107 protein-coding genes, 3 tRNA genes, 1 pseudogene and 1 CRISPR repeat array (2 of these 112 cut by a window edge) are annotated in these 115,343 nt (G+C 38.8%); of the genes and pseudogenes, 48 read left to right on the forward strand and 63 right to left on the reverse strand.

The annotated features are described in order from the left end of the window. The 3 genes in view from H6G68_RS05475 to H6G68_RS05485 are tightly spaced (at most 19 nt apart) and all read right to left on the reverse strand, a layout consistent with a single transcriptional unit that may run on beyond the window. Positions 1-9: the start of a MarR family winged helix-turn-helix transcriptional regulator gene (locus H6G68_RS05475; RefSeq protein WP_190905731.1), read on the reverse strand. The gene continues 444 nt to the left of window position 1, outside the view; the window shows 9 of its 453 coding nt (coding positions 1-9); it begins with the start codon at positions 7-9; the stop codon falls past the left edge of the window. Positions 10-28: 19 nt separating this feature from the next. Beyond that, positions 29-883, reverse strand: coding sequence for an ABC transporter permease (locus tag H6G68_RS05480; protein ID WP_190905732.1), 855 nt, complete (start codon positions 881-883; stop codon positions 29-31). Beyond that, positions 840-1,694: an ATP-binding cassette domain-containing protein gene (locus H6G68_RS05485; RefSeq protein WP_190905733.1), complete on the reverse strand. Its 855-nt coding sequence runs from the start codon at positions 1,692-1,694 to the stop codon at positions 840-842. Before H6G68_RS05485 ends, H6G68_RS05480 begins: the two co-directional genes overlap by 44 nt. 389 nt (positions 1,695-2,083) lie before the next feature. Here H6G68_RS05485 and H6G68_RS05490 point away from each other — a divergent pair, with 389 nt between their 5' ends. The 4 genes from H6G68_RS05490 (at position 2,084) to H6G68_RS05505 (ending at position 4,537) form a co-directional block, all read left to right on the forward strand. Further along, positions 2,084-2,362 (forward strand): hypothetical protein, encoded by a 279-nt coding sequence (locus tag H6G68_RS05490; protein ID WP_190905734.1) that lies wholly within the window; start codon positions 2,084-2,086, stop codon positions 2,360-2,362. Between the two features lie 36 nt (positions 2,363-2,398). Beyond that, on the forward strand, positions 2,399-3,085 hold the full coding sequence (locus tag H6G68_RS05495; RefSeq protein ID WP_190905735.1) for a hypothetical protein: 687 nt from the start codon (positions 2,399-2,401) through the stop codon (positions 3,083-3,085). Positions 3,086-3,433: 348 nt separating this feature from the next. After that, complete coding sequence (locus H6G68_RS05500) at positions 3,434-4,342, forward strand: DUF4351 domain-containing protein (RefSeq protein WP_190905736.1); 909 nt, start codon at positions 3,434-3,436, stop codon at positions 4,340-4,342. Between the two features lie 27 nt (positions 4,343-4,369). Further along, on the forward strand, positions 4,370-4,537 hold the full coding sequence (locus H6G68_RS05505; protein ID WP_199332508.1) for a hypothetical protein: 168 nt from the start codon (positions 4,370-4,372) through the stop codon (positions 4,535-4,537). A gap of 324 nt (positions 4,538-4,861) precedes the next feature. On the opposite strand, the gene minE is transcribed toward H6G68_RS05505, so the two are convergent. The 7 genes and pseudogenes from minE to H6G68_RS05540 form a co-directional block, all read right to left on the reverse strand. Then, positions 4,862-5,152, reverse strand: coding sequence for a cell division topological specificity factor MinE (minE, locus tag H6G68_RS05510; RefSeq protein ID WP_127056565.1), 291 nt, complete (start codon positions 5,150-5,152; stop codon positions 4,862-4,864). Between the two features lie 35 nt (positions 5,153-5,187). Beyond that, positions 5,188-5,994, reverse strand: coding sequence for a septum site-determining protein MinD (gene minD / locus H6G68_RS05515; RefSeq protein ID WP_071187805.1), 807 nt, complete (start codon positions 5,992-5,994; stop codon positions 5,188-5,190). Positions 5,995-6,265: 271 nt separating this feature from the next. Continuing rightward, positions 6,266-7,327, reverse strand: coding sequence for a septum site-determining protein MinC (gene minC / locus H6G68_RS05520; RefSeq protein ID WP_190905737.1), 1,062 nt, complete (start codon positions 7,325-7,327; stop codon positions 6,266-6,268). A 244-nt stretch (positions 7,328-7,571) separates the two neighbouring features. Continuing rightward, complete coding sequence (locus H6G68_RS05525) at positions 7,572-8,906, reverse strand: four-carbon acid sugar kinase family protein (RefSeq protein WP_190905738.1); 1,335 nt, start codon at positions 8,904-8,906, stop codon at positions 7,572-7,574. A gap of 36 nt (positions 8,907-8,942) precedes the next feature. After that, positions 8,943-9,098 (reverse strand): hypothetical protein, encoded by a 156-nt coding sequence (locus tag H6G68_RS05530; protein WP_190905855.1) that lies wholly within the window; start codon positions 9,096-9,098, stop codon positions 8,943-8,945. Positions 9,099-9,272: 174 nt separating this feature from the next. Then, positions 9,273-9,458 carry a DUF29 family protein gene (locus H6G68_RS05535; RefSeq protein ID WP_422595579.1) on the reverse strand — a complete coding sequence of 62 codons (186 nt, stop codon included), beginning with the start codon at positions 9,456-9,458 and terminating at the stop codon, positions 9,273-9,275. 130 nt (positions 9,459-9,588) lie between these two features. Continuing rightward, positions 9,589-9,936: pseudogene (locus H6G68_RS05540) on the reverse strand (DUF29 domain-containing protein); the annotation flags it as partial. A gap of 125 nt (positions 9,937-10,061) precedes the next feature. On the opposite strand from H6G68_RS05540, the gene H6G68_RS05545 reads away from it, so the two are divergent. The 4 genes from H6G68_RS05545 to H6G68_RS05560 all read left to right on the forward strand — a co-directional run bounded on the left by H6G68_RS05545 (position 10,062) and on the right by H6G68_RS05560 (position 11,983). Beyond that, complete coding sequence (locus H6G68_RS05545; protein WP_190905740.1) at positions 10,062-10,286, forward strand: DUF433 domain-containing protein; 225 nt, start codon at positions 10,062-10,064, stop codon at positions 10,284-10,286. After that, positions 10,283-10,615 (forward strand): DUF5615 family PIN-like protein, encoded by a 333-nt coding sequence (locus H6G68_RS05550; protein WP_190905741.1) that lies wholly within the window; start codon positions 10,283-10,285, stop codon positions 10,613-10,615. The genes H6G68_RS05545 and H6G68_RS05550 overlap by 4 nt, the downstream gene beginning before the upstream one ends. A 30-nt stretch (positions 10,616-10,645) precedes the next feature. Then, complete coding sequence (locus tag H6G68_RS05555) at positions 10,646-11,638, forward strand: hypothetical protein (RefSeq protein ID WP_190905742.1); 993 nt, start codon at positions 10,646-10,648, stop codon at positions 11,636-11,638. 120 nt (positions 11,639-11,758) lie between these two features. Next, on the forward strand, positions 11,759-11,983 hold the full coding sequence (locus tag H6G68_RS05560) for an addiction module protein (protein WP_190905743.1): 225 nt from the start codon (positions 11,759-11,761) through the stop codon (positions 11,981-11,983). A 68-nt stretch (positions 11,984-12,051) separates the two neighbouring features. Here the strand turns inward: H6G68_RS05560 and H6G68_RS05565 are convergent, their stop codons facing one another. Then, positions 12,052-12,879 carry an alpha/beta fold hydrolase gene (locus H6G68_RS05565; protein WP_190905744.1) on the reverse strand — a complete coding sequence of 276 codons (828 nt, stop codon included), beginning with the start codon at positions 12,877-12,879 and terminating at the stop codon, positions 12,052-12,054. An 835-nt stretch (positions 12,880-13,714) separates the two neighbouring features. On the opposite strand from H6G68_RS05565, the gene metG reads away from it, so the two are divergent. From metG to lptC, 3 genes are all read left to right on the forward strand, one after another. Then, positions 13,715-15,316 (forward strand): methionine--tRNA ligase, encoded by a 1,602-nt coding sequence (gene metG / locus H6G68_RS05570; RefSeq protein ID WP_190905745.1) that lies wholly within the window; start codon positions 13,715-13,717, stop codon positions 15,314-15,316. Positions 15,317-15,463: 147 nt separating this feature from the next. Beyond that, positions 15,464-16,093: a LabA-like NYN domain-containing protein gene (locus H6G68_RS05575; protein WP_190905746.1), complete on the forward strand. Its 630-nt coding sequence runs from the start codon at positions 15,464-15,466 to the stop codon at positions 16,091-16,093. Continuing rightward, entirely contained in the window at positions 16,093-17,436 is a 1,344-nt protein-coding gene (gene lptC, locus H6G68_RS05580) for an LPS export ABC transporter periplasmic protein LptC (protein ID WP_190905747.1), read from the forward strand. The genes H6G68_RS05575 and lptC overlap by 1 nt, the downstream gene beginning before the upstream one ends. 217 nt (positions 17,437-17,653) lie before the next feature. On the opposite strand, the gene H6G68_RS05585 is transcribed toward lptC, so the two are convergent. From H6G68_RS05585 to H6G68_RS05615, 7 genes are all read right to left on the reverse strand, one after another. Further along, on the reverse strand, positions 17,654-18,979 hold the full coding sequence (locus H6G68_RS05585) for a D-alanyl-D-alanine carboxypeptidase (RefSeq protein ID WP_190905748.1): 1,326 nt from the start codon (positions 18,977-18,979) through the stop codon (positions 17,654-17,656). A 326-nt stretch (positions 18,980-19,305) separates the two neighbouring features. Then, a complete protein-coding gene (locus H6G68_RS05590) occupies positions 19,306-20,376 on the reverse strand; it encodes an LOG family protein (protein WP_190905749.1) in 1,071 nt (356 codons plus the stop codon). Positions 20,377-21,056: 680 nt separating this feature from the next. Beyond that, a complete protein-coding gene (gene trxA / locus H6G68_RS05595) occupies positions 21,057-21,410 on the reverse strand; it encodes a thioredoxin (protein WP_277872038.1) in 354 nt (117 codons plus the stop codon). A gap of 355 nt (positions 21,411-21,765) precedes the next feature. Next, complete coding sequence (locus tag H6G68_RS05600; protein WP_190905750.1) at positions 21,766-22,929, reverse strand: GuaB3 family IMP dehydrogenase-related protein; 1,164 nt, start codon at positions 22,927-22,929, stop codon at positions 21,766-21,768. Positions 22,930-23,056: 127 nt separating this feature from the next. Beyond that, positions 23,057-23,587: a YdcF family protein gene (locus tag H6G68_RS05605; protein WP_071188788.1), complete on the reverse strand. Its 531-nt coding sequence runs from the start codon at positions 23,585-23,587 to the stop codon at positions 23,057-23,059. A gap of 763 nt (positions 23,588-24,350) precedes the next feature. Continuing rightward, a tRNA-Arg gene (locus H6G68_RS05610) sits at positions 24,351-24,424 on the reverse strand. A gap of 33 nt (positions 24,425-24,457) precedes the next feature. Next, the gene (locus tag H6G68_RS05615; protein ID WP_190905751.1) at positions 24,458-25,555 is read right to left on the reverse strand and encodes a tocopherol cyclase family protein; all 1,098 of its coding nucleotides are present in this window, start codon (positions 25,553-25,555) and stop codon (positions 24,458-24,460) included. 399 nt (positions 25,556-25,954) lie between these two features. On the opposite strand from H6G68_RS05615, the gene H6G68_RS05620 reads away from it, so the two are divergent. Both H6G68_RS05620 and H6G68_RS05625 read left to right on the forward strand, forming a co-directional pair. Beyond that, positions 25,955-26,131 carry a hypothetical protein gene (locus tag H6G68_RS05620; protein WP_190905752.1) on the forward strand — a complete coding sequence of 59 codons (177 nt, stop codon included), beginning with the start codon at positions 25,955-25,957 and terminating at the stop codon, positions 26,129-26,131. 78 nt (positions 26,132-26,209) lie between these two features. Continuing rightward, positions 26,210-26,533 carry a GNAT family N-acetyltransferase gene (locus H6G68_RS05625; protein ID WP_190905753.1) on the forward strand — a complete coding sequence of 108 codons (324 nt, stop codon included), beginning with the start codon at positions 26,210-26,212 and terminating at the stop codon, positions 26,531-26,533. A gap of 644 nt (positions 26,534-27,177) precedes the next feature. On the opposite strand, the gene H6G68_RS05630 is transcribed toward H6G68_RS05625, so the two are convergent. Both H6G68_RS05630 and H6G68_RS05635 read right to left on the reverse strand, forming a co-directional pair. Then, the gene (locus H6G68_RS05630) at positions 27,178-28,008 is read right to left on the reverse strand and encodes a metallophosphoesterase (RefSeq protein WP_190905754.1); all 831 of its coding nucleotides are present in this window, start codon (positions 28,006-28,008) and stop codon (positions 27,178-27,180) included. A gap of 343 nt (positions 28,009-28,351) precedes the next feature. Continuing rightward, a complete protein-coding gene (locus H6G68_RS05635) occupies positions 28,352-30,514 on the reverse strand; it encodes a DEAD/DEAH box helicase (protein ID WP_190905755.1) in 2,163 nt (720 codons plus the stop codon). A 141-nt stretch (positions 30,515-30,655) separates the two neighbouring features. Between H6G68_RS05635 and H6G68_RS05640 the strand changes: the two genes are divergently transcribed. Next, complete coding sequence (locus tag H6G68_RS05640) at positions 30,656-32,047, forward strand: serine/threonine protein kinase (protein WP_190905756.1); 1,392 nt, start codon at positions 30,656-30,658, stop codon at positions 32,045-32,047. A gap of 14 nt (positions 32,048-32,061) precedes the next feature. Here H6G68_RS05640 and H6G68_RS05645 read toward each other — a convergent pair whose 3' ends face one another. The 3 genes from H6G68_RS05645 to H6G68_RS05655 form a co-directional block, all read right to left on the reverse strand. Then, on the reverse strand, positions 32,062-33,387 hold the full coding sequence (locus H6G68_RS05645) for an ATP-binding protein (protein ID WP_190905757.1): 1,326 nt from the start codon (positions 33,385-33,387) through the stop codon (positions 32,062-32,064). 241 nt (positions 33,388-33,628) lie between these two features. After that, entirely contained in the window at positions 33,629-34,897 is a 1,269-nt protein-coding gene (locus tag H6G68_RS05650; RefSeq protein ID WP_242045147.1) for a tellurite resistance TerB C-terminal domain-containing protein, read from the reverse strand. Positions 34,898-35,187: 290 nt separating this feature from the next. Beyond that, positions 35,188-36,531, reverse strand: a complete 1,344-nt coding sequence (locus tag H6G68_RS05655; protein ID WP_190905759.1) for an ATP-binding protein — start codon at positions 36,529-36,531, stop codon at positions 35,188-35,190. Between the two features lie 62 nt (positions 36,532-36,593). On the opposite strand from H6G68_RS05655, the gene H6G68_RS05660 reads away from it, so the two are divergent. The 7 genes from H6G68_RS05660 to H6G68_RS05690 all read left to right on the forward strand — a co-directional run bounded on the left by H6G68_RS05660 (position 36,594) and on the right by H6G68_RS05690 (position 42,680). After that, the gene (locus H6G68_RS05660) at positions 36,594-36,914 is read left to right on the forward strand and encodes a TMEM14 family protein (protein ID WP_190905760.1); all 321 of its coding nucleotides are present in this window, start codon (positions 36,594-36,596) and stop codon (positions 36,912-36,914) included. 1,037 nt (positions 36,915-37,951) lie between these two features. After that, positions 37,952-39,190 (forward strand): aminoglycoside phosphotransferase family protein, encoded by a 1,239-nt coding sequence (locus tag H6G68_RS05665; RefSeq protein ID WP_127056591.1) that lies wholly within the window; start codon positions 37,952-37,954, stop codon positions 39,188-39,190. Between the two features lie 34 nt (positions 39,191-39,224). Next, a complete protein-coding gene (locus H6G68_RS05670) occupies positions 39,225-40,310 on the forward strand; it encodes a T3SS effector HopA1 family protein (protein ID WP_190905761.1) in 1,086 nt (361 codons plus the stop codon). Positions 40,311-40,534: 224 nt separating this feature from the next. Continuing rightward, complete coding sequence (locus H6G68_RS05675) at positions 40,535-41,266, forward strand: hypothetical protein (RefSeq protein WP_190905762.1); 732 nt, start codon at positions 40,535-40,537, stop codon at positions 41,264-41,266. A gap of 138 nt (positions 41,267-41,404) precedes the next feature. Beyond that, positions 41,405-41,611 (forward strand): GNAT family N-acetyltransferase, encoded by a 207-nt coding sequence (locus H6G68_RS05680; protein ID WP_339327842.1) that lies wholly within the window; start codon positions 41,405-41,407, stop codon positions 41,609-41,611. A 92-nt stretch (positions 41,612-41,703) separates the two neighbouring features. After that, positions 41,704-42,165 (forward strand): DUF1499 domain-containing protein, encoded by a 462-nt coding sequence (locus H6G68_RS05685; protein WP_190905763.1) that lies wholly within the window; start codon positions 41,704-41,706, stop codon positions 42,163-42,165. A gap of 80 nt (positions 42,166-42,245) precedes the next feature. Continuing rightward, a complete protein-coding gene (locus H6G68_RS05690) occupies positions 42,246-42,680 on the forward strand; it encodes an EVE domain-containing protein (RefSeq protein ID WP_190905764.1) in 435 nt (144 codons plus the stop codon). Positions 42,681-42,819: 139 nt separating this feature from the next. Here the strand turns inward: H6G68_RS05690 and rppB are convergent, their stop codons facing one another. The 4 genes from rppB to H6G68_RS05710 all read right to left on the reverse strand — a co-directional run bounded on the left by rppB (position 42,820) and on the right by H6G68_RS05710 (position 46,137). Continuing rightward, a complete protein-coding gene (gene rppB / locus H6G68_RS05695) occupies positions 42,820-44,175 on the reverse strand; it encodes a two-component system sensor histidine kinase RppB (RefSeq protein ID WP_190905765.1) in 1,356 nt (451 codons plus the stop codon). Beyond that, positions 44,172-44,867: a two-component system response regulator RppA gene (gene rppA / locus H6G68_RS05700; protein WP_190905766.1), complete on the reverse strand. Its 696-nt coding sequence runs from the start codon at positions 44,865-44,867 to the stop codon at positions 44,172-44,174. The genes rppB and rppA overlap by 4 nt, the downstream gene beginning before the upstream one ends. A gap of 56 nt (positions 44,868-44,923) precedes the next feature. Further along, positions 44,924-45,328 (reverse strand): hypothetical protein, encoded by a 405-nt coding sequence (locus tag H6G68_RS05705; RefSeq protein ID WP_190905850.1) that lies wholly within the window; start codon positions 45,326-45,328, stop codon positions 44,924-44,926. 98 nt (positions 45,329-45,426) lie between these two features. Further along, positions 45,427-46,137, reverse strand: coding sequence for a DUF305 domain-containing protein (locus H6G68_RS05710; RefSeq protein ID WP_190905767.1), 711 nt, complete (start codon positions 46,135-46,137; stop codon positions 45,427-45,429). A 994-nt stretch (positions 46,138-47,131) separates the two neighbouring features. Here H6G68_RS05710 and H6G68_RS05715 point away from each other — a divergent pair. Continuing rightward, on the forward strand, positions 47,132-47,581 hold the full coding sequence (locus H6G68_RS05715; RefSeq protein WP_190905768.1) for an acyl-CoA thioesterase: 450 nt from the start codon (positions 47,132-47,134) through the stop codon (positions 47,579-47,581). Between the two features lie 13 nt (positions 47,582-47,594). Here H6G68_RS05715 and H6G68_RS05720 read toward each other — a convergent pair whose 3' ends face one another. From H6G68_RS05720 to menA, 3 genes are read right to left on the reverse strand one after another with little or no spacing between them, the layout of a single operon-like run. Beyond that, the gene (locus H6G68_RS05720) at positions 47,595-48,941 is read right to left on the reverse strand and encodes a 2-succinylbenzoate--CoA ligase (protein WP_190905769.1); all 1,347 of its coding nucleotides are present in this window, start codon (positions 48,939-48,941) and stop codon (positions 47,595-47,597) included. Then, positions 48,926-49,885, reverse strand: coding sequence for an o-succinylbenzoate synthase (locus tag H6G68_RS05725; RefSeq protein WP_190905770.1), 960 nt, complete (start codon positions 49,883-49,885; stop codon positions 48,926-48,928). The genes H6G68_RS05720 and H6G68_RS05725 overlap by 16 nt, the downstream gene beginning before the upstream one ends. Further along, entirely contained in the window at positions 49,885-50,784 is a 900-nt protein-coding gene (gene menA, locus H6G68_RS05730) for a 2-carboxy-1,4-naphthoquinone phytyltransferase (RefSeq protein WP_190905771.1), read from the reverse strand. The genes H6G68_RS05725 and menA overlap by 1 nt, the downstream gene beginning before the upstream one ends. A gap of 299 nt (positions 50,785-51,083) precedes the next feature. On the opposite strand from menA, the gene H6G68_RS05735 reads away from it, so the two are divergent. Then, on the forward strand, positions 51,084-52,499 hold the full coding sequence (locus H6G68_RS05735; RefSeq protein ID WP_190905772.1) for an isochorismate synthase: 1,416 nt from the start codon (positions 51,084-51,086) through the stop codon (positions 52,497-52,499). Between the two features lie 185 nt (positions 52,500-52,684). Next, on the forward strand, positions 52,685-53,494 hold the full coding sequence (locus tag H6G68_RS05740) for a class I SAM-dependent methyltransferase (RefSeq protein ID WP_190905773.1): 810 nt from the start codon (positions 52,685-52,687) through the stop codon (positions 53,492-53,494). 10 nt (positions 53,495-53,504) lie between these two features. Further along, a CRISPR array of direct repeats spans positions 53,505-54,362; the repeat unit is 36 nt; unit sequence GTTTCCATCCCCTTGCGGGGAAGTGGGTTTGTAAAG. A 394-nt stretch (positions 54,363-54,756) separates the two neighbouring features. Here H6G68_RS05740 and H6G68_RS05745 read toward each other — a convergent pair. After that, positions 54,757-56,055, reverse strand: a complete 1,299-nt coding sequence (locus H6G68_RS05745) for a glutamate-5-semialdehyde dehydrogenase (protein WP_190905774.1) — start codon at positions 56,053-56,055, stop codon at positions 54,757-54,759. Between the two features lie 152 nt (positions 56,056-56,207). Here H6G68_RS05745 and H6G68_RS05750 point away from each other — a divergent pair, with 152 nt between their 5' ends. Then, positions 56,208-58,205, forward strand: a complete 1,998-nt coding sequence (locus H6G68_RS05750) for a zinc metalloprotease HtpX (RefSeq protein WP_190905775.1) — start codon at positions 56,208-56,210, stop codon at positions 58,203-58,205. A gap of 318 nt (positions 58,206-58,523) precedes the next feature. On the opposite strand, the gene mazG is transcribed toward H6G68_RS05750, so the two are convergent. Together mazG and H6G68_RS05760 are read right to left on the reverse strand one after the other, a co-directional pair. Further along, positions 58,524-59,327, reverse strand: coding sequence for a nucleoside triphosphate pyrophosphohydrolase (mazG, locus tag H6G68_RS05755; protein ID WP_190905776.1), 804 nt, complete (start codon positions 59,325-59,327; stop codon positions 58,524-58,526). 23 nt (positions 59,328-59,350) lie between these two features. After that, entirely contained in the window at positions 59,351-59,950 is a 600-nt protein-coding gene (locus H6G68_RS05760; RefSeq protein ID WP_190905777.1) for a metal-binding protein, read from the reverse strand. A 144-nt stretch (positions 59,951-60,094) separates the two neighbouring features. On the opposite strand from H6G68_RS05760, the gene H6G68_RS05765 reads away from it, so the two are divergent. The 6 genes from H6G68_RS05765 to H6G68_RS05790 all read left to right on the forward strand — a co-directional run bounded on the left by H6G68_RS05765 (position 60,095) and on the right by H6G68_RS05790 (position 62,553). After that, positions 60,095-60,167 (forward strand) — tRNA-Val (locus H6G68_RS05765). Positions 60,168-60,543: 376 nt separating this feature from the next. Further along, a complete protein-coding gene (psb34, locus tag H6G68_RS05770; protein ID WP_190905778.1) occupies positions 60,544-60,714 on the forward strand; it encodes a photosystem II assembly protein Psb34 in 171 nt (56 codons plus the stop codon). A gap of 296 nt (positions 60,715-61,010) precedes the next feature. Further along, entirely contained in the window at positions 61,011-61,259 is a 249-nt protein-coding gene (locus tag H6G68_RS05775; protein ID WP_190905779.1) for a hypothetical protein, read from the forward strand. After that, positions 61,259-61,675: a type II toxin-antitoxin system VapC family toxin gene (locus H6G68_RS05780; RefSeq protein WP_190905780.1), complete on the forward strand. Its 417-nt coding sequence runs from the start codon at positions 61,259-61,261 to the stop codon at positions 61,673-61,675. Before H6G68_RS05775 ends, H6G68_RS05780 begins: the two co-directional genes overlap by 1 nt. Before the next feature lie 239 nt (positions 61,676-61,914). Continuing rightward, on the forward strand, positions 61,915-62,151 hold the full coding sequence (locus H6G68_RS05785; protein ID WP_190905781.1) for a hypothetical protein: 237 nt from the start codon (positions 61,915-61,917) through the stop codon (positions 62,149-62,151). 3 nt (positions 62,152-62,154) lie between these two features. Continuing rightward, the gene (locus tag H6G68_RS05790; protein ID WP_190905782.1) at positions 62,155-62,553 is read left to right on the forward strand and encodes a type II toxin-antitoxin system VapC family toxin; all 399 of its coding nucleotides are present in this window, start codon (positions 62,155-62,157) and stop codon (positions 62,551-62,553) included. Positions 62,554-62,567: 14 nt separating this feature from the next. Here H6G68_RS05790 and H6G68_RS05795 read toward each other — a convergent pair whose 3' ends face one another. The 4 genes from H6G68_RS05795 to H6G68_RS05810 form a co-directional block, all read right to left on the reverse strand. Next, positions 62,568-62,753, reverse strand: a complete 186-nt coding sequence (locus H6G68_RS05795) for a hypothetical protein (RefSeq protein WP_190905783.1) — start codon at positions 62,751-62,753, stop codon at positions 62,568-62,570. Positions 62,754-62,764: 11 nt separating this feature from the next. Then, complete coding sequence (locus tag H6G68_RS05800; protein WP_190905784.1) at positions 62,765-63,466, reverse strand: DUF3223 domain-containing protein; 702 nt, start codon at positions 63,464-63,466, stop codon at positions 62,765-62,767. A 436-nt stretch (positions 63,467-63,902) separates the two neighbouring features. Beyond that, positions 63,903-64,478: a Uma2 family endonuclease gene (locus H6G68_RS05805; protein ID WP_190905785.1), complete on the reverse strand. Its 576-nt coding sequence runs from the start codon at positions 64,476-64,478 to the stop codon at positions 63,903-63,905. Positions 64,479-64,619: 141 nt separating this feature from the next. Next, entirely contained in the window at positions 64,620-68,606 is a 3,987-nt protein-coding gene (locus H6G68_RS05810; RefSeq protein ID WP_190905786.1) for a magnesium chelatase subunit H, read from the reverse strand. A 412-nt stretch (positions 68,607-69,018) separates the two neighbouring features. On the opposite strand from H6G68_RS05810, the gene H6G68_RS05815 reads away from it, so the two are divergent. The 4 genes from H6G68_RS05815 to H6G68_RS05830 all read left to right on the forward strand — a co-directional run bounded on the left by H6G68_RS05815 (position 69,019) and on the right by H6G68_RS05830 (position 71,994). Then, positions 69,019-69,594: a Uma2 family endonuclease gene (locus H6G68_RS05815; protein ID WP_190905787.1), complete on the forward strand. Its 576-nt coding sequence runs from the start codon at positions 69,019-69,021 to the stop codon at positions 69,592-69,594. A 75-nt stretch (positions 69,595-69,669) separates the two neighbouring features. Then, positions 69,670-70,791: a pentapeptide repeat-containing protein gene (locus H6G68_RS05820; RefSeq protein ID WP_190905788.1), complete on the forward strand. Its 1,122-nt coding sequence runs from the start codon at positions 69,670-69,672 to the stop codon at positions 70,789-70,791. A 503-nt stretch (positions 70,792-71,294) separates the two neighbouring features. Further along, positions 71,295-71,591, forward strand: a complete 297-nt coding sequence (locus H6G68_RS05825) for a hypothetical protein (protein ID WP_190905789.1) — start codon at positions 71,295-71,297, stop codon at positions 71,589-71,591. Positions 71,592-71,595: 4 nt separating this feature from the next. After that, positions 71,596-71,994, forward strand: coding sequence for a PIN domain-containing protein (locus H6G68_RS05830; RefSeq protein ID WP_190905790.1), 399 nt, complete (start codon positions 71,596-71,598; stop codon positions 71,992-71,994). 181 nt (positions 71,995-72,175) lie between these two features. On the opposite strand, the gene H6G68_RS05835 is transcribed toward H6G68_RS05830, so the two are convergent. Continuing rightward, a complete protein-coding gene (locus H6G68_RS05835) occupies positions 72,176-72,322 on the reverse strand; it encodes a hypothetical protein (protein ID WP_177176060.1) in 147 nt (48 codons plus the stop codon). Between the two features lie 296 nt (positions 72,323-72,618). On the opposite strand from H6G68_RS05835, the gene H6G68_RS05840 reads away from it, so the two are divergent. Further along, a complete protein-coding gene (locus tag H6G68_RS05840) occupies positions 72,619-73,884 on the forward strand; it encodes a glycosyltransferase family protein (protein ID WP_190905791.1) in 1,266 nt (421 codons plus the stop codon). 18 nt (positions 73,885-73,902) lie between these two features. Here H6G68_RS05840 and H6G68_RS05845 read toward each other — a convergent pair whose 3' ends face one another. The 3 genes from H6G68_RS05845 to ftsH all read right to left on the reverse strand — a co-directional run bounded on the left by H6G68_RS05845 (position 73,903) and on the right by ftsH (position 79,316). Further along, complete coding sequence (locus tag H6G68_RS05845; RefSeq protein ID WP_190905792.1) at positions 73,903-76,557, reverse strand: two-partner secretion domain-containing protein; 2,655 nt, start codon at positions 76,555-76,557, stop codon at positions 73,903-73,905. Positions 76,558-76,615: 58 nt separating this feature from the next. After that, a complete protein-coding gene (locus H6G68_RS05850; RefSeq protein ID WP_190905793.1) occupies positions 76,616-76,999 on the reverse strand; it encodes a hypothetical protein in 384 nt (127 codons plus the stop codon). 421 nt (positions 77,000-77,420) lie between these two features. Further along, positions 77,421-79,316 carry an ATP-dependent zinc metalloprotease FtsH gene (gene ftsH, locus H6G68_RS05855; RefSeq protein WP_190905794.1) on the reverse strand — a complete coding sequence of 632 codons (1,896 nt, stop codon included), beginning with the start codon at positions 79,314-79,316 and terminating at the stop codon, positions 77,421-77,423. A 292-nt stretch (positions 79,317-79,608) separates the two neighbouring features. Between ftsH and H6G68_RS05860 the strand changes: the two genes are divergently transcribed. Beyond that, positions 79,609-80,154, forward strand: a complete 546-nt coding sequence (locus tag H6G68_RS05860; protein WP_190905795.1) for an NADPH-dependent FMN reductase — start codon at positions 79,609-79,611, stop codon at positions 80,152-80,154. A gap of 69 nt (positions 80,155-80,223) precedes the next feature. Beyond that, positions 80,224-80,787, forward strand: coding sequence for a Uma2 family endonuclease (locus H6G68_RS05865; RefSeq protein ID WP_190905796.1), 564 nt, complete (start codon positions 80,224-80,226; stop codon positions 80,785-80,787). Between the two features lie 98 nt (positions 80,788-80,885). Here the strand turns inward: H6G68_RS05865 and H6G68_RS05870 are convergent, their stop codons facing one another. From H6G68_RS05870 to H6G68_RS05915, 10 genes are all read right to left on the reverse strand, one after another. Continuing rightward, entirely contained in the window at positions 80,886-82,313 is a 1,428-nt protein-coding gene (locus H6G68_RS05870; protein WP_190905797.1) for a calcium-binding protein, read from the reverse strand. Positions 82,314-82,650: 337 nt separating this feature from the next. After that, a complete protein-coding gene (locus tag H6G68_RS05875) occupies positions 82,651-83,037 on the reverse strand; it encodes a type II toxin-antitoxin system VapC family toxin (protein WP_190905798.1) in 387 nt (128 codons plus the stop codon). Further along, complete coding sequence (gene vapB / locus H6G68_RS05880) at positions 83,034-83,261, reverse strand: type II toxin-antitoxin system VapB family antitoxin (protein WP_190905799.1); 228 nt, start codon at positions 83,259-83,261, stop codon at positions 83,034-83,036. The genes H6G68_RS05875 and vapB overlap by 4 nt, the downstream gene beginning before the upstream one ends. A 63-nt stretch (positions 83,262-83,324) precedes the next feature. Continuing rightward, positions 83,325-83,600 carry a BrnA antitoxin family protein gene (locus tag H6G68_RS05885; RefSeq protein ID WP_127055259.1) on the reverse strand — a complete coding sequence of 92 codons (276 nt, stop codon included), beginning with the start codon at positions 83,598-83,600 and terminating at the stop codon, positions 83,325-83,327. A 46-nt stretch (positions 83,601-83,646) separates the two neighbouring features. Next, positions 83,647-84,249, reverse strand: a complete 603-nt coding sequence (locus H6G68_RS05890; protein ID WP_190905851.1) for a Uma2 family endonuclease — start codon at positions 84,247-84,249, stop codon at positions 83,647-83,649. A 430-nt stretch (positions 84,250-84,679) separates the two neighbouring features. Further along, on the reverse strand, positions 84,680-85,795 hold the full coding sequence (locus tag H6G68_RS05895) for a ferrochelatase (RefSeq protein WP_190905800.1): 1,116 nt from the start codon (positions 85,793-85,795) through the stop codon (positions 84,680-84,682). A gap of 581 nt (positions 85,796-86,376) precedes the next feature. Further along, a complete protein-coding gene (locus tag H6G68_RS05900; RefSeq protein WP_190905801.1) occupies positions 86,377-86,610 on the reverse strand; it encodes a DUF3134 domain-containing protein in 234 nt (77 codons plus the stop codon). Between the two features lie 234 nt (positions 86,611-86,844). Then, a complete protein-coding gene (gene leuD, locus H6G68_RS05905) occupies positions 86,845-87,453 on the reverse strand; it encodes a 3-isopropylmalate dehydratase small subunit (RefSeq protein ID WP_190905802.1) in 609 nt (202 codons plus the stop codon). A 57-nt stretch (positions 87,454-87,510) separates the two neighbouring features. Continuing rightward, positions 87,511-88,914: a 3-isopropylmalate dehydratase large subunit gene (gene leuC / locus H6G68_RS05910; RefSeq protein ID WP_190905803.1), complete on the reverse strand. Its 1,404-nt coding sequence runs from the start codon at positions 88,912-88,914 to the stop codon at positions 87,511-87,513. Between the two features lie 288 nt (positions 88,915-89,202). Next, the gene (locus H6G68_RS05915) at positions 89,203-90,612 is read right to left on the reverse strand and encodes a lysophospholipid acyltransferase family protein (protein WP_190905804.1); all 1,410 of its coding nucleotides are present in this window, start codon (positions 90,610-90,612) and stop codon (positions 89,203-89,205) included. A 79-nt stretch (positions 90,613-90,691) separates the two neighbouring features. Here H6G68_RS05915 and H6G68_RS05920 point away from each other — a divergent pair, with 79 nt between their 5' ends. Beyond that, positions 90,692-91,324 (forward strand): class I SAM-dependent methyltransferase, encoded by a 633-nt coding sequence (locus H6G68_RS05920; protein ID WP_190905805.1) that lies wholly within the window; start codon positions 90,692-90,694, stop codon positions 91,322-91,324. Here H6G68_RS05920 and H6G68_RS05925 read toward each other — a convergent pair. Then, positions 91,325-91,397: transfer RNA gene (locus H6G68_RS05925), tRNA-Ala, on the reverse strand. Positions 91,398-91,487: 90 nt separating this feature from the next. Here H6G68_RS05925 and trhO point away from each other — a divergent pair. Then, complete coding sequence (trhO, locus tag H6G68_RS05930) at positions 91,488-92,387, forward strand: oxygen-dependent tRNA uridine(34) hydroxylase TrhO (RefSeq protein ID WP_190905806.1); 900 nt, start codon at positions 91,488-91,490, stop codon at positions 92,385-92,387. 126 nt (positions 92,388-92,513) lie between these two features. On the opposite strand, the gene H6G68_RS05935 is transcribed toward trhO, so the two are convergent. Then, complete coding sequence (locus H6G68_RS05935) at positions 92,514-93,176, reverse strand: class I SAM-dependent methyltransferase (RefSeq protein ID WP_190905852.1); 663 nt, start codon at positions 93,174-93,176, stop codon at positions 92,514-92,516. Positions 93,177-93,419: 243 nt separating this feature from the next. Here H6G68_RS05935 and H6G68_RS05940 point away from each other — a divergent pair, with 243 nt between their 5' ends. From H6G68_RS05940 to H6G68_RS05950, 3 genes are all read left to right on the forward strand, one after another. Then, a complete protein-coding gene (locus H6G68_RS05940) occupies positions 93,420-94,358 on the forward strand; it encodes a phosphoribulokinase (protein WP_190905807.1) in 939 nt (312 codons plus the stop codon). Positions 94,359-94,502: 144 nt separating this feature from the next. After that, positions 94,503-95,234: a RadC family protein gene (gene radC / locus H6G68_RS05945; RefSeq protein WP_127055250.1), complete on the forward strand. Its 732-nt coding sequence runs from the start codon at positions 94,503-94,505 to the stop codon at positions 95,232-95,234. Positions 95,235-95,294: 60 nt separating this feature from the next. Next, on the forward strand, positions 95,295-96,602 hold the full coding sequence (locus H6G68_RS05950; protein ID WP_190905808.1) for a YcjF family protein: 1,308 nt from the start codon (positions 95,295-95,297) through the stop codon (positions 96,600-96,602). Between the two features lie 218 nt (positions 96,603-96,820). Here the strand turns inward: H6G68_RS05950 and H6G68_RS05955 are convergent, their stop codons facing one another. Beyond that, complete coding sequence (locus tag H6G68_RS05955) at positions 96,821-97,744, reverse strand: ion channel (RefSeq protein ID WP_190905809.1); 924 nt, start codon at positions 97,742-97,744, stop codon at positions 96,821-96,823. A gap of 24 nt (positions 97,745-97,768) precedes the next feature. Between H6G68_RS05955 and H6G68_RS05960 the strand changes: the two genes are divergently transcribed. After that, complete coding sequence (locus H6G68_RS05960; RefSeq protein ID WP_242045149.1) at positions 97,769-99,013, forward strand: MFS transporter; 1,245 nt, start codon at positions 97,769-97,771, stop codon at positions 99,011-99,013. Between the two features lie 42 nt (positions 99,014-99,055). Here the strand turns inward: H6G68_RS05960 and H6G68_RS05965 are convergent, their stop codons facing one another. Continuing rightward, positions 99,056-99,586, reverse strand: coding sequence for a DUF2382 domain-containing protein (locus H6G68_RS05965; protein WP_190905810.1), 531 nt, complete (start codon positions 99,584-99,586; stop codon positions 99,056-99,058). A gap of 158 nt (positions 99,587-99,744) precedes the next feature. Beyond that, positions 99,745-100,644: a DUF2382 domain-containing protein gene (locus tag H6G68_RS05970; protein WP_190905811.1), complete on the reverse strand. Its 900-nt coding sequence runs from the start codon at positions 100,642-100,644 to the stop codon at positions 99,745-99,747. Positions 100,645-101,034: 390 nt separating this feature from the next. Here H6G68_RS05970 and H6G68_RS05975 point away from each other — a divergent pair, with 390 nt between their 5' ends. Both H6G68_RS05975 and H6G68_RS05980 read left to right on the forward strand, forming a co-directional pair. Beyond that, complete coding sequence (locus H6G68_RS05975; protein ID WP_190905812.1) at positions 101,035-101,286, forward strand: hypothetical protein; 252 nt, start codon at positions 101,035-101,037, stop codon at positions 101,284-101,286. A gap of 221 nt (positions 101,287-101,507) precedes the next feature. After that, entirely contained in the window at positions 101,508-102,299 is a 792-nt protein-coding gene (locus H6G68_RS05980; RefSeq protein WP_190905813.1) for a DUF4231 domain-containing protein, read from the forward strand. A gap of 166 nt (positions 102,300-102,465) precedes the next feature. On the opposite strand, the gene H6G68_RS05985 is transcribed toward H6G68_RS05980, so the two are convergent. The 4 genes from H6G68_RS05985 to H6G68_RS06000 form a co-directional block, all read right to left on the reverse strand. Then, the gene (locus H6G68_RS05985; protein ID WP_190905814.1) at positions 102,466-105,450 is read right to left on the reverse strand and encodes a hybrid sensor histidine kinase/response regulator; all 2,985 of its coding nucleotides are present in this window, start codon (positions 105,448-105,450) and stop codon (positions 102,466-102,468) included. Positions 105,451-105,722: 272 nt separating this feature from the next. Continuing rightward, the gene (locus tag H6G68_RS05990; RefSeq protein WP_190905815.1) at positions 105,723-107,975 is read right to left on the reverse strand and encodes a methyl-accepting chemotaxis protein; all 2,253 of its coding nucleotides are present in this window, start codon (positions 107,973-107,975) and stop codon (positions 105,723-105,725) included. Between the two features lie 58 nt (positions 107,976-108,033). Then, a complete protein-coding gene (locus H6G68_RS05995; RefSeq protein ID WP_190905816.1) occupies positions 108,034-108,531 on the reverse strand; it encodes a chemotaxis protein CheW in 498 nt (165 codons plus the stop codon). 207 nt (positions 108,532-108,738) lie between these two features. Continuing rightward, the gene (locus H6G68_RS06000) at positions 108,739-109,785 is read right to left on the reverse strand and encodes a response regulator (protein ID WP_190905817.1); all 1,047 of its coding nucleotides are present in this window, start codon (positions 109,783-109,785) and stop codon (positions 108,739-108,741) included. Positions 109,786-110,269: 484 nt separating this feature from the next. Between H6G68_RS06000 and H6G68_RS06005 the strand changes: the two genes are divergently transcribed. Then, positions 110,270-110,614 carry a DUF760 domain-containing protein gene (locus H6G68_RS06005; RefSeq protein ID WP_190905818.1) on the forward strand — a complete coding sequence of 115 codons (345 nt, stop codon included), beginning with the start codon at positions 110,270-110,272 and terminating at the stop codon, positions 110,612-110,614. A gap of 40 nt (positions 110,615-110,654) precedes the next feature. On the opposite strand, the gene H6G68_RS06010 is transcribed toward H6G68_RS06005, so the two are convergent. Then, entirely contained in the window at positions 110,655-111,860 is a 1,206-nt protein-coding gene (locus H6G68_RS06010) for an HhoA/HhoB/HtrA family serine endopeptidase (protein WP_190905819.1), read from the reverse strand. A 309-nt stretch (positions 111,861-112,169) separates the two neighbouring features. On the opposite strand from H6G68_RS06010, the gene H6G68_RS06015 reads away from it, so the two are divergent. Further along, a complete protein-coding gene (locus H6G68_RS06015; protein WP_190905820.1) occupies positions 112,170-113,075 on the forward strand; it encodes a LysM peptidoglycan-binding domain-containing M23 family metallopeptidase in 906 nt (301 codons plus the stop codon). 54 nt (positions 113,076-113,129) lie between these two features. Here the strand turns inward: H6G68_RS06015 and H6G68_RS06020 are convergent, their stop codons facing one another. Both H6G68_RS06020 and H6G68_RS06025 read right to left on the reverse strand, forming a co-directional pair. Next, positions 113,130-114,161 carry a cysteine hydrolase family protein gene (locus H6G68_RS06020; protein ID WP_190905821.1) on the reverse strand — a complete coding sequence of 344 codons (1,032 nt, stop codon included), beginning with the start codon at positions 114,159-114,161 and terminating at the stop codon, positions 113,130-113,132. Positions 114,162-114,444: 283 nt separating this feature from the next. Next, positions 114,445-115,343 carry the 3' portion of a ParA family protein gene (locus tag H6G68_RS06025; protein WP_190905822.1) on the reverse strand. Its footprint extends 160 nt past the window's final position, so only the last 899 of its 1,059 coding nucleotides appear in the window; the start codon falls outside the window, past its right edge — the gene reads right to left on this strand; its stop codon occupies positions 114,445-114,447.

Genomic DNA, 115,343 nt, shown 5'->3' on the forward strand with positions numbered 1-115,343 from the left:
CAAACTCATAAAACTGTTTTCTCCTACATTACATCGCCACCCGTGGATAAAGTCGTCCACAGATGTAAGTCAAACCTATTAATGTTAGCAAGAGAATTGTACAGTCTAACCCGAACCCATAAATACTTGAGCCATTAGCCAGCATCGTACCCCGTAAAGCATCAACTTCATAAGTTAAAGGATTTATACTTGAAAGAATCTGTAACCAACCCGGCATCAACGAGATCGGATAAATCGCATTACTGGCAAAAAACAACGGCATTGTAATCAATTGTCCAATTCCCGTAAACCTTTCCCGCGATTTCACCAAACAGCCGATAATTAAGGAAAAAGTGCAAAAACAACCTGCTCCCAAAAACACAACTAGCACAACTTGCAAAAAAGCCAAGGGATTGAGATTGAGTTTTACACCCAATAACAAAGCTAAAAGATAAATAAACACCACTTGGGAAAAGCAACGTACACCTGAAGCTACACTTTTACCCAATACAATCGCTGCACGGGGTATGGGTGCAACTAAGAATTTCTGCACAATCCCTAAATCACGTTCCCAAATTAACGTCATTCCCCCGCTAAAAATAGCGACGAAAAGCGCACTCTGAGCGAGAATACCAGGAGTCATGAAATCCAAGTAAGGTAAATTACCTGTAGGAATAGCACGAGTCCGAGTAAAAACTTGCCCAAATATCAGCAGCCATAAAGCTGGTTGTACTGCCCGAATCACTAAATCACTAGGATCATGGCGCAGTTTTCGTACTTCTAATTCAGTAATTACCAGGGTTTTAGTAAATAGTTCTTTAATGCCGGAAAAAATGCCTTTGGGGCGAATATTTCTTGGTTCAACCCAACCGTTGAGTGGTACGTCTGGTTCTTGCAGTTTCACGATAACTCACTCCTGATACTAATTGATTCCCTGCGTAATGGATGAAGACATCATCTAAAGTTGCGTCTGGTTTTTCTATGGCTGCTTTTAACTCTGTCGGTGAACCGGTGATAATCTCTTTACCCTGGTTCATAATCACCACTCGATTACACAGACTGTCAGCTTCTTCTAAAAAGTGGGTAGTTAAAAAGATGGTTGTACCGTACTCAATCCGCAATTGTTCCATCAGCTGCCATACTTGCGATCGCGCAACCGGATCTAATCCCACTGTCGGCTCATCCAGAAATAAAATCTGCGGTTGATGTAAGATAGCTTGGGCAATTTCCAGTTTCCGAATCATTCCCCCAGAGTAAGTGCTGACTAAGCGATGTGCAGCATCCTCCAAACCCATAAATTCCAGCACTTCAGCGATTTGCTGTTTTCGTCGTCGAGAGGGAATGTCATATAGTTTAGAGAATATTAAAAGATTTTCATAACCTGTCAAACTCCCATCGGCTGATAAAGCCTGGGGTACATAACCGATAACTCTTCTGACTGATTCCGGTTGACGAGTCACATCATAACCGGCTAAGTATGCTTTCCCGCTACTGGGGGGTAACAGGGTAGTTAACATCTTAATCACCGTGCTTTTACCAGCACCATTTGGCCCTAGTAAACCAAAAACTTCTCCCGATGCAACGGAGATATTCAAAGCATCAACGGCTGTAAATTTATCAAAGCGGCGCGTCAGTTCCAAGGTTTGTAATATTACCGATTTCGGAACCTGTGCAGGTATTTCCGCAAATTCTGTTCTTCCCGTAAGTTTCGTCACGAGTAGGATTTACTTCCTTGTTCAAATAATTAGAGTATCTAAATATTAGTTTGACATATTTCTCCTAAAAGTCAAGACCAAGGATTAATAATGACAACTCCAGTACCAGCAAAATCTTTTTCGTTGCGGGATAGGCTGCGATCTCGGACAAGTTTAATTTATTTTTAGCGTATACTCATCTGGACTTATAGCATTTTTCAATTCAGTGAGGTACAAGAACCCCAACCCCGCAAGCGAGGAGGGGGCTATAATATACTCGATATGATTAGGAAACGCTATAGCGAACACTACAATTTTAAATTGTTTTTAATTTTAGGTTTATTGTTTTACATAAATCTATTTCTTGTATGATAATGAGTTTAGATAAATTTGATTTCTAATAAAGACTAATGCAATATATAAATATAAATTCCAATGATTTACCACTTGTAGATATTTCTCCAGCATCTAGAGGTCAGTTTACGGCAATTGACCTGCTACGTTCTGAAGGACAAATAGGTTTCCAGATACAGTTTAGGCAAGAGCCTCAACGAGATATTTTCACAGTTATTGATCAGGATTTTAACTTCATTGCGAAGATAATAGGATCTGAGTTAATTTTACAAAGAAATAATCAGGTACTTGCCTTAGATATTAGTAAGGTAGTACAAAATCTACTGACAATTTAATTTGTTATCAACTGGTCGCCCCATCACCTTAGATTAGTGTGTGGAAATCCTGGTGGCACTACTGGATATTATGATACAAAAGAAGTATCCACACCAGTTATTATCCCTCCCCCTTCTCTTGTTGAATGGGCTAGAAAACAAAACCTTCTAGAGATAAAGGAGTACCCATCTGAAGAAAAATTTAGAGAGCGTGTATACTCTTCCCTCGTTATTCTCAAAGATAAGGTTGCTGAAGCTAAAGCTATTAATGGTTTTTGGAATATTACCTACGATGGAAGCCAAATTAGTAGTCGATTACCAAAAAGAGAGCCAGATATTCATCCCACAATTCATGCACTTTTATATGATCAGATGATGATGGGAGGTATCAAAATTTTTTCTGAACGTCAAACAGGAGTTGGTAATTTGGACTTTAGCTTTGTTGGAACAGTCCAAGGTAGAGGTATTTGTGAGGTGTTTGCAGAATTCAAGCTTGCTCATTCTAAAGATATATATCATGGCTTAGAGCAACAGTTGCCTAATTATATGAATAATAAGGGTATAAGATACGGTGCTTATTGTGTTTTATGGTTTAAGTGCGAATGGTTTGATGAACCAAAGAATTTATCATTGGTAGATTTAGAATATGATCTTATTTCAAGGCTCCCAAGAATTAATATGCCTGGCATTAGAACTTTTATATATGATCTTGGTAAGATAGATGTTGCTAGCAAATCAAAATAAGTTATTCTCTATTCCTTTTAGCTATACCACTTTTTAGTAGTTGTGATTTCAAAGTAATAAAAACATTTTCTGGTATAATCCATAAAGGTTTAGGTAAATTTAATTAATGGCAAAAAAGAAACGACCTAGAGAACATATAATAGCAGATTTGAGCGTAAATTATGTTGAACGATATATGTTTTTATGGGGTTATTCCGTAGAGAGAGTTGAGTATAATTATGGATTTGATTTAATTCTTTTTACATATAATATAATGAAATTGAAAATGTTCAAATTTACCTGCAATTAAAAGCTCTACATAATAGAAGTCTAAATTATTTACCAGATTTTACTCAAAATTAAAATTTAATGACTAGGTTTATACATGATAAATTCGCAAAAGACTATCTAGAAGAATTATTAAAAGATTACGGAGAAGTCAAAGCATCAGAAAAAGTTTCAGGAGAAATTAAAGAAATAGATGTTTTATTCACACCTGCTAAACAACAAACTTCTAAATTACAAATACTGGGGTTACTAGGAAGACTTGCCGAAAATCCTGCAATAATAGAACCATACCGCAATCCAGCTTCTACCGATGAAATCTGCGACTGTATTCTCAAGTTATTAGAAGTCAAGGCTTTATTGCGACGAGAAGCCAAAGCCAATAAAATCAAACTTCAGGAGTCAGAAATTCCTAAATTGTGGATTTTAACCCCCACTATATCTGAAACTCGTTTATCTAGCTTTGGAACTATCCAAAAAGAAGATTGGTTATCGGGAGTATATTTTTTAGCAGATGCCTTACGGACAGCAATTGTGGCAATACACCAACTACCACAAACACCTGAGACTTTATGGTTGAGGCTTTTGGGTAGGGGAAGCGTACAATCACAAGCAATTATCGAGTTGCAAGCGTTACCATTAGATCACCCATACCAAAAAGCCACCCTGGAATTAGTTTACAACTTGCGCGAAAATTTGAGAGTAAATCAAGAACTAGAAACAGATGATAGGGAGTTAATTATGCGACTAGAACCACTTTATCAAAGAGATAGAGAACAAGCTAAAGAAGAAGGAAGACAAGAAGGAAAACAAGAAGGAGAAAAAGACTTAATACTGCGTCTACTACATCGCCGGATTGGGGAAATTGATGCGTTATTAATTGAGCGAATTACAGGATTATCAATTGAACAGTTAGAAAACTTAGGAGAGGCATTATTAGACTTTTCTAGTGTTGCTGATTTAGAAGCTTGGTTAACCCAACACTCAATCTAATTCATTTTGATTGTTCGGGAGTTAATTATGCGACTAGAACCACTTTTGTCAGGAACTTTGGTTATTTTACCAGCTTACGAACAACAGGCATATATTCAGCCTGTGCATTTGGTAGCTGTACGTCGAGTATTGGTAGAAAATGGGTTAATCAATACCAACTCTTTCGACAGCTTTTTAGGAAAGGTTGCAAGCTAAAATCTCACCTATAATTACACTGTCTAAATATTATTCAAAATCTCCCTCACCCAAGCTTCCTGTTCATGGGAACTTTAACCTTACTAGGTTCAGCGAGTTTTGTAGTATTTAAATCTGCTGTCATGGAAGGCAGAGCCTTCTAGAATTCATTCCCATACAGAGTATGGGAACGAGAAACGAACGAGAAAATCCCCATTACGAATTACGAATTACGAATTACGTTGGCGGTAGCCTGCCGTAGGCACTATTACGAATTTTTTAACTGCCTTTCATCCCCACCCTGTAGAGGGATGGGGTATTACAGCAATCTTGATCAAACTACTATTATGTATCGCTACTTTCTGTATCCGTGCTTTCTTTGACCCGACGGATAGGTAAATTAGCAATCAAAGCGGTTGTGCGTTGGTTGCTTTCTAAGGAAAATTCCAAACCGTCTGTCTCAATTTCTACATAGCGACAGACTATGGCCAATATTTCTTGGCGCATTTTCTCCAAGGTTTGGGGATCTAAATCAGCGCGGTCATGGGCGATAACTAATTGCAGACGGCGTTTAACTTGAGTGCGACTAGTGTCAGGTGTGCGAACAAACAGTTTTTCTAAAAGTTCAAGAATCATTGCGGCTTAGTTTAAGGCGGAGACTGGAAAATGAGTTAAACAATCTTTGTCCACAACAATTTCCGCAAGCGGGAAAAGATGTTGTCGTTGGAGGAGTCAAGCTCAAGAAATTCAACAGTTTCCCCTTCTAATCTACGAGCAATGTTCTCAAAAGCTACGGCAGCGACAGAGGGAGTTTCTGATAATACTAAGGGTTCGCCACGGTTGGTAGAAACAATAACACGCTCATCGTCAGGGATTACCCCGATTAAGGGAATGGCGAGAAGTTCCTGAACATCTTGCACAGACATCATATCATTTGCCCGTACCATTGCAGGTCGGATGCGGTTGATTATTAAATGAATCTTTTTTACTCCTTGTGCTTCTAGTAACCCCACTACCCTGTCAGCATCCCGAACTGCGGAAATTTCTGGAGTGGTGACAATCAAAGCTTCCTTAGCTGGTGCGATCGCATTTTTAAACCCCATTTCAATGCCGGCAGGGCTGTCGATAACCACATACTGGTATTTTTGGGACAGGGCATTTACCAGCAGTTTCATCTGTTCAGGAGTGACTGAATCTTTGGTACGATTTTGGGCAGCTGGTAAAAGTACAAGATTAGGTTGGCGCTTATCTTTGACCAAAGCTTGTTCTAGACGGCACTCTCTGGCTAATACTTCTACAGCGGTATAAACGATCCGGTTTTCTAGTCCTAACAGCAAATCTAAATTTCTCAGACCAAAATCCGCATCAACCAGGGCAACTTGACGACCTATTTTGGCTAAAGCCATACCCAGATTGGCGGAAACTGTGGTTTTACCCACTCCTCCTTTACCGGAGGTAATTACAATAATGCGAGTCATAATAACAAGGGAACGATTAGGCTTTGTGGAAATAAGTAGGTGAACGTAAAAGCGTAAATATTTATCTTTAGGAGCAGGTTAGAGGCAGGGAGCAGAAGGCAAGAGGGCAAAAGGTTTTAGACCAGTATATATTTCGGTGCATAGTTATTTTTATTGGTGTTTTTATTTGTGCTGTTCTGACTAGAAAGAAGGCAAGAAGAAAGAAAATATTTTCATCCGTTTTGGTGTAACCAGTTGATGATGGCTACTTACTCAATCAATAATTGAGGAACTATTGATTAATCTTACTGAACTGACTGCGAGAAAAATCAATGGCTTTAGCAATGCGAATTCCTTCAGGTGTAATATATGCCACTTCTGGGAAAAACTGTGTGAGTGATTTTTCAGGCGCTCTAGCTAAAGCATCAGCGATTCGCAATTGGGTTGGTTCCATTTGTAAAGCCATGATCAGACTCTCTCGATTCCCCAGCGCACCAGCATGAGCAATTCCCCGTAGACGACCCCAGACTAGGATATCTCCATCTGCGACGACGATACCACCGGGATTGATATCTCCGAAGATAATTACCGTGCCGGGATGACGAATTTCTCCACCAGATCGTACAGTCATTTCTAGATAGAGAGCATCTGCTAGAGGTGTGGGAGTAGTTTGGATATCAGAACTCAGGGATGGTTGGGGCTGAATTTGTTCTACAGAATAACCTAATGTACAAGCTGCGATCGCTGTTTGCCTCCGACTAGTGGCAACTGATTTTAGCTGAAGTTGGACTTCTCTTAACGTTTCGGCTAGTTCTTGCAGTTGTCTGCTATCTAATAAACGGTCTTTTGCTACCAGATGCACCGGCGTATTAACTATCCGCAAGCGATCGCCAGCATTTAACCGCTGCTTCATTTGTTCCCACATTTGCGACCAACTGAGTTCCGAAGCTGGTACTTGAGATTCAGTTGGCAAAATTAATAACAGTCTTCCCTCCTCAGTTTTTAACTGGACTTGGATAGAATTATTTGCTTTCTGTTCTGGTAATGCTAACTCAATGCTGTTCAAATCCATGAACACAGAATCAGATTCTACATTTGGTTGAACAGTATTAGATTCTACATCGCCAGCAGGAGAATTAGTTTGTAAATCGAGAGCAACCGAATTTAGCTCTGTATTTGGGATAATAGAATTATCTGCATCAGCAACAGTATTCTCTGCTTCTATCTCGGCAGTTTTATCAATATTTACCTCTACATCAGCTTGTTTAGAGATAGATTCTGCATCAGCAAGTGGAGAACTTGACTCCGTTGTCAATTCCAAATCCTTTGAGAAATTAGTAGAATCAGAATTCATGGGTGATTGGGTACTCGATTTTGGATTTTGGATTTTGGTGAGTCAGCGCGGTCTTGGGGAGCCACTGCGTTGGGCGGCTCTGCCGACTTGAAGCAAGTGGCGTGGTTTCCCCCATGAGCGACTGCGTATCCCTTACGGGAGCCGGAGGCATACCCGAAGGGATTTTGGATTGTATTTAATTAACTCCCATCTAAACTCTAAAATCTATCTCCGCGTCAGAGCATCTCTCCACCTTCCCATCTTCCTAATTTCCCATTCTTTTTGCAGTCAGTCTTTGATAACTTGTAGCCAAGGCATCAGCATTACCGACATTACCGGGAAATAACACCACTGGCAAGTTAGGAAACTGGGGATGATCAGATGGTGTGATTACCATTGAACAACCGGCTAAAATTTGACCAAGTAACCGGGCTGAAGTTAAAGCCAGTCCTGTACTCAAAACATCGTTGGAAGTAATACCACCCTTACTGATTAAAAATCCGATATCAGCTGGTAAACCTTTAACAATATCCATGAGTAAAGCCGAAACTGTAGCCCCAAAATCTAACCTGGTTTTGACATCTTTAAAAGACAATTCCTGACGGCTAGTGTAAACTACTGGTGTTTTACCAGCTGTATGTACTGCTTGGACATTTTCAAGAATCTCGGTTAGCAGTTTAGCAGATTCGTTGACTCCATCATCAAGTAAGCGTCCCACATTCACTTCTATTCCGACTGTCCCCTCTACCTGTAACAGCGATTCTAATTGTTGAGTTGTCTTTTTGACATGAGAACCCACAATCACTGCACCGGGTTTGCCACCACGCACGTATTCTGCCATATTTTCGGCGGCGATGGGTTGGGGGGGTAAGGCAGCTAAAGCTGTTAAAATGCTGGCAGCAGAACGGAATAAAAAGCGTTTTCCCTGACTTGCGGCTGTTAATACATCGACAGCAAAGGTGTTGAGATCTGCTTGAATTTCTCCATCTACCACACCACACTGATTATCATGGAGTTTTAGCAAGCGTTCTAAACTACCAGCACGGATATCTGTAAGTAAAAATCTGGTAACAGTATCTTCTTTGATGCGTCCTTTGGTTTTTTCTTCTACGTACTTAGGAAGATAGCTGTAATTGTAACTAAATACAGAATCACGAGCAAATTCGGTTTCATGTACGGGAGTGGGAACACCATCAACAATTAAATAATGAATGCTGTCGCGGGTAATTCTTCCTCCCTCAAAAAACGCAGGTACGAGAAAATGAGCATCAAAGGAACCGAGTTCTTCAGCAATGACATCAGTTTCTATGGGATAATGTCCGCGCAAGGTGGAGTCAGAACGACTAACTACGAGAAAATCGTCAATTTTTTCTGCTGCTAATGCGAGTTTGAGATTTTGACAAACTTCTCTGGTGACGGCTGCGGCTGATTCTGGGGTAAGCGATCGCGTATTGGTTAAAATAAAGAAAATCGGTGAATCATCTTTTAAGCCCAAACGTAAGGTTTCCACATCCCAACGCATCAGCAATAAGCAACTGTGAACGGTTTGGGAACCGGTGGGATCATCATCAAGGACAATTATTTTGGGTTTGTTATTCATAAATATGTCAATGGTGGCAAATATCTAAAATATTCACTAACTTGTAAAGTTTGCAGATTTGGCTAAATTATTTACCACTAAGTCTTGGTTATTAGCAAACAGTTTTTTATTATCGCGCAAAATCTGTTCACTTTTTAAGGCGTGAAGCAAATCTTCTTGGCGTTGCTGATTAAGAGTATGATTTTGTTTCACGCTCCAGACGCAGAGTCACAGAGAGTAAGAGTTTGAAATCTTTGATTTTTTAATTTCATACTTCAATTCAGCAACGCCATCTTCTTTAATTACTGGCAGTGGGGATATTACTTTTTCTGTGTCGCTAATGTTACTTTGGCACTTGTCAGAGGTAGCGAGAGTTAAGTAAGTATTTTATTCGGGTTTATTGTGATGATTATAGTTATATTCGGGAAACCAGTTTTCATCTAAAATTTGCTCTAAAGAACCAATGGGTATAAGAGGAAATATGTCAATGGCAAGTTGAGAACGATCTGATGCTTCTAATCTAGCATCTTGATAACATTCATCAAATATTTCTGGTTCTTCGGTACTTTTTATGGAGAACCCAGTTCAAAATCATTGAAAGCCTTATTGTGTCGGCATTTCATTCAAAATATGGGCGTTATAGTTTATAATCCTTGCCCCGTAAGGGTTTTGTGATAAACAATCCTCAACCTCCATAAAACAGACACAAGAGCCATATTTCTAAAATGTAAGGTTTTAAACTAGGACTATCTTTGAGTTCATCTTTTATCTCTCTGCGAAATGTCCTAATTTCTCCTTTCCAATGTCCTTGATTACGTTCTCTTTCACTATCCCAATATTTGAGTTTTAGGAGATGTAGAAGAAGGTTAATTAATAAATTTTTAATTATTCGTTTTTGACTTCTACCCATAGTTTCTAATTCTTCTAACAAATTCTCTAAATCAACAGCAGAAAACTGTCCTGTGCGAAGTTGGTTGATGGTTGTTCTCAGCCACAGGTAATAGTCTTGGTCGTATAAGGTTTGAGTGATTGATTCTGTTGATATAACCATATACTGGCGAGGATTTTGCTATTTATTTTATTTTAGCTTAATTTAGTTATAAACCTCATTAATTGAGTTGCTGGTTTTACAAACTTGATTTATGCTGAAAATAAGGGTTTATGAAATCAGCTTATATGTCAAATTTACTGGAAAGAATTACAATTAATCCTAAACAATGTGGTGGTCGTCCCTGTATTCGGGGGATGAGAATTAGGGTATCAGATGTATTAGATTTGTTTGCGTCTGGTTTAACTGCTGAAGAAATTTTAGAGGAAATGCCGGATCTTGAGGCTGATGATCTCAAAGCAGCACTTTTATACGCTTCACGAAAACTCAATCATCCGGTGTTAGTTGCATGATAATCTGGGTTGATGCACACTTATCACCATCTATTGCTACTTGGATTACTCAGACATTCAGTATAACTGCCTTAGCTTTGCGTGATGTGGGACTAAGAGATGCTGAAGATGAGGAAATTTTTGAGGCAGCAAAAGCTCAAGGAGTTATCTTTATAACCAAGGATAGCGACTTTGTTGATTTAGTTGATCGTCTAGGAACACCACCGCAAATCATCTGGTTGACCTGTGGTAATACTTCAAATGCTAGGCTGAGAGAGATTTTGGGTGCAAATTTACTGGAAGCTTTGAAGATTTTATCTTCAGGTGAAGCATTAGTTGAAATCACTTAAGTTAGCTGTTTAGATTAGAGGAATATTATTTTGCTTTCAACAAAACAGATTAGAGGTCTTGTACTTGAAGAAATTATCTTAGTTTTATTGGGTAAAGCAGGTTATCGGATACTAACAAAACAAGACGATCCTTTAATTTTTCGGGATGGAAAAGCAGGGTTAGAAGTTCAAGGACGAGGAGAATGGCATCAGATTGATGCTTTAGTTGGGTATGACCGCACACCTGCCTTCTTATTTCCTATTAGACTTGGTGTAGAAGCTAAAGCTTATTTTCCTAATTCTTCATCCACAGGTAAAGTAGGTATTGAAATAATTCGCAATGCAGTTGGTGTAGTGAAAGATATCAATGAAAACTATTCCTCTTTCTTTAGTAAGCCATCTCAAGAATTAAAGTTGAAAAGATATAACTATGTTTATGCAATTTTTTCACTTTATGGATTTACACAAAATGCTCAACGGTATGCAATAGCTCACCAAATTTATTTAATTCAGTATTATCATAATCACCTCTTCAATGGTATCAAAGATATATTGAGTGAGTTACAGGGTCAATCTGCATTAGAAAAGCAGCAATCAGCAATTAGACAGGCATTAAGAGGTTTTTTTAGGAGTCCTGATAATTATTATTATGAACTGCGAAATATATTTGGCGATGACATTGAGTTTATAGACAAGCTTTTAAAGGAAATTAATCATATTGAAGGCTCATATTTTGGTTTACTCAATGGTGAGTATCCAATCCATATCCTATCCAAAAATCCTATTACGGATATTGCTGATCAGGATGAATATAAAGCTAATATTTTAGTGAATCAAAATGGAGACATGAAAATTGATTTGATGAATAATGAGCTTTGTTTTGATTTACCTGAAGTTATAAGTCAAATATTAAAGGAGGTATGGAGAAATGATGAAAATCTAGCTGAATTCGAGAGAAGAAATAAATATTTCATAAATCTATCTGGAATAATAGGAGGTATGAGACGGGACATTCAAATTAAATTTGAATACCCATTTCCATAGAGAGTGTAGTGGTGAGATAGGGTTTTAAAGATGGTAGTTATGCGATCGCTATATGAGATTAACTCAAAGCATGAAACGATCGCCTACACTAGAAAATATTCCTATTGAAGTTTAGTCAACATGGAAATCCGTGTAACTTTAAATGAAATTAAAGCCCTGAGTATTGCAGATAGAATTCGGATTGTACAAGAGATTTTGGAAAGTATAGCAGCAGAACAGGTTTATCCCGATTTAACAGCAGTGCAAAAACGAGAACTTGATCGACGCATTACTGATTACCAAGCAAATCCAGATGATGTCATGACATGGGAGGAAATTAAAGCTTCAATTAGAGGACAACAATGAATTATGTCTTAGTTTTTTGTCCAGAAGTTCGTGAAGAATTTAATAAGCTTATTTAAGTATAACTGTCTTTAATTGGGAATGATTTTTTGTAATTTCCTACTTACTTGCACATCAGTTTCCAGAAATTCATTAGCTTGAAGAATTTCATACAGATTTACATTTTCTTCTAACAAACAAGCATGACCGCTATCAGGTAATAATACTGTCTTAGTGTTAGGTAAAATATCATCTAATCGTTCTACCTCACTGACAGAAGGTAAAAGACGATCGCTTCCCCCAGCAATTAATAACACTTGTTGCGTTAGCTGTTGCAATTTTTCCTGATCAACATTAAACTCTCGCAATAACCATAACCGCCAGTTAATGGTTTCTGGTGGAACCGAACGCATAGCTTTTAGCAGTTCATGGCGATCGCTACTAGACATCCGTGCTAAAGATGCCAAAAACGGTAACAACCCCAATGCGCCCACATCATAAAACCATGATGGCACTAAGTCAGTTAGTTGAGATAATGAGTTCAACCAAGGACGTAGTTGAAAAGCTGAAGCGGGATTAATTAAAATAATGCGTTTAAATAACTGTGGTGATTGGGTTGCTACTTTCATCGCTAAACAACCCCCAAATGACTCACCACACAGGTAAACTGGTCGGTGGCAGCTTTTTTCTAATTCTGAGTGAATTAAGTCTAAAACATTCTTTGTTAGCACATCCCAGGTGGTGAGGTCTTTCCTGGGGATCGCCAAACATCGGACATCGAAGCCAAGTTCTAATCCAGCAGTTTGCGATCGCAACAATTGACCAGTTCCATCCATCCCTGGTAAATATACAAACAGTGGATACTCTAGTTGTACTCGTTTCGGTGTCAGAAAACAAGGTTTAAGTTCAACGTGTGCCATTTTACAAATGTGTGTGTCTTCATTTATTAACCTTGTTTAACTTTACCGTTTCATTCGCGCTGATGGGGAGATCCGGGGACAAGGGATGTGAGGACGCGGTGATGGGGTGACGCGGTGATGGGGTGACATGGGGACGCGGAGAAAATTACCAATCACCAATCACCAATCATTAATCATCAACCTTTCCAGACAAAAATTAGCCAACTCTGAAATCTTGATTACAGAATTGAGTGCAGATTTTACGATTATATATAAATATATGAAAGCGCTAAAATCACCCTTCACACTTTCATCCAAGGTTGGTAATTGATGATTGAAAATAGATATTTAGAAAAACTGTTCTCTGTTTCCTTGCGAATAAAAAACTTGGTGCAGCTATCTGGCAAACTTGCTTTGGCATTTTTCTGTGATTTCGGAGAGGATAAATAAATCCTCCTGAAATTATACAGAATATTTTTTCTCAAAAAATCGCAGTTTATCTTGATGTAATTTTTACATTTATTTACTCTATTTTAGAGCATCTTCATAGAATGTCTAAATTACAGATTCAACTATATTTTCTGAATTGGGGTTAGTGTTTCGTCTATCAAGACCATTCCATTTGTAAGAATCAGTGCCATAAACTGCTGACACCATGCTTTTTAGCCACTATTATCCCTAATGGGACGATAAATTAGCTAGATTTCTAGATATTACACAACAATTCTTGAGTTGAGGAACTTTGCTAATATTAAATGGTAGTTTGAAAAAATGAGTAGCCATGTTATATAATTACGTGGTTTTACCGCATTAACGAAGAGAGAAAACGGTTTAATAATTTGTTTTTTAATTTTGCATGAATCTAGTGAATAAAACAGAAAAGACCTTTGTACTGACGACACCTCTATACTATGTAAACGATGTTCCTCATATTGGCAGTGCTTACACAACAATGGCTGCGGATGTAGTGGCACGGTTTCAGCGCTTATTGGGACATCGAGTACTGCTAATTACGGGTACAGATGAACATGGACAAAAAATTCAGCGGTCAGCAGCTAGTTCTGGAAAAGCACCACAAGAATTTTGTGATGAAATAGTACCCAGTTTCCTGAACTTGTGGCAGGTTCTCAATATCCAATATGATCGCTTTAGTCGTACCACCGCAGCTAACCATCACGCAATTGTCCAAGAATTTTTCCAACGAGTTTGGGAAAATGGCGATATTTACCAAGGACAACAAAAAGGTTGGTACTGCGTATCCTGTGAAGAATTTAAAGAAGAACGGGAACTGCTTGATGATAAACGCTGCCCCATACATACTACCAAGCAAGTAGAGTGGCGAGACGAGCAGAACTACTTCTTTAGACTATCCAAGTATCAAACCCAATTAGAGGAATTCTATCAGTCTAGACCAGATTTTATCCAACCTGCAAGTCGGCGGAATGAAGTCCTCAACTTTGTCAGTCAAGGTTTACAAGACTTTTCGATTTCGCGGGTAAATCTCGATTGGGGTTTTCCAGTACCTGTAGATTCTAAACATACCCTTTATGTCTGGTTTGATGCGCTGTTAGGTTATGTCACAGCATTGTTAGAACCTGATGCAGAACCGACTTTAGCCAATGCTTTAGAAAAATGGTGGCCAATCAATCTGCACCTCATTGGTAAAGATATATTGCGCTTTCATGCTGTTTACTGGCCAGCAATGCTGATATCAGCAGGTTTACCCTTACCAGAGCGAGTTTTTGGCCATGGATTTTTGACTAAAGATGGTCAAAAAATGGGGAAAACCCTAGGTAATACCCTAGATCCTGTAGCTTTAGTTCAACGTTATGGTAGCGACGCAGTTCGTTATTACTTCCTTAAGGAAATCGAATTTGGTAAAGATGGCGATTTTAATGAAGTTAGATTCATTAATGTTCTGAATGCAGATTTGGCAAATGATTTAGGTAATTTGTTAAATCGCACCTTAAACATGGTGAAGAAATACTGCGCTGGTAAAGTGCCGTCAATTGCCCAGTCAGCTATCCCGGCTGAAAATTCTTTAAAAGCAATTGGCTTAAGTCTAGGAGAGAAGGTGAAACAAGCCTACGAGACACTAGCTTTCAATGAAGCCTGCCATGCTGTTCTGTCGCTGGTACAAGCCAGCAATAAGTTTATTGATGACCAAGCTCCTTGGACATTATATAAACAGGGAAAGCAGGAAGAAGTTGAAGCAGTGCTGTACACGGTTCTTGAATCAGTGAGACTAGCAGCTTATCTCCTCTCCCCGATTATTCCCAATATCAGCAGTGATATTTATCAGCAACTAGGCTGGGGAATAAACTTTAACGATCAAACAGAAAGTTTAATTATTGCGCCTTTTACTACCCATGCAACATGGGGCGTATTATCCGATCAACAACAGTTGGGTACACCTCAACCAGTTTTTAAACGGATAGAAGCTTTAAAAAATGATTAGTACTTTCCATTTTTGATTTACGCAAAATATTTGATCGGGGCTGAATTGATTAGCCCCGGAAAATTATCATAAGCCACTCTAACAAGTATGTAAAAGTTAGCGATTTCTATCAAAAATAACAAGGATAAGAACTGAGGTATGAGAACAATGTTGAATAATTTGGAAAACGACTCAATATTTACGCCAGAACAGGTTTTAGAAAATCGCGGTCGTGTGGCTATATTTATTGATGGCTCCAATCTATTTTATGCGGCGCTGCAACTGGGGATCGAAATTGATTACACGAAGTTGCTGTGTCGTTTAACTGGGGGATCAAGGCTGTTGCGAGCTTTCTTTTATACGGGAGTAGACCGGACAAATGAGAAACAGCAGGGATTTTTGCTGTGGATGCGTCGCAACGGCTATCGAGTCATTGCTAAAGATTTGGTACAGCTGCCAGATGGCTCAAAAAAAGCTAACTTAGATGTAGAAATAGCTGTGGATATGATGGCGCTGGTCGATTCCTATGATACCGCAGTTTTAGTGAGCGGTGACGGCGATTTGGCTTACGCAGTAAATTCCGTCAGCTATCGCGGTGTGCGGGTTGAGGTGGTGAGTTTGCGGTCGATGACTAGTGATAGTTTAATTAATGTGAGCGATCGCTATATCGATCTAGAAGCCATCAAAGAAGATATTCAAAAAACACCCCGTCAAAGCTATCCATATCGACCTTTATCCGGGATGGGTTTTTTGGATGACCATAGAGAAAGTGAAGGACATTTAGAAATTCCAGAATAATGCAATATCAAGAAGGCAGGAAGAATGAGGAAGAAAATTCAACAAAAAGCAGGGAACCAAGAGGTAGTGAGCAGGGAGACAATAAATATGGAGATTTTAACTCCGGCTCATCGTCCTCTTTTTCACCCTTGCTTCTTTGTTCAAAACTTCTGGGGGGAAGTAAAACCAACTCCTCCTGCTTCCATTTATGGGATAATTTACAATGGCCAGTCAATTGGTATTACTTACCTTTAACTTTATTTTTGGTCATTGGATTATTTTCTTGTAGTAATCAATCATCTACTAAATCAAATACTGGTGATTCATCTCCACAAAAAGTAGATAGTAAATTGACTTTTTTTGATGTTGCTTTAGAACAATTTGATGAAGTAGGCAGACCAATTTGGAAAGTCAGAGCTAAACAAGCAAAATATACCAAAGAAAAGGAAATAGGTGAAGCCGAAAATCCTGATGGTGAACTATACCAAGATGGCAAAGTAGTTTATAAAATTAAAGCTGATAAAGCCGACATCCAGCAAGATGGTAAGCAATTATTGCTCAAAGGCAAGATTATTGCTACAGATCCTCTCAATGGTATTGTTTTACAAGGAAATGAATTAGAATGGCGACCAAAAGAAGATTTATTAATTGTTCGTAATCAGCTAAATGGTACTCATAAACAGTTGAAAGCTGTAGCACAGGAAGCAAGAGTTAAAACCCGTGAACAGCGTGTAGAATTTTCGGGAAAAGTCGTAGCGAATTCTACTGAACCACAATTGCAAATGCGAACCGAGTATTTAGTTTGGCAAATCAAAGCCGAAAAATTAATTAGCGATCGCACCATCGAAATTGACCGCTACAAAAATAATCAAATTACCGACCGTGGTAAAGGAAATGCCGCAGAAGTTAACTTAAAAACTAAAATTGCTACTATTCAACCCAAAGCCCAGATACAGTTACTAGATCCACCTATGCAAATAACTAGTAACTCTATCACCTGGAACATAACTCAAGAAATTGTCACTACAAATTCGCCCTTGCGCGTTTTTCACCAAGCTGAAAATGTTACAGTGACCGGTAATCAAGGAAAAATGAATATCCCACAAAAAATAATTAATTTAATCGGCAATGTCAACGCAGTGGGACAACGTCAGCAATCTTTAAAATCTAATACACTAACTTGGGATGTAGACAAAAAACTTCTAGAAGCCCAAGGAAACGTCGTTTACCGCCAAGTTGAGCCAAAATTAACTTTCACAGGTGAAACAGCCGTCGGCAACCTGCAAACAGAAAATATTACCGTTAACGGTGGTACTTCTAAAGACAGAGTGCTAACGGAGATTATTCCCCAGGATGGAGGTTAGGGGCTTCCAAATAAAAAATACCCCATCGTTTTTAGGGCAGGGAGCAGGGGGCAGGGAGCAGGGGGAGGAAAAGTCGTTTTGATTTGGTGAAATTGGATAATTTATTTTTTGGAGTTCCCTTAGAAAGGGATGTAGAGACGCGGAGACGCGGGGATAAATAACCGAATTACGAATTACGAATTACGAATTACGTTGGCGCAGCCTGCCGGAGGCACTATTACGAACTTTTCAACAAGATTTCATTTCGACTCCCTGCACCTAATTGTGGTAAAGAATTTTTAGGAGAGTGGGGAGTGAGGGCATGAGGTATGTCGGCAGATACTTGCAATTGTTTGACGAGATGTTGCAAAAGTTTATCCTGTTCAGCACGGAAAGCTGATACATTACCACCACGATTGATAATCGCAAACCAGACTAAACCGCGATCGCGTGTGGGTACAACTCCTGCTAAAGCACTCACATCATTAAGAGTGCCAGTTTTCATTACAGTCGCAATTGGTAGGTGTCTAGCGTGCAGTGTCCCCCGTTGATCAAACCCAGACATGGGGAATAAGTCACTTAAAGTTAACTGATGGGCTGATGCTTCTCTTTGCAGCGCCATTAACATAGCACAAGCTGCTCTAGGGGAAATACGATTTTCGCGTCCTAGTCCAGAACCATTAATTAACTGAATTTCCGACTGTGGTACTTGAGCAAGATTAGCGGCCGTGGCTTTAACTACAGTTGCTCCCCCCACTGCATCCGCTAACATTTCTGCAATATCGTTATTACTGTAAACATTCATCTCCTTAATCAGTTGCTTTAAGGGTAAAGAGCGATGACGTACCAGTAAGGTTTGTTGGGGTTTGGGCTGTGCTTCTACTTTAACAGTACCAGCAATAACAACTTGGGGCTTGGGTGTTCCCTTAGGCATGATTGAGTATTGGTAAACCACAGAACGATTCCAAGTCTTGTGATTCAGGGCTTGCTTGAGCAATTGACCGGCCAAAAGGGGCTGACGTTGAAAATTCATGGCAAAATTGCCAATAATTACCAAATTTCCCTTTACTTGCTTAATGCCAATTTTATTGAGAGTATTACCAAGAGCGATCGCTTCTTCTCCCACAAACATCGGATCATTACCACCTGTAATCACCAAATCACCCTGTACTACGCCATTGACTACCAGACCCGTTGCACTGATCAAAGTATCAAATTGATGGTCTGGACCCCAAGTTTTAAAAGTGGCTAATGAAGTTGCAATCTTAGTTAAAGATGCAGCTGGTAAAGGTATAGTCCCTTGGTGATTAGCCATCAGCATGAGACCTGACTGTAACCAAATACCCTGATGTGGCATGAGATTCTGGGCTACCAGCTTCGAGGTAATCAAGCCCTTGAGATATTCCTGCACTGTCATAGCACCTGCTGGATTAGGATCAGGAGCAATAACAAAGCCAGGGCTACTTTGCCAAGCCAATGCATCTAAAGCATCTAAAGGCTTAATCTTCACTCCAGCCATGTCTAACCAAAGCGAAACCAAACCTGAACCTAATAATTCCAGCATATTTAATTCCTCTATCTTGTTTCAAATTTTTATATTGTTTACTTTGCTGGGCTATCACGCCTTTGAATTGGAGTTTTTTGCACTGGGAATGCTTTTCAAGTAGAAAAGTAGTCAATAATGGACAGCTTAATATACAAGCTGTATTTATGCTAATCAGCAATAAATAAAGCTTATGCTACGCCGTCTTTTAGAATCAAAAATCTAAAATCTAAAATCCAAAATCGTATCAACATAGTAGTCATAACTAGTCATAGTTTTCACCAGATGCATTTGCTTACCCCCCTTACCCTAATTAACTTCAGCCCGTTTTTTTAATCGAGTAGAACCTACTTCCTTTCTGGGTGTGCTGCTTCCTCCTCCGAAGGAGTACCCATTTGATTAATGGCTGCAATCATCTGATACAAACGCCCTAAGTCTCGCTGATTGAAGTATAAAATTAGGCGAGGTAGCTCAGATGTTTCATCTTGTCCTTCTTGAGGTAATGTCTGACTTTTGGCGATTTTGCCCTTAACAAGAATGTCGTTAAAGTCAGTATTTAGTCGTTCCACGTCAGTATCTGATAAATCTTGTCTCAGACGCATTACTAACTGATCACCTACATAGCGACTAGAGTGATAAACCTGGTAAAACTGGGTAATAGCATTACAAGCAACTTCCAGATTATCTGTGATGGTGTATAAACTAGGATCATCCGGACTAACAAGCCCTGTTTTTACCAATTGCTCATTAATATATTTACTCCAAGAGCGCCAGTAATCACCGCCAGGGGTATCTATTAAAACCAAAGGAACTGGACCAAATTTTCCTGTTTGGCTTAATGTCATACATTCAAAAGCTTCATCTTGAGTGCCAAACCCACCGGGAAATAAAGCCACAGCGTCACTTTCTTTGAGCAGAAATAGCTTGCGAGTAAAGAAATATTTGAAGTGAATCAGTTTCGGATCACCTTCAATAAAAGGGTTGGCCTGTTGTTCAAAAGGTAACTGAATATTTAAGCCAAAAGAATTTTCTCGCCCAGCGCCTTCTTGCCCCGCCTGCATGATACCACCACCACCACCTGTCATGACCATAAATCCCAATTGAGAAACAGCGCGAGCAAACTGAAGCGCTATCTGGTACTCAGGGGTTTCTGGTGCTAAACGGGCAGAACCAAAAATAGTGATTTTGCGAACATGACGGTAGCCATAAAACAGCTGAAAACCGCCTTCCATGTCTGCTAGAGCGGCGGATAATATCTTCCAGTCAAGACGCTCAATTTCACTATCAGCTAGACGCACTATGGTAGCAAGTGCCTGTTGGATAAATTGCCGATGTTTTAAAGTCGGTAAACGATCTATCAATTCAGCCATATCGGCTTGGAGAGACTCTAAATAGTCAAACGACGCAGATGAGGTCATGAGAATAGCCGTAATGATGGCATTATATTTTATCTAAATTTTGTGCCTAAATTGTCAGAAAAATACTAAAACCCCCATGCGGTTTAATTTTGAATTTTCAAATTATCATGATGATACAAAATAATCAGTAGTCGTGCAAAATAAATTCTCTAGTTGGGATAGGCAACAGGGAACTCTTCACAGGGATAGAATCAGGGGATTTTATTTTGTGTTTAACAATAGCTAAATATTTCTACGTAGATACTTATGAATTGAGGAGACAAACGTCACTATTGCCCTGTTTCAAAATTCAAACTTAATTAAGTAAAATATTTTTTAATTCCAAAACTTTGAATGATCGGCATCAAGGAATTTGAGATTAAATTGGAGCAACAGTATCTAGTCCACTGCGGCCAAAATCAAGCTACCATTAAAAATTCCTAACAAGTTTGTGTAATTGGCTTTTTTATTTCTTAAGTTTGTTTTTTGAATTATCCCCACATTACCAAATTGCCAGGAATCAATACCAGTATTCCAATAAATAAAGTATGGATGTATCTCGTTAAAGAGACACATCCCTCTTATTTGAAAATAAAGTTGTCCAGAGACACGAATTTTGCGCCTCTAAAACTAGCTGATAAATATTCACCTAACACTAGATCAAATGGACAACTCAATAGCATTTTGTAAACGATTGAGGTTCAAAGATACTTCTCTAAAGTAGTAGCTAATGTAGTTTTCGGCACAGCACCGACAACCATATCTACTTTTTGTCCATCTTTAAAAATCATTAATGTGGGAATGCTGCGGATACCATATTTACCGGCAACTTGAGGATTCTCATCAGTATTGACTTTTACTACCTTGAGTTGACCTTCATACTGCGATGCTATTTCATCGACAACAGGAGCTACCATCCGGCAGGGGCCACACCAGGGGGCCCAAAAGTCAACTAAAACAGGTACATCGCTATTAATTACTTCTTGATCAAAACTGGAGTCTGTAACTTGTGTAGCTGCTGACATGCCTAAAAACCTTTGCCTATTGTATTTGATGAGTTTCGTGAAAATTCTACCATAGCAAAAACGGATGCTCGAAAGCTAAGAATGTACATTTGCAAAGAAGCTATAAAATTTATTCATGATCATAAGGAACCGCCCGAACAGTAGTCCGGGCGGAGTGTGGTGTGAGGAGTGAACGGAAACATGCGTCTCCGCTATTTCTATTGTAGGCGACATATAGGATTTTTCCAGTGATTGTTGAGGGCGCTGGAAAAATTTTTTGGAGGTAGGAGCAGAGGGCAGGGTGCAGGGCGCAGGGTGCGGCATATAATTATTTCTCCGCGTCACCGCGTCAGCCCTAACTATAAGTCTTTAACCGAACACGATATCACCACGTCCCTGGGTCTCTTTACTTACCCATGCCTAATTGTTGGGCTTTTTGATAGACTTTGCCTTCGGTTAATAGAGAAGGAGCAATGACAACTTCAACTTGCTGCATTTCTTTAAGATTTTTGGCTCCTAATGTACCCATGCTAGTTTTTAAGGCTCCGACTAGATTATGAGTACCATCATCTAGTCCAGCAGGACCCGTGAGTATTTGCTCTAGAGTACCAGTAGTACCCACACGAATACGAGTACCACGAGGCAGAACTGGGCTTGGGGTGGCCATGCCCCAATGATAACCCCTTCCTGGGGCTTCAGCGGCTCTAGCAAAGGGAGAACCAATCATGACACCATCAGCACCGCAGGCGATACACTTACAAATGTCACCGCCTGTAATTAAACCACCATCAGCAATTACAGGGATATATTTACCAGTTTCCCGATAATAATCATCTCGGGCTGCGGCACAATCTGCGATCGCTGTTGCTTGCGGTACACCCACACCCAACACCCCACGAGATGTACAAGCAGCACCAGGTCCAATTCCCACCAATACTGCCGCTGCACCGGCTTTCATCAAATCCAATGTGACTTCATAGGTTACACAGTTGCCCAGAGCCACAGGAATGGGCATAGAACGGCAAAATTCAGCTAAATCAAGGGGAATGATCGACTCTGGGGACAAGTGGGCTGTAGAAACTACTGTAGCTTGGATAAAAAATAAATCCGCCCCAGCTTTGGCGACTACTTCACCAAATTTACTAGCACCGGCTGGAGTAGCACTCACTGCCGCAATACCGCCTTGTTGTTTAATTTCCTGAATACGTTTTTCAATTAATTCCGGCTTTATTGGTTCGGCATAGAGTTCTTGCATCAGGGCCACAAATTCCTCTTTACCTACGGAGGCAATCCGATCTAAAATCGGTTCGGGGTCGGTATAGCGAGTTTGGATACCCTCTAAATTGATTACGCCTAAAGCGCCTAACTGGGACAAACGGACAGCCATATTCACATCGACAACACCATCCATTGCACTGGCAATAATGGGGATTTCTCGTTCAATATTGCCAATAGTCCACTTAGTATCTGCCAAACTCGGATCGAGTGTTCTGTTACCGGGGACTAGAGCAATTTCATCAATTCCATAAGCTCTACGAGCTATTTTTCCCCGCCCAAGTTGAATTTCCACGCTTTCACTTTTCTCAAATCTGTTTAAGCTAGGGTATCAAATTGTGGGGATATTGGCAGGGATTTTTTTCTAGGAGATAGGGTATAGGGGACTAGAAATTGGTTTTTCCTGAATTCCGAATCCCCATTTATCGTCTATTTTTAGCTTGATCTGCGCCTGTATAGCCAGTCGCTACCCACAGTATAGCCCTAGCTCCATCACGGATCGATTTTTCAATGGGTTCTGGCGATTTTTGTGAAGGAACTGACACGGCTTTAAAATAAATACCCCGACTACCTAAAATAATTTCACCAATAACACAAGCACGACGCATATGAAAATCAGAAGTAATTAAATAAACTCTTTTAATACCGCGAGATTTCAAATCATCTACCAAGGTAGTAAAGTTAGTAACTGTATCTACGGCTTCATAGTCCAAGTGCAAACGCCGGGGATCAACTCCTGCTTTGGTAAACACTTGTTTAGTATATGTAGGTGGACTACCTCCAGTAATCCATATTGGTATATTGGGATGCTTACGAGCAAAATCTGCTGTAAATTTTTCCCTTTCTAAACGTCTAGTGGAACCACCTAAAACTAACATTGCTTGCGGTTGTACAAATTGGTTTTGTACTTCTTTGTATCCCCACCATAGTAAGAATGGTAGGATAAAAGACATAAGTCGCAAAGATTTACCTGTAAACAGTAGCTTATTCAAGGCTCTATAAAGTAAGTCCGTGAAGACCAGGATTTTCTCTAAAAATTATAAAGTTATGCAGAGTAGGAAGTTTAAGCAAATTATACCCAAATCAAGATTTGGCATATTTTTATGTGGATATGTATTGAACTACACCATAAATATAGTAGTGCTATCTTTGATCAACTATACTAACCCATATTTGACAATATATCATAGGGATGGAAACCCATTTCTTGATTGAATTTTTTTTAGATCATAAAAATAAATAGGATCTATATTGGGAACTATTGGGAACTAATTAGGGCTTGCTGAAAAAGTCTTTTCGTGAGGGCTAGGAGTCAGGAGTCAGGAGTCAGGAGTCAGGAGGAAGAATTAGAAGGAGGTAAGAATAGTATCGAATCTGTAAAAGTGATAGGTAAATGAACGGTTTCAACGCCTATTCCTTGCACCTGATTCATCATTTTCAACCCTGAAAGTGTTAATATATCAAGGTTTTAGGTTTATTCAGCAAGCCCTAATTAATATATTCATTTCACCTTCATGCACTGATGTGAATTGTTACTAGGAGGGTTGTTAAAATTTTAGCCCTCTAATAAATGAAATGTTCATTCACTATAAATTTTATCCGGAAAAAATTGTGGTGAATCATCAAATTTCCCCACTCCAAGACGAATGCAGAGAGGTTTTTGATCACAAAACTGCGCTCAATGCTGCTAAAACATCTAAGCTTGCAGTAAAAACACGGGACTGGTGCGACTTGAACGCACGACCTGACGCTTAGGAGGCGTCCGCTCTATCCAACTGAGCTACAACCCCAACTATGAAGCATTTACAATTATAGCAGTAGTTTTAGGAAGACTGCCAAATATTTTCCCAAATACCGCCACCCACTTCTAAACCACAAAGATGACTTTGTGCCTTGAGAATAATTTTAGATTTGCTGCCATTTAGTTCTCGCAATTCTAAATCTAGTTTTCCTTGCATGGTGTCTCGACAACAATATGCTAACCCATCGGTTGTGGGTGCGCGTAGGGGTGTACCTGGTAAATCCGTAGTTCCTGTCAATTCAACCTCATAGTGAGAGTTTTTGGCTTGCATTTGCCATCTTCCCCAAGGATGAATTTCCCAGTTTACTTGTGAATTCCAGGGAACGAATTCATAAAATTTGCCTTGGTAATGTATCCCAATCATGGCTACAGATTCCATCCACCACAATACACCACGTCTTCCCCCTCCGGCAGTTAATGCTAAGTTTGGTTCGTCGTCAAAATAATTACAATTGAGCCAAAACCATTTTTGGGGAAAAGCACCACCCCAATTTTTTTCTGCGTAAGCTGGGGCGTTGGTGAATTCATAGATTTTACCATTCCAGTCTATGGAACCGGTGGCTAAACCGTGAGCCATTAAAATTTGCCATCCTGGTTCAAATATCTGAGAAAATGATAACCACCCGGCGGTTGATTGCTGAATATTATTTTGATTACCCCAAGCGTATACTGGTTTAATTTCATACTGCCATCGGCAATAATTACCTGTTCCAGGATCTGTAATTATGCCTTGGTTTAAGGTCGCGGTGGCTTGATAGCCTTGTTGAATATGATGCTCAAATTTCGTGGGGACGAGGTAAATGGGGGAAGCTTGTAAGTCTGTTTTTCCCCAATGTCCCAAAGCTAAGACATCCTGACTCGCCCAAAATTTGTTGACATCAGGAAAAGTGCGACAGAGATACTCATCATTTATGCCCAGGATTTGGGCTGCACCGCCGCTGTAAGGCTGATTCCCGATGGGGTCTTCGATGGAGTACATGAAGGCAATGGTTTGCCCAATTTCGGGCAATGTAACGCGATAATACCAGCCTTCAAAGAAGCGGCGACTACTTCCGTCCCAATGGTAGCCGCTGTGGGGTGTTTGGGTTAAGTCTAAGAAGTTTTTAGGAATAGTAATCATCGGTTGTGATTTGTTGCCTATTTTCAGTATGAGTCATGTTTTAGCACAAGACGATGTCTCAAAAATTTTGAGCGACTAAAAGCTGCCACTACACAACCAAAATGTGTCTACGTGTAATCAAAAATAAATATTTTGTTAAGCCGTACAGGCGAAGTTTGCTTGTTTAGCGGCGACTACTAGCCTTATAGGCTACCACTTATAAGTAAGTTAGCAACTTTAAACAATGTGATTGTCTTATGGTAATAGTCCGGATACTCTTTTATGACTTCGTATCTTTTATAAGCTAGAATACAAGTTAATTTAAGTATTATTCCTACAATTACGTACAATAACTAGCATCAGGTAAAATACTTAAAAATTAATGTATCCATTTTTTGACGAGAAAGGAGTATTGGAACTATGAAAGAGCAGGTGAAAATCTTACGGAATGTGGAGAATAAATATGTTGAAGCAACTATTTTACCTATCACTCCGAGGCATATTGAAGAAATAGAATTAATTTGGAAACCCCTACTTAAACATAATAATTGCTGGGATCAAAATTTAGACTTCAGGGACTATTTTCAACAAGGATAATCACATACAAAATTCTATGTTTTGGAATGCAATTGTATAACTCAGGGTGTAATTTGCTTAACTTATAATTATTTGTCAATGTTAGAACCTAGTAAAAATTTGCTTTACTTAAATTTATTAAATGTCGCTCCTTGGAACCGTCTAGATATCCAAGATCCTCCAGATTTTAAAGGTGTAGGCACAACTTTGACTACATTTGCAGTTACACATAGTATCAATTTTGGATTTCAAGGTAGAATAGGTTTACATTCTGTGGAAAAAGCAGAAAAATTCTATGAAAAAATGAATTTTGTTAATTTAGGACATGATATTAGTCACCATAATTTAAAATATTTAGAATTGCCTACAGATGATGCAGAATTAGTAGTTTTAAATTATTTATTGCTCTGTAATTTAAATTAGTAGCATTCATTATATATAGCAATCCTATTAGAGTTGTGAATCTCTTACAGGAGCCGAAGGCATAGCACAGAGGCAAAGACAAAAGAGATAAAAAGTGAAAAAAACATTAAGAAATATTTCGGAAATTATTGCGATACATTAATGAAGTTCAAGTTTAGTAAATATACAGCACAGGTGAAAAAACTCATGCTAAATTAAGAGCAAGGTACGAAAAGGTTAAAAGTCAAACAAAAACTTTTAAGTTAGAGCCTGTACCTCCTGCTCTAATGTCTTCGCAATAACTGTTAGGTTGTGGCTTCCTGTACAATATGTTTTCGCCTTGATTTCATCGAGTTGTGATTGGAGGTGTTTGAATTCATAGCCAGAAATGCCTGCCTAGTTAGAATGAAGGATACACAATCCTGAGTAGTTGATTGCGAATCAAGTCCACATTAGTTGATGTAGTTAATTCGGGTTATCCCATTTTATTAAATTCTTGCTTGATAATGAAGCCGCTGTAAGTTGCTGATGTAGATCGGTCGCAACTGACAGCGGTTTCTGTTGTAAGAAGTACTTGTTGAGTGGGACTAAATCCCTAATAATAGCTGTAATTAAATATGATGGGTTCTTTCGGATATTTTGATATAACTCAATAATCCTAGATGTTATTCACTTTGTAAGGTAATTATAGTCACTTCTGGTGGACAAAATAACCTTCCGGGGAAATAAGTTCCTAAACCACGATTGACATATAGCTGATTTTTTCCTATTTGATGTAAACCTTGTGACCATTCCCAATGGTGAAGAACAGAGTAATTTTTTCGCAAAAATGAGACTTTACGCCGGATTTTGATAGGTATTTTTCGCAATATTTTTTTGTAATAATACACTGCTGGGCCTAGACCGGGAATCACGATTTGTCCACCGTGAGTATGACCAGATAATTGCAAATCTACGCGCCATTTTTGCAATGTTTCTGCTGTATCTGGGTTGTGGGATAGAACTATACGCGGTGTAGTAGGGTCTAGCTGATTCATGACTAGTGTAGGATTGAATTCCTGTGAGTAACGGTCTGCTAGTCCTATTAGTGGTAATTCTTTTCCTAATGGATAAGCGATTTCGTTCCAGAGAACATGAATACCAATGTTTGTCAGTGCTTTTGTAACTTCAGATTTTGAATTGACATAACATATATCATGGTTCCCCAATACAGCATAGACACCACAACGACTTTCCAGATGTTTGAGGTTTTTTGCTAGTTGGTGAATGGGTTCTGGTGTTGTAGTGATGTAGTCACCAGTTAAAAGAACTAAATCTGGTTGTTCTTGGTTGCTGAGTGCGATCGCTCTTTCTAGCATTTTATCTGATAATCGCACACCATCGTAGTGAAAATCTGACATCTGCACCAGCTTTATACCTTGTAATGATGCAGGTAAACCCGCAATCTTAACCGTTAATTTCTCAATACTCAACGGTCCAGATAATAACCTGTGCATAAGGCGTTTAATAATTAATTTTTAATACTAGGGCTTATAGTCTAACTAAAAATTCTCGGTTCGTTTGTATCTATGGAGTAACTTTTTGGAAATTTCATGAAAGTTGGGTATTTTAGCGTATTTATACTTATTTTATCTAATCTAAAGGAAGCTTGAATTTTAGTTTGCTGTATACTGTATTACAGCATTTATTTTTAATCAAGATACCCAAAGTAGTTTATGCCATCATCTTTGCAGTCAGAATACATGAACTATGCAGAATTTTAGCAGCACGTAGCAAAACTTATTCACAAAGCTGGTTGGACAGTTGAAACATAATCCCGACCAACACCAACTAGTGTCTCTACCAAAGTAAAATCTGTTGTCTCAGTTCTTCCATATCTAAATAATCATTAACAAAAGCTTTCCGTAAAAGTTCGTGGGGAATAAATTTATCATACTTTTGCAATTCTGGTGCTTCTGCATGACTAACTAAATGTTCTGCTGTGATGCTTTGTTCACATAAAGAATAAATTGCTGGATAAACAGATGAGAATTTATTTTTCCCTAATTTTAAAGTCAAATAATAAGGATTTATCCCACCAATACTGCTAATTTCCAAAGATTCCCGACAAAAGGAGTTAAGCAATCTTTCTAAAGTGCGATAAGCCACAGTACCCATCCAAGGAAAGATGCAGCATTTATTGTTTTCTAATAGCAGAATATTTTGTTTATCTAATCCAGCATTTTGCGTTAATTGGCGAACTTCCTGTAATCGGCGGATTGCATTTTTTTGTAAATAGCTATATTCTGTATTTTCCAATAAAACCTGGCGCATACGTTGTAAAATTCTAGTATGAATAGTACCACTACCACCACGCCAATAAATAGTAGATTTACCCTCAGCTTGTTTAACGAAAATAGCCTTTTTTTTGAAATCAATTTCTATAACTTCCCAACTTCTTCCAGCTAAAGCAAATTGATTACCAACAGGAGGTGGTGTGACAATACTACCAATTTCTGTTGCTCCTTGTTTAACGACATATTCTTGACTGTCAGCAAAGACAGCATAAAACTGAAATTTATTGACTATTTTTTCTCCTAATAAACCGATAATTAATTTACCTTGTTCAGTTTTTTGAATGTGGTTAATATCAATTAAATACTGTAGTAATAATTTATAATCAGTTTGAGAAATATTAATAAATGGTGGTAAGCTAAAAATTTGTTTAGCCAGAGCAGCGGGTGAAAGCTCCCCAGTTGCTGCTAAAATACTCATGGTTTGATGATAAAGTAAACTTAAAGGATATTTAATCGGTTTAATTGGTTCTAGCCAACGTTCTTCTAAATAAAGTTGAATAATAGCGATACACTGCAAAAGTTGCCAAGGGATTTGTTCAGGTAAAGAAGCTGCTGATAATGGTTGTTCTTCTGCACAAACAAAACGCATATCTGCCGATTCACCTCTTCTGCCACTGCGTCCCAATCTTTGTAAAAAACTGGCAACAGATAAAGGTGATTCTAATTGTATTACTCGTTCTAATTCACCAATATCTATACCTAATTCTAACGTTAATGTCGCAGCAGTTACAGCGGGATTATTTGGTTCACGCATGGCATTTTCCGCAGCTTGTCTTAAACTGGCGGAAATGCTGCCATGATGTACATGATATATGTCTGGAAATCCTTCTTTTTTAGCTATTTGACGTAGAGAAGAAATTATAGATTCTGTTTGGGTACGGTTGTTAGCAAATATTAGACATTTACGAGATTTAGTGGCATTAAAAATATATTGCTCGTATGCTGAATTTTCCGCTTCTTTTTCAAAATAGAAATGTTCTATAGCTAATTTTATTTGGCGTTTACCAGTTTCAATCTTGGGAGTAATGACTGCTGTATCTGTTCCCGAAGCTAACCATTTTTCAGCCATTGAATAATCACCAAGAGTTGCTGATAAACCAATACGGCGTGGTTGTATTTGGGTGATTTTTGCTAAACGCTGCAATTGACAAATAATTTGATACCCACGTTCTGAACCCATAAAAGCGTGAATTTCATCAATGATGATAAAACGCAAATCAGCAAAGAGACGTATTAGTTCATTATTTTTGTTAATCAATAAACTTTCTAGAGATTCTGGTGTAATTTGCAGAATGCCTTGGGGATTTTTTAAAAGTTTGTTTTTGCGACTTTGAGACACATCACCATGCCAAGAACATACTGATATATCTGCGGCTTTTAATAAGTCATTAAGGCGTTCAAATTGGTCATTTATTAAAGCTTTGATAGGACTAATATACAATGCACCTATTGTAGCAGTTGGTTGTTCGTGTAATAAAGTTAAAATTGGTAAAAATGCAGCTTCGGTTTTTCCCGCAGCTGTAGCCGCAGCAACTAGTAAATTAGCATCGGTTTCAAATATCACCTCACAAGCTGCAATTTGCACTGGTCGTAATTCTGTCCAATTGTGAAGATAAATATATTCTTGAATGAAAGGTGCAAGTCTAGAAAAAGTGCTGTTACTCATACTAATTTGGGATTTCAGATGTAATAATAATTCCTGAAATAACACTGAGTCTGATGCTAGTTGGCAGTTTAAGTAAGCTTACAGTAATCTAGTAACAAGGAGTAAACTTCTAAAAATAAAAAAGTTCTAAAAAACTGCCAAATGACAAATCAAGATTTAGGTGATTTTGCCAAAGAGACGCTCTGCGAACGCTACGAAGTACAGCAGCAACTGGGCAAAAAAGCAGGACGGAAGACGCTGTTGACTCGTGATTTGCAAACCCAGGAACTAGTAGTAGTGAAACTACTTTTATTTAATGATGAATTTCAATGGCACGACTTGAAGCTGTTTGAACGTGAAGCCGAAACTCTCAAAACCATCTCGCACCCTGCAATTCCCCGTTACCTAGACTACTTTGAGTTAGATAACCCTGACTACAAAGGATTTGCGCTCGTACAAAGTTATATTCCCGCTGAATCTTTAGAAACACAACTGAAAGCAGGACGTAGTTTTAGTGAGGAAGAAGTCAAACAATTAGCGACAGCGATACTAGACATTCTTCAATATTTACACGGTCGTCAACCACCTGTAATTCACCGCGATATCAAGCCTAGTAATATACTGTTGACAAATCGCTCTGGTAATAGCGTCGGAGAAGTTTATTTAGTAGATTTTGGCTCAGTGCAAACTATTGCTAGAACAAACAGCACAATGACTGTTGTTGGTAGCTATGGGTATATGCCCCCTGAACAATTTAATGGTAAAGCTACTCCTGCTTCTGATCTTTATGGTTTGGGTGCAACTTTAATTTATTTAGTAACAGGTGAACATCCAGCAGATTTACCACAACAAGATTTAGTTATTAAATTTGAAGCAGCGGCTAATATTAGTCCGGGTTTTAGCAGTTGGTTGCGGAAGATGACACAACCTATTTTGAGTAAAAGATTGGCTTCTGCTGAACAGGCTTTACAAGCTTTAGCACTACCGAAAAATAAAACTCAGACTCCAGTCAAGATATCTAATTCAGTTTTAGTAAAACCATTCGGGAGTAAAGTGAGTTTGCATAAAAATGCTGATTTTCTGGAAATTATCATCCCTCCGGTGGGTGGATTTTCAAAAATAGTGATGATGTTTTCTTGGTATTGTAAGGTAGTTTTACCACTTTCATTTTTAATGCTTTTGCCGATGTTTAGAATGATTTCACCTTTGCTGATTCCAATTAGTTTGTTAATATTATTTTTTGTCATATGTATGTGCTTTTTTGGGAATAAAATCCTGCATATCAATAGGACACACATTTCTTCATATTATGAATTGTTTGGAATTGAGCGACATCATCCACTTCCTAGTCTGAAAAAATATATTGTTCGTTTAGAGCTAACTCATACTTACGACAATAATAAACCTCAAGCTTGTTTAATTATCTGGTCAGGAATGCGAAAGTATAAAATTCATACTGGTGAAAATAATACTTTTGCTATCAGTACTCTAGAACTTGATTGGTTAGCTGAAGAAATTAGCAATTGGCTAGAATTACCAATTACTAGAAGTTAAAAAAAATGCTTTAATCACAAACTAAATTCGGCTGCATCTCCATCTGTATTTTCACTATCACCTACAGTAGTAGGTTTAAAGTTAGAACCATGAATCAATTCAGTAAATTTAATTTCTGGATTTTGATGGAGAAGATTCAAGACACTAATAAAATCCCGAATAATTTCTCCTGGTGTTAGTAAAGCTTCTGCACCTAAACGACTGATAAGTTCTTGGACAAATTCCTTTAATTCTCGATTTGTTAAAGTCTTTTCATAAGTAAAATTGAGGGCATGAATTTCTGTTAATCTTTGCAAAAGTGTGAAGATTTCTGTTTCAGTTAAAGGATTGAGTCGAATGACTGGCCCCATATATTCTTGTACGCCAGATTGGGTTGAAAAACGACTTTCTTTTGTCCGTCTACGCCAAGCTTGATCAGCAAACAGTCCCCGATTTGGATCTTCTAAAAATTTAGTTGTTCCCCCAATGAAAATGCCCAGATTTTCGGCTTTACATTGCATGGTGTCGTTGAACATTGATAACAGTCTATTGTAGTTTTTTTCACGAGTAACTGTAGTGGATATTTGATATAAATTGACGGCTTCATCTATTAAAATTAACATTCCTTTATAGCCTATTTCGGCTACAAATTTAGCTAAGAGTTTGATATAATCAAACCAGCTATCATCATCAATAATAACCCTTACTCCTAATGCGGCTTTAGCTTCAGTTTTGGTATTAAATTCTCCCCTCAACCAGCGCAAAGACGCATTTTTTAATTCATCATCATCTAAACGATAACTGCGCCAATAAGCAATAATTACCGTACCAAAATCAAAGCCGTGAACTAAGTCTTCAATATAGTGAACTACTTCTCTAATTTTTGCTTCTACTTGCTGATCAAAACCTTCGTCATTGGGATTTATTCCCTGATCCTTAGCTACTTCTTGCTGGATTTTATTAATCCATCCTTCTAAAATAGAAATTAAAGCACCACCGTCAGGACGAGTTTTTGTGGCGAGACGACTCATTAATTCTCGATAGGTTGCTAAACCTTCATTGTTACTTCCTGCTAGTTTACGTCCAGAGGATAAATCAGCATCAGCCACTACAAATCCTTGCTCCATTGCACGGTTACGAATCATTTGCAACATGAAGCTTTTACCGGAGCCGTAGTTACCAATTATAAACCTAAATGCGGCTACACCTTCGGCAATATCGTTGAGATTGTTTAATAGGCTATTAAGCTCTTTTTCTCGACCTACTGCTATATGTTCAATTCCTATTCTAGGGACTACTCCTGCACCAAGGGAGTTAATTAAAGCGGTGGATACTTTTTTTGAAATTTTTGGTTTTATCATGTAGTTGATTTTAATCAATTTTCAATGCTTATGTAAATAGCCAGTATATAGCAGGTGACAGTCGGAAAAGTCTTTTGGTGTCTAGTTTTTATAATTAGTATTAAATGCAAGATATTTTTTGTCGTGGTGAGCAATTTATCTCTCTCTTGCCAGGTTTAATAGGGCTAAAACTCTGACTACTAACTTTTGCTTGATTCAGTTTTATTATTTAGAGAAAATTATTTAATTGAATAAAATAAATTTAGTTACTAGGCTTTTCATAGATTGCTATTACTTTTTTAACGTTGGGAATATGTTCTTGATAAATCACGGGAATTTCTTGTCCCGTTTCGATAATTAGTTCCCCAATAGTATTATTGGCAATTTCATTGATGGAGTCAATTAATAGATTTGGCATGGTGATGTTTGCTTCGGCAATTTGTTTAATGATAGGCTTGGGATTATCTTGCTCAACTATGGCTTTTAATACCTGAATTTCATATGCTGGGAGATTTTCCATAAAATCAGTCCATTCTGTGGGTAAATTATCTAAGGTGTTGGGTTCATAATCTATAGGTGATAAAGGTTCAAGTAATTGATCAAAAGGAAACAAGTCAATATCATCTTCTTGTGTATTTTCATTTCCTGTTTCTTGATTGATTGTGTCCATTTGTTGGAGTAATTCCCAAACTTGACTTTGTAACGAGTCACGTTCGCTTTGCAATAAGGAAATTTGATTTTGTATTTGGTTGAGTTCTGCTTGTTGCGCTGCTGTCTGGTTCTGTAAAGAAATTAAGTTATTGTCTAAATTTTCTCTAGTTGTTTTTGTATCGATAAGTAAGTTATTTTCTTGGACTATCTGCATTTCTAGTTCTTGCAGTTCAATTCGTAATTCATATAGTTTTTCTTCTAGCTGGGGTTTGAGTCTACCTAAAAGAGTTAAATTACTTTCGATTTCCTGTTTTTCTTCTTGAAAGGCATCTACTTGAGTTTGTAGTTGGGTTATTTCTGCGCGTAAACTATGACAATTCAATTCTAGACGGCGTTTTTCTGCCGATAGGGTAGAACAGTTATTTTTCAATTCTTCTGTACTATTTTCTAGATTATGAAGTTCAGTGTTTAAAATACTAATTTCTGATTCTAATTGCTTTTTTTGTCCTGCAAAAGTCCCTAAATCTCGATGGAGACTATCTCGTTGATTACGACATTCGGCAATTTGATTTTGCAGTTGTTGTGATTCGCTATAGAGAATAGTACGATGCTCTTCTATTTGTTTTATTTCTCTAGCAATACGAGATTTTAATCCTTCACGTTCTCTAATTTTTCTATGGAGAGAACTTAAGACTAACATTTCATAGTTTCTGCGCCGTTTATCAACAAATAAGGCAGATGAATAAGTAGCTAATACAGTAATCATACCTGTGATTAAGGCTTTAGTAAAATCCCAGTTGGGGACGAGGCTTAGACCAAAACTCACACTAAAGGCGGCTATACCTAGAATTAAGCGATTACTTATTATTGCTGATTGCATCTTGCTTGTTCTTAGTGTATTAAAGTTTTCAGAATTATGTTTTACTAATGTCATTACTGCTCAGATTTTATTAACTATATGGTTGGAAGTACAATTTTTTTGCCAAGTCAGATATAAAGTCTGTTTGTCCCCTATCTCCTCCTGTATGTTTGCATAATATTGCTCTGTTAGTAGTTAAAAATTGTTGTCACTAGTGCAAGAAAGCAGAAGACCAGAATATTGACAATAAAAGTTTTTTGGACAGGTTTTTATTGATTAGTTATTTCTGTTAGCCTACACTAGTAAGTTGACTACAGGCTATTGTTATTTTCACCAAACAAAGCTAACTCTGCTTTTAAGAAGTCAATGAATTGACGTGCTGTTCTGCCAGAACGTCCATTATGGCGAGTTGCCCATTGCAAAGCTTGGTATTCTAAATCTGAGGGAGTGAGATTAATGCCTGTTTGTGCTGCTAAATGTTGAACAATTTGTAAATAAGTCTTTTGATCTGCGGCTTCAAAGGTTAAAGTCAGACCAAAGCGATCGCTAAATGACAGCTTTTCCTGCATTGTATCCCAAGCATGGACTTCCTCATTATCCTTGGGGGTAGGTCGATCACTAAAATACTCCCGAATTAAGTGACGACGGTTAGAAGTGGCATAAACAACTGTGTTTTGGGGTCTAGCGGTTAAACTGCCTTCTAAAACTACTTTTAGGGCTTTAAAGGCATCGTCATCTTCTTCAAAGGAAAGATCATCAACGAAGATGATAAATTTCTGTGGTACTCCCCGCAAATGCTCGACTATTTTGGGTAAATTTTGCAGTTCTGATTTGGCAACTTCTATCAAGCGGAGGTTTCTGTGACTATATTCGTTTAACAAAGCTTTGATTAAGGAAGATTTGCCAGAACCACGACTACCGTAAAGTAATACGTGCAGTGCTGCCTCTCCTGACAATAAAAATTCTGTATTTTTTAACAGAGCATCTTTTTGCCACTCATAACCCACCAGTGTAGTTAGCTTTACCGTATCAGCGTAGCGGATACCCACAAACTGCCCTGCTTGCCAGCGAAAAGCGCGGTATTCGGCAAATAAACCTGTTCCATATTGTCGATAATAAGCTGCTAAATCTTCTACAGCATCAGCCCAAGTTTCTAATTGAGGAAGAGAAGCCCGCAAACCCTGATCAAATCCTCCTCTTTCTGGCTCTTGATACCACACGACTGGGGAAACTGGTAAATGAGCGACAATTTGCACCCACTCGCTTAAGATGGCGCTGTTACATTCATAGAGACTTTGCAATATTTGTAAATCATTTTGGGCGGCTGCTACTAAAGCTGGGGGTAAATGAGCAAATTCTCGCTGTTGAGCCAATTTACTAAACGGGTTATCAGCGATGAGAATTTGACTGATTAAGTATTCCTCCCAAGTTTGATTGCTGGCAGCTAATGCTTGGAAATAGCTACCGTAGGCTTTGAGACAGTCTCGCCCATCTGCGTCAGTGTAACGTATCGCTTGTAACAGTTCAAGAAATGCGATCGCTACTTCGCCTTTGAGAACGGATTGGTAAAGTAAAAGAGAGGCAGCTTGACGCTGGAGGAATTGAACTTTGGTATAAGACGAAGTATGTGCCGTAGGCATCGCTTGATTATCCATCAATCAACTGTAATTTTCTGCTGACTCTGAAAGTAAAATCCAAATCTACATAGGTTGTAACAATGAATTTAGGTATAGTTGCCGCTTTTGGCTACGGCATTTTATCGTTAGTAGGTGGCATCATTGGCTACATTCAGGCTAAAAGTAAAGTTTCGTTATTAAGTGGTGGCATTAGCGGTTTGTTACTAATTTTTTCTGCTTACTGTCAACTCCAGGGGCAAACTTGGGGTTTGACTTTAGCATCTGTTATCACTGGTATTTTAGTAGTTTTCTTTGCGTTGCGACTAGCCAAAACACGCAAATTCATGCCGGCGGGATTGATGATTATTTTTGGTATGCTCACATTAGCAGTGATGGTCAATCAAATTATTGTCTCTAAGTAGCCTGTTCCTGTGATCTAGACTTCCTCAAACCCTCATCAACGGCGTTCACAGTAACGCATAAAAAACTTTAGTTCCTCTTACCTCCTGCTATTTTCAGTCCGTAACAGTGTTTAAGTCAAAAGTTACATCTCTCTGATGCCAGTAATTATATGAGTACTTTTGTTTTAGCAGCGGAGAAAATTACTTTTGTTACAAATTACATAGTGATGACATACATGGTAGTTGTAACAAAACTTGCGATCGCTAAAGTATCGGTGTAATATAGTGAGCTTAATCTAGTCACCATACAGATGAATTTTTCATACTATAAACCCTAAGTGTATCTTTTTCTCCGTTGGGATTCCTAACGGCTACACCTTTACCTAGTTTATTTTCTGTTAACAGCCTTAACGAGTAAATATGGCTACACCTAGCCAGCTATCATAAATCAAATAGGATTGTTATGTTTGCTCAACCGAAGTCAACATCCTTAACAGATAAATACTTCCGAGCCAATAACATTAACTACAAAAATATAGGACTCCTATTTGAATTTTGTTGGCGCAGCCTGCGCTTTGCGCTTACAGAACTCCGTATACCTTGATTCCTTCTTCTCTGTTCCCTGTTCCCTGTTCCCTACCTCTACGAGTAAATATGGCTACGCCACGCAAGCTATCAGAAACCAAACCGGATTCCTATATATGTAGCAGTTCTAAATGATATGTGATCAAATCTGCCCGTTGTTGCCTGTCTCCACAAGTCAGTATGGCTTACGCCACGCAAGCTATCACCAATCAGTTAGGAGTACTGCATACCAGATTTAGAATTTTAAATAGTGTAAAAATTCTATGTTATTTTCACTAGAGTTTAAAGAAAAGATAAAGTATATTTTGCCATTTTGGCAGGTTTGATTAACACAAATAAGATATTAGTAGATATTAGAAATAGTTCTTGATCTTCGTATTTTTTTTGGTATCACTCTTGTACTAATGGCGCTAAGTCAATTTCGGTATAGGTAATTCTCTGATCAATCAATTTAAGAAACTAGGAAATAATAAATGTTATTATCACTGTCTTCTCAAAATGTTATCCAGTATCTGCACAAGGTAGGTCTGTGTAGCGCAGAAGATAGCGCATCATATGCATCTGAGTTACTAGAAATTAACCGAAAAAATCGCAATTTACTGGTAACTTTAACAGATAATCACAAACTTTTAGTGAAACAAAAACGACATATTGATTTGGGTAGTAGTCATGATGAGTTTTATAATGAATGGCTGTTTCACCAATTGTTGCAGAAGTTTCCAGTTCTTGGTAATATTTCCGCGCTCGCTTCATTAGTACTTAATTTTGATGAAGAAAATTCTATCCTTGTCCGTAGCTATTTAAGCGAATATGTGGAACTAGGGAAATTTTATCAAAACAATAGTATTTTCCCTAAAGAAATTGCTACAGCTATTGGTACTTCATTAGCAGGGTTACATCGTACAACTTTTCAACAGCGAGAGTATCGTAATTTTATGGAAACTGCTCCCCAAGGACAGTTTCGCTATAATTTTTACAATCCTGCTCAAGGTATAGGCTTAATTAGCTCAGAGATTTTTGGTACAATTCCCACTGAAGCACTCAAATTTCATGCTCTTTATCAGTGTTACGAAAGTCTAGAATCTGCAATTGCAGACTTGGCCTATGAATGGAATCCTTGTTGTTTGACTCACAACGATTTGCAATTGCATAATATTTTGGTTCACTCTCGTTGGGAGCAGCTAGATAATTGTTTAGTACGGCTGATTGACTGGGAAGCTTGCGCTTGGGGAGATCCAGCTTTTGATTTAGGAACTATACTAGCAAGCTACGTCAAAATTTGGCTTTCGAGTTTGATCGTAGATCCTACTCTAGAATTAGAAGAATCTTTGCATTTAGCGATGATACCGCTGGAAGTTATTCAACCTTCAATATTGGCTATTATTCGCTCTTATCTTCATGGATTCCCCATGATTCTAGACTATAATCACAACTTTATTGTGCGTGTTATTCAATTTACGGGCTTGGCACTAATTCATCAAATTCAAGAAATGATGAACAACCGTAAATATTTTGATAATACCAACCTGTGTATGCTCGAAGTCGCCAAAAGTTTATTAATTATGCCTGAACAAGCTGTGTTGACTATTTTTGGTGCTTCGGAATCAGAAATTCTTCAATCTGTGAGCGGATTTGAAAAACTACCGAAGCCAGAAAAAGGACAGCAATTAGTGCAAATTTTTTACGAAAAAACTCGTCTGCGTGGTTGTTAATATTGTCAATAAATTTTGAGGTGCAAATTAATTAATGCTAGATGATTCTACTAATCAAATCATCAATTCTTTGTTTGATATTGCTACTAATATCCAGATAGAGTCTAACTTTTGTATTCATCATCCCAATTATCAACCGTTTTCTTTGCCAGCTACAGTAGCAAATAGATTTCAACAAAACTCGCCAGCTTTACAACAGAAATATCTGGCTTTACTACTACGTAATTTTCTGCACGGTATTTATTATAATGGTTCGCTACAAACAGTTTTAGCAGTGAATGCTGATGCTATTAATTTCTCAAAGTCGCCCAATTTAGATCAAAATTCCAGTTTGGGAATTGATTGGGATTTTTATGAGCAACTTCACCAGAGTAATCATGGAAATGGTCACTATGACCCTGATTGGCAAGTGTTACGATTAGAACCTGATAGGAGTATAGCTGTAACTAAAGGTGGTTTGACATTGTATGTTGAGCCAGAATGCTATCTCAAATCTCGTCAAAAGTCTCCCAAAGTGGGTGATTCTATTGCTATATGGATGCCCAAAAATCGCTTACAAAATGGCTGTTACATGGCGGTTAGTAATGTCGGACAAGAACGCCCAAAGACACCAAATGCTGATTTAGGAGTAGGACGGATTTATTTTAATTTTACGCCAGCAGGTGCGATCGCTCTCATGGAGAGTTTGACACAACAACTAAATAATACAGAAATTCCCTTTAGCTTTCAGGTTCTCTATAATCCCTCTGCATACGGGCGTTATGATGCAGGTGTACTTCATTTTGAAAGACAAGATTACCCCATAATTCACAAAATTCTTCAAGCCGTTTATAAACAGCATCAAAGTCATTTTCAGCCAGAAATACCCTTATTTACCAAATTTTTAGCTCCCGGATTGAGTTTAGCCGAAGAACCAAGCCACAAATTTGCTGCACAGGAAAGTTTTGGGCTAAACCGTTGTCAAATCGTCGCAAATGCTTTGTTAGAAGCTTGGGAGAAAGGTAAAAATGCCATTGAAGAGCGGATACAGATTATTGACGAACACTTTGCACAGCACCTAGTTGACGTGCATCATCCTTACCTCAATCCTGCTTCTGAAGATATATATCAACCTCTATAGCACTGGGAACTAGTACAAGTTGGCGTAAATAAACCAACTATTCCAAATCTCTAAAAAGCTCATACTGTATTTATTTTGACTTTTGATTTCCACCCTGTGGTACTAGTCTCAACTCTAGTAACAATAAAACATATGCTAATTTATACGGTTAATATTGCTCATCTAAGTAATTTTTCAGTTTGAAAGTTTTGTGTTAATGTTAAGGATATTACTAAAAGATTTATATGCCGCAGCCATCTACTCCTGATGTAGAGTTACCAATTTATATCTCTGCTAAAAAAATTACACAACTTTTAATTATTATAATTTTATGTCTTACCCTAACTGGCGTTATAAGTGCTTATTTCTGGGTTTCCGAGTTCCCATTTCCAAGCTCAAAATGGTTTCACGATCTCTTTAGCCTGGATGCAGAGTTAAATATCCCGGCTTGGTATTCATCGTTCATATTATTATTTTCTTCGGGATTACTAGCAGTAATTACTTCAATTAAAAAGACAGATAAGTATTTTAGTTATTGGAAAAATTTATCTTTAATATTTCTTTTTTTCAGCCTAGATGAAGCCTTTAGCTTCCACGAAATTTTGATTATTCCATCCCTAAGAGAACAATTTAATTTAAGCCCAATATTTTTTCACACCTGGGTTATATTTGGGATTCCTGCGGTTATATTTTTTGGATTTAAATATTTCAAATTTTTCCTAGATTTACCTAAGAAAACTCAATATTTATTCTTCCTTGCCGCAGCTTTTTATGTAAGCGGATCTCTGGGTATGGAAATGGTAAATGGGCTTTTAAGAGAATATTTTGGTAGGCGTGAAATAATAACAACAATTGGCATAGTGATTGAAGAATTGTTGGAAATGATAGGAATTGTAACTTTTATCTATGCACTGCTAACTTACTGTAGCAGTTTGAAAGAAATTATTAATCTAAAAATTTATATATCTGAAAAGTAGGTTTAACGCCAGGGCGAACACATCTACTCCTATATTGCACCATCATCTTCGCCGCGAAAATAAAAGTCTAAAAACCTTTTCCCTCCAGCATAGCTGCCTTGTCATAACAACAATTTTTAACGCCGACCTACTTATGAGATAAATGTCGAATCTGTCGGTTGTCAACGATTTTCTGGATTGTATCCAAATATCATGAAAAGGAGAGAACGCTGCGATGGATACATCTGGGGCGCTTATGTGCAACCAGCTTACCGTCGTCAGGGAATTGCCACTCAATTAACAAAAAAGCGATGGACTTTTAAGCGGACACGATATTACAGGGTTTTGTCCCCAATGTGGTGCTGAATTCGACCGAGATTATGTTTCACGGGTTCACTGGGATTGTGAGTGTGGTTGGATGGATGATACGGTGTAGTGTGAAACCATAAACCAGTCCCATGTCTCTTCTAAAACTCCTACAGCAACTTCTTGTAAGAATAACTTTCGTCATATTCTTAACCCTCTCAATTCCTACGGTTACTTGGGCGACTTCTTGGACAGAAGGTTATCTTACTCCTTGCCCAACTTCCAATAACTGTGTTGTCAGTCAAAACGCTGATGTAAAGCACTCCATTGACCCGATTCCCTATCATGTAGACCGTGATAAAGCACGAGAAACCTTACTAAAGGTTCTCACGGTCGTTCCCCGGACAGAGGTGATAGAACAGACAGATAATTATATCCATGCTCTTTCTAAAAGCCGCATTTTCAAATTTGTTGATGATGTAGAGTTTTATTTACCAGCCCATGAGTCAGTAATTCACATTCGCTCGGCATCTCGCGTGGGAGAGTCAGACCTTGGTGTTAACCGCAGACGTTTGGAGCAAATTCGTCTGGCTTTACGTGATTTAAATATCTGAATAGATGAGGAAAATAATTAGACAATCGCTAATCTTCAATATTCATCATATTCTTAATGAATTCTGCAAATTATTGGTTAATGAAATCAGAACCGGCAGTTTATAGTATTACTGACCTGCAACAACAGCATGAGACTATTTGGGACGGTGTGCGAAATTATCAGGCTCGTAACTTTCTACGTCAGATGAAGTTAGGAGACTTAGCTTTTTTTTACCACTCTAATTCTAACCCTCCCAGTATTGTGGGGTTGATGCGTATAGTCAAAACAGGTATTACTGACCCGACACAATTTGAACCAACGAGTAAATATTATGACCCAAAATCAAATCCTGAATCCCCCCGTTGGCAAACAGTAGCAGTGGAATTTGTGGAAACCTTCTCTCACCCCATCCCACTATCAATACTCAAAGGAAAATTTAGCTCCGATGAGCTACTTTTGGTTAGACCAGGAAATCGGTTATCAGTGATGCCTGTATCGTCAACAGTAGCTAAGAAAATACTATCTGTGTCATAAAAACTGCTTATTTTTCAATAAAGTTAAGTACCTGAGCAAAATTAATTGCATATTTTTGGGGAACACAGAAATCTCTGAATTTCTGATCTGTTAAGAGTTCCCTGTTCCCTCTGATAAATGTGAAATTTATTTTGCATCACTACTTATCAAGTGGACGGATATCGAAGGGTAACTTAATAGTAAAAGTGCTACCTTTACCAAATTCACTTTGCACATCTAAGCTACCTTGGTGTGCCTGGACAATTGCTTGTGCGATCGCTAATCCTAAACCAGAACCACCAGTACGACGAGAGCGATCGCTATTCACTCGATAGAAACGATCAAAAATCCGAGTTAGTTCCTGTTGCGGAATCCCAATACCAGTATCTTGAACCTGAATCACAGCATAATTATCAGCACAGTCTAAGCAAACAGTTACCTTTCCCCCCTGTGGTGTGTATTGAATTGCATTGATAATTAAATTAGAAAACAAGCGATAAAGCTGATCTGCATTACCAATGACATCCACAGGAATTGATAGCCGGACTGAAGAAGTCAGTGTTACACTAGCAGCGATCGCTAATGCTGCAAATTCTTCTATTAAGTCATCAACAACATCATTCAAGCAGCAGATGTCACATTGCATTGGCACAGGTTGACTATCTAAGCGACTCAGCAGTAATAAATCTGTCACAAGCGTTGTGAGTCGCTGATTCTGACGTTGTAGAGTTTGCAGAATGTCCCGCGCCTCTATTTCATCCAATTGCGGCATCAAAAGTGCTGATTCCACCGTCGCTTGTGTTGCTGCTAGAGGTGTCCGCAATTCGTGTGCGGCATCTGCTGTAAATTGTTGAATTTGTCTATATGATTGATAAATCGGTTGCATTGCTAAAAGAGCTAACCACCAACTAGCAACACCAACCAGAAGCATGATGATTGGTAATCCCAATCCTAAAGTGAGTTTTACAGCCACAAGATAGCTATTGACATCTGCCAGACTTCGGCCTACTTGAATGTAACCCCAATCAAGATTTTCTTGGGTGTGCAGAACAAAAGAAATCTGATGGTAGAAGTTTCCTTTACTATCTTTGAGAGTTTGCCAAAGTTCCTTGTTAAAAATCTGAGATAATCCTTCTGGATAAGTTCCTGCTATAGCAATCAAACGTCCGGAGTTATCGAAAAATCGTACATAATAATTACCTTGATTGATGGCGCTTAAAATATGGCGTTTAAAATTTAACTGATCTTGAATGCAGCTTTTATCAACCACACAAATATTAGGTAAAAGCTGCTGGATAACTGGTTCAAATTGACCAGGTTGTTGTAATTTAAGTTCTATACTGTCGTGCAGTGTTCCAGCAACAGACTCCAATTCTCGGTCTAATGTCATCCAATGGGCATGGGAAATTGCTCTGTAGATACCGAAACCGCACAGGCTTAAAATCAAAGCCATAACAAGGGCATACCACAACGCTAAACGCTGACGGGTTTGCTGAAATAGATTATTCTGATTCATGGCGTGAAATTGAAACGATATCCCGTACCATGTAAAGTTTCAATCACATTCTCACAACCGCTACTGGTTAGTTTACGACGCAGCAAACGCATTTGAGCAGCTACCACATTACTAACTGGTTCTGCACTTACTTCCCAAAGCTGATTGCGAATTTGCTCGGTGGTAACAATTTGGTTCGGGTGCTTCATAAAATACTCTAGTAGCTGGAATTCTTTATTAGTCAGAGAAATCTCCTGTTTATTCCCCGCAGTGTTTTGACTCACAACCATATTGTTGCCGTAATCTAGAGTCAGATTGCCAACAGTTAATTCCTGGGGCTGAAATTGGGGCGATCGCCTCTGCAATGCACGCAATCTAGCCAGTAATTCCGCCATACCAAATGGTTTAACCAAATAGTCATCAGCCCCTGCATCCAGCCCGGCAACTTTATCTTCCATTCTGTCTTTAGCTGTTAGCATTAATACAGGTAGGGGGCTTTTGTGAGAACGGAGCATTTTGCACAACTCTAAACCTGAAATTCCCGGTAGCATCCAATCGAAAATAGCTAAGGTGTATTGTGTCCACTTATTTTCTAAATATGCCCACCCATCATTACCATCTAGTACCCAATCAACCAAATACTTCTGCTGGGTAAGAGTTCGTTTAATAGCTGCTCCCAAATCTGGTTCATCTTCGACTAGTAGGATTCTCATACCATTTTGGATTTTGGATTTTGGATTGACCTCATAACTATTCTCTAACTAAAAAATTACAGATTAAAATTAAATCGCCCGTTCACCTTTTCACCTTTAATATCCGCAGTGATTTTCACTTGATACTGACCAGGTATATTTTCAGCTAAATTTGCTTTGTAATGCTTACCACTAGCATCATAGGTTAATAGAATTGACTTTTGTTTTCCATCTGGAAGTTGAATTTGAGCCGTTACTTTGGCATCAGGTACGGCTTCATGATTATCGCTTGTTTGCAAATATAAATCTATATGAGTTTGATTGGCTTCTTTGCCAGCAACAAATTCTAAATGATATTTTCCTGTTTCTACAACTTGACCACCTTTAGATGCCCCATGCTGATTATTTGTTTTAGCCGCTGGTGAAACTGGAGCAGATTTATTTTCACTAGTTGAATAAGTAAAATAGCAAAAATCTGGTATTAATCAATACTTTTGCGAATTTACGAAGGCGAGTTGATGATGCAGAACTCTTGTAGAGATGTTGCATTCAACATCTCTATATTTTTTCCCAAATCTGTCTATTTGTTATACCAAGCTTTGCGCCATTGTTTCATTTGGTTAATCTCTGCATCTTGGGATTTGATAATATTTTCAGCCAAGGTTTTAATTTCAGGACGCTGAGACTTTTGCAAGGCATCTTTTGCCATTACTAAAGCCGCTTCATGGTGCGGAATCATGGCGTTGATAAAGCGCAGGTCAAATTCTGCATCAGCTGCCCCTAAGTCCATGTTCATCATCATGGCTTGCATTTGCTCAGATGACATTTCCATCATGTGACCCATTTTGGCATCATAAGCCATTGGTTTATCTCCCGCTTTGGCATACCAAGCTGTACGCCACTGTTTCATTTGCGTAATTTCTCGGTTTTGTGCTTTGATAATTTCGTCTGCTAGCTTTTTGATTTCAGGGCGTTTCGATTTCTGCTGTGCTTCTTTTGCCATTTCTACTGCCCCTTGATGGTGCGGAATCATCGCATCAATAAAGCGTAAATCATAGTTAGCATCGGCTGGGCCTAAATCCATTGTCATGCTGTGATTCATCATGCCACTACCATGAGTCATCGGTTGCTTGTCATTAGTAACAGTAGCAGTAGTGGCAGGGTTTGATACTTGGTTTTGGGAATCGCTGGTAGAACAGGCTGTTAACAATCCGCTGGGAATAGAAGCGATCGCTACCAAGGTCAATGACAAGAAACTGTTTTTGAGAGTAGAAAGTTGCATAGGGATCATCTAAATATTTCCTGATTTCATTTTAAAATCTCTAGTTAGCTAGAAATTCAACCTTTATGTGATTGATTTTTAGCTTGAGTAATAAAATTGTCCAGATAACTAGTTATTTACAAGGCGATTGTTGCACTTACTTTATAAGTTAACAGCCAAAAATGAAATCAAGATGAAATATTTAGTTCAAATTTGTATCAGTATTTTAAGCAGAACGGGAATCAACATTTGGGCGAAGGTGTACGGCTAATCCATATAACTGCTTGAGTTTAATTTGGTTTGCATAAACACAGATGCTGCATAGTCAATGGCTAGTGCTTAAGCTCAATGCTGAAAGGCTGCCAGCTTGACAAAATTCTGCACATTACTTAAATAGGGCTTGCTGTTCGCGGAGCGTGCCGTTAGGCATATAAATGTAAAACCTAGATAAATCGAGGGATTCAGGGGTAAAAAAAGTTAAGAAGGTGCAAGGAATAGATATTAAACCCATCAAAAACTGATCACTTTTCCCCCAAAGCAACTATTCAAAAGCTGCTTCTAATTCTTCCTCCGGTCACTGAGCGTAGTCGTTCGCGAAGCGTCTCGTTCACGTAGTGTCTCCGACAGGAGAAGAGAAGTGCTGACTCCTAACCCCTAACGAAAAGACTTTTATGCCTACGGCACGCTACGCGAACAGCAAACCCTAAATCGTTACTAGTTGTTACTGGTCTATCCTGCGGGTAATTTCTATCTGTGGGGATATTTATGCCGATCTGACTTGAAAAAAGTGGCAGAAAAGATTTTCATGGGTTTTAGTATCCGCATTTCATGATGGCTACTTAGGCGCATCCAAGGAAATGATCTACAGCATTTTTTAAATCAATAATCCACATAACATCACAGCAGATCTCTTGATTTTTACAAGGTGGTCTATTTAAATAAAATGTGCAGTAAGTAAAGTACAATAAATTATCATAGTAGGCATTTTGCCTGCTTTTTGTTTTGATTTGGGAATCTTGATCTTATGATTTTCAATTATCACCGGGTTGTGCGTTTTCAAGATACTGATGCAGCTGGAGTAGTGTATTTTGCAAATGTTTTGGGAATTTGCCATGAAGCTTATGAGGAATCACTAATAGCTATCGGTATCAATTTGAAAACTTTTTTCACCAATCCATCTGTAGCTTTTCCGATTGTACATACTAATGTAGATTTTTTTCGCCCCATGTATTGTGGTGACAAGCTAGTGATTAGATTATTATCCCAACAAATAGGCGTGAATAAGTTTGAAATTACCTATGAAATTACGGTGGATGAGGTAATAGTTGCTAAAGCTATGACTCGTCATGTTTGTATTGATGTCAATAGCAGAATGAAGCAAGAGTTACCTGATCATATCAGCAATTGGTTGGAAACTCATCGTAAAGACTCAGAGGGGGCTGAGAGAAGAAAGTTGCGGGAAGAAATTGTATAATTTCTAATTCTAATCACTTGGTTGTCAGAAAATTCTCGGCAATTTCTTGAACTTGTTGACGGTTGATTTTACCTTGGGCATTTCGGGGTAAGTTTGGTAGGGAAATCCAATATTTAGGAATTTTGAAGTTACTAATTTGATTTTTGAGTTGGTTTTGAATTTCTAAGGTAGAAGTATTCGAGTCTTTGGGTATATAAATTGCCGTTAATGCTTGTCCCCAATGTTTATCAGGTATGCCAATTACACAAACATCAATAATTAGGTTAGTTTTTCTAATTGCTGTTTCAATTTCTGCTGGGTAAATGTTTTCACCACCTGTAATGATTTTGTCGCTACTACGTCCGCTAATATGTAAATAGCCTTCTTCATCTAAAAAACCAATATCATCTACAGAAAAATCATCTTGATTTTTCCAAAGTTGTGGATAGTAACCTAAAGCCAGGGATTTAGCTTGAATATTGATATTGCCTGTAAGATGATGAATTGTTATTTGGGCATGGGGTAAAATTTTTCCACTACTAATTTTACCTTTGAGAAATTCATCTGGTTTAAGAGTGGCAATTTGAGAAGCGGTTTCTGTCATCCCATAGGTAGGTGCTAGACGAATGTTATGAAATCGCGCTTTTTCTAGCAGTTCCTCCCATGCTGGCGCACCTCCTAAAAGTACTGTTTCAAATTGAGATAACCATTGAGTTAATTGGGGATTTTCTAACAAGCGTTGTAATTGTGTGGGTACTAAAGATATAAAATAATCTGAATAATTCAGATTATTTCTTTGACAAAATGCTACTTCTTTAAATGTGTCAATAACTAAGTTACCGCCAGTCATAAAACTTCGCATAAATTGCATTAAACCACTAACATGATATAATGGTAATACACAAAAAGAATTAACTTTTCTTAGTTGAAAATATGCTGTAAATCCTTGTACAGAAGCTGTTAATGTTTCCCAAGTGTGAATAGCAAATTTAATCTTTCCCGATGAACCACCAGTAGGAATCATAATGGAATCAGTAATTGGTAATTGGTAATTGGTGTTTGGTGATTGTACACAATGATTATCTACTCCCCAAACTATATCTGGTTGGACTAAATTAAAAACTTGTTGCCATTCATCTTTTCCCCAGTCAGGATTACAGAGAAAAACGGGACATTTAGCAGCACAAGCAGCGATAAAGCTGGCTAAAAATCTTACTGGTTCCCGTTCAGCTAAAATAATTTTTGGTGGTGTTTTCTTTATCGATAATTGAGTTAATTCTAAATATAATTCATTTGCTATTTGCTGAAATTCTTGGCTATTATAACCAATTAACCAATCATGATCTGTGCTTTTCTGTAAATAATCTAGAGGTTTTTCCATAGACTTTGAGGAAAGGTTAACTCTTGTTGTGTAAAAAAGTGGTTAATACCAAAACCAACAGCACGATTATTGATAGACAATTCTGCTGCTAATTGCAGTGCGGCTTGTCTACCAATTGGGCTTTCAAATACAGATGAAAATACGGCATCAATATTATGTTGTTGGCAAAATTTTCTCAACCGAGATGGTGAACCAGCTATTCCCGGTTTAATTACAAAAATTCCTCGCCAACCTTGTTGATAATAGTGTTCGAGTTGTTGTAGAGTGGCGACAGATTCATCTAAAGCAATTGCTGTAGAATATAAATTACTCAATTCTAATACTTCTGCAAATTGATTCACAGCTAAAGGTTGTTCGATAAATTCTATTTTTGGTTGGAAATTATCGCAAGTTTGTAGCCATAATTTTGCTTCTTTGTAGTTGAGTCCACCATTAGCATCTAAACGTAGTTTTGCCGAATCGGGTAAGTTTTGAATTAGTAAATTAAAGATTTCTAATTCTTTGGCTATATTATCTACCCCAATTTTCCATTTAAATGTTTTATATCCCTGTTCCCATAAACTTTGCCATTGATGTAAAGCGGCTTCTCCTGCTGATAATAAACCACTATAGGTGAGATTTTGAATATCGATAGATTCAGATTTCTCACCTAATCTTGATAAGGCTGATTCAAAAGCAAATTGACAAGCTGGTAAGTTATCAGGAATCGCCAAAATTATCTCTGATGTAATTTCTTTTGGTAGCTGGTGACAAAAATCTAAAGCTTGTTCAATTGTTTCAGAACCAAACCAACTGATAGGAGAAATTTCTCCCCAACTAACTTTATCTGTAATATCAATCAGACGAATAATTATGCTTTCGCGGATTTCCCAAATTCCATGATTTGTCACTAGAGGACGAGTGAATTTGTGATTAATCGGACGAAAGGAAAATTGATAATTCATTACCCCAGCATAAATCCTACACCCAACAACAAACAACTCCAGAAATGCACAGCGACAGCAATGAATTTACAGTTACTCACTTTGTCTGGTTGGTTGTGATTTTCTAAAACGTGGCGACATAATTTGAATGCAAAGGGTAAACTTACCCAACTTAACAAAGTCCAAACTGGAAAAATTCCCAATCCCACGCACAAAAGATTAAAAGGATAGATACTAGCAGTGAACCAAACTAAGACTTTAGCACCTGTTTTAGTACCTAAGCGAACAATAGGAGAGCGCTTGCCAGCAGCTATGTCATCTTTAACTTGGTGAAAGTGTGAGCAAAATAGAACTAAACTAGTAACAATGCCAACAATCACCGAAACTGCTAAATTATTGATTGACCAAGTTTGAGTTTGACTGTAGTATGCTGCTGACATTCCCAAGGGGCCAAAGGCGAAAAAGCAGATAATTTCCCCCAAACCCTGATATCCTAGACGAAAGGGAGGTCCCTGGTACATATAGCCCAAGCCGCAGCATAGCAGAATGATACCAATTACAGTTGGGTCTTGTTGTAAAAGAGCGATCGCTATTATCCCCAGCAAACCCGAACCTAAACATAAATTTCCTACCCAAAACATTAACTGCTTGTTACCAGTCAAATTTACAAGGGAGTGATGTTTATTTTTATCAATACCTGTTTCAGCATCAAAAACATCATTACTGATATTTTCCCAAGCCAGAATTAAAATTGCGGCTGCAATAAATATTGAAAATATTGTGGGATTAAGAATCTTTGTTTCTGCAAATGCTACCGCTGAACCTACCCATATAGGCATAATAGCAACGCTGTACATCGGCGGTTTGATCGCTGCCAGCCACAATTTATTTTTGGGGATAGAAATCTGATTTTGAGTCATCAGCCGTGATGAGTTAAATTGCTCTAAATTTACTGCTCAGTTTAGATGTTATAATCTTGCGAGACATTTGACGCTGGTAAATTCCCAAAAAATGCTAATTTTGTGATTGCTGGTTAACCTTAAGATCATAAAACTTGGCTTTACATTTTGCAGACAAAAATAGTATCAGTTCTGGGAAACCCCAAAACCCAGCAAGTCAGAGGCTGGTTAATGGTCACTGAATATGCTACCTATAGAAATACGACCATGACTTATTACGCTTTAGGAAGATAACTTAAAAAAAATTAACTTACACATCCATGACAATTTCACCATCTCGCAGCAGTTTCTTTGTAGATGATAAAGATTTGCATCAATTGCTGTTAGCAGTTCAGGAAAAGTGCTGCGAAAATCGTACCCAGCAAATTGTGAGTATTTCTCTAGAGATTGACTTAATTGATCCTTTAGTTGTTTTAGATAAATTTTCCCAATCAAATACCTTAAATTTTTACTTTGAAAACAAAAGTAAAGGTGAAGCTATTGCGGCAATTGATGCTATAGCAAAATTAGAGCTTGGTGGTAAAGAGCGGTTTAATAAAGCTGAGTACTTTATCAAAGATTCTCTAAGCAATGTAATCCATTTTGGCAATACCCGTCAACCCTTTACCGGAATTCATTTCTTTTGTTGCTTCAGTTTTTTTGAACAGCATCACCAACCCAATTATCCATTTCCTGCTGCGACGATTTTCCTCCCAAATTTGCAAGTAGCTATAAAAAATGAATGCTGCACCTTAGTCATAAATAGTATTATTAATTCTGATGTCAATATTCAAACAATATTACAAGAAATAAAAACCAAAATTGACATTATCCAATCTTTAGAAAATCACTCACTTCATAGTGATATCTTTCCTGTCAACTTACTCAAAAAGAATATTACCAATCCAGATAAATTCAAACATTCAGTATTATCGGTTTTAGAAAAAATCCAAGCTAATCATTTAAGAAAAATAGTTTTAGCGGATATTCTCGATGTCAGTTCAAGCAATGCTTTTAATTTATTCAAGTCATTAAATAATCTCCGGCAACTCTATCCTAATTGTTATGTTTTTTCTACAAGTAACGGCAAAGGACAAAATTTTATTGGTGCTAGTCCAGAACGCTTAATTAGTATTCAAAATCAACAATTAATTACTGATGCTTTAGCAGGTTCTGCCCCCAGAGGTAAAACGCCTACAGAAGATGCAGAAAATGCTGATAAATTAATTAATAGTACTAAAGAAAAACATGAACACAAACTAGTACTAGACTTTATTAAACAACGTTTATCACAACTAGGTTTATTTCCTCAAATTCTATCCCCACGTCTGCGACAATTATCAAATATTCAGCATTTATGGACACCCATTAGCGCTGTAGTTCCTGATAATGTTCACCCTTTGAAAATTGTAGCTCAATTACATCCTACACCAGCGGTTGCAGGTGCAGCCAGAGATATTGCTTGTACAGAAATTCGCCGTTATGAAAGTTTTGAAAGAGGTTTATATGCAGCACCTTTGGGTTGGGTAGATGGATCTGGTAATTGTGAGTTTATTGTAGGGATTCGTTCGGCATTAATTGATGGTAATCGCGCTAGACTTTATGCAGGTGCTGGTATAGTCGCTGGTTCTAATCCTGATAAAGAATTTGCTGAAGTACAACTTAAACTGCAAGCATTATTAAAAGCCTTGGTTTAAGGGACTTCCAATTAAAAAAATCCCCAATTTGTAGGGTGGGTAAAGCCCTTGCGGGCCTGGCTTCGCTAGAGCGCAGCGTAACCCACCATTACTATCCCCTAAATTTATGGTGGGTTACGGACTACCTAACCCACCCTACTATTTTTGGGTAATTTATTTTTTGGTTTTCCCTAAAGTGAGGATTTATGGATAATTATAAGCAGCAGATAATAGAACTTTTTAATTCTAGAACTGCCTATGATCAGGAAGAAGGTACTCATCATCCACATGAAGCCAGTCTTCTACTTGAATCTATACCAATTCAGCAAGGACAGAAAATTCTGGATATTGCCACTGGAACTGGTTTAGTTGCCATTCCCGCAGCTTTGAAAGTTGGTTCAGAAGGCTATGTAATTGGTGTAGATATGTCTCCTGGAATGCTACATCAAGCCAGAGAAAAAGTTGCAGCAGCAGGATTAAAAAATATCGAATTTGTTGAAGCAGATGCAGAATATCTAAATTTTAATGATGGTAGTTTTGATGTCATCTTTTGTTGTTCAGCAATCGTATATTTTGCTAATATTCTTGCCAGTTTAAAAAAGTGGCATCGCTTCCTAAAACCAGGAGGATTTGTTGCGTTTACTTGTCCTCCTGAAACTGCCTATATGGCATCTGTTTATGTGAATATCTGTACAAAATTTTTCGGCATACCCTTGACACATATTCTCGCACCACTTGGTAGTTCTGAAAAGTGTCATAAATTCCTAAAACAGGCAGGTTTTAAAGATATTGAGATTAAAATTGAACCACGCGGAAGATATCGCAATTTCAGTAATCAGGAATTATCTAGTCAATTTTTAAATTTAATATTTAAAGGAAATCCACTGTTACTAGAAATATCACCCGAACAATTAAATCAGTTACAAGTTGATTACAAATCAGAAATAGAAAAACGAGTAACTGATCAAGGAGTTTGGGAAGATACTACAACCTTTTTTGTTCGCGCTAGAAAATGAATTTATTACTGTTTTCATCCCCTTGCGGGGAAGTTGGTTTGGAAAGTAGATCCAAATAAAGAATGGACAGAGACTAACAGATACGTTTCCATCCCCTTGCGGGGAAGTTGGTTTGGAAAGTAACCCAAATTCAATTATGATACACAATGCAGCCCTTGTGTTTCCATCCCCTTGCGGGGAAGTTGGTTTGTAAAGGCCGAGAACCTTGCCAAAGCATTTAGAGAAGCGGCAAAAAGTTTCCATCCCCTTGCGGGGAAGTGGGTTTGTAAAGCAGTAGCCCCCGCCACAAATATCAATGTTTCTTCTGGTGTTTCCATCCCCTTGCGGGGAAGTGGGTTTGTAAAGGAGAGTTTGTTTCCCTGAGTGGAGGTAGTGGAGGAGGAACTGCGTTTCCATCCCCTTGCGGGGAAGTGGGTTTGTAAAGATTTTTCCAAGATCTCACCTAAGGATCTTGCCATAATCGTTTCCATCCCCTTGCGGGGAAGTGGGTTTGTAAAGGTAAATGGTGACACCCTCAGCAATGGTTCTGAAAATGTTTCCATCCCCTTGCGGGGAAGTGGGTTTGTAAAGTCAAAACACCTACGTTGCTCCAATCACCGCAAATAGTGAGGTTTCCATCCCCTTGCGGGGAAGTGGGTTTGTAAAGTTAAAGAAAAAATGTCACAGCAAAAGCAAGCTGAAGGTTTCCATCCCCTTGCGGGGAAGTGGGTTTGTAAAGATTCAATTTTGTTCTTATTGGTCAAATTAATCCCATTTATGTTTCCATCCCCTTGCGGGGAAGTGGGTTTGTAAAGTATACACTTTCTAAAATACGTTTGAATATAAATGAAGCGTTTCCATCCCCTTGCGGGGAAGTGGGTTTGTAAAGAGTTCACTTCTATAAACCTTACAGAGCAAGAGTTTCAGATACCCAAATCGACACCACTTTTTTTATTGACAAAAAAGTAGTGCTTATTGATAAAAAACTGCCTATTTCAACAGTCGAAACCCTTACTACAAAAGCAATCGACACCAATCAACGAAGTTATGCGGTTTTCAAGGTTCTGACGAGTGGTGTCGATGACCTCGACACATTTTCTATATGTACAGCAAATAACCATAAATGTCAAGTTTTTTACAGATTACGAGCCACTTTTATCGAAATTTTCTAACCAGCGAATTACATCAGCTTGACTAGAAAAATCTAAAATTGCTTCTGCTTAAGGCGAAAAGTTTTTGTAAGGGGCATAAATCCCCGTTACAAAAACGGCCTCCTGCCTTCGTTAATCCAAATCTCGATGTGTAAATGATTTAGCATTTGCACCCGTGTAACTAGATACAATATGACCATCACCAGACATTTGATATTTATATGTTATCAAACCTTCTAAACCAACTGGGCCGCGAGGTGGCATTTGTTGGGTACTAATTCCCACTTCTGCACCGAAACCATAACGGAAACCATCTGCAAAACGAGTTGAACAATTGTGATAAACTCCCGCTGCATTGACTAAAGCTTGGAATGTTTCCGCCGCTTTTAAGTCTTCTGTAATAATGGCTTCTGTGTGACGAGAACCATATTCGCTAATGTGAGTTATTGCTGCTTCTAAAGAATCAACAATTTTAATGGATAAAATTAAATCGCTGTATTCTGTTTTCCAGTCGGTTTCTGTTGCAACCCCAATATTCTTTAAAATTTCCAAAGTTCTTTCATCACCTCTTAATTCAACATTCTCAGCTTGTAAAGCTGCGGCAACTTGAGGGAGAAATTCGGAAGCAATGCTGCTGTGAACTAGTAAAGTTTCAATAGCATTACAACCTGATGGATATTGGGTTTTGGCATCAACAGTAATATTGATGGCTTTGGCAATATCAACCATTTTATCTACATAAAGATGACAAATTCCATCAGCATGACCTAATACAGGAATTCGCGTATTTTCCTGTACAAACCGGACAAAAGAATTAGAACCTCTGGGAATAATTAAATCTACATATTTATCTAAATGTAAAAGTTCTAAAATCTCTTCTCTGGTGGTTAGCAACTGCACGGCATCGGGGTTAACAGCCGTGTGAGATAATCCTTGTTTAATGGCTTTAACTATGGCTTCACAAGAACGTAAAGCTTCTTTACCACCTTTAAGAATTACACCGTTACCGGATTTAATTGCTAAAGAAACAATTTGAATTGCTGCTTCGGGACGGGCTTCAAAAATGATTCCTAAAACTCCCAAAGGACAAGTAATGCGTTTGAGAATTAAGCCTGTGTCAATTTCGCGGTGAATTTGCACCTTACCCACAGGATCATCTAACTTACCAACATCTCGCACCCCAGCGATCGCATCCCTTAACTTATGTTCATCTAACTGCAACCGTTTATAAAGGGGTTTAGCGATTCCTGCGGTTGTCGCTGCTTGACAATCAGCCACATTTGCTGCCAATATTTCCTCTCGTGCTGATTCTAAAGCCAAAGCGATCGCTTCAATAGCTTGATTTTTGTCCTCAGTTGAAAGAACTCCCAGTTTACTGGCAGCTTGGCGGGTTTTGTGAGCAATTTCAATTAAACCAGAAGCGGTATTCATACGCAAAAATAACAGTAGGCTATCTGAAAAACATTTATTTTTTATCCTATCAATATTTCGTAATCATAAATTTTGCGAAATTCTGATGACAAGTACAGTATTTATTGAGTATTGATAGATAAAAATCTCACCCTTTTGATCACGGAGATTCTATGTCATTACAATCAGGGCTAGATGCTTTTAAGCAAGGGCATCATGAACAAGCAATTTACCTACTAGAAGAATTTTCCCAAAATTCCCTAGAACTCAGTTCTCCAGATTATTTAACTTCCCAAATGTTTCTAGTTAAAGCATATCAAGCCATTGGGGATATAGAAAAAGCTACCATTGTGTGGCAAAAGTTAATTAAGAGTGATAACCCACAAGTACAGAAATGGGCAAGAGATAATCGTCCGACTTCACTATCCCAAACGGAAACCGAATCGAGGACAATGTCCAAAGCTGGAAGGGCTGTCACAACTGGGGTAAGCTTGGCCATGGGGGGCGTAGGTGGGAGTTTAGCCCTAGCATCTGGTGTCACCATAACCTTGCTATTTGGCATGGTTTTTGTTTTAGGTTTAAGCCTAGTATTGATTACCGACAGTAGTGATCCTGGTGCTGGACTAGCGATCGCCATTGGTATTACCTTAATATTTAATCTTGCTGCTTTTTTCTTCTCGCCCTTCCTTATGGACTTAAGCCAAAACTGGCTTTACAAGACTCGTTGGGTAAATTTAGCAGAAATTGAAAACCTTAGCCCAGAAACAGGGAAAATTATTCGCCAAATCTGCCAGCAAAAAAACATCAAAATTCCTAGACTAGGAATAATTGACGACCAAAACCCCACCGCTTTTACCTATGGTTCTTTACCTAACAGCGCCCGGTTAGTCGTCAGCCAAGGACTTTTTACTTACTTAGATGATGATGAAGTTGCTACTGTCTACGCCCACGAACTAGGGCATATAGTCCATTGGGACTTTGCCGTCATGACCGTAGCTTCTACGTTAGTGCAGATTTGCTACCTAATTTACAGCACAGCCAAAAGATTTACCCGTGGTGGTGGCGACAACAAACTCAAAGATGCTTTAGAAACAGCCGGTTTAGTTGCTTACATCTTTTACGTGATTGGTACATACCTGCTGTTATATCTTTCTCGTACCAGAGAATATTTTGCAGATCACTTTGCTGCCGAAACCACAGGAAACCCCAATGGACTATCTCGCGCCCTAGTTAAAATTGCCTATGGGATTGTCGAAGAAGGTTCACGCGCCCAAGAACCCAGCCGTTTAATTGAAGGAACTCGCGCTTTAGGAATTTACGACCACAAAGCCGCAGCTTCCACAGGTACAGCCTACCGCATCTCTTCCGACCCCCAAAAAATCGGTCGCGTTTTTTTATGGGATATGTTTAATCCTTGGGGTTGGTGGATGGAATTAAATTCTACTCATCCCCTGACTGGTAAACGAGTCCGCGCCCTCAGTACATACTCCGAACAACTAGGTTTACAAACTGAGTTTGATATGGGACGAGTCATGGGCGAAGGTAAAACCCTCAACAAGAAAAAACTTTATGGCAATTTCTTCTTAGATATCATCCTTTATGGTGCAGAAACCATTGGTTTTATTGGCGGTTTAATTATCGGTGTATTTTTGGCATCCTCCACTGGCAACCCAGCGATGATGGGAGGAGGAATATTTGTTGGTTTAGGAATGGGAATTTTAATTAAAGCCTTTGTGATGTTCCCCGATTACAGCAAAGCCATAACTACAGATATTCTCACTTTAATGTCAGATCCCTATGCTAGTCCTTTGCGGGGACAACCTGCCAATTTAGAAGGAGAATTAATTGGTCGAGGTGACGCTGGTTATAAATTTGGTTCTGACTTGAAACTCCAAGACTCTAGCGGAATGCTTTATTTACGCTATGCTTCCCGTTTTGGTCCAATTGGTAATTTTCTGTTTGGGATGAAAAGAGTAGAAAGTCTAATTGGTCAAAAAGTAGGAACTATTGGTTGGTTTCGCCGGGGAATCATGCCTTGGATGGATTTAATCCAATTAGAAGGAGAAAATGGCACAGTTGTCAAAAGTTATCACCGCTTCTGGTCATTTCTGATGGGTGGTGGAGTAATTATCCTGGGAATAGTATTAACTGTATTTTTTAGCAGAACCTAATTTGCAAAACAAGCATTAGACACCGCCAATGATGTAGAGACGTTCCATGAAAAGTCTCTACATTGATTCTGGATAACACATATTTACATTCAGTTACTATCTAGGGCTTGCTGAATAAATCTAAAACTTAGATATATCAAGAGTTTGAAGGTTAAAAAGGTGAATCAGGTGCAAGGAATAAGCGTTGGAACTACCAAAAACCTATTACTTGACCAGATTCAAGACTATTCTTCTCTTCTTCTAATTCTTCCTCCTGACTCCTGACTCCTGACTCCTGACTCCTAGCCCTAACCAAAAGACTTTTTCAGCAAGTCCTATCTAATGACCAAGTTGAGCTTTTGCCTGTTGCCAGAGAGCATCTAACTCTTCTAAACTGTAATCTGTAAGCGGACGTTCAATAACGTTTTCCATTTTTTGTAACCGCTGAATAAATCGCTGACTTGTACCTTGCAAACCTGCACTGGGGTCAAGATTATGCCATCTCGCAACTTGAATAATTGCAAATAGTAAATCACCTAATTCTGATTCTTGTCTTGCCGGTGTTTCTTCAGCTAAAGCTTGTTGAAATTCCCCTAACTCTTCGTGAAACTTTTCCCACACCTCATCAACATTATTCCACTCAAAACCAACATTTGCAGCCGTTTGAGAAATCTTCATTGCTGCATTTAATGGCGGAAGACTACGCCGATAACGACTAAGTTTATCACTAAGTTTTTGCGCTTCTGGAGTTTCTCCCTTTTCCGCCGCTTTGATAGTTTCCCAATTTTGGTGTACCTCATCCATACTTTGCACCTTCACATCACCAAAAACATGAGGATGACGACGAATCAACTTTTGAGAAATACCCTTAGCCACATCTTGCAGAGAAAAATCACCAGCTTCACTAGCAATTTGCGCCTGTAGCACCACCTGTAATAATAAATCACCTAACTCTTCAGCGATCGCACTTTTATCTCCAGTTTGAATCGCATCAACCACCTCATAAGCCTCCTCAATCACGTAAGGCGTAAGACTTTCAGGCGTTTGTGCCAAATCCCAAGGACAACCACCATCAGGCGATCTCAATTTCGCCACCACCTCAATTAACTCCTGCAAAGCCACCAAAGACTCATTACCTTCCATAAAACCTCCCCTGCCCTCTGCGTTTACCTCTGCGTACCTCTGCGTTTTTTTACCGCCTTTACACCCCGCGTCGGTTTACGCTTCTTAATTTTGCCATTAGGAAGTAACCCTTGAATCCCTTGTTTCTGAAAACGTTTATAAGCCGAACCAGTCCAATCGCTGAGAGAATGACTCATCGCCCCAATTTCAAAGCCAAGAAACAGAGCAAAAAATTCTCCATAATAGAGAGAGAGCGATCGCCCTACACCACTCCAAACCTCGCCCCAGTTCAAAGCGACATTACCCAACTTCGCAAACACCACCAAAACTATCAGCCCCACAACCACCAGAAAACTCGTCAGATACACCACTCGCAAAGTCGTACCAATAATCGGGCCATGGGATAAAAAAGAGCGATGGCGCAGACTCTTTTGATAAGGTAGCCAAATCCAACGCAAAAACCCCCAACGCTGAAACTGACGCGAGTAAATATCCAAATCGGGGCCAAACATCAGCCCTCCAAACATAAACCCCCCCGCCACCAACAACGTCATATTACTGCTGCGAGTGGAAACCATTGTCACACCCGCCACAAATGGCAAAGACCAGATAGTAATGCGATCGTGCGTCTGACCAGAAGGCATATTCAGTCCTGAGTGCTGTTAGCGGTAGCTGGGCGTTTAGCTCGTACTGAGTAAGTATAGTTCTTAAAAGCATATACAAAAAAATTTTCCCAAACACTTGCAAAATTCCAAATAGCTATGTTATATTAAACAAGTGAGAAAAACGGGCGGTTAGCTCAGTTGGTAGAGCGCCTGCCTTACAAGCAGGATGTCATCAGTTCGAGTCTGGTACTGCCCATTTAAAGTAAAAACAAAATTCTTAAGATAGCAGTTTGCAATTAATTTGTGAACTGCTATATTTTTTATGGCAATAAATTCGTTTCGTCTTGTCAAGACACAACTGCATTATTTAACATACTCTACAAATTCCTTTTATATATTGTTCAACCCGCTTTTGTTACATTTCCTCTGGAAACCAGCACAGGCGGACTTCCTTCCGGGAAGCCACTTCGTATCTTGACTGTATAGCCAAGACTTCCAGTCACCAGTGGTTCCATAACTGATAAGCAAGCCCTATTAACGCCATCTATTATTTTTTGTCAAGTTCTATTGACAGTTCGTAACAAACTTGTTATATTTGTTTACATAAAGTAACAACCCAAAAGAAAAACATTATGTATACCACCATTAACGAAAACGGCATTCTCAATAACTATTCTACTGAGCCAAAACTTTACTACGCAGAATATCCTACTAAAGAGCAACAAAACCGCTACGTCTTCCAAGGTGTAGTTGCAGTTTTATTTGTTTCATCTATAGTTTTAATTGCGTTAGGAGTTAGTTAATATTTTTAGTTTTGGTATTAGTGTCTAAATCGTCATTCTTATTTCTCCTATAAACCTCGGTTAGTTTCGCCGGGGTTTTTTATTGCTTAATTTTCTTTCATCCAATCCGCTGGTTTCTCGAAGAGTATTTTTGAATGTAGCGATCTGCTGAAAGCAGCAGCGCTTCGCTATCGCACTCCCCACATCCTTAAGCAGCGATGCCTGCGGCGAGCGTAGCTATCGCACAAAGAAGTTGTATAAGGTTTAAAAACTTGATATAATGTTAATCAAAACTGTTGAATTTTTGTAGAAAAACTATGTCTCAAGCAATTGATAAACCTATAATTCAAGAAAATATACTGTTAGAGCAATTTAGAAATCTAACTATTGAACAACAACAAACTATATTAGATTTCGTGGAATTTATGAACAGTAAAAAGCCAAAATCACAAGACAATCAAGAAGTTTCAGCTTATGATTTAGCTAAAGAATGGGCTGGTTCTGTAGAAAGTGGGATTGGTGATTTATCTACCAATAAAAAGTATCTTCAAGAATTTGGTAAATAATGAAATCAGAAATTATTATAGATACTTCGCCTTTAGTTGCTTTTATTGATAAAAGTGATAATTTTCATGAATGGACAGTAGAAACATGGAAAAATTTACGTCCTCCTTTATTTACTTGTGAAGCGGTTATTGCGGAATCTTGTTTTTTATTACAAAATGTTCATGGAGGAGAAAGTGCTATTTTATCTTTATTGGAAGCAGAAGTAATTAAAATACCTTTTGATTTAAGTGAAGAAGTAACAATAATTAAGCAATTAATGAAACAATATCAATCTGTTCCCATGTCTTTAGCTGATGCTTGTTTAGTAAGAATGAGTGAATTAATTAGAGGAAGTAGTATTTTCACTTTAGATAGTGATTTTAGGATTTATCGTCAATATAAAAATCAGGTTATTCCTGTTATTAGGCCTGAATAATATCATTAATTACACCACAATCTCCCCTACATCCCCAAACGAGATCGCACCCCAAACATCCCCCAAACAGCGAACTGACAAGTCAGCGCTTGCGCTATCGCACTCTCCATATCCTCAACAGCGAACTGACAAGTCAGCGCTTGCGCTATCGCACTCTCCATATCCTCAACAAGTGATCGCTTATCTATAGTGTATAGTTAAAGTAATAACATCAGCTAAATTGGCTCATGGTAAAAATTATGTTGCAAGCAATTGAAGGAATTTACAAAGATGGTAAAGTAGAACTTAAAGAATTACCATCTGATATTTCAGAAAGTCTGGTTATTGTCACTTTTTTAAAATCGGAAAAAAATCAGCAGAAAAATCAAATGATGAAGTTTGGTATGTTTTCTGGTAACAACCAGTCAACAGAAGCGGATTTTGAAATTGCTGAATTTCATGGGGATAGTGAGGACAGCTTAGATTGGTCGTCATAAATTATGAAATATGTCTTAGATACTCATGCTTTAATCTGGTTTCTGGAAGGTAATTTAAAGTTAGGTGCAAATGCTAAAGCTATCCTTTGTGATCCTGATTCAGAGTTAGTTATTCCTGCAACTACTTTAGCTGAGGCTGTTTGGATTGTAGAAAGAGGTAGAACATCTATTTCTGCTCCTAAAGATGTAATTTTAGCAGTAGAAGCTGATCCTCGTGTGGTAATTTATCCACTTGATCAAGATGTTATTGAAATGACTATGAGCTTATCTGCTATTAATGAAATGCACGATAGACAAATTGCAGCAACTGCGTTAGTTTTAGTAAGTAAAGGTGAAATTGTACGGTTATTGACGTGCGATCAAAATATAACTGCTTCGGCTTTGGTTGCTATTGTTTGGTAGTTTGTAAATGAAGTCTATTTTAGCGATCGCATCCCCACCCACATCCTCAAACAGCGATCGCATTCCCAACATCCCCAAACAGCGAACTGACAAGTCAGCGCTTGCGCTATCGCACTTCCCCACATCCATAAACGCGATCGCTCTCCCACATCTCCAAACAGCGATTGCTCTCCCAACTTATTCCTAAACGGCGATCGCACTATGCCACGATTTACGCGGTTTGGAGTATTATCGACCAGTCGACTCGTTCCGTCGAAAGCTGAGAGTGTCCTGTACGAGAAACCAGTCGCAGTTCCGCATTTTCGTTGTGGTACCCCACCCAGTCGTCATTAAGTTGCCGATCTTCAAAAATGGGAACAGTACCATTTCGTGAGCCGACAGCAACCATTAGCGGATTGATACTCGATTTTAGTGTAAAGTCAAAGAGTAGGCGATCAAATGTAAGTGGTGCCACATGATCAACATCCGAAGTCTCTCGCGTGATATTTATTCCAAGGATCGGGCAAGTCGAGTTGGTAGCAAGACATTTGTCGCGAAATGAACGTATTTCTGTAGTAACTGCTGTGCGCGCCGCATTGCGATAATCGGTCAAACCTTGCGGTAGTAGGTCTTTTTTTCGTGTCGTTGGGATCAGCTTGATTGCGTGCGGAAAGCTAATGTCAATCATAGAACCATCGGTTCGTTGCAGTGCAAAACAACGTGTACCATACTCTGTTGTTTGCGTTGCCACCGATTGAATGCCACATGAGGATTTCGTGTCCCATTCGTCGTGAAATCTAAACAGGGCGAATAGAAACGGTAGATGTATATCCGCAACGCAAGCACCGTTTGGCGTTGACTCAAGGATCTCACGGCAACGTTTCGTCAAAAGCTCCTTGGTTCTGAATTCTTCGTTTGCAATCAGATACGGCATAGTGGCATAGCATAGTTATTATACATGAATTTTCTATATAATTTTTTATATACAACCATATAGTAAGCATTACAGGCAAATCTTGTCAAGTTATGCAGAAATTTCTTGATAATATCTCTATCAGCATCAGCGCATTATACAGAAAAATTGAGTAATCGCGTGATCGCCCAACTCAACACTAAGATATCACAATACTGTCAGCACTAACGTTTTGTTACATAACACCATAGCGATGTCAACAAAATTTAAAATTAGGTGAGAGAACCTGTATTATTTGTTAATATTCATCAATAAATATGTTGTTTTCTATATCATTTTGTGTCAGATATTAGGATAAAATCCCCACAGAATCGGAGTTTTCTGCTAAAAAACTCTTATTGCCGAAAATAATCGAAGTTAAAAACATTTACCTAGTTAAATAAATACCTATATAATTTTACCAAATCATCCCCAAATTCAAAACAAAACCATTTAAAACATCTTCCCCCGAAACCGTAGCAGGAGATTCCAAAACCTCAACCTCTTTTCCTGGTCTATAAATCTCCACTTGACGAGATTTACGATTAATTAATATACCCAAACGTACACCATTATCTATATATTCCCTCATCTTTTCCTGTGTAGTCTTCAAACTATCACTAGGAGAAAGTAACTCAATGACAAAATCAGGACAAATAGGAGGAAACTTTTGTTTTTCTTCATCAGTTAAAGCATTCCATCTTTCTAACTTTATCCAAGAAGCATCAGGAGAACGGTCTGCACCATTTGGCAATTTAAAACAAGTGGAAGAATCAAAAGCTATCCCACTACCATCAGCATCAGTCCAATTAAATAATTGTTGATTGAGTCTACCATTCCGATTTCCCGTTTCTCCTCCGGTTGGTGGCATAATAATTAAATCCCCATTTGCAGTTCTTTCAAATCTCAATTCCCGGTTATTTTGACATAGCTGAAAAAACTGATCATCAGTCATATCTATCACTGATTTTAAACTCACAGTTAAAGCATTCATAACCATATCCCACAACTACAATAATTATCACTTTACTCAAATCATAAACTAATCTTTCTCTTTCTCCGCGCCTCTGCGCCTCTGCGTGCAAAAAAATCAAAATATCAAAAATAGGCAGGTATAAAACCTGCCCATCTAAACCTATTCTATACCCTCAATCCGGTTTTCCACCTCCTGATACAACTCACGTAACCGGTCTAAATTCTCCTCGCTAGTTTCCCAATAACCGCGTCCATTCATTTCCAACAAAGTAGAAACAATCTTGCGGAAAGAATGAGGATTGAGATTCATCAAACGCTTTTGCATTTCCTCATCTTTGATGAAAGTTTCGTTCGTGTCCTCATAAATCCAATTATCCACAGCCCCAGCAGTCGCACTCCAACCAGTAGTATTGACCAACCGTTTAGAAAGTTCGCGCACACCTTCGTAACCGTGAGATAACATCCCCTCATACCATTTGGGATTTAATAACTTAGTCCGCGCATCTAAACGCACAGTTTCTGATAAAGTTCTGACCTGTGCATTCGCTGTAGTTGTATCTGCAATGTAAGAAGATGGTTTTTTCCCATCTGCACGCAGACTTGCCACTAACTTAGTCGGATCTGAGTCAAAATAGTGGGAAACATCTGTTAAACTAATTTCCGAAGAATCGAGATTTTGGAAAGTTGCATCAGCAGTTTTCAAAGTAGTTTCAAAAATCTCCCGTGACTCATCCATAACCCCAGGATTATCAGAATTGAAAGAGAAAGATTTGCGCTTCAAGTACATTTCTTGCAACTCAGCTTCACTATCCCAAGTGCTATTCTCCACTGCAAGGTTAATATTAGAAGAATAAGAACCAGAAGCATTTGAGAAAACGCGAGTTGCAGCTTGACGCAGATTTATCCCCATTTCCTCAGCTTGTTTCAAAGCGTGCTTGCGAACAAAGTTCATTTCCAAGGGTTCATCAGCTTCAGCAGCCATTTTCACACCTTGGTCAAGCAGGTTCATTTGGTTAATGAACAAGTCGCGGAATACACCAGAACAGTTGATTACAACGTCAATTCTGGGTCTTCCTAACTCCTCTAAAGGTATTAATTCCAACTTGTTCACCCGTCCCAAAGCATCGGGAACTGGACGCACTCCCACCATCCACATAATTTGGGCGAGGGATTCACCGTAGGTTTTGATGTTATCTGTACCCCAGAGGACACAGGCGATGGTTTCTGGCCAGTTGCCATCATTTTCTGACTTATTCCGTTCTAACAACCTATCAACGACGATTTTAGCTGATTGAACTGCGGCGGAAGTGGGGATAGATTGGGGATCTAAGGCGTGTATATTTTTACCTGTGGGTAATACGTCAGGATTACGGATAGGATCTCCACCGGGGCCAGGGAGGATGTATTCACCAGCTAAACCTTGGAGAAGTCCACCGAGTTCGTTATCTGCACAAACTTGTTTTAAGCAGAATTCCAAATATTCAAACAGGGGTTTCAACGCAGAGGTGTCAACGTTGTTAAAACCTGATTGATACAAAGATTCAACCCAAGGTTCTTTTTTACCCATGTTGAAGAAGTTCAACTTGGAAACTAGGGAAACTCTACCTTCTGCGTCAATTTGTTCTTGTACTAATGCAGTTACAGCCGCACGGGTAGCTAGGGTGATATCTTGTAATAGTTGCACATCTGCCAAAATACCGGCATCGTTGTTTTTGTAGATATCTTCAATGTTGCGTCCCAGACTTCTAGCAATAATTCCGGGTAAACCTTGAATTTCTTCCTCTTGCCGATCTAAACTAGCAATGTTGACCAAAGTTGCGATCGCTTCTTCGGCAGTTGGTGGTTTACCAATTACGTGCAGTCCACAAGGTAACAACCGCGATTCAATTTCCATCAACCGACGATAGACGTTACCAACGATCTTATCCCGTTCTTCCGGGGACATATCCTTAGAATCGGTTTCGGGGATGTGAATATCCTTATCTAAGTTGACAATGCGGCATTTATCCATGATGGAATTGACAATGGAAACACCGCGTCCTGTGTCTTTCAAAGTTTGGTAAGAAGCAATTAACTCGCTGAGTTCCTTCAAACCTTTGTATAAACCAGCATTTTCCGCAGGTGGTGTCAGGTAAGAAATTGTTTCTGCATAACTGCGACGTTTAGCAATTGTGGCTTCACTGGGGTTATTGGCTGCGTAATAATACAGATTCGGAATTGAGCCAATTAGTTGATCTGGATAACAGTCACCAGACATCCCCATTTGCTTACCAGGCATGAATTCCAGAGAGCCATGTGTCCCAAAGTGTAACACAGCATCAGCACCCCAAATTTTCTCTAAATAGGTGTAGTAAGCTGCGAAACCGTGGTGAGGACTAGCAGAACGGGAGAATAACAACCGCATGGGGTCGCCTTCATAACCAAATGTTGGTTGCACTCCTATGAAGACGTTACCGAATTGCTTTCCGTAGATTAACAGGTTTTGTCCGTCGCTGTTTAAGTTTCCGGGAGGTGGTCCCCAGTTTTCTTCTAAGCGTTGGGAGTATGGTGTCAGTGCTTCATATTCTGGCACGGACATTTTGTAAGCAATGTTCAGTTCGGGACTGTTGTATTGTGCTTGTGCGTCGTGGATGACTTGTTCTAGCAACTCTTGGGGAGTTTCGGGAATGTCCTGCACGTCGTAACCGTTGTTTCTCAGTCCTTTCATGACTTCATGGATAGAACCGAATACGTCTAAGTATGCGGCTGTTCCCACATTGCCTTTATCGGGAGGGAAACTGAAAACGGTAATGGCAACTTTTTTGGTTAATTTGGGTTTGCTACGCAGGTTTGCCCATTTTAACGCCCGTTGCGCGACGATTTCTACTCGATCTTGGAGTGCGATCGCTCTGCCTGTTGTCCCATCTTTACCTGATAATATGATTGGCTCAATCGCCCCGTCAAGTTCAGGTATAGCAATCTGTAGAGCCACTTGAATGGGATGTAACCCCAAATCGCTATCTAGCCATTCTTCCGTGGTTTGGAAGACCAAAGGCAACGCCACCATGTAAGGGCGATTTAACCGTTTTAATGCTTCAATAGCTTTAGGATGGTCTTGTCTAGCGGGGCCGCCCACCAATGCGAAACCAGTTAAAGATACTACTGCATCTATTAACTGCATTTTTGTTGTCGGTTCATAGAAATAAGCTTCTATGGGTTTAGAGAAATCCAAACCACCTGCAAATACAGGCAGAACTCTTGCCCCTAGTGATTCTAATTCCTGGACAATTGCCACATAATGGGCATCATCGCCAGTAACTAAGTGAGTTCGTTGTAAAACCAAACCTACGCATGGCGCAAGAGGATCTTTGAGGTCTTTGGAAATGTCCTTCCGGGCAGAATACCAGTTCAGATATTCTCGCACATCCTCGAACATACTCGGCGCTAAGGGATGCCAAATCCCCATATCGGGATAAACAACTGGTGCTTCATACTTAGCCGCAGCAAAGTTTTCTTTTTCTACGCCTTTTAATACGTATTTATCAGCCAGCATCAGCAAGAAGTTTTCCAGGTTTTCCGCTGAACCACCTAGCCAATACTGAAAACTGAGCATGAAGTTTCTCGCGTCTTGTGCTTTTTCCATTGGTAGGAATTTCAGCACTTGGGGGAGAGTCCGCAACAGTTTCAGCATTCCATCTTGGAAACCAGCGCCAGATTTTTCTTTGCGCTTCTTCATGAAATTAGCGATAACGCTCTTGGATTGTCCTAATTGCGCCAAAGAGAAACTACCCATTTTATTCAGGCGCATAACTTCGGGCATGGAGGGAAAGACAACCGCTACATCTAGATTATCACGATGGGGTTCAACCGCCGCAACTACTTTTTGTGCTAAGTCTTCAATAAAAATCAGAGAAGCAATGAATATATTAGCACTTGCTATATCGCGCTGAAACTCTATATAGTTTTCAGATCCGCGCAGTTCTTCAATCAAGTATCCACTGATTTCTATGGCTAGACTGGGATGATTGGCGTTGATTTCCCGTACCGCTTGTGATAATGCACTTTGGTATTGGGATTCCAGTACGACATAGACAACCTTGATTAACTTACGTCCCCGTAAATCGTCAGGTGCAATATGTCTAATAGTGGACTTGACTTGGGTAAACATTCAAATAAGCTCCTTTCAGGCGTGTTCTCGCAAAGTTCATCACGGCTGATATGGCCGTTTGTAACTTTAATTATTTTCGGCAATAAGAGTTTTTTATCAGAAAACTCCCATTCTGTGGGGATTTTGTCCTATATCTGACACAAAATGATATAGAAAACGAAATAATTATTTACAAAGCTTAACAAAGAATGAAGATTCTCTCACAGGATTTTAAATTTTGTTTACACAACTAAATGGTTAATTAGTTATATAATAACAGACATATTCAGCAAACTGGACAATCTATAGTTTGGGTTGACAGTATAAAACCCGACATTATGACAAAGTAAAGCTACAAATTGATAGCTAATAATATAGAATGGGGTATGAGATAGTTAAAATTTCTTCCTGAACATTCAATGAGGATATGACAATGAATGCTTTAACTGTCAATTTAAAATCAGTAATAGAAATGACTGATGAGCAGTTTTTTCAGCTATGTCAAAATAACCAGGAATTAAGATTTGAAAGAAATGCCAATGGAGAATTAATAATTATGCCACCAACGGGAGGAGAAACGGGAAATCGTAACGGGAGAATCACTCAACAATTAATGAATTGGACTGATGCTGATGGTACTGGCATCGCTTTTGATTCTTCAACTTGTTTTAAATTACCAAATGGTGCAGATCGTTCTCCTGATGCTTCTTGGATCAAGTTAGAAAGATGGAATGCTTTAACTGATGAGGAAAAACAAAAGTTTCCTCCCATTTGTCCTGATTTTGTGATTGAGTTACTTTCTCCTAGTGATAGTTTGAAGACTACACAGGAAAAGATGAAGGAATATATAGATAATGGTGTGCGTTTGGGTATATTAATTAATCGTAAATCTCGTCAAGTGGAGATTTATAGACCAGGAAAAGAGGTTGAGGTTTTGGAATCTCCTGCTACGGTGTCGGGGGAAGATGTTTTAAATGGTTTTGTATTGAATTTGGGGATGATTTGGTAAAATTATATAGGTATTTATTTAACCTGGTAAAAGCTATTAGGAATTTAATTTAAGTAGATAGGATACATTGAATCTATGAGATCAAATCACAAAAATAATTACAACAAATACTACAACCAATATCCAAATTTTCAGGGTGCAAATCTCAAAGGCGTAATCTTTGTAGATTTTCTAGAAGAGTGTTTAAATTATCAAACAAATTATTCACGTTTTCATGAAGTAGGAGAATTGAGTACAAACCTATATTCTCAGAGATATTATCGAGATGGGAGATTAATATTTCGAGGAGCTAACTGTCAAGGTGCTAAATTTGAAAGAGTAGAAGAATTTGTACTAGAAGAAGCGGAGTTTCAAAGTGCTAAATGTCAAGACGCTGATTTTCAAGGTATAAACTTGCGGATCGCACAATTTCAAGGAGCAGACTTGAGAAACGCAAATTTACAATCTACTAATATTTGTGCGGTAGGATTTGAAGGAGCAGACCTTAGATATGCTAATTTAAAAAATGCAGATGTCAACGACTCTAACTTCAAAGGTGCGAAACTTCAAGGAGCTAATTTAGAAGGATGTCAATATCTCAATGGTGCCATTTGGACTGGGGCTGAATATGATGATGATACCATATTTCCTGATGATTTTATTCTAGAATATTACGGGCTAATTAAAAAACCTACTACCAAGCAGTCTAATAATAAAAATAGACAAGCACATTCAAATAATGTAGAAAATTTACAACAAAAAGAGGAACAATTTTCTAAAAAAGCGTGTATTGAAATTAAAAAATATATTCAAAATCGCCAAGGACAAGCAGAATTTAGGCGAGAATTACTTAAACTTTATGACGGTTGTTGTGCAATCACAGGTTGTAGTATTATTGGCGTGTTAGAAGCAGCCCATGTTAAACCTTATAGTATTTCTCAACAAGAGAATAAATCAGAAAATGGCATTTTATTAAGAGCAGATTTACATACTCTTTTTGACCTTAATATCATCGTTATTCATCCTGCATCTAAAAAAATAGAAATACGTTCTGATTCTCCAGAATTAGATAAAATGCTGCGTATCTCAGAATATCAAGAATTTAACGGTATAGTATTACCATCTTATGAAGAATTTGGGGTATGTCCAGACTATGAATATCTTAAATGGCGATATGACAATTATGGAAAATTTGTAAAAAGATATATTAATGTATAAGACTATTTTACGTTAGAAGATGATGGTTTCATGTTCTAAATTAAATTTTTCACAAGAATTGGTTTGTGGGAAGTTGAGGATTATTTTGTCTGAATCAGGATGTCCACCGATTAAAGGATTTACAGGATGTTATTTAATGATAGTTTGTAGGAAGTTGTGTATTTTTTCGTTTATTATGATTCAGACAATTATAAGATTCTCTACCAACAAATAACTGATAAATTACATCCTGTACATCCTCAAATCCTGGATATCCTGATTCTGACAAAAATTATCCGCGTTCATCTGCGTTCACCTCTTAATCAATAATCAAAAATAGACAATACTAAAAAGTAGGCGATCACCTAAAATTAGTGTAGTTGTGAGCGATAGCGAAGCGCTCCGCAGGAATCGCATTATCAATGAAATCTCTGTTTGGGAATGAGTATTAAAAAATTAATTTATTGAACGATATAATATAAATAAGAATTAGATTTTTCTAACCCACAAACAGAGTAAATATCATGCAAGAACAATTAACAGACTATCAACAGGAACTAACAGAGCGCATTTCTCATGTTGTAGATAAACTAATTCGTGGTAGTAGTTTCTATATGGTGAAATTAGATCAACATGAAATGATCGAAATGTTGGTAGAATTATTTGGGAAATTTTCACCAGAAGAAATGAGAGCAATTAAAGATCATGATTTAACTAGAAGAATTGATAAAATTCTTGTATTAGAAGCTGTTGCAGGAACATTAAACGACTTGTCACCCGAAGAAATAGCGATTTTTGATGCAGCAGTGGAAGGAAAATAAAACAGTGAATTATTTATTAGATTCCAATATAGTTAGTTACATTTTGAAAAAGAATGTCATTGTAGATAATAAACTCCGAGAAGTCAATAGTCAAGGAGGAATGGTGTTTATTAGCTGCATTACTTACTATGAAATCAAAAGAGGACTTTTATCAATTAATGCTGTAAAACAATTGGCTGAATTCCATATCTTTTTTCAAAAATATCAAATATTATTTTTAGATGATTTAGAAATTATTGAAAAATCTTGTGAAATTCATGCAAAATTAAAAGCTAAAGGTACACCCATCCAAGATGCTGATGTTTTAATAGCAGCGACAGCAATTGTCCGCGATTTAATTCTAGTTTCTAATGATTCTGATTTATTAAGAATTGAAGGGGTTAATTTAGAAAATTGGTTATGATTCTAAAATCATAAAGATACACTAACAACAGATAGCTAGAATTTTAATATTTGCTTTAAAAAATCAAATGGAATTATCCATCTATCTACACGGACAATTCCATTAATCTGTTAGAAGTTAAGAGCCTTAAGCCCATTTTGTACGGTACAAGGAATTCTTTTGAATTTACTGTTGATAACAGTTATTTACTTAAACCATCATATCTGTTTGGGTCTTTTTTCTCCTTTTTGTCCTTGGGATCTTTTTTAGGCTTTTTAGCTTCTTTATTACCTTTTTTTTCCTTAGACATCGGTATTACCCAGCTATGTTTACTTGTCAAAGCTTCCATATTCTGCTATCAGTAAATCAAGGTGTAGCTTACTTGGTATACTTTGACAACAGCAAAGAAAGCATTGCACATTTATCGCTACTAACTACTATGATACATCGTTATTTAATTTTATTATTAATTTGATTAACTATGATACAAAACTTTAGATCCTATATTCCTATATCCTATGGAGATTTTGAGAGGATGTTTCCGAATTTTTACGCATTTTTAAATTACATACCTTGATTAAGCAACACCAAAAAACCCCTTACATCACAATCTATTTATTGTCTTCTAAATTAGGTAATAATTAAATGACTCCACCAGTAGATATTCTTATTCTCTCCAATGGCCCAGGAGAAGTTACAACTTGGGTACGTCCCGTTGTCAAAGCACTAAGACAACAACTAGGAAATGACCGTTCACAAGTGAGAATTTCTGTAATATTATCACCTTGTCCCCATGCTAGTGGCAAAGAAGCTGCTATAGCTAAATCTTACCCAGAGGTTGATAGAGTCCAAACAGCAGAACATTTTTGGCAGTTCTTATTATGGGGAAAAACCGCAGAAAATTGGGACTGGAGAAGTAAAGGTGTAGTGGTATTTCTGGGTGGAGATCAAATTTTCCCCGTTATTATTGGCAAAAAATTAGCATATAAAACCGTAGTTTACGCAGAATGGGAAGCACGTTGGCACAATTTAATAGACAGGTTTGGGGTAATGAAAGCGAAAGTTGTAGAAAATGCCTCTCCTAAATATGCTCATAAATTTGCCGTTGTTGGTGATTTAATGTTAGAAGCAGCCGCAGAAGATGAGATAAAATCCAAAATCCAAAATCCAAAATCCAAAATTGAAATAATTGGAATTTTACCAGGTTCAAAAGCCGCAAAATTAACCCAAGGTGTACCGTTAACTTTAGCTATTGCTGAATATATCCACACAAAAAGACCTCAAGCAAAGTTTGTTATTCCTGTTGCACCAACTTTGAATTTGCAAACTTTAGCGAGTTTTGCCGATTCCCAAAAAAACCCTTTTATGCAAACTTTTGGCGCTAATAATGCGTCCTTAATTATCCCAGAAAAAGATAACCCAATATTGAAAACAGAAACAGGATTAACTATCGAATTGTGGCAAGAAAATCCAGCATATGAATTATTATCTCAGTGCAGTATTTGCTTAACTACAGTCGGTGCAAACACCGCTGAACTTGGTGCTTTAGGCGTACCAATGATTGTTTTATTACCTACTCAGCAAATGGATTCTATGCGTTCTTGGGATGGTTTACCAGGGTTGTTAGCTAATTTACCCGGTGTGGGTACAAATTTTGCCAAATTGATTAATTGGTTTTTTATCAAACGGATAGGTTTATTAGCATGGCCAAATATTTGGGCGCAAGAAGAAATAGTACCAGAACTTTTGGGTAAACTCCAACCCTCGGAAGTAGGAGAAAAGGTTTTAGACTTTTTAGAAAATCCCGAAAAATTGGCAGCTATGCGAGATAAACTTCGCAGTGTTAGGGGTGAAAGTGGTGCAGCACAAAAGTTAGCTACTTTGGTAAAAGAAGAAGTAGAAAGTTTTTAAAAATGAAGATATATAAAGCTAATTGCGACTATAAATATGACAACTAGGATGAGTTAATCCCGCATTTTGAAGCGTAACTTTTGGCGCTTCGGCTGTGAGAATTACTTTACCATCAGCAGCAATTATCCAGCCTTGTGCTTGCTGAATAACGTGATTGGGAATATTTCTTTTCTCATTATTTATCCTTTCTAGCGGACGAAAGACAAGAGGTAATGTCTGTTGTTTCTCTGAACGAGTTACCCATTCTACTAACCCAGGTGAATTGCTAATTAACTCATCAGACTCAACAGGTAAACCACCCTTGCCCGTAATTGTAAAAGAACTGCCTCTAGCAATTTGCTCCTCGGAACAAATATCTTTTCCTATTAATGATTCTGCGTCAAGTAAATTATCAGGTAAATCTATTAACCCAGAGAGCGGATCTGCATCAGGTTTAATGATTTGCACTGTACCACTTAACTGAGGATTTGCTCCTGTTGCAGTGATATCGCTTTTGGGAGTAATTGCATCCCGGAACTCTATACCAAATATACCTTGAGCTTTGATTTGTATTTGACCACCGCGAAAGTCTGTAGAATCTGCACGGATATCACTATTGTTAATTGCGGCTAAGACATCGGTTTCAATGTTGATGTTACCACCAATTACACTATTTCCTGTGGCATTGGTAGTGATATTGCTGCCACGACGTAATATTAAATTTTGGGAACGGATGTTAATAGTTGCTTGCGGTTTATTGAAGTCTTGATTAGTGTTACTGGCAAGGGTGTTAGCACTAATGGTGGCGTTGTTGTCTAAGTTGATAGAGCGAGAATTGACTTCCAGATTGCCTGCCTTGCCTTTGCTGATAGCATTTACAGTTACTACAGCGCCATCTTGTAGAAGCAATTTAGGAGTGTTAATTGTCAGGTTTCCCCCGTCTCCTGTGGTGTCGGGATTACTTCCAGTTAGACCAAAGCCCACTCCAGATGCAGCAGACAAGGTACTGTTAATACCAATAACTTGAATAGAATCAGTAGCATTGATAGTCAAATTCCCGCTTTTTCCTGCACTAGTTGTGCCAGTATTAATTTGCGCCCCATCTTGTACAAGTAATTGACGGATGTTAATCGTCAGGTCTCCCCCGCTTCCTGCGCTATTTGTGCCAGTAAGAATTTGCGCCCCATCCTGTACAAGTAATTTAGGAGTGTTAATTATTAGGTTTCCTGCATCTCCTTCACCACCTGCTGTTCCAGCAAGCAAGCCACTGGGAAAACCATTTGCGTTAGTACCAGTACCAATCAGTTGGATAGAATCAGTAGCATTGACAGTTAAATTTCCGCCATTCCCTGACCCAAATGTGCCAACACCAACCTGCGCTCCATCCTGTACAAGCAATTTACTGGTGTTAATCGTCAGGTTTCCTGCATCCCCTTCACCGCCCATAGATGTAGCTAATAAGCCAGTGAAAAAATCACTGGTTTTAGTACCAGCACCAATAAGTTGGATAGAATCAGTAGCATTGATGGTTAAATTTCCTCCCTTTCCTGCACCATATGTAGTGGTATCAACCGAAGCCTCATCCTGTACAAGCAATTTACTAGTGTTAACCGTCAAGTCTCCTGCATCCCCTTTTGCATCCGCGTAAACTTGAGCATACAAGCCGCTTTCATGACCAATTATCTCTATCAATTCAGTAGCATTTACTACCAAATTGCCTCCTTTTGCTGCCCCCAGTGTACTTGTTTCTATCCGTGAACCATTGGTAAGAGTTACACGTTTACCAATGACTTGAATATCACCAGTACCCACACCACTGGCATCTACTGCTGCTTGTTGAGATAATTGGATGTTTTTGAAGTTAGAAGTGCCTTCATATCCTAAAGAAAAGCCTTTATTTATCGGGGTGAGACTAACAAAACTGTTATCCCCCACACTACCCAACTCTATCCTTCCTCCAGCAGTTTTCAGGGTTGCACCTTCTAGGGAAATATCACCACCAACTAAGGCTAAGGTTTGATTTGGTTCTACCCGCAACCCTGCTGTAGTATCAATTAATTGAGATGTAGTCCTGATCCCATTTCCATCACCCTGTACCCGAATTTTCCCTGGATTCACTCCATACTGCAAACCCAGGGGAACACGGATAGTTAACAAGGGTGTGATTTGGCTACCATTGACATTAAATTCAAAACCATCAACAAATTTGATACTACTGGCTGTACTACCAATAAATGAACCGCGAATATCCAAGCTGGCATTTTTTCCAAATACAATACCCTGGGGATTGATTAAAAATAAATTAGCTGTTCCCTCTACTCCTAATTTGCCTAAAATATTGGAGGGATTACCACCGGTTACACGATTTAATATATTTTCAATGCCAGCAGGATTAGCAAAATAAACACTTCTATTTGCACCAACATTAAAATCTTTGAAGCTGTGAAATAAATTCACGCCTCTAGTTGCGCCTTTTTCTATGCGATCGCTAAATGAGTCAATGGGTTTAACAACTGAGCTTTCTGCACCTAATGTATGATCTGGCTTGAGTTGAGCGAAGACGCTTTGCTGGGAATGGATGAGCAGTTCTGTTGTTGCTAACCAGGTGGCTATGATTATTTTATAAAATCGTTGTTGCCATTTACATCTGGTATATGTGCCGTAAATCTGAGATATTTGAATGTTGGATTTCACTTTAGTTTAAATTAAGCTTATGTAGTAGGTATTAATACGATTTTTTCTTGTAATACTCTTAATCTGATGATTCCCCATCTCTGCGTCCTAATTCAAAAATACCTGTACCCATACAAGCAAGTATGCCGATGCTAATTCCCCAGCTATCACCTAAACTGATTTCCAAACCCCAGTTACATAAAGCACCAAATACTATGAAAGGCACAATGCTAAAAAGTGAAGCGTAAAAAGCATTTTGCGATTCTCTGGCTTTACGTGTTTTTTCAAATTCTGATTGACTGGTGTAGAGAAAGCGTTCTGCAAAATTAAACCACCTGTTCAATTGCTCTGTCACCCATTCCCTAGTTGAAGCAAAACCGATATATAGCGCCAAAGACCACACACAGGCTCCTGCGATCGCAATTTTATCTAACTCAAAGCGAAAAGGCAATATATCAAACATGGCGCGATTTAATTCTCTAATGCCTAATTTTACTCTAATTTTACCTTAATTTCTTCTTAAATCGACATATTAGTAAATTTTACCAAGGTTGGCATCTCTAGATGATTAGAAATCATGGCTACAAATAAAAAAGTTCTCAAACAGTCTTTTTAATTTTTTCACTAATCAGAAGAATCAATAGACATGGAAGTGAAAATTAAAAAATTACAGCAGATTTCCGGTTGCAGGAGGTACAAAATTTAAGAACAAAGCCTTATGCTACAAAACTTTCAACCCTATTATCTATTCTCTGTTCCCTGCGGTAAATATGCATTATGCTGAACCCTTGTAGAGACATTGTATACAACGTCTCTACATTCTTTTTCACTCCCATATCTATTTAATAGTCTATTCAACTAGACCATTGACACTTAATGATTACCTAATACGGCACAGCCAACTTTTTATCTGTAACTTGAATCAGCGTATTTTCCCCTACAATCTTGCGGAATAAATCCCCATCAATTGTTTCCTGTTCCGCTAACAAATCGACTAAACGCTCTAAAACAAAGCGATTTTCTTCTAAAATTTCTTTGGCTTTGATGTAGCAATTGTTAACGATTTCCCGGACTTGAGCATCAATTTTAGCGGCAATTTCCTCAGAATATTCTGATTTATTCCCCCAGTCACGCCCCAAGAATACTTCCTGATTTGGACTTTCCAAGGAAACCAGTCCTAATTCCGACATCCCAAACCGTGTCACCATTTGTCTTGCCATGTTTGTGACTTGTTGTAAGTCATTTCCAGCACCTGTGGTTACTTCCGCCTTACCAAAAACAATTTCTTCAGCAGCACGACCACCCAAAGCGGCTAGAATCCGCGCTAGGATTTGAGAACGAGAAATTAGTCCTTGTTCTTCATTCGGCGTAAACCAAGTTAATCCCAGGGCTTGTCCTCTAGGAATGAGTGTAACTTTTTGTACTGGGTCATGGTCTTTAATTAATGTACCTACTAAAGCGTGTCCCACTTCATGGTAAGCAATTAGGCGTTTATTTTTGCTGTCTACCAAGGCTGCACCTTCCATTCCAGCGACAACCCGATCTACGGCATCATCAATTTCTAGAATGGTAATGGCTTCTTTGCGTCTTCTGGCGGTGAGAATAGCGGCTTCGTTGAGGAGGTTAGCTAAGTCTGCGCCGGTGAATCCAGGTGTGCGTCGAGCGATCGCATCTAAGGACACACTAGCATCTAATTTCTTGTTCCTGGCATGAACTTGTAATATCTCCAAACGTCCTTTCATATCAGGTGCGTCAACAGTTACCTGTCTGTCAAAACGACCGGGACGTAAAAGTGCGGAATCTAAAACATCAGGACGGTTGGTAGCAGCAATAATAATAATGCCTGTGTTACCTTCAAAACCATCCATTTCGGTTAATAGCTGGTTGAGGGTTTGTTCTCTCTCATCATTACCACCACCGATACCCGCACCCCGTTGTCTACCTACGGCATCAATTTCATCAATAAAGATGATACAAGGAGCATTGTCTTTGGCTTTCTTGAACAAGTCGCGGACACGGGAAGCACCCACACCCACAAACATTTCCACGAATTCGGAACCGGAAATACTAAAGAATGGTACAGCAGCTTCCCCTGCGATCGCTTTTGCGAGTAAAGTTTTACCAGTCCCCGGAGGTCCAATTAACAGTACACCCTTGGGAATCCGAGCGCCCACAGCAGTAAATTTCTCTGGTTGTTTGAGGAAAGTCACAACTTCTTGCAGTTCTTCTTTCGCTTCTTCAATCCCAGCTACATCGTCAAATTTTACCCCTGTTTTCGCTTCCATTTGGAACCGAGCGCGGGATTTGCCGAAATTCATTGCTTGGTTAGAAGCATTAGTAGAACGACGGAGGAACAAAAGCATTAAAGCTACCAATGGCAAAATCCACATCAGATTGATTAACAACCCCACAGCAGCCCTACTGTTAGCAGAGGAAACCTCACCAAACTCAACGTTTTTTTCTTTGAGTTTGTTAATTAACTCCGAGTTTTGATCTAAAAGTCTTACTGGTATAGGTGGTGCATCTGGTTTTTGATCTGCCAAATAAACTTTCGCTATTTGTTCAGTTTCATCAAGTTCTACTTTTTTAACTTCCCCTTGCTCTGTTTTTTGGAGCAATTGCCCATAACTTAAGGAATTAGCCGCTGATTTTTGTGCCAAGACAGGAGAACCACCAACAATTCCTGGCAACATGATCATACTGGCTGCTAAAGCCCCAGTCCAAGCAATGCCATGTGTTGAGCGCTGTTTCTTCAATGCCTTTTTTCCAACATTTGTCATAATATTTACCCTTTCTCTTTTGGCATAAGCTGATATTTGGTTTTATGCCTATTCTTCTAGCAAAAATTCCAATAACTGGAAATTACGGTTTTCCTATCTAGTCTAACTTCCTGACAAAAACATTCCCACGTATTTACTACTGAACTCATGTAGCTGATCAACTAGGGTAATCTAATCCTCATAACATCAAGTTCTCCTGAAACTAAAATTTGACATATTACGCAATCAATCGCTAAGATAATCATAATCATAATGACTACGCTTTTTAAAATTCTAGTTTGGTGGGTGAACTATGGTAAAAATTGTTGGTATTGGTGGTAGTTTAAGACCCGGCTCCTATACCCAGCTAGGGTTACAAGTAGCAGCCCAACGAGTAGCAGCTTTAGGTGCCGAAGTCGAAATTCTTGATTTACAACAAATGCAGCTACCTTTTTGCAATGGTGCTAAGGAATATCCAGAATATCCAGATGTACAACGGTTGCGCGATACTGTTGCTAATGCAGACGGCTTGATTTTGGCCACACCAGAATATCATGGTAGTGTGAGTGGCGTGATCAAAAACGCTTTAGATTTAATGACTTTTGATCAACTGTCTGGGAAAGTTGCTGGTTTGATTAGTATTTTAGGTGGACAAGTAAATAGTAATGCTCTCAATGACCTGAGAGTAATTCTCCGCTGGGTGCATGGTTGGGTAATTCCCGAACAGATTGCGATTGGCCAAGCTTACAGTGCTTTCAGTCCTGAAGGTAAGCTGCTGGATGAAAAATTATCTCAACGGTTTGATCATTTTGCTCAGAGTTTAGTTGATAATACTCGGAAATTGCGGGGAGTTAATTAGAAATAGGGAGACATGGGGAGGATATTTACCAGCTATTCTCCCTAAATAAATAGATAAGGAAACCTGCAAATGGTACAAACACCTGCTCAAATTATCACCCTAGAAGAATTCCTAAAACTGCCAGAGACAGAACCTCCCAGCGAATATATTGATGGACGCATTATCCAAAAACCAATGCCACAAGGAGAACATAGTGCAATTCAAACTGAGCTACCACCTGCAATTAATCTGATATTAAAACCCCAAAAGATAGCCAGGGCTTTCTCAGAACTTCGTTGTACTTTCGGTGGACGCTCAATTGTACCTGATGTTTCTGTCTTTTGTTGGGATAGGATTCCACGTCAAGAAAATGGTAGAGTTGCCAATGTTTTTGCGATCGCTCCAGATTGGACTATCGAAATTCTCTCACCTGATCAAAGCCAAACTAAAGTTATTAAAAATATTATACACTGTCTCAATTATGGAACTCAGATCGGCTGGCTGATTGACTCAAAAGAAGAATCTGTGTTCGTTTATTTTCCAGATCAAGCAACTGCTTTTTATGAGCTACCAAATGCACCGTTGCCAGTACCAGCATTTGCTAAAAACTTTAATCTTACTGTAGAAGATTTATTTGCTTGGTTATTGGAGTGAGTAGATGATTTTGGTGAATTAAAAAATAGATCCCCGATTTCTCAAAGAAGTCAGGGAAATGGATATTACGTTTTTAGTTGAGGATATTATTTTGGTCTTTAAACATAAACAAAGTAACTAGCCGTCCGGTTTAGTCCTGAAGAACCCTGCACAATACCAACCAATTCGTCTGTAGAGTTGAAAATCCCATTATTATTCGTGTCTAGATAGATAGCAGTTCCAGAAACACCAGAAATAGGCGATGTACCCAAAATATATTTACTCGCAGATCCTTCCAATTGAATCTTATCCTGAGTGGAATTGAAGTCTTTGATCAGAGCATAGTCACCCAAACCTGAACTAGAATTATTGCCATCGTTGTAGAAAGCCGTAGTGCTGCTGCTCAGTATAAAGCGGTCATTTCCGCTGCCACCTGTAAAAGTGTCTATTGAGCCAACTCCATTATCTGTACCAGCACCGGTGAGAGTGTCATTACCAGCGCCACCATTCAAAGAATCTTTGCCACCACCACCATTAAGTACATCATTTCCATTGTCGCCATTCAGAACATTGGCTACAGCATTACCAGTGATTGTGTCATTGAAAATTGAGCCTGTGACGTTCTCAACATTGGAAATAATATCGTTTCCTGCACTACCACTCGCGAGTCCAGTCGCCAGATTGACGACAACTCCTGAACCGACAAAACCGTACTCAACGGTATCAATACCACCTCCACCATTGATGGTATCTGCACCAAATCCCCCTAAGAAAGATTCATTAGCAGCAGAACCAGTCAGCACGTCGTTAAAACGAGATCCGAATACCCGCTCAATGGACACTAAGGTATCATTACCGCTACCACCAGTCACAACTCCGGTGGACAAATTCACATTGACTGCTGAGGTAGCATCAAAATAGACAACAGTATCAAATCCAGCACCGCCATTAATTGTATCAGCGCCGCCAAACCCCTGTATTTGGTTATTTCCAGCGTTTCCAGTCAGTACATCGCCGTATGCTGACCCCTCAATATCCTCTACATTGGAAATAACCGAAGTGCCATAAGAAGTAATTGCTTTCCCTGTTGAGAGATTAACAGTTACTCCCTGGCTAAATTTTTGGAAGGTTAAGACATCAATACCAGCCCCACCATTGATAGTGTCGTTCCCCTTAGAGCCGTAGAAAAGATCATCGCTCGCAGAGCCGAGGAAACTATCATTCCCCCGATAGTAATATTGATAATAGTCGTATGATGACGTGCCGATAGTTAAAAGGCTATTTCTTGTCGCAACGTCAACGTTCAAATTTGTCTCCTGGCTTTTGAGTTGGCCGTTACTTCCGAAGTAATAGACTGAAGTAATAGTTCCAGAATTAAAAAATCCGTTCCAACCATAGGTGAAATTGATGCCTACATTACTCTCCCGCAGAACGCCACTGCTATCTAGCACTTCAAAATTTGTGGACGTTTGCGCCCCATAGTATTGGGCAAGCCAAGTAGTATCCCCCGTGTACCTATTACCTTGAAATAAAACGATATTAGCCATAAAACATTTCCTCCCGATTCAATGTTTGGTGTGAATTTATCTTGAGTGCAGATGTCATTTTTTTCTGAGTTACTCTATCTGTAATTACGGATAAAGAAGTACGAACCTAATCGATATCGACACTCAGCAAAAAACCTGCCAGACTAAAATTAGGCTTAACCGCAGCCATTAAGCAGTTAACTGATGTTGCTACTGTTGAGCTATCAGTTGCCGCGATAGTTAATTTGCTATGACGAGATTAAAACCTACGTTACAAGTATAGTTTATACACAGTTAATTTGTCGATTTAGCTATTAAAGCAAGTAAAATCTAAAATAAATGGGAGTATTTACCTTCTTTATGACCACACCCTCTGCACGGAATAGGCATCAAAAGCCACATCACGACTAATCAAAACTAGAGAATGATTTATGGCTTGTGCCACCAAAATCCGATCAAAAGGATCACGATGATGCAGGGGTAAATAACGGAATTGAACCGTATCAGTAAATGTCACAGAGAGAATCTTGATATCCGCAGCAATGAGTTGAGGTTCAATTTCTTCAAACGTACCCTGTAGGGTTAGTTTGCCAATGTTGAGTTTAATTGCTATTTCCCAAATACTGGCAATACTCAAAAAAACAGCTTCAGCAGATTCAATCTGATTTTTAGTTGCTGCTGGCAAGTTGGCATCATTAGAGACAAACCAGATAAAAGCATGAGTATCTAATAATAATTTATTCATTCCATATATTCTTTCATATCTTCAAGTGGCTCATCAAAGTCATCCGGCAGTGGTAAAACAAACATTCCTTTCATTGTTCCAGCAACACGACGCTTCTTTGTCGGTTCGGCTTGGGCAGAGTCTTTAGCGTGCTTGTCTATCAAAAATTCAATGTAATGAAGTACCTCTGTCTGAAGAGACTCAGGGAGTTCTTCTAATTTTTCTAAAATGATTGGCTGTATCATTATATTCTCAACTCCAAACCTCGGTTAAAGCAACACAAAAAGAGGACAAATAGGCATAAAAATTTACTCATGAGCCTCCATATAGGCTCTTAATAAAGCGTTGATTTGAGTTTGATAACCACGCCCTTGAGACTTAAACCACTCCAAGACATCACTATCAATGCGTAATGTTACTTGTGCTTTGTTTTTAGCAACAGGTAAACCCCTTTTCACCACTGCTTTAGCAAATAATTCAGGTGTAATTTCCGGGCAGTCTGACAAATCAATATCTTCATCAGTCATTGCATCTAAACGCTGCCAATCAGTTTGAGATTTGCTCGAAATAGGTTCGTTGTTCATAGTTGGTTGCTTTTCGTGCAGAAATAAACCGTAAGCTTTAATATTTTTATCTCCAAACCTCGCTTAAATCCAACACAAACCCAGGTAAAACATCTTCCCCAGACAAAGTTACAGGATGATCCAAAACGTCCACATCTTTACCTGGACGATAAATTTCCACTCGTTGATTTTTGCGGTCTATCAACCAACCTAAACTAGCGCCATTTTCTATATATTCTCTCATTTTGGCTTGCAACTTTTCCAGAGAATCAGTTTTAGAACGTAATTCCAAAACAAAATCAGGACAAATAGGTGCAAAACTTTCTTGTTGTTCTAAACTAAGAGCATCCCATCTTTCTTGACGTACCCAAGCAGCATCAGGAGAACGGTCAGCACCATTAGGAAGATGAAAACCTGTTGAAGAGTTAAATGCTTTACCGAGTTTATTTTGACGGTTCCACAGCCACAGTTGTCCAGCTATATCAAAGTTTCTTTTTCCGGTATAACTTCCCGTAGGTGGCAGAATAATTAACTCTCCCGTAGCAGTTCGTTCTAGTTGTAAATCTCGATTAGCAAGTGCCAAATCAACAAACTGCTCATGGGAGATTTTCAACGTTATTGTAGTAGGGATATTCACAGCCATAACTGGAGATACATTAGCTTGTGTCATCATTCCCTCCTGAAACTGGTACTTGTTTTGTAGTTATCCCTCTTTTGTCACTTTTCGGGAGGGCAATCTCTGAAAGCCTTATCAACCAATCAATTCAACCTATCCTATTAGAAAAAAATGGGTGTTGTATTTGTTATTAGAAAGAAATTGTGCAATCGCTTGGTATATAAAAGCTCTAGAATTCAGAAATGGCAAATGTTTTCGGAGAGTGACAGAACAGGGTTATACCATTTCTGTATGAAGATGCGCCTAATTAGCAATTAGCCCAGGTCGGTGGGCTTTGTTTGTGTAGCCCCAGAATTCTATTCTAAGGGGAAATATACCGCAACCTCATAGAGAGTTGGTATTAGTTCCAGATTAACATTCAAACTTAAAACAGGAAGCAGGAGTAATTCGTAATTGGGCGGGGAAACCCCGCCCCTACTGTCACTTAATGGTGATGATGATGATGAGTTATCGCTAACTCTCTATTAACTACCATTTCTTCAGCTTGCATTAATTCTGCAATATGAGCATTTGCCCATTCAGCAGCCATATCTAAAAATTGCGGATTGTCATTTACACAAGCCATTTGTAAATAATCAACATCAGAATGCTGTTTCTCTAAATCATGGATGATGTGGTGAACATCCAAAAGAGTTTCGTGGTTTTCTGTCGCAAAACCAATAGGCATAAAGACTATCACTTTTGCACCCAATTGAATTAGATTTTGCGCCGCTTGGGTTGCATTTGGTTGTGTCCATTCAATTAGGGGTGTGTCGTGGTTGAGCCAACCTACAGAAATTAAAGGATAACGGTTAATTAACTCATTTCTGACTAATTCGTAAAGCGCTTGACTTTCATCAATTCCCGAAGTAAATCCCTTGGCTTTGTGGGGACAACCGTGATTCATCAGCACAATACCGATTTGGGAAGGTAAATAAGCTGCGGCTACGTCAGCATTAATTTTCTCTTCCACCAACTGCGCCATCAATTTGATATATCCTGGTTCATTGTAGAACGAAGGAATATAGCGCATAGCCTTAACCCAATGTTCTTCACCATCAGCTAATTCTACAAGAGCATTATTCACTTGCTCAATAGCAATACCACTGGTGAAAATGGAATCTACAACCAAAAGTGGATAAATCAAGATTTTGCTAAAGCCTTGATTTTTAATTTCTGCTAAAACTTGATTTGGCAAAAAAGGAGCGCAAAAGTTAAAAGCTTTGAAAACTTGAACACCACCGCCCCATTTGTGCTGTAATTCGTGTTCAATACCAGCCCTTTGCTTTTCAAAGATGGCATTGTGTGGGGAGATAAAATCGTGGTGTGTGTGTCCCCATTCATGACGGTCAAATAAAGCTAAAAGCTTTGCTAAAGGAGGATAAATCCAAGTAGGAACAGGTGCGAATTTCGCAGTCAGTAGATTTAAAGCTTGTTCGTTATAGTTAGCAAAATCTTCGTAGCTTTCAACTTCGCCGTAGCCCATGAGTAATACGGCTACACGGTCTTGGCTGGGTAGATGCTCGTGGGTATGTTGCAGTTTTTCCGGCGTTGCAACCACAATTAAATCCTCAATATAACCAGAATGCAGAGAGTGTAAACAGGAACAACATCAAGCCCTTTTAAATACTTATCATTAAGACAAACGCGGTTACGCAGTGAGTTTTTTTTGATAAGCAATTAGCCGATCTTGATATAACTGTAAATTCCCTATACTCATTAATTATTATCCCTTCCAGGGGGATAGGATAGACATAAACATAAAAATATACATCTAAAGATATAGTTTTGCTATTTCTTTACATAGAGGCTTGAGTATTTAGCAATGTCTCCGCAGGAATATAGGAGAGCAAATTTCAGTAAAATTTCTCATAGGGGCAGAAATCACCACATAGTTAAAGTTTTATCATGTCCGCCTAATCACTTATCAAAAAAAATCTCCGCGTCTGTGCGTCTCCTTGTCTCCGTGTCAGTCTAAATGATAAGTATTCAACCGGACATGATATTACTCGCTGTCTTGTGACTTCTGCCTTGTATAGCAACGGACAGGGCGGTTAGGACACCAAGTGATTATAAAACCTAGACACCAAAAGACGTTTCAAACTGTTACCTGTCACCTGTCCCCTGTCACCTGCTATAGTACTAATCTTCTAAATCAATTTCTGCGTCGTCATCATCATGATCATAGGGGATATCATCGAGGTCTATGATTTCAGAAATTTCTTCCACTTCATTGAGACGATCTGATTCTATCGGTTCACGCGCTATTAAGCGTCCAGTGGATTTTAGCCATTCCAGAAGCACAAATTCATTACTTGTACGAATTACAGTAGCTCGTTGGTTGCGAGGTTGTTCATGCAAAGGGCCGTTAAGCATAAAAAAATTCTCTTTGAATTGGGGAAAAACTAGATTGACTCAAAAGTTGGACAGAAATGCTTTTTTTAGTTCCGTTAATGGTGTTCTAAACTGGCATCTCTGCATGGAAATAACCTGACAAGTAAATAATACTCTCAGTTTAAACTATCTTGACAAGAAAATACTAACTTTACTATAATAGTTAACTTTTTTATATCGTCCGGTTCCCCAGCCCAGCCAGGGAACATATGACAACTAACTTGCTGCTAATTTCTCCCAACCAATGTAAGGCAATTTCGCTGCGGTGGCCTTTACCTGTTCTGCATTTGCGACTAACTGTCCGCAAGCGTCCCAAGTTCCCGAAATAAAAGTGCTTCTCGTTCCTTCACCAAGGAAAACTGGGGCGGTAAAGTCACCAATCTGCACTTGCAATTTTTCCAAATCTATGATAAGGGATGCTTGGGGATTAGCCGTGACTAATTCTTGCAGTTGTTTGACTGTTTCGCTAGGTGCAGTTACGCATGGTATGCCCATTGCGACGCAGTTACCAAAGAAGATTTCGGCGAAGCTTTCACCAATGACGGCTTTGATTCCCCATTTTGCTAGGGCTTGGGGTGCGTGTTCTCTTGATGAACCACAGCCAAAGTTGCGGTTCGCTATTAATATTTTCGCGCCTCGGTATTGGATTTGGTCAAATGGGTGTTGACCGTTTAAGGCTTTTCTATCGTCGATAAATACCCCTTCTCCTAAACCGTCAAAGGTGACTGCTTTTAGGTAGCGGGCGGGTATGATTCTGTCTGTGTCTATGTCGTTACCGATCAGGGGAACGGCGTTACCGGATATTTGTTTTACTTCACTTACCATAGTTTTGAGTTAATAAGAGGCTCACGCAGAGGCGCAGAGGCGCAAAGAGAGAGGAGGTTACAGTAGTTCGCGCACGTCGGCTACTTCGCCTTTAATGGCTGCTGTGGCTACCATTGCGGGACTCATTAGTAGGGTACGACCGGAGGATGATCCTTGTCTTCCTTTGAAGTTGCGGTTGGAGGAGGAGGCGCTGATTTGTCTTCCTTGGAGTTTGTCGGGGTTCATGGCTAAACACATGGAACAGCCCGGTTCTCTCCACTCGAAACCGGCTGCTTGGAAGATTTTATCTAGTCCTTCGGCTTCGGCTTCTTTTTTGACTCTTTCTGAACCGGGAACTACGAAGGCTTTCACACCCTCTGCTACTTGGCGACCTTGGGCGATTTTGGCGGCTTCTCTTAAGTCGCTAATGCGTCCGTTTGTGCAGCTTCCTATGAAGCAAACATCAATTTTTGTTCCTTGGATGGGTTGACCTGGATATAAGTCCATGTAGCGGTATGCTTCTTCGGCGATGAAGCGGTCTTCTTCTAGGAGTTCTGCGGCTGTGGGGACTTTTTGATCTACGCCAATTCCTTGACCTGGTGTAATTCCCCATGTGACTGTGGGGGGAATATCTTCGGCATTAAATACTACAAGATCATCATATTCTGCATCTGCATTACTACGCAGGGATTCCCACCAAGTCACGGCTTTTTCCCAATCTGCACCTTTGGGGGCGAAGTCTCTATTTTGAAGATAATCGTAGGTGATTTGGTCGGGGTTGACGTATCCGCATCTTGCACCGCCTTCGATGGCCATGTTACAAACGGTCATCCGTTCTTCCATGTTCATCTGTGCAAAGGTTGTACCAGCAAATTCGTAAGCGTAGCCTACGCCACCTTTTACGCCGAGGGTACGGATGATGTGTAATATTACGTCTTTGGCGTAAACTCCGGGTTGGAGGCGGCCGTTAACTTCGATTTTGCGGACTTTTAATTTTGATAATGCTAAGGTTTGGGAGGCGAGAACGTCTCTAACTTGGCTTGTACCGATACCAAATGCGATCGCTCCAAATGCACCATGACTTGATGTATGACTGTCTCCACAAGCGATGGTCATTCCCGGTTGGGTGAGTCCCAGTTCGGGAGCGATGACGTGTACTATACCTTGATTACCTGAACCAATATTGTAAAAAGTTATGTCATTTTCTTGACAACTCTTTTCTAATGCCTGGATCATTTCTTCAGCCATAGTGTCCACAAAGGGACGGGCTTGGTTTTCTGTGGGGACGATATGATCAACTGTGGCTATAGTCCGTTGTGGAAATAATACTTTTAAATCCCGCTCCTTGAGCATAGCAAAGGCTTGGGGACTGGTAACTTCATGAATAAGATGTAGTCCAATAAATAGTTGCGTTAGTCCTGATGGAAGTGTCCCAACGGTGTGTAAGTCCCAAACTTTGTCAAACAGGGTTCCCTTGCTCATACGTCAATCTATGTTAAAGGAGTCGGATTGTTTATGGTATCAGAAAATTGTCCGCTGTGGACAAAAAGCTAAAAGAATTAATCTGTGAACATGAAAAATCCTTTTTGTCTGGGTGTGAAACTAATCTTTAACCGAGTACCGTGGGTTTAAATCCCCCGGTTCAATAATTGGCAAGTTTTGGGTCGGAGTCTAAATCCCCATCACAAAACTTAATTACGTTGGCGTAGCCTGCCGGAGGCACTATTACGAATTACGTTGGCGATAGCCTGCTGTAAGCACTATTACGAATTATTTAATCAACTCCTCCAACATTACCTGCAAATCCTTAGTCAAATCATTAACTCCCTTTCTCAACCCCTGTTTATTCCCCTGACAACTCTCCCACCTTTCACTGACAGAAATTGGCTCACCTACAGTAATCATTGCTTGTTTTAAACCTAAACGCGGTCTTCCTGGTAAAGTAGAATCTTTAACCCGAGACAACATATCAAACATTAATAATGCTGTTTCGGCAAATCTTTCCGCAGTTGGGTTTTCTTGAATATAATTAGCAGTTACAGCCACAAAACTTTCGGCTATTCTCATGTGTTGCATTCTTAAATCAGCTTCTTCTGCTACCCAGTCAGCCAAGCCACGTTTGAAGGGTGGTAAACTTTGAATATCCTCGATATCATCTCGATAAATGTAATTCCAACCTGCTTCTTCTAACCGCCGACATCTATCAATAAAATTACCCTGGGGCTGAATATTAAAATATTGTTCTGTAATTTGTAAAGCTGTATCCATTAATCGGTGTAATCTGGTAATTAACACTTCATTGGCTGGGGATTTTTCTTCAGAGATGATTTTCGGTAAATCTCGATGATAGAAACGACGATAAAATTCTTCCATTTCCCCTATTAAATATTCAGCTAAATGCAAAAAACGTTGATATAAAATTTCTTCTTTTTTCTGTCCCGTTAGATTAATTTCCGCAACGGGTAAACCGCTATCAGTTTCTAATTTAGATAACAGCCAATTTATTTTTTTCCAAGGTGGGTTAACGTAACTATATTTAATGGCAATAGGAATAATAAAAACCGTTTCTTCACGGTTAGCTTTTTGTAAATCTTCCACACACCAAAAACCCAATTGTGCTACACCCGGTTCTAGAGGACTAACTATACCACTATGACCATTTGTACCGCCTTCTGGTGCAATGGCAATGGGCATTTTTGCATTAGCAAATAAATCCCGCGCCATTTGAATAGAGTTTCGGTCTACTCGTCTTCCCCTGCGAACGGGTACACCCCCAAGTCCAGAGAATAACCATCCTAACCACTTTCCCGCCCATAATGTCATTCCCCGTTCATACATAAAATGACTATGTAGTGGATATTGTAGAGTAATTCCTTTTTGATGCGCCACTTTGGGAACGATGCGGGTAAGAAAATATAACATAGTTAGAGGATCTTCTACCTCTGGGTGACGAAATGCGATTAAAAAGCGGATTTTCCCTGCTTGAAATTCCTGGTATAATTTAGCTAAGACTTCGGCATTCTTGGCTTCAATATTGACAATACCCGCAGGTAGCCAAGGTCTAGTTCTCACCTGAAGAACAAAGGGGAGAAACCAAGAGGTAATTTTAACTATTAGGGGGTTATAGCGTTGGGGAATGAAATTGAGTGGTGGTTGAGTAGAATGAATTGATTTAGGCAAGTTGTTCTCCTGAATTTCTGGCTAAAAAATTGAAACAATAGCGATCGCTTGATTGCTTAATTCTGATAATTTAAATTATATGAACACAGCACCAGACAAAAAACAATTTGCACCCGCAACCCAGCGCAACCGAGAAGCCATTTTAGAGGTACTTTTACAAGTATTACCTGCAAATGGGACTATTTTAGAAGTTGCCAGTGGCACAGGTGAACACGCTGTATTTTTTGCACCTAGCCTCAAACCCCGTCAATGGCTACCTTCTGACCCTAACCCCATATTACGCGATAGTATTACCGCTTGGGCAGAAGAATTCAAGAGTGATAATATTTATCAACCTTTAGATTTAGATGTAGAGTTACCAATTTGGCCAGTGGAGAAAGAAACATTACCCGAATTATCCATTGTTGCCATAGTTAACATTAACATGATTCATATTTCCCCTTGGTCAGCCTGTTTAGGACTCATGGCTGGTGCAGGACGGATTCTTCCCCCTGGTGGTATTCTTTATTTATATGGACCCTACAAACAAAACGGTGAACATACCGCACCGAGTAACGAGGCTTTTGATGAGTCTTTACAGCTTCAAAACCCAGAGTGGGGAGTGCGTAATTTAGAGGATGTGATCAAAGCCGCTAACGCGCAAAATTTGATTCTGCACAAAACCTACCAAATGCCAGCAAATAACCTGTCACTCGTATTTCGTCGCAATTAATGGAGATTAGCGGACTCGAACCGCTGACATCCTGCTTGCAAAGCAGGCGCTCTACCAACTGAGCTAAACCCCCGTCTTCAATTCAAAAGTTTTTAAGAATAAAAAAGACTGAATTTTAAATCTTGACAAGATATTATCCCAATATTCATTATTTTGTAAATAGATGAACCAAAAAAATATTTTAGTTGTGGCTGCACTGTATAAATTTATTAGTTTACCGGATTTTGCCGAAATCCAAGAACCCTTGCTGTCTTTTTGTCAGGAACAAGGCATCAAAGGCACGATTTTACTAGCCCCAGAAGGGATTAATGGTACAATTGCTGGTTCCCGTCAAGCAATCGATGCAGTTCTGGGCTTTCTCCGTGATGATACTCGGTTCACAGATTTAGAACATAAAGAATCATACACAGAAACGCCGCCTTTTGAAAGAATGAAAGTGCGGTTAAAACCGGAAATTGTAACTTTGGGAATACCAGAGATTGACCCCAATGAAAAAGTTGGAACTTATATCAGTCCTCAAGAATGGAATGATTTGATATCTGATCCAGAAGTCACAGTAATTGATACCCGTAATAATTATGAAATAAGTATTGGTACTTTCAAAAGGGCTGAAAATCCGCAAACCCAGATATTCCGAGAATTTCCAGAATATGTAAACGAACAACTTGACCCCAGCAAACATAAAAAAGTGGCTTTGTTTTGTACTGGTGGTATTCGTTGTGAAAAAGCCTCATCTTATCTGCTTTCTCAGGGATTCGAGAGAGTATATCACCTCAAAGGCGGCATTCTCAAATATTTAGAAGAAATTCCAGCCGAAGAAAGTTTATGGGAAGGAGAGTGTTTTGTATTTGATGAACGAGTCGCAGTCCGTCACGGATTAGAAGAAGGAAGTTATGAGTTATGCTTTTGCTGTGGACATCCCATTGCAGAAGAAGATAAAACCTCACCTAAATATGAAGAAGGAATTTCCTGTCCTCACTGTTTCGATAGTTTGACTGAAGACAAAAGAACGAGACAACAGCAAAAATGGAAACAGCATAGTAAGCATATCATGTCCGATTGAATACTTTTTATTAGGGCTGACGCGGGGACACAGAGACACGGTGAGTTTTTTTGATCAGCAATTAGCCGGACATGATATAACTTCATCTTTGCGAACCTCCGCGCTTACCTCCGCGTGCCTCTGCGTTTAATTCTTCATTGCTAAAGTCAAACCATCAGCGATAGGAACTAAACTCAGAGTAATTCGTGAGTCTTGATGTAACTTTTGATTCAAAGAGCGAATCTTGTTAGTTTGATTATCCTGAACTTCGGAATCTGCAACTTTACCAGACCAGAGGACGTTATCAATGGCAATTAGTCCACCTGGTCGAATTAATTTGAGCGATCGCTCATAATAGTTTTCATAGTTCCCCTTATCAGCATCAATAAACGCAAAATCAAAACTTTCCGCTTCACCAGATGCCAATAATTTATCTAAAGTTTCCAAAGCTGGAGCGATATGTAAATCGATTTTATCAGCTACCCCGGCACGTTGCCAATAACGCCGAGCAATACTGGTATATTCTTCACTCACATCACAGGCGACAATCTTACCATCTTCGGGTAAAGCCAAGGCAGTTACCAAAGAACTATAACCTGTAAAGACACCTACTTCTAAAGTTTTTTTTGCACCTATCAATTTCACCAACAAAGCCATAAATTGACCCTGTTCTGGGGAAATCTGCATCTGAGCCATAGGCAATTGGGAGGTTTCCTGACGCAGTTGAGTTAATACATCTGGTTCTCGCAGGGAAACAGACAGCAAATAATTATACAGATTTTTTTCTAAGCCAATTGTTTGTTTTGTCATCATTCAAAAATATGCCTGTCATACATAGCACAAACGGATTTTGACACAGATACACAGATAATATCACGTCCGTCATTTGCCTGCCGACTCTACCAAATATCTCCTCAACTCCCTTTATGTAGAGATGTTGCAAAGATGATTTTCGTTGGATTTATTTTCAATTTCCCTTCTAAAATTAGTAAATTAATTAAAATTGTTCTCTGTAAACATTATCACACAACTAGCTTGTGTTAAAGGGGTAAAATGAGCCGTCCAATTATTCTTGGGATTGTTGGTGACAGCGCTGCTGGTAAAACGACATTGACTAGAGGAATTGCTCAGGTACTTGGACCGGAGAATGTTACCCTCATATGTACAGACGATTACCATCGTTACGATCGCACACAACGGGCAGAAATTGGGATTACAGCCCTTCATCCTGACTGCAACTATTTGGATATTATGCAGCAGCATTTATCGCTGCTACGGACTGGACAGCCCATTCTCAAGCCGGTTTACAGCCACAAAACAGGGACATTTGAGCCACCACAATATATTAAACCTAATAAATTTGTAATTATTGAAGGGTTACTAGGTTATTCTACCCGTGCAGCCCGTGATGCTTATGATGTAAAAGTATATCTTGCCCCTCCTGAACCAGTCCGCGCTGCTTGGAAAATTAAGCGGGATACACAAAAGCGTGGTTATACCCCAGAACAAGTATTAGCAGAACTAGAAAAACGTGAACCAGACTCAGAACAGTATATCCGTCCCCAGCGTCAATGGTCGGATATTGTCGTCAGTTTTTATCCCACAAAAGAGGAGGAAAATGAAACTAATGGTCATTTAAATGTGCGTTTGGTGTTGCGTCCCTCTATTCCCCATCCAGATTTTACCCAAATTACGGACTCCGGTAATGGTGATTCTCAATCAGCAGTTCGTCTGGGACTAGACAGAGATATGGGTAAACCAGTGGATGTCTTGGAAGTTGATGGTCACGCTACCTTAGAACAGGTGACTAATATAGAGCATATTATGTGTTCCGATATGCCTTATTTAAAAAATATATGCGATCGCGAAATTAATCCAGAACTAGGTAAAATCGCGGGTACAACCGGAGAAACACTGCAAAGTTATCCCCTCGCACTTACACAGTTAATCATTACTTACCATATGCTCAAAGCTACGCAAATTTATCAATAAGCGATTACCAGTTTCAACTGGGTATAACTAAGTAATACTGAGCAAAATTAAAGATTTTGCAAACAGGGATAATTGGTCAAGCACATAAGAGATAAATAAATATAGCTCTACCCAATTATTCCCAATCTCAAATCCCTAATTGGTATGACTTATTGCCTCAGAATTGCCGACTTACCCGAAAATGAGCGTCCACGTGAGCGATTAATGACACATGGTGCAAAAATCTTAGCCACTGCTGAATTAATCGCTATTTTGCTGGGTACTGGACAAGGGCCGGGTAAACTTTCCGCAGTCGGCTTGGGGCAGTATATACTACAAGAGTTAGGTAAACATCAGCGTGACCCTTTAGCAGCTTTAAGGGAAGTTACACCAGCTGAGTTGATGGCAATTCCTGGTGTGGGGCCGGCAAAAGCCACAACAATTCTCGCAGCAATTGAATTAGGCAAACGTGCTTTTTTATCTCGTCCCTCAGATGGAACAGTAATTGACAGTCCCCTTGCTGCGGCTGCAACGCTTAGTCAAGACTTGATGTGGCAAAATCAAGAACGTTTTGCGGTAGTCTTATTAGATGTGAAAAATAAGTTTCTGGGAACAAAGGTAATTACTATTGGGACTGCGACGGAAACTTTAGCTTCTCCCCGTGACATTTTTCGGGAAGTAATTCGTCATGGTGCAACGCGAGCTATAGTAGCACATAATCACCCTTCTGGTAATTTAGAACCTAGTGAAGCCGATATAGAATTAACCCGGCAATTATTAGCAGGTGCAGAACTTTTAAGTATTCCCTTATTAGACCATTTGATTTTAGGGAATGGTACTCATCAGAGTTTGCGAGAGACTACAACTCTCTGGGATGATTGTCCCCAGGGGGATTGATTCTAGTGAAATTTAACAGCACAGCTATACTAGAAATGGTGGCAAGATGAAATTACACCAATGACTGAACAACCCAACACAGACTCATTGCAGACACCGACTGATGAAATTAAACCCAAGTCGGAAAATGATTCTTGGAAAAACCGCATTTCTGGTGTTGTCAACAAAACCACAGCCAGATTAATCCAACTCCTACCCGTAGACCAAGTAACACAGACCATAGGACAATGGTTTACTGTCAGTGATGCCCAAGTAGCCGAAATTTTAGAGACCATTCGCGCTGAATTACCCACTACAGAAGCGCTGCTGTTAGGAAAACCCCAAGCGGGTAAAAGCTCTATTGTCCGGGGTTTAACGGGAGTTTCTGCGGAAATTATCGGACAGGGTTTTCGTCCTCACACCCAAAATACCCAACGCTATGCTTATCCTTCCAGTGATTTGCCCTTGCTAGTTTTTACGGATACGGTGGGACTAGGAGATGTAAATCAAGATACCGAGACAATTATTCAAGAGTTAATTGGTGATTTACAAACAGAGGCTACAGGGGCTAGAGTCTTAATTCTGACTGTGAAAATTAATGATTTCGCAACTGATACTCTGCGACAAATAGCTCAAAAATTGCGTCAACAATATCCAAATATTCCCTGTTTATTGGTGGTGACTTGCTTACATGAAATTTACCCACCGACAACAGAGGATCATCCTCATTATCCTCCAGATTTTGCAGAATTGAATCGAGCATTTACCCAAATAAAAGAGAATTTTGTAGGTTTATATAATAATGTAGTTTTGATTGATTTTACTTTAGAAGAAGATGGTTATAGTCCTGTATTTTATGGTTTAGAAGGACTGCGAGATAATTTAGCGGAACTCTTACCTGAAGCAGAATCAAAAGCAATTTATCAATTATTAGATAAACAAGCAGGGGAGAAATTAGGTAATATTTATCGGGATGCAGGAAGACGTTATATTTTACCTTTTTCGATTATGGCAGCTACTTTAGCAGCAGTGCCTTTGCCTTTTGCAACCATGCCTGTTTTAACAGCTTTGCAAGTATCAATGGTGGGATTATTGGGTAAATTATATGGGCAAACCTTGACACCATCTCAAGCTGGGGGTATTGTGAGTGCGATCGCTGGTGGTTTTGTAGCTCAAGCCGTAGCAAGAGAGTTAATTAAATTTATCCCTGGTTTTGGCAGCGTAATTGCTGCATCTTGGGCAGGTGCTTATACCTGGGCTTTAGGTGAAGGTGCTTGTGTTTATTTTGGTGATTTAATGGGTGGGAAAAAACCTGATCCCCAGAAGATTCAAGCAGTTATGCAAGATGCATTTGAGGGTGCGAAGGAGCGATTTAAGGGGATTCATTAATTGGCGTTGCTGATTAAGAGTATGATTTTGTTTCACGCAGAGGAGGACACTTGCGTGGGCGGGTTTCCCGACTTGAGCAAAGTGTCCGTCGCGCAGAGAGTAAGAGTTTGAAATCGTTGATTTTTCAATTTCATACTTCAATTCAGCAACGCCCATTAATGTTAAGTAGATTGACTGGAGTTCCAAGATTCAATCTAAATGCATCGTTTCACAAAATATCAACCCACTTTATCTACAGGTAAGACATCATGAAAATGATTGTAGTCAACATAGCGATGTCCATCAGATGTGTGGTGCATAATATCAACAAATCTGTGATTCCATAAAATCTGATTTGCACTATAACTATAACGAGCATGAACAACCTGTGCCACTGTTTCATCAATACCACTAACAGAAACCATCAATAAAGAATTGGTGTGAGTTAGAGATTCTGCTGTCATTCCATAGAGAGGACTAGACTCATCAATAATATGCATTACTAGCCAGGATAAAGAGAAATTAGGTGTCTGATTACGTAAAAGTTTGAGATCATAAATCCGACGGATGGAATATCCTTCTACTGTGATTTCGTCGCGCATTAAATACATCCGCATCTGTGCTTCTAAAATCATGTTCCGGCGCTGGTTAGCGGTACGAAATGTCAGCGTGGGTAATCCTTCATGGGACGTAATAACAGCTACACGGCTAAATATCACACGGGCAGTAGGTCGAGAGAAACGGGCAAAGGCTAATCCTGTCATCACAGCAATTCCCACCACACCAATCATGGCTTCAATGGTGACAATGATATTGGCATAAGTTGTTTTTGGATACATTGCACCATAGCCAATAGATGCCAAAGTTTGCACACTGAAGAAAAAGGCATCTGAAAAAGAACCTGGTTGAGCATTAGCAATACAGTCTCCTCCTAACCAGTAAGCGAAAGCAAAGAAAGCATTAATAGCTACATAAAAAATACAAATTAAGAGCAAAAAACCAAGCCAGGGAATCGTGAGGAGCAAATGGTAAGGATCACGCCAGTAAGAATGCCATGCACCCATACCCATGATCTCAAATTGTCCATTGTGAATCTTGATATGAACTCGGGGAATTATACCTTTTTTTTGCTTCCTGGACTGTCTCTGCAATCGAAATTTCATGGGGAGTAACCAAAAGCATGATGAATGGTAGTATGGCAAAAGATGAATGCAGCTATAAAGCACAAACCTGGTGGTTATTTATTCTTGATGAATCGCAATTTTTGGATTATTGCTTTAATTGCCTTTGTGAACTCCCTGAGTTTTACAATTTTAATTCCCATTATCTATCTTTATGGCAAACAATTTGGTCTGAATGATTTTCAAACCAGTTTATTATTTTCTATCTACTCTATCGCTCAATTTTTTGCAACTCCTGTCATTGGTAAATTATCCGACCGTTTTGGACGTAAGCCTTTACTAATAATCAGTTTAGCGGGAACAGTCATCGCTAACTCCATAGCTGGAACTGCAACAACTGCGGGACTGCTTTTTTTCGCCCGATTTTTAGATGGTATCACCGGCGGGAATGCTTCTGTGGCCCAAGCGGTAATTTCTGATATCACCAGTCCCAAAAATCGCGCTCAAGCCTTTGGAATTTATGGGGCTGCAATGGGTTTAGGCTTTGTCCTAGGGCCAGCTACTAGCTTGTTAGCACAACAGTTTTCTTTGGGGGCTGCTTTTTTAGCTTCTGGTGGAGTGGCGTTTGTAGCTCTGTTAGTGACAATCTTCTTCTTACCAGAAACTCTGCAAAATCAGGCTACCAAATCCAAGAATATTTTTGATTTAGGCTTAGGAAATTTAATTAAAGGTTTGGCAATGCCGGGAGTTGGTATTTTGCTCTTCATTAATTTTTTAACAGGAACAACTTTTACTATGTTTACCTATGCTTTCCAGCCTTACTTTATTCAAGTATTAGGTCAAAATAGTAAGTCTTTAACATTGTTATTTTTATTATTTGGCATCCTAGGTGTGATTATGCAAACCTGGGGAGTGTCTATGATGAGTAAGAAAATTGATGTAGTTAAAATATTATTTTTAGGGTTGTTTTTTCGGAGTTTTTCATTTGCTTTGATGCCAATTTGGCCTAATATTACTTATTTTGTAATTATCAGTATCATGTTTTCAATATTTAATTCTTTAGTCCAACCCATGATTAGCACGTTAATTTCTCTGAATGCCCAACCACAAGATCAGGGAACTGCATTGGGTCTGAATGCTTCTTATTTAAGTATTTCTAATGGTATTGGCCCTGTAATTGCGGGAGTGATTGTCAAACAATCTAATCCTCTAACCTATGGATATCCTTTATATTTGGCAGGATTGTTAACATTTTTGGTTTTAGGTTTTGCCATATATAATCGGAAAAGATATACACCTCGTAATTCGTAGTTCATAAAAAAAGGTGGGAATTACCCACCCTAAAATTAACTACTATGAAAACTTTGGTTGTTGACTTTGAGAACAGCGGTTAAACCATTCTTGATACTTTTGCTGTTGGGACTCATTTTCTAGAATAATTGCCAATTTTATCTTCTGGCATCCATGATTTTGCTCTAGCGCGATCGCATTTAAAAGTAAACTAGCAATTTTTGGGGAACTCAACTCACCACTGACCATGAAATTGCTGTCAAAACTTGTAAATTGCGGTATTTCTCCTATGGTTAACTCCACACCGGAAATTTCCCCTTGACTTAAATCAATTTCTGCTAGTTGTTTATGTTCGGGGCTAACTTGTTCAATAATCAACTTTTCCCGGCGGACAGGAACTTGTATCATGTAAGTTTCAATTTCTTTACGAATAATCACCTCTCCCACTTTCTGCTTGCGGTTATTAACAACCAATTTTTCTTCTAGGAGAGAGATAATTTTTTCCTCAACCACTACTGAATATTCTGAATTGACAGAGGTATTTGTTTCTAGCTTATGGTCGTTTATTGTTTCCGAGCTTAAATATTCAGGCATATACTTTATTTATGATGGTTCTGTGTTAATGTCAGCCGATTTAAGATTTCTTTTTTTTCTTCAATAAAATTAGTTAGCCCGCCTACGCGGGCTAAGTTAGTGTCACCTCAGCCTTACAGATAGACTGAGGGAAATAATTGCCATTTTTTCAAAACCGGTTATCGTTCTTCAATCGGTAGATTAGGAGAACTTACATCTAACTCTTCACGACGCACAGTTTCTTGAGTTTCAACGTTATCTTGTTCTACAACTTTTTTAACTCTAACTTCTTCTCGGACAAATGCTTCTTTGCGAATTTCAGGTGTTTCTTCGTAAATTTCCATGCGAGTAACTTCACCTTCGCGGAAGTCAGCTTCACGAGCAGAAACAGTCCTACCAGCATCGTCCGGTGTTACACGTTCAATAACTACGTGTTCTCTTTGTACTGGTACTGATACTCGTGCCGTGTCAGTTTCTACGTGCTTACCAACTGTGACTTCGCCTGTTTTGCGGCGTTGTTTATTGGCGATGAGCCTTTCTTCATACAATCTCAGAGTCTGATGATCTTGCTCATTTAAATTGAACAAATCAGGCTCATGTTCGTAGCTGTAGGTATCGCGGTTATAAGTTGATGTAGTGGTTGTTGCGACTCCTGGTGATGAATCTACAGGTATTGGTGATTCGACAGGAGATGAAGCTTCTACAGGTGCGGTGCGGTACTGAGGATTGCGATATACTCCACGTACCCGTTCTTCATAGTCATAATCTGTCGTTAGACGTTCGTTGTACTCTGGTAGATTTTCCGCTTGCTCTCTTGTTAAAGCAATGGCGTATACACGATCGGTATTATACTCAATGCGAGTGCGACCAATGGGTAGCAATACTTTCTTACCGAAAATCCAGAACCCTAAGTCAACTACTAAATAGCGAAAATGACCTTCATCGTCAACTAAAACATCATTAACATTACCAATCTTTTCGTCAGTTCCTTCGCTGTAAACTGCGAATCCTTTAATATCTTTACCTTCAAAGGCATCGTGGTAATTAGGATCAAACTCTTGTAATTTGTAAAGACCCATTATATCTTTCCTCAAAAATATTATAGAAATAGAAATTCTTAATTCCTATGACCTATCGTAAAGTTTTATTCAATTTTCCTCCTCTCCCTATCGACTGAATTGAATTAGGCTATTTTTATCAAAAGTGATATATTATTAGGCTAAAAATTTATCTTTAGGAATAATAGAGAGACGCGGGATGAGGTCGATTCTTGTTTGACAAATAATTAGACAAATCTGAGAGTATGTTTGAAAAGTCATGAAGTTTACCTAAAAACCTCTCTCCTGCAAGGGAAGAAGCTTTAAAGTTTTTCGATAAACTTATAACTGCTATACTCTTCTTCTCTGTTCCCTGTTCCCTGCCCACACAAATAAATTCATAAATCAAACCGGATTACTATATTACTATATATGAATTTAACTCCTAAATACTTACCAATAAAAACTAAGAATATTCAAGTTCAAGAAACACCCGCTCAAGGTTCACCACCTCAAGATTCATTAATTGATCGAGGTTTGCAAAAAGAACAATATGTTGGTATCTCTATTCTGTTACTGGGATTAATTGCTGTTGTTGGATTTTTAAATCGTAGATTTGAATATGCGTTAATCTTTGCTCTTACCCTTAGTATTATCTTAATTGTGTTTTTTCTCAATGTTTAGAGGGTTAGTGAGAGGTTTGGAGAGGAGTTAACATAATAAACTTGTATTAAATACTACTTTAGTGTAATATACTTTATTGTTTGTGAAAATGACCTTTTACAGTCTTTTCACCCAATTTTTCAGGGAGTAACAGGCAAAGACCACCGGAAAAATAGCGAATTTTGAGTATCCAAACGGAAATTGCCTGTACGTCTAATCTGTTATCTTAGCCAGGTGAAAAAATGTTGTTGTTCTTAAAGCTGATTGATTATTTATTAGCGGCTGTTTTTATCAGTGCTGCTATCATCATTTATTTCGATTCCAGTAATCATGAATATCTACTAGCTGGTTCAGCAGCTTTAGCTATTGCAATCTTTTTGTTTTTACTCAATAGAAGCTCAGTTAATAATGCCAATAAAGAAGCAAAAAAGATTGATTTTGAAAAAAAAGCGGAAATTTACACCTCTTTATTAACTCATAGTAATTCCTTGGAAAATAATACAATCATTCCTGCTAGAGCCAAGGCTTTAGAGTATTGCCAAGATTTGATTAATGATTATAAAAACATTAGAAATTGGGCAAGAAATCTTTACTACGTTTTGCAAATTTCTACTGTTATTTTGTCCGGTGTCACACCAATTTTAGTGTTGGTAGATAAATTAGAAGCAGGACAAGCTTGGCTGAAGTGGCTACCAGTAATCTGTCCGGCTCTGGCTTCTATTGTCGCCAGTATAGTCACTTCTTTTCCTTTTCAGAAGAATGCGGTTGCTGCTAACACAATTGTTGAGTTGTTAGAAGCAGAACAAGAGAAGTTTATCTTAGGAATTACACCAGCTTATCGTTGTTATGATGTCACGGATGAATCTGAACAACAACAACGGATAAGTCAATCTGTGGAACAATTTATTACCCAAGTAAATAACATTCACCTGCAACAAGTGCAACAAGCTACTGAACAACAAAAAGATAAAAAGGAGCAAGCACCTAGTGAACAATCCAGTTCTGATACAAGCAGAAGCGAACAACCCGCTTAAAATTAGTTTGATTCGGCTAATCTACTGAGGTACAAATTTATCTGCGTCTATCTTCTTCTATCTGCGGTTCCATCTTTCTTGCTGTACATCACAAATCAAGGAATTGTGTAAGCGATTAACGAGGGGCTTTCTATGCCCCCGTTAAAGATTCTATATTGTGATTTATTCAATTATTCGATGATGTTGTTTCTGCCATCATAAAAATCATATCTTCCAAAGTTCTTAACAAATCTTGCTCATTATAAGGTTTAGAAAAATAAGCTCGCGCACCTAATTGCATTGCCATTTTGCGATGTTTATTACTACTACGAGAAGTCAACATAGCCACAGGAATATTTTTTAAATCAGTGTTGGATTTGACACGATCTAAAAAGCTATAACCATCAAGACGCGGCATTTCAATATCACAAATTACAGCTTGGACTTTTAAGCCACTTTCTAACTTTTCCCAAGCATCTTGACCATCTTTAGCTTGTTCAACTTGATACCCTCCTTTTTCTAAAGTTAGAGCTAAATAACGGCGGACATTAATCGAGTCATCGACAATTAAAATCATGCCTTTTTGGTGAGCCGGTCTAGCTATGGGTTTATCTTTTTGTGGTTTGAGAAAAGCCGTTTTTAATCGAGTTGTAGGTAATTTATTACTTCTGTGAGGTCGTTGATTAGTCGTAATCCAAGATACTAATTCGTTGGTATTTACCAGTGGTACTACCCGACCATCACCAAGAATTGTGCAGTTGCTAAAACCGTCGGGTAAAGGTATATTCCCTTCTACTTGGCGAATCGCCACTTCTTGTTCACCCCAGCAACGGTCTACTTGCACAGCTACTGGTTGATGATCGTTTTTGACTATTAATACGCTACTGGCATTAATGCCTGTTGGACTTTCTATGTCTAAACTATTGTAGTGGGAACAATTAAACTCAAAGTAATTACCCAAACGCATTAAAGGTAACATAGTATCTTGCCAGTTGAGAAATTCCCCACCATCCATTGAGAAAACCTGGTCGTTTTGCAGTAAAAATATTTCCGCAACTACATCTGTAGGAACTGCTAAAACCATGCGTTGGTGTCGTCGGCTGCCAGTATCAATCTCTACCAATAATACTCGTGCGACTGACAATGTAAAGGGTACTGATAAAGTAAAGGTCGTACCGATTCCTGGCTGTGTGTCAACTTTAATATCACCCCGCACCATTGTCAGATTATTGCGGACTACATCCATCCCCACACCGCGTCCTGATAAAGTTGTGACTTGATCAGAAGTTGTAAATCCAGGTTCAAAAATCAGTGATAGTAGTTCCTCATCACTAGCACCAGCGATTAAGGCTGTATCCAAACCCATTGTTATAGCGCGCTGGCGGATTTTTTCTAGAGAAATGCCTCTACCATCATCACGCATAGTAATGATAGTGCGATCGCTCCGGTGATAGCCTCTAATTTCAATTAATCCTTGTTCTGGCTTCCCTTGAGCGCGACGGGTAACCGGATCTTCAATTCCATGATCAAAAGCATTACGTAACAAATGCATTAACGGCTCATTCAAAGCCTCTAAAATACTGCGTTCAATTAAAGTTTTCCCACCTTCAATATTTAACTGCACATTTTTGCCATACTCAACATTTAAATCACGAATTGCTCTGGGAAAACGCTCTACCAAATCAGATAAAGGACGCATCCTCACTTGTGTTAACTTTCTCTGGGCTTGCTTGGATGTCTTATTTAGCTTCCGCGCAATTTGATCTGTATCATCAACACTGAGTTGAATATCACTTGTAACTTCTGCTACCTGAACAATAGTTTCCATCACCTCCTGAGACAGCAGGTTTAATTTCTGATAGTGATCTACCTCCAAACCATTAATACCTGACTCTGTTGTCGGTGTCTGGTGATTAGCTTCTGACTCTTCTGATGCGGATAACCCAGAAGACAAAGTTTGCGTAATAATTTTTTCATATGCTAAACGCACTTCTTGATGTTCTTGGTCAAGAATTTGCACTCTTTGGCTCAGACCAAAAACCAGTTTGCGTAATCTTTCTAGTTGTAAATTTAGTCCATTTCGCTGGATAATTATTTCTCCAAATAAATCGTTAATCTCCTCTAGTTGCTTACTAGGAACTCGCACTGTATTTTCATGAATTTCTTTATCTTTAGAAACAGTGACGATATCACCTTTGCGTTCAATTTGTTGATAATCTGAAGATGGAATTTCTTGAGTAAATGCTATGTTTTGTTCAGGAAACTCCACAGCATTAATTTCTGGAGGTAACTCTATCTCTAATGAGCCAAAATCAGTAGTCAGTCCCTCTGCTACCAATAGATTTTCATTAATTGGGACTATGTCCGAGGTAGAAACCTGCTCTTGAGTATCCCTGACTGCACTCAGATGAATATCTCTTGGTAAGCTATTTCGTTGATTTGTCAACACTAAAGCTTGCGATCGCCGCCATGCTTGCAATGCTAACTGGGAAATTTCTACAACCCGCTCTGGAGCAGTTTCTAAGTGATGATTGACTGATTCACAAAGCTGAGTAAAAGCAGTTAACTGAAGCATTTCTCCCAAACCACCCAACTCCGCAGCCATTAGCCCCACTTCTTGGTGTAACTCCAGTTGAGAACTATTTGCTAACAGAGATTCTAGGCGCTGTAAATACTCTTCTACCTCGGTCTCAAACAATAAAGGGATAATTCCCTGTCCATCTTCTGGGGATAGCATGGTTGTAATATCCTCTGGAGATGGGTCGCCCAAACGCTGATGTAATTCATCAAAAATTGGATAGCAAAAGGTTTTTAACCACTTATCATCTAGAGCTTTTCTCTGTGATAACAAGTCCACAATTTGCCGCAGCCAATCAACACCAGATAACAATAAACTCTGTAAATGAGTGTCAATTTCTAGAGAATTTTTACTAGTTTTTAAAACCTTAAAAGAATCTTCCAACCGATGAGCCAAATCACTCAACACCCGAAACCCCATCATCGCCGCGCCACCTTTAATAGAATGAGCGGCTCGCATTGCAGCATTAATCTTATCTAACTCGATGTGTTTACTAGTGTCGATTTCTAGCAATATACTTTCTAATGTATTGAGATAATCAGTTGCCTCTTCCAAAAACTGCATCTGGATTTCCAGTTCTTTATCATTCGTCATAAATCATTAGTCCTCAGTCATTCAATTTTGGATTTGAAATTGACAATTTAGGAATGGGAGCATCCCAAATGTGTAAGTTTATTTTTTATCTAAGCTTCCAACTTAATACAAGGCATGAAATAAACGAACCGCAAAGACGCGTTCACGAAGTGTCTCGAAGAGAAGAGCGCAAAGGAAGAAGGTAGAAGATATTTTTCAGATGTTTATTTTGTGTGTTTGCAAAATTGGGATACTCCCTTAGGAATTGATACCACTGGTAATTAATGACTGACTTAATTGACTTTAAAAGTCTCGACAGTCTTTTGCAAATGTTGGGAAATCTCCACAGTTTTTTGTAGAGATTCAGAAACTTGGTGAGAAGAATCGCTGGTATGTTGGCAAATAGCAGCAATATCTTTCATCAATCGGCTCACAATTTGCGATGTTTGTACCTGAGAAACAGTAGCTGTAGAAATTGACTGCACCAAAGTATCTATTTGCTGCGACACATCTAAAATTTCACTCAAACTCTGTTTGGCATCTTCGACAATTTGGGTACTTTCAATGACCTGAGTAGTTCCTATCTCCATGGCCTGCACTACTTCGCTGGTTTCTCGTTGAATTTTTTCAACAATTTGCTCGATTTCTTGGGTAGCTGCCGCACTCCGAGCCGCTAATTCCCCGACTTCTTCCGCAACTACAGCAAAACCTTGACCTTCTTCCCCAGCCCGCGCGGCTTCAATACCTGCATTAATTGCCAACAAATTAGTTTGCATGGCAATTTGGTTAATTAAAGACACAACACGGGAAATTTGTTGAGAAGATTCTCCCAAATGCCTGACTTTCTTAGCAGTTTCGCCCACTGTTTCTTGCAAAGACAAAATATTTTTTACTGTCAAATCCATCGCTTTTCCACTTTTGGTAGCGGTGTGGTTAGCATGATTAGTAATGGCAGTAACTTGTTGAGCGTCATCAGCTACAGCTTGCATGGAGCTAGTCATTTGCTCAACTGCTTCTAAGGTGCGATTGATTTCAGAAGCTTGTGTCAGTGCTTCCGTTGCTAAGTGTTGGATAGCATCTTGATTGGAGCCAAGGGTTGTGTTGACTTGCGTAGCAGTCTGTTTGACTTGGGTGACGATATCCCGCAAGCTTTTGACAATTGAGTTGAAAGCATTAGCAACAGTACCAACTTCTCCTGATGTGACATCAGCTTGTACTGTCAAATCTCCCTGAGCAGCACTTTCTACCTCGGTAAGTAACTTCAGAAGTTGTAGGTGTAGTGTGTCTTTTTGTTGCCATTCCGGCTCTGAGATAGATTCTCTATGAGCCTTAATTTCCAACTCTTTGACAGAAACGGGTAATTCATTCTCTCTGGAAATCTCCACAGGAATCTTGATTTCGTCTTCAGCCCGCATTGCGACTACCGCAGATTTATCTAAATTTGGCTTTGTCATTCCCTTGGCTAACCAAGCCACTAGTAATGTCATCAATAATGCTATCAGTGCTGTTCTATTAGCAATAAAAATCAGAAATTGTCTTTGCGGCTCAACAGCTATTTCGGCATCTTCAGCCCTAATTACCTGCCAGTTGAGTTGCGGTAAACCTGCTATTTTTCTCAATGGCAAATAACTGATTATTTCTGGCTTTTGATTAATTGTCTGAACTCCTGTTAAATCATTGACATTTTGCCTAGCCAGCAGGTTCGCTAAACTAGGATATATTACTGTAGCCTCTTGCCCCAATAAATCTGACTTTGGACTGAGAAATACTTTCCCTGAAGTATCAACTAAAGAATAGTTATTACTATTGGTTACGTAATTTTTAATGAATTCTTCTAATTTTTTTAAAGGCATTCGGGTTCGCACTATAGCGATAGTTTTGCCCGTGGCTGCTTCTTTAACTGGTGCAGCTATATAAATTACTAAACCGATATTTTCTAACTTTTCTGGTTGACTAATAACAACAGCGTTTTTTTGCAAAACCTCTTGAAAATATTTTTGGTTTCTTTCCTGTTGTATGAATTTACCTTGATTTTGCAAAATTACTCGCCCATTGAGATCCAATACTGCTACACTGTCATAGGCTTTATAGGCTGTAACGAAGCGGTTGAATAGTGCCTGTTTTTGGGGAATAGCAGTGCTTTTACTCACTAGAGCATTCGTCAAAAATGGCAGATTAGAGAGGATCTGAATATCTCCATACCTTGCCAACATAAAACGATTAATAGTATCGCTGAAACTAATTACTTCATTTTCTTGATTTATGATAATTTGCTTAGTAATTGATTTGCTGCCAAAGCTATAGGCGATTATTCCCATTCCCATGACTGGTAATGTACCAATAGCAAGTGCAAAAAATATTGCTTTTGTGCTTAATTTAAGTTGCTGCAAATATTTAATTGCATAATTGCCAGAATAATTGTGAGTTTTTTGGGCATCAGATTTACTAGCAATTTCGTTTCTAGAATCACTGACTTTTGATGATGCCATTATAGATGCTTTACTTTGAGGATCACCACTTTGAGTAGTCTTGGTTTTATTAAACATGAAATAATTCCCCTGGCGTTATTAAAAATAACAGTAAATAGCGAGTTTTTGTGATTAGTTAATCACTACGATTATTACCATAATTTACAATATTATGTGCGTCCAATACAAGTAAAGTTTCTTCTTTTTGTTCTACACAGCCACATAGATAAGGAACCAAACTAGATGCCACTTGTCCCACAGGAGAATGAATATCATCTGACATCAATTTAGTTGTACCTTTAATTTCTTGCACAACTAAGCCTAAAAGCAATGATTCTACTTTGATAACGATGATATTATACTGTCTGAGCCGATGATCTAGGCATTCTAAGTTAAACATTTTTGGCAGATCAATTACCCAAATAATCCGACTGCGCCAATTCATTAATCCTAAGATACAGGCAGGCATATTAGGCATGGCAGTCACAGATTCAACTGGGATAATAATTGCCTCTTGGGTATGATTAATTGATAAAACTGCCGTAGTTTGTTGATTCAATTGAAATTTAAGATAGCTGTCTCCTGATGAGCTTTGAGTTGGTCGATAATACAGGTTTATTTTTGAATTTGCCATATATTGAATTGGTTAAATATTGAAGATGTTTAGCTTATTGATAGCATCTTGAATTATTAATATCATTTTATTGGTTTGATTCCTATGGCAAATAATCGAAATCATCATTAGTAAATTTAAACTCCATAATTAAAGTTCATGATAAATCCTATCAAACTCTCTATTGCCAGTATTAATAATTTGTCTATTTGACTGGCAATTATTCAATTAGCTGATGTGTTTAGACACCATTTTTAGCAAATCTGCTCTCGTAAAAGGCTTGGTTAAATAGCCGGATGACCTAACGATCTTCGCTTTTGCTTTGTCAATAAAGCCTGTTCTTGCCGTCACCATAATAATGGGTGTATTTTTAAATGCTGAATGCCTCCGTAATAATGAGCAGAGTTCATAACCATCTAAATTTGGCATTTCTACATCTAACAAAATTAAGTCAGGTTTACTCCTGATAATTTGCATTAAAGCTTTAATTGGGTCATTAATCAAGACTACTGCAAATGTTTGTTCATCCAAAAAATGCCTAAGAGAATTCAAAACTGCTTGGCTATCATCTATACAGGCAATTGTATAATAGCTTTTACTAAGAGACGACTGCGTATTTTTGTGATTTTTCTGTTCAGAAAGGGAAATTTTGAGTGATTTCGATGATTTTTCCTCAAGCTGGGTTTCCGGTAATGTCTGAGTTGGTAAACTGCTATTAGATGACATTACTGGTTTGATATTCTGACGGTAGCGTAACTGCTTTTGACAATGTTCTACGATTAATTGCAAATCTAAATGACAGAACTTTGGTAGTTCATCCCAAGAATTATCGGAATTAAGTTTATAGTTACCTTCTTTTAAACAAAGAAATGACTCCAGCACTTCTTTCGCTAATTCTTCTATCAGCATTCCAGCTTGTGCAGAAGTAATATACTCTTGTTGAACTAGCCAGCAAATAGCATGATAATCTGCATTTGCTATGAGCTGAGATTCATTCGGGGCTTGGGAAATCAGCCCCATCTGTTCATAAGTTGCATTGTCAAAAGTAGGAATTTGCTGATTTAAGCGTTGTAGGTGACTTTCAAGACGCTCAAACACTTTAACGGAATAAGTAGCATAAGTTAGTTTACCTTCTTGTAAATAGATTGACCAAGAAACTCTATTGGTGAATACATTTAAGCATCCTGTCACTCGTCGAGTGCTGAGTTGTGCCAACAGGGACAGTGGATGTAGTTTCTGAAACAACCTGTAGCTACCTAGAGAAGTTGTCATCATTTTGCTTTTACTTCAGCTAAATTCAATACTTGTGAGTTGAATTTGCATATAGCAGTCCTATCTGATTTGTGATGTAGGATTTTAGCATTGCTACACTCGTACTGATACAGAAAATAGACAAGCTAGAAATAAGCAACAGATTTGCTCACGAATTATTTAGGATTGCCATAGCATATACTTCACAATTAAAATCAAGTATAAAACATCAAATACTTTGTCATCCTAAATACAAAATTTGATGTTCTGGTTGGTGGTAAAACTCTACAATAACAATATTCTTAACTACTTTTAAGCCCGTAGAGTGTCTGTAACCTTTCTTTACCCCTTGTTTCTACAGCATATTGAACGGCTTTTTTTAATTGTTCCTGGCTTTCTTTGATCTCAACTTGTAATCTCAGCCGGTGCGTTGCAACTTTATAAGAATGCACTATCCCTTGACAATGGTTTAGAGTAGAATTAGCAACTAAGCTAAAAAAAATTGCCAATGGTGTTTGATCCTGACTTTTTGAATGACAACTCTGAGCAACACCCTAATCAGCTTTTGAACGATCAGTTTGGGGAAAATCCGAATCAGTTACTCAAATATTTGCAGCATCAGTCTCCCGAAGTCCTAGCCCGTGTAGCCCAGTCTGTCAGCCCGGAAATTAAACAAATCATTTCCCAAAACGTCCAAGGGCTAGTGGGAATGCTCCCAGGAGAAAGTTTTAATGTACAAATTACTACAGACCGGGATAACCTAGCAGGGCTGTTAGCATCAGCAATGATGACTGGGTATTTCTTGCGCCAAATGGAACAACGAATGCAATTAGAGCATTTGTCTAATCAATAGTCAAGAGTACAGGCGCGATCCATCACGTCTGTACTATTAATTACTGGGGCGGATAAGTTCCTGATAGGACTTTGAAGGTTTGAGTTTTTCCCTTGCGGTTGACTTCGATTTCTAGAATGTCACCCACTGTACTTGACTCAACAATCTTCTGTACTTGGGCTGTAATTTTCACTACTTTACCGTTAATTTTTTGAATCACGTCTCCAGGAAGTAATCCTCCCTTTTCTGCTGGAGAATTTTTCAAAACTTCCTTAATGACAACACCAACATCTGGCTGAATGTTGAGTTTGTTGACTTGATTCAACTGTTGTTTTTTGGCAGGAGAAAGGTCTGTCATTTCCACTCCCAAAAAGGGATGATCTGCTTTTCCTTTGGTAAATAGCTCATTAGCAATCCGGGCGGCGGTTTCTATGGGGATAGCGAAACCAAGTCCTTGAGCGTCGGCGCGGATAGCAGTATTAACGCCGATGACTTCACCTTGGGCATTTAAGAGGGGTCCGCCAGAGTTACCTGGGTTAATGGCGGCATCAGTTTGGATAAAACTAACACGCTTATCGGGAACACCGACTTGGGCGCTGGTGCGATCTGTGGCGCTAATAATGCCGATAGTGACAGTATTATCTAAACCTAAAGGATTACCGATGGCGATCGCCCATTGACCAGGAATTAAGTTTTGTGAATTACCTAACTTCACTGTCGGCAATTTATCAGCCGGAATTTTCACCACTGCTACATCTGTTACAGTATCAACTCCTACCACTTTCCCCTCAAAAGTCCGACCATCTTTGAGGGTAACTTGTACAGTATCTGTCTCTGCTACTACATGAGCATTGGTTAGTAATTCCCCATTTTCGCTCAAAATAAATCCTGAGCCAGTACCTCGCTCAATTCTTTCTTCGGGAATTGGTTTTTCGTCCTCCCCAAAGAAACGCCGCCATACAGGATTTTTTAAAGCTTCAGAAATCGGATTTGCCACTTTGCGAGTCGCATTAATTCGCACAACTGCTGGCCCTACTTTCTGCACAGCAGTGGCAATAAAATTTACATTATTGCTACCAATAGAATTCCCCACTCCTTCGGTAGGATCAGGCATAACGGATTCTGGAGGTAAAGCCGCTGTGACATTGTTTAACTCTAGAAATGAGGGATTGTGTGGCAAAAGATATCGACTACCAAATACACCAAAACCACCGCCCATTACTACTAAAAACAGATAAACGGCTACTTGCTTCACAGATAACTTCATATTAATTAATTAAGAATAATTGCGCTCACAGCAAGACAGTTACTAATTTCTAAGTGTAGTCAAAAAAGAAGAAAGGGGGCAGGGGGCAGAGAGATATTGCGGGGAGATAAGTAGGCTGGCGTAAATATTTTTCGTTGGGATCAGGCAGGGGCAGGGTACAGGGGGAAAGAGGGTTTTAGCCTAGTTCATATTTTTTACATAGTTTGGTTTTTGCGCCGATCTACTTAATTTGGAGTTAAGCAAAAAAATATCCTATCTTTAAGATTCCCCAACTAAAATCTAGAATTAGCGCTCTCTGAACTTGTTGACATGACTTTTCCCTATCGTTCAATGTTTTTGTATAGCTTAGTTAGCGCTTTGGGGTTAATATCCACAATGCCACAACCACAAAGCGCTAATGCTGCACCAAGCTGTTCAACTCCTGCCCTATCTCGCATTCAACGCCATCAAGTGTCTCGTGGTGAGACTTTAGAGGGCATAGCCCAGGGCTACAAGCTCATGCCAGCAACAATTATCGGCATGAATCCATTTATCAACAACGGGACTGTGAGGGTTGGTACTGAACTTCAGATTCCTCCCTTCAATGGGATTGTAGTAGAAATACCCCCCACTCAAACTTGGCGACAAGTTGCGATAAAGTACAAAGTCCGTCCAGATACTCTGTTTGAGATTAATGGTTGTCAACAAAATCCTAGAGTTGTTTTTGTTCCGGTTGTTCCTGGTGTAACTGGGTCTTCTAATCGTATTATTGCTGCTTCCCCTGCACAAACTGCACCATCTGCAACAATAGCTGGCTATCCCTTATCGAGTGCAACAACTGTAGCTTTACCTTATGGCTGGCAAATCAACCCCATAACCAAGGAAGTTTTTTTTCATAGTGGTGTAGACTTGGTAGCGCCAGTGGGTACTCCTGTGCAAGCGATCGCACCAGGTATTGTAGTATTTGCTAAAGACCAAAATAGTTATGGCAAGTTGGTAATTATTAATCACCTTGGTGGATATCAAAGCCGTTACGCCCAACTTGAGACGATAAATGTCACTTTGGGTCAAAATGTCAAAAAAGGTGACTTACTGGGAACTGTAGGAGCTACAGGACAACCGACTTCTAGAGAACCTCATCTACATTTTGAAATGCGTTCAAATGGTTCTCTGGGTTGGGAAGCAAAAGATCCAAAAGATTATTTGAGGATTTTTAACAACGCAGAGGGACGCTGAGGTCAACGCTGAGATTCGCTGAGATTGGCTCAGTAAATTTTGTGTTTTTCTGCGTTAAATAAAAATATGCTCGGTAGATTTAATGATGTGCATTCCCGCTTCTGCAAATCTGGCAAATGTCGCGTTAGCTTGTTCTGTGTAGTCAACTACTCCCGGAACTACAACAGGAGAGGTGCAATCTTCAAGTAGATAGATTTTATTTGTCAGGGTAGGGTCTACCTGTTTTATTTCTGTTAATAAATCATCAATTGTCCAAGCAACACAATGACTTTTAGCTTGTCCACCAATAATCACTGCATCAAATTCTAAAAGTTGTTTAATTAAATTTGTGTTTTTTTCAGCAATTGGCTTTTCGTCAAAACCTACTAATACTTCTGGACGTAAGATAGAATAATTTTCTGTTAAAGGATTTTCACCTTTTAATTCAAATTGGGTTTGACTTTGACGCGCAATACTATGAAAAAATATCGCTTCTTCTACAGATGAAACTAAAGCATGACCAATTCCGCCTAACATGGAATGATAAGGCCAAACTGTAAGCGGGTATTTACCATTTTGACTGAGTTGTTTCACATAATGAAAAGCTTGTTTTTTTAATAATTCATAATCCCCATTTGTCACACTATTGGCAACTGCTGGGTTAACTTGCCAAATTCCTTTTTCTATATCTGCGGCTGTAATGTTGGTTGCTGCTGGTATGGGGTGTTCTCCATCTGCATTTATCCAAAAAATAGGATGGAATATTTGCATTGCTGTATGAGTATCTAGGGTGGGAATAATTTTTGTAATTATGCCCAAGTTGCGATAAATAAATTCACACAATCTTGTATTATCATCAACTGCACCAGTTCCAGTTTCTCCACCTACATATAATTCAAAGTCGGGAATGCAAAATGTGTTTTGGACATCTATTAATAATAGACAAATGCGAGTTTTATCTAATGTTGCTGGTTGGATGTTTTGTTGTTTTGCAAATGTTTCTGCTTCGGCTGCGCGTTGTTGGTAAGGTACGCGCCAGACTTCACCGACTTTTACGGGTTTGAAGTGTGTGGGAATGGGGAGTTGGGTTGTATTTTGGGTATTCATGATTTAGTTTCAATCTTAGTTTTTATAGCTGTTATAGATATTGCGATTCTTGAGCAAATTTTAATAATTTAATAATTTAATAATTTAATAATTTATAAATATCAACTGTAATTTTTCAACAATGTTCAACATTTTTTTGAATTTTTCTCTCATCAAAACAACTAAACTCACCAACGGACAAGTTAACTTTATCACGAAGAAGCTGAAGTTAGTATCTGTCCGTCTGGTGAAGTGGCGTGTTAGGTTAAACTAAGTCTGAAATTTAATTGCGCTACAAATTCAACTATTCAATATTTTGCACGAGTTCTTTTATATTTGGCACTTGTTTGTCTAGTTGAGATTGATTAACTGTAATTCTTTTTCCAGCTACTTCCTTTTGTCCAGCCATCAAGAATGAAATAGGAATACCTAATGCGCCAGAAACAACTGAGGCCGTATTTGCATCATTAACTTCGTACTGAAACATTTCCTTAAATGCTTTTTGACTAATTGGTGTTGGAGAGCCGTTAGGATGAATACAAAAAGATTGAGGAGTTGATTTCCACACATTCCATATCTCTTCACCAATTTCGTTAACAATAGTTCTAAAGGCAGAAGCAGATGAACTATTCATTTGTGTAAGTCTGTTACCAATATACATATATATCTGAGGCAGAGCCATTCGAGACTTATTAGATTCAAGGTAAAATTCCGATTGAGGATCGCCAAGATGTCTTTGGATGCCGTATACTAACGCTAAAACTGCTTTTACCGCTCTCTTTGAAGCACCGTCAGCAGAAAAGGGAATCAACAGTCTCTCACCGGCTGTTAGGGCTAGTTCTGTATATATTGAAAAACTTGGATTACAGTCAATAAAAACACAGTTGTCTTCATTATTCCAAGAGTTTTGAATATCCGTGATTAGATTTCTTATCCACAGGTGAACAATTCTCCAAGCATCTTCTGGTCCTGGATTTGTTGCACCTGACACTCTAGAAGACTGCATTTCGAGCTGCTCATCTCCAACAACTAGATATACATTGCTTGGTACTTTGTCGTTGTACTGTGAAACCTGTGTAATGTACTTTGCACCGGAGTTTGGAGAAATGTATGGACTGCGAATGCGCTCTTCAATGTATCCAGCAATTGTACGCTTTTGTTGTTGTGTGTGAATTTGGGTAAGTCTTCGTTCTCCTTCTTCCA

Origin of the sequence: Anabaena catenula FACHB-362 (assembly GCF_014698735.1) — a bacterium.
GTDB classification, from domain to species: domain Bacteria; phylum Cyanobacteriota; class Cyanobacteriia; order Cyanobacteriales; family Nostocaceae; genus Anabaena; species Anabaena variabilis_A.

Excerpts from the sequence above, each read along its gene's own strand:
- H6G68_RS05565 (WP_190905744.1), bottom strand. The coding sequence starts at position 12,879 with ATGGCACACGTTGAACTTAAACCTTGTTTTCTGACACCGAAACGAGTA.
- minE (WP_127056565.1), bottom strand. The coding sequence starts at position 5,152 with ATGATTCTTGAACTTTTAGAAAAACTGTTTGTTCGCACACCTGACACT.
- H6G68_RS05505 (WP_199332508.1), top strand. The coding sequence starts at position 4,370 with ATGCGACTAGAACCACTTTTGTCAGGAACTTTGGTTATTTTACCAGCT.
- metG (WP_190905745.1), top strand. The coding sequence starts at position 13,715 with ATGAATCTAGTGAATAAAACAGAAAAGACCTTTGTACTGACGACACCT.
- H6G68_RS05820 (WP_190905788.1), top strand. The coding sequence starts at position 69,670 with ATGAGATCAAATCACAAAAATAATTACAACAAATACTACAACCAATAT.
- H6G68_RS05560 (WP_190905743.1), top strand. The coding sequence starts at position 11,759 with ATGGAAATCCGTGTAACTTTAAATGAAATTAAAGCCCTGAGTATTGCA.
- H6G68_RS05670 (WP_190905761.1), top strand. The coding sequence starts at position 39,225 with ATGCTAGATGATTCTACTAATCAAATCATCAATTCTTTGTTTGATATT.
- H6G68_RS05790 (WP_190905782.1), top strand. The coding sequence starts at position 62,155 with ATGAAATATGTCTTAGATACTCATGCTTTAATCTGGTTTCTGGAAGGT.
- H6G68_RS05800 (WP_190905784.1), bottom strand. The coding sequence starts at position 63,466 with ATGCCGTATCTGATTGCAAACGAAGAATTCAGAACCAAGGAGCTTTTG.
- ftsH (WP_190905794.1), bottom strand. The coding sequence starts at position 79,316 with ATGACAAATGTTGGAAAAAAGGCATTGAAGAAACAGCGCTCAACACAT.
- H6G68_RS05490 (WP_190905734.1), top strand. The coding sequence starts at position 2,084 with ATGCAATATATAAATATAAATTCCAATGATTTACCACTTGTAGATATT.
- menA (WP_190905771.1), bottom strand. The coding sequence starts at position 50,784 with ATGACTCAAAATCAGATTTCTATCCCCAAAAATAAATTGTGGCTGGCA.
- trhO (WP_190905806.1), top strand. The coding sequence starts at position 91,488 with ATGAACCAAAAAAATATTTTAGTTGTGGCTGCACTGTATAAATTTATT.
- H6G68_RS05940 (WP_190905807.1), top strand. The coding sequence starts at position 93,420 with ATGAGCCGTCCAATTATTCTTGGGATTGTTGGTGACAGCGCTGCTGGT.
- H6G68_RS05865 (WP_190905796.1), top strand. The coding sequence starts at position 80,224 with ATGGTACAAACACCTGCTCAAATTATCACCCTAGAAGAATTCCTAAAA.
- H6G68_RS05890 (WP_190905851.1), bottom strand. The coding sequence starts at position 84,249 with ATGACACAAGCTAATGTATCTCCAGTTATGGCTGTGAATATCCCTACT.
- H6G68_RS05995 (WP_190905816.1), bottom strand. The coding sequence starts at position 108,531 with ATGGCAAATTCAAAAATAAACCTGTATTATCGACCAACTCAAAGCTCA.
- H6G68_RS05920 (WP_190905805.1), top strand. The coding sequence starts at position 90,692 with ATGAACACAGCACCAGACAAAAAACAATTTGCACCCGCAACCCAGCGC.
- rppB (WP_190905765.1), bottom strand. The coding sequence starts at position 44,175 with ATGAATCAGAATAATCTATTTCAGCAAACCCGTCAGCGTTTAGCGTTG.
- leuD (WP_190905802.1), bottom strand. The coding sequence starts at position 87,453 with ATGGTAAGTGAAGTAAAACAAATATCCGGTAACGCCGTTCCCCTGATC.
- H6G68_RS05805 (WP_190905785.1), bottom strand. The coding sequence starts at position 64,478 with ATGAATGCTTTAACTGTGAGTTTAAAATCAGTGATAGATATGACTGAT.
- H6G68_RS05660 (WP_190905760.1), top strand. The coding sequence starts at position 36,594 with ATGAATTTAGGTATAGTTGCCGCTTTTGGCTACGGCATTTTATCGTTA.
- H6G68_RS05665 (WP_127056591.1), top strand. The coding sequence starts at position 37,952 with ATGTTATTATCACTGTCTTCTCAAAATGTTATCCAGTATCTGCACAAG.
- radC (WP_127055250.1), top strand. The coding sequence starts at position 94,503 with ATGACTTATTGCCTCAGAATTGCCGACTTACCCGAAAATGAGCGTCCA.
- H6G68_RS05645 (WP_190905757.1), bottom strand. The coding sequence starts at position 33,387 with ATGATAAAACCAAAAATTTCAAAAAAAGTATCCACCGCTTTAATTAAC.
- H6G68_RS05675 (WP_190905762.1), top strand. The coding sequence starts at position 40,535 with ATGCCGCAGCCATCTACTCCTGATGTAGAGTTACCAATTTATATCTCT.
- H6G68_RS05815 (WP_190905787.1), top strand. The coding sequence starts at position 69,019 with ATGAATGCTTTAACTGTCAATTTAAAATCAGTAATAGAAATGACTGAT.
- H6G68_RS05630 (WP_190905754.1), bottom strand. The coding sequence starts at position 28,008 with ATGCACAGGTTATTATCTGGACCGTTGAGTATTGAGAAATTAACGGTT.
- H6G68_RS05810 (WP_190905786.1), bottom strand. The coding sequence starts at position 68,606 with ATGTTTACCCAAGTCAAGTCCACTATTAGACATATTGCACCTGACGAT.
- H6G68_RS06015 (WP_190905820.1), top strand. The coding sequence starts at position 112,170 with ATGACTTTTCCCTATCGTTCAATGTTTTTGTATAGCTTAGTTAGCGCT.
- H6G68_RS05525 (WP_190905738.1), bottom strand. The coding sequence starts at position 8,906 with ATGAATAACAAACCCAAAATAATTGTCCTTGATGATGATCCCACCGGT.
- H6G68_RS05640 (WP_190905756.1), top strand. The coding sequence starts at position 30,656 with ATGACAAATCAAGATTTAGGTGATTTTGCCAAAGAGACGCTCTGCGAA.
- H6G68_RS05590 (WP_190905749.1), bottom strand. The coding sequence starts at position 20,376 with ATGACCTCATCTGCGTCGTTTGACTATTTAGAGTCTCTCCAAGCCGAT.
- H6G68_RS05625 (WP_190905753.1), top strand. The coding sequence starts at position 26,210 with ATGTTAGAACCTAGTAAAAATTTGCTTTACTTAAATTTATTAAATGTC.
- H6G68_RS05635 (WP_190905755.1), bottom strand. The coding sequence starts at position 30,514 with ATGAGTAACAGCACTTTTTCTAGACTTGCACCTTTCATTCAAGAATAT.
- H6G68_RS05990 (WP_190905815.1), bottom strand. The coding sequence starts at position 107,975 with ATGTTTAATAAAACCAAGACTACTCAAAGTGGTGATCCTCAAAGTAAA.
- H6G68_RS05950 (WP_190905808.1), top strand. The coding sequence starts at position 95,295 with ATGACTGAACAACCCAACACAGACTCATTGCAGACACCGACTGATGAA.
- H6G68_RS05750 (WP_190905775.1), top strand. The coding sequence starts at position 56,208 with ATGTCATTACAATCAGGGCTAGATGCTTTTAAGCAAGGGCATCATGAA.
- H6G68_RS06010 (WP_190905819.1), bottom strand. The coding sequence starts at position 111,860 with ATGAAGTTATCTGTGAAGCAAGTAGCCGTTTATCTGTTTTTAGTAGTA.
- H6G68_RS05500 (WP_190905736.1), top strand. The coding sequence starts at position 3,434 with ATGACTAGGTTTATACATGATAAATTCGCAAAAGACTATCTAGAAGAA.
- H6G68_RS05690 (WP_190905764.1), top strand. The coding sequence starts at position 42,246 with ATGAAATCAGAACCGGCAGTTTATAGTATTACTGACCTGCAACAACAG.
- H6G68_RS05955 (WP_190905809.1), bottom strand. The coding sequence starts at position 97,744 with ATGAAATTTCGATTGCAGAGACAGTCCAGGAAGCAAAAAAAAGGTATA.
- H6G68_RS05725 (WP_190905770.1), bottom strand. The coding sequence starts at position 49,885 with ATGAATTATCAATTTTCCTTTCGTCCGATTAATCACAAATTCACTCGT.
- H6G68_RS05860 (WP_190905795.1), top strand. The coding sequence starts at position 79,609 with ATGGTAAAAATTGTTGGTATTGGTGGTAGTTTAAGACCCGGCTCCTAT.
- H6G68_RS05720 (WP_190905769.1), bottom strand. The coding sequence starts at position 48,941 with ATGGAAAAACCTCTAGATTATTTACAGAAAAGCACAGATCATGATTGG.
- H6G68_RS05615 (WP_190905751.1), bottom strand. The coding sequence starts at position 25,555 with ATGATTACTATTCCTAAAAACTTCTTAGACTTAACCCAAACACCCCAC.
- H6G68_RS05985 (WP_190905814.1), bottom strand. The coding sequence starts at position 105,450 with ATGACGAATGATAAAGAACTGGAAATCCAGATGCAGTTTTTGGAAGAG.
- leuC (WP_190905803.1), bottom strand. The coding sequence starts at position 88,914 with ATGAGCAAGGGAACCCTGTTTGACAAAGTTTGGGACTTACACACCGTT.
- H6G68_RS05825 (WP_190905789.1), top strand. The coding sequence starts at position 71,295 with ATGCAAGAACAATTAACAGACTATCAACAGGAACTAACAGAGCGCATT.
- rppA (WP_190905766.1), bottom strand. The coding sequence starts at position 44,867 with ATGAGAATCCTACTAGTCGAAGATGAACCAGATTTGGGAGCAGCTATT.
- H6G68_RS05550 (WP_190905741.1), top strand. The coding sequence starts at position 10,283 with ATGATAATCTGGGTTGATGCACACTTATCACCATCTATTGCTACTTGG.
- H6G68_RS05980 (WP_190905813.1), top strand. The coding sequence starts at position 101,508 with ATGTTGTTGTTCTTAAAGCTGATTGATTATTTATTAGCGGCTGTTTTT.
- H6G68_RS05655 (WP_190905759.1), bottom strand. The coding sequence starts at position 36,531 with ATGGATAATCAAGCGATGCCTACGGCACATACTTCGTCTTATACCAAA.
- H6G68_RS05650 (WP_242045147.1), bottom strand. The coding sequence starts at position 34,897 with ATGCAATCAGCAATAATAAGTAATCGCTTAATTCTAGGTATAGCCGCC.
- H6G68_RS05975 (WP_190905812.1), top strand. The coding sequence starts at position 101,035 with ATGAATTTAACTCCTAAATACTTACCAATAAAAACTAAGAATATTCAA.
- H6G68_RS05735 (WP_190905772.1), top strand. The coding sequence starts at position 51,084 with ATGACAATTTCACCATCTCGCAGCAGTTTCTTTGTAGATGATAAAGAT.
- mazG (WP_190905776.1), bottom strand. The coding sequence starts at position 59,327 with ATGGAAGGTAATGAGTCTTTGGTGGCTTTGCAGGAGTTAATTGAGGTG.
- H6G68_RS05970 (WP_190905811.1), bottom strand. The coding sequence starts at position 100,644 with ATGGGTCTTTACAAATTACAAGAGTTTGATCCTAATTACCACGATGCC.
- H6G68_RS05545 (WP_190905740.1), top strand. The coding sequence starts at position 10,062 with ATGTCAAATTTACTGGAAAGAATTACAATTAATCCTAAACAATGTGGT.
- H6G68_RS05685 (WP_190905763.1), top strand. The coding sequence starts at position 41,704 with ATGTCTCTTCTAAAACTCCTACAGCAACTTCTTGTAAGAATAACTTTC.
- lptC (WP_190905747.1), top strand. The coding sequence starts at position 16,093 with ATGCAATATCAAGAAGGCAGGAAGAATGAGGAAGAAAATTCAACAAAA.
- H6G68_RS05740 (WP_190905773.1), top strand. The coding sequence starts at position 52,685 with ATGGATAATTATAAGCAGCAGATAATAGAACTTTTTAATTCTAGAACT.
- H6G68_RS05745 (WP_190905774.1), bottom strand. The coding sequence starts at position 56,055 with ATGAATACCGCTTCTGGTTTAATTGAAATTGCTCACAAAACCCGCCAA.
- H6G68_RS05935 (WP_190905852.1), bottom strand. The coding sequence starts at position 93,176 with ATGACAAAACAAACAATTGGCTTAGAAAAAAATCTGTATAATTATTTG.
- H6G68_RS05850 (WP_190905793.1), bottom strand. The coding sequence starts at position 76,999 with ATGTTTGATATATTGCCTTTTCGCTTTGAGTTAGATAAAATTGCGATC.
- H6G68_RS05575 (WP_190905746.1), top strand. The coding sequence starts at position 15,464 with ATGTTGAATAATTTGGAAAACGACTCAATATTTACGCCAGAACAGGTT.
- H6G68_RS05620 (WP_190905752.1), top strand. The coding sequence starts at position 25,955 with ATGAAAGAGCAGGTGAAAATCTTACGGAATGTGGAGAATAAATATGTT.
- H6G68_RS05775 (WP_190905779.1), top strand. The coding sequence starts at position 61,011 with ATGTCTCAAGCAATTGATAAACCTATAATTCAAGAAAATATACTGTTA.
- H6G68_RS05885 (WP_127055259.1), bottom strand. The coding sequence starts at position 83,600 with ATGAACAACGAACCTATTTCGAGCAAATCTCAAACTGATTGGCAGCGT.
- H6G68_RS05870 (WP_190905797.1), bottom strand. The coding sequence starts at position 82,313 with ATGGCTAATATCGTTTTATTTCAAGGTAATAGGTACACGGGGGATACT.
- H6G68_RS05965 (WP_190905810.1), bottom strand. The coding sequence starts at position 99,586 with ATGCCTGAATATTTAAGCTCGGAAACAATAAACGACCATAAGCTAGAA.
- H6G68_RS05710 (WP_190905767.1), bottom strand. The coding sequence starts at position 46,137 with ATGATCCCTATGCAACTTTCTACTCTCAAAAACAGTTTCTTGTCATTG.
- H6G68_RS05835 (WP_177176060.1), bottom strand. The coding sequence starts at position 72,322 with ATGGAAGCTTTGACAAGTAAACATAGCTGGGTAATACCGATGTCTAAG.
- H6G68_RS05840 (WP_190905791.1), top strand. The coding sequence starts at position 72,619 with ATGACTCCACCAGTAGATATTCTTATTCTCTCCAATGGCCCAGGAGAA.
- minC (WP_190905737.1), bottom strand. The coding sequence starts at position 7,327 with ATGAATTCTGATTCTACTAATTTCTCAAAGGATTTGGAATTGACAACG.
- H6G68_RS05875 (WP_190905798.1), bottom strand. The coding sequence starts at position 83,037 with ATGAATAAATTATTATTAGATACTCATGCTTTTATCTGGTTTGTCTCT.
- H6G68_RS05760 (WP_190905777.1), bottom strand. The coding sequence starts at position 59,950 with ATGCCTTCTGGTCAGACGCACGATCGCATTACTATCTGGTCTTTGCCA.
- H6G68_RS05785 (WP_190905781.1), top strand. The coding sequence starts at position 61,915 with ATGTTGCAAGCAATTGAAGGAATTTACAAAGATGGTAAAGTAGAACTT.
- H6G68_RS05960 (WP_242045149.1), top strand. The coding sequence starts at position 97,769 with ATGGTAGTATGGCAAAAGATGAATGCAGCTATAAAGCACAAACCTGGT.
- psb34 (WP_190905778.1), top strand. The coding sequence starts at position 60,544 with ATGTATACCACCATTAACGAAAACGGCATTCTCAATAACTATTCTACT.
- H6G68_RS05585 (WP_190905748.1), bottom strand. The coding sequence starts at position 18,979 with ATGCTGGAATTATTAGGTTCAGGTTTGGTTTCGCTTTGGTTAGACATG.
- vapB (WP_190905799.1), bottom strand. The coding sequence starts at position 83,261 with ATGATACAGCCAATCATTTTAGAAAAATTAGAAGAACTCCCTGAGTCT.
- minD (WP_071187805.1), bottom strand. The coding sequence starts at position 5,994 with ATGACTCGCATTATTGTAATTACCTCCGGTAAAGGAGGAGTGGGTAAA.
- H6G68_RS06000 (WP_190905817.1), bottom strand. The coding sequence starts at position 109,785 with ATGATGACAACTTCTCTAGGTAGCTACAGGTTGTTTCAGAAACTACAT.
- H6G68_RS05605 (WP_071188788.1), bottom strand. The coding sequence starts at position 23,587 with ATGTCTTTTATCCTACCATTCTTACTATGGTGGGGATACAAAGAAGTA.
- H6G68_RS05715 (WP_190905768.1), top strand. The coding sequence starts at position 47,132 with ATGATTTTCAATTATCACCGGGTTGTGCGTTTTCAAGATACTGATGCA.
- H6G68_RS06005 (WP_190905818.1), top strand. The coding sequence starts at position 110,270 with ATGGTGTTTGATCCTGACTTTTTGAATGACAACTCTGAGCAACACCCT.
- H6G68_RS06020 (WP_190905821.1), bottom strand. The coding sequence starts at position 114,161 with ATGAATACCCAAAATACAACCCAACTCCCCATTCCCACACACTTCAAA.
- H6G68_RS05900 (WP_190905801.1), bottom strand. The coding sequence starts at position 86,610 with ATGCTTAACGGCCCTTTGCATGAACAACCTCGCAACCAACGAGCTACT.
- H6G68_RS05780 (WP_190905780.1), top strand. The coding sequence starts at position 61,259 with ATGAAATCAGAAATTATTATAGATACTTCGCCTTTAGTTGCTTTTATT.